114 protein-coding genes and 1 tRNA gene (1 of these 115 running past the window's edge) are annotated in these 110,201 nt (G+C 65.6%); 77 read left to right on the top strand and 38 right to left on the bottom strand.

All coding sequences use genetic code 11. The annotated features are described in order from the left end of the window. The 3 genes in view from rfbB to rfbA are tightly spaced (each overlapping or abutting the next) and all read left to right on the top strand, a layout consistent with a single transcriptional unit that may run on beyond the window. Positions 1-457 carry the end of a dTDP-glucose 4,6-dehydratase gene (rfbB, locus tag Q8M85_RS02515; protein ID WP_305539820.1) on the top strand. Its footprint begins 581 nt before the window's first position, so the window shows 457 of its 1,038 coding nt (coding positions 582-1,038); its start codon lies off the left edge, out of view; it ends in the stop codon at positions 455-457. Next, positions 454-1,299, top strand: a complete 846-nt coding sequence (gene rfbD / locus Q8M85_RS02510; protein ID WP_305539819.1) for a dTDP-4-dehydrorhamnose reductase — start codon at positions 454-456, stop codon at positions 1,297-1,299. The genes rfbB and rfbD overlap by 4 nt, the downstream gene beginning before the upstream one ends. After that, positions 1,296-2,174: a glucose-1-phosphate thymidylyltransferase RfbA gene (rfbA, locus tag Q8M85_RS02505; RefSeq protein ID WP_305539818.1), complete on the top strand. Its 879-nt coding sequence runs from the start codon at positions 1,296-1,298 to the stop codon at positions 2,172-2,174. Before rfbD ends, rfbA begins: the two co-directional genes overlap by 4 nt. Here rfbA and Q8M85_RS02500 read toward each other — a convergent pair. The 4 genes from Q8M85_RS02500 to argH are packed head-to-tail and all read right to left on the bottom strand — an operon-like array spanning position 2,171 to position 4,208. After that, a complete protein-coding gene (locus Q8M85_RS02500; RefSeq protein ID WP_305539816.1) occupies positions 2,171-2,488 on the bottom strand; it encodes a DUF2834 domain-containing protein in 318 nt (105 codons plus the stop codon). The two genes, rfbA and Q8M85_RS02500, sit on opposite strands and share 4 nt — an antisense overlap. Continuing rightward, positions 2,485-2,610: a hypothetical protein gene (locus Q8M85_RS02495; RefSeq protein ID WP_305539814.1), complete on the bottom strand. Its 126-nt coding sequence runs from the start codon at positions 2,608-2,610 to the stop codon at positions 2,485-2,487. Before Q8M85_RS02495 ends, Q8M85_RS02500 begins: the two co-directional genes overlap by 4 nt. Positions 2,611-2,623: 13 nt before the next feature. Next, on the bottom strand, positions 2,624-2,776 hold the full coding sequence (locus Q8M85_RS02490) for a hypothetical protein (protein ID WP_305539811.1): 153 nt from the start codon (positions 2,774-2,776) through the stop codon (positions 2,624-2,626). 28 nt (positions 2,777-2,804) lie between these two features. Beyond that, positions 2,805-4,208, bottom strand: a complete 1,404-nt coding sequence (gene argH, locus Q8M85_RS02485; protein WP_305539808.1) for an argininosuccinate lyase — start codon at positions 4,206-4,208, stop codon at positions 2,805-2,807. 24 nt (positions 4,209-4,232) lie between these two features. On the opposite strand from argH, the gene Q8M85_RS02480 reads away from it, so the two are divergent. Further along, positions 4,233-4,772 (top strand): TlpA disulfide reductase family protein, encoded by a 540-nt coding sequence (locus tag Q8M85_RS02480; RefSeq protein WP_305539805.1) that lies wholly within the window; start codon positions 4,233-4,235, stop codon positions 4,770-4,772. A gap of 75 nt (positions 4,773-4,847) precedes the next feature. Here the strand turns inward: Q8M85_RS02480 and Q8M85_RS02475 are convergent, their stop codons facing one another. The 3 genes from Q8M85_RS02475 to Q8M85_RS02465 form a co-directional block, all read right to left on the bottom strand. After that, complete coding sequence (locus Q8M85_RS02475) at positions 4,848-5,636, bottom strand: exodeoxyribonuclease III (RefSeq protein ID WP_305539802.1); 789 nt, start codon at positions 5,634-5,636, stop codon at positions 4,848-4,850. Between the two features lie 68 nt (positions 5,637-5,704). Further along, positions 5,705-6,016 carry a hypothetical protein gene (locus tag Q8M85_RS02470; protein WP_305539799.1) on the bottom strand — a complete coding sequence of 104 codons (312 nt, stop codon included), beginning with the start codon at positions 6,014-6,016 and terminating at the stop codon, positions 5,705-5,707. A 427-nt stretch (positions 6,017-6,443) separates the two neighbouring features. Continuing rightward, on the bottom strand, positions 6,444-7,130 hold the full coding sequence (locus Q8M85_RS02465) for a response regulator transcription factor (RefSeq protein ID WP_295072745.1): 687 nt from the start codon (positions 7,128-7,130) through the stop codon (positions 6,444-6,446). 398 nt (positions 7,131-7,528) lie between these two features. On the opposite strand from Q8M85_RS02465, the gene ribA reads away from it, so the two are divergent. From ribA to Q8M85_RS02450, 3 genes are read left to right on the top strand one after another with little or no spacing between them, the layout of a single operon-like run. Beyond that, a complete protein-coding gene (gene ribA / locus Q8M85_RS02460; protein WP_305539794.1) occupies positions 7,529-8,617 on the top strand; it encodes a GTP cyclohydrolase II in 1,089 nt (362 codons plus the stop codon). After that, the gene (locus Q8M85_RS02455) at positions 8,614-9,117 is read left to right on the top strand and encodes a L,D-transpeptidase (protein WP_305539791.1); all 504 of its coding nucleotides are present in this window, start codon (positions 8,614-8,616) and stop codon (positions 9,115-9,117) included. The genes ribA and Q8M85_RS02455 overlap by 4 nt, the downstream gene beginning before the upstream one ends. 56 nt (positions 9,118-9,173) lie before the next feature. Beyond that, entirely contained in the window at positions 9,174-11,048 is a 1,875-nt protein-coding gene (locus tag Q8M85_RS02450) for an alpha-amylase family protein (protein ID WP_305539788.1), read from the top strand. 107 nt (positions 11,049-11,155) lie between these two features. Here the strand turns inward: Q8M85_RS02450 and Q8M85_RS02445 are convergent, their stop codons facing one another. Beyond that, the gene (locus Q8M85_RS02445) at positions 11,156-11,815 is read right to left on the bottom strand and encodes a YggS family pyridoxal phosphate-dependent enzyme (protein ID WP_305539785.1); all 660 of its coding nucleotides are present in this window, start codon (positions 11,813-11,815) and stop codon (positions 11,156-11,158) included. Positions 11,816-11,910: 95 nt separating this feature from the next. Then, a complete protein-coding gene (locus Q8M85_RS02440; RefSeq protein WP_305539782.1) occupies positions 11,911-12,804 on the bottom strand; it encodes a porin in 894 nt (297 codons plus the stop codon). 298 nt (positions 12,805-13,102) lie between these two features. Between Q8M85_RS02440 and Q8M85_RS02435 the strand changes: the two genes are divergently transcribed. From Q8M85_RS02435 to holA, 4 genes are all read left to right on the top strand, one after another. Next, positions 13,103-13,648: a DUF3576 domain-containing protein gene (locus tag Q8M85_RS02435; RefSeq protein ID WP_305539779.1), complete on the top strand. Its 546-nt coding sequence runs from the start codon at positions 13,103-13,105 to the stop codon at positions 13,646-13,648. 89 nt (positions 13,649-13,737) lie between these two features. Then, positions 13,738-16,368, top strand: a complete 2,631-nt coding sequence (gene leuS, locus Q8M85_RS02430) for a leucine--tRNA ligase (protein ID WP_305539776.1) — start codon at positions 13,738-13,740, stop codon at positions 16,366-16,368. A 58-nt stretch (positions 16,369-16,426) separates the two neighbouring features. After that, the gene (lptE, locus tag Q8M85_RS02425; RefSeq protein ID WP_305539774.1) at positions 16,427-16,903 is read left to right on the top strand and encodes an LPS assembly lipoprotein LptE; all 477 of its coding nucleotides are present in this window, start codon (positions 16,427-16,429) and stop codon (positions 16,901-16,903) included. Continuing rightward, positions 16,900-17,913, top strand: coding sequence for a DNA polymerase III subunit delta (gene holA / locus Q8M85_RS02420; protein WP_305539771.1), 1,014 nt, complete (start codon positions 16,900-16,902; stop codon positions 17,911-17,913). Before lptE ends, holA begins: the two co-directional genes overlap by 4 nt. Before the next feature lie 6 nt (positions 17,914-17,919). Here the strand turns inward: holA and Q8M85_RS02415 are convergent, their stop codons facing one another. Then, the gene (locus tag Q8M85_RS02415; protein WP_305539768.1) at positions 17,920-18,318 is read right to left on the bottom strand and encodes an OsmC family protein; all 399 of its coding nucleotides are present in this window, start codon (positions 18,316-18,318) and stop codon (positions 17,920-17,922) included. Between the two features lie 92 nt (positions 18,319-18,410). Between Q8M85_RS02415 and Q8M85_RS02410 the strand changes: the two genes are divergently transcribed. From Q8M85_RS02410 to Q8M85_RS02400, 3 genes are all read left to right on the top strand, one after another. Further along, positions 18,411-18,833 carry a GAF domain-containing protein gene (locus Q8M85_RS02410; RefSeq protein ID WP_305539766.1) on the top strand — a complete coding sequence of 141 codons (423 nt, stop codon included), beginning with the start codon at positions 18,411-18,413 and terminating at the stop codon, positions 18,831-18,833. Further along, complete coding sequence (locus Q8M85_RS02405; RefSeq protein ID WP_305539763.1) at positions 18,833-19,150, top strand: hypothetical protein; 318 nt, start codon at positions 18,833-18,835, stop codon at positions 19,148-19,150. The genes Q8M85_RS02410 and Q8M85_RS02405 overlap by 1 nt, the downstream gene beginning before the upstream one ends. Positions 19,151-19,234: 84 nt before the next feature. Continuing rightward, complete coding sequence (locus tag Q8M85_RS02400; protein ID WP_305539760.1) at positions 19,235-20,248, top strand: hydroxyacid dehydrogenase; 1,014 nt, start codon at positions 19,235-19,237, stop codon at positions 20,246-20,248. Here Q8M85_RS02400 and Q8M85_RS02395 read toward each other — a convergent pair. Further along, entirely contained in the window at positions 20,245-20,679 is a 435-nt protein-coding gene (locus tag Q8M85_RS02395) for a DMT family transporter (protein WP_305539757.1), read from the bottom strand. The genes Q8M85_RS02400 and Q8M85_RS02395 overlap by 4 nt on opposite strands. A gap of 109 nt (positions 20,680-20,788) precedes the next feature. Between Q8M85_RS02395 and Q8M85_RS02390 the strand changes: the two genes are divergently transcribed. From Q8M85_RS02390 to Q8M85_RS02360, 7 genes are all read left to right on the top strand, one after another. After that, positions 20,789-21,697: a LysR family transcriptional regulator gene (locus Q8M85_RS02390; RefSeq protein WP_305539755.1), complete on the top strand. Its 909-nt coding sequence runs from the start codon at positions 20,789-20,791 to the stop codon at positions 21,695-21,697. Positions 21,698-21,849: 152 nt separating this feature from the next. Further along, positions 21,850-23,085 carry a glycosyltransferase gene (locus Q8M85_RS02385; protein ID WP_305539752.1) on the top strand — a complete coding sequence of 412 codons (1,236 nt, stop codon included), beginning with the start codon at positions 21,850-21,852 and terminating at the stop codon, positions 23,083-23,085. 198 nt (positions 23,086-23,283) lie between these two features. After that, complete coding sequence (locus Q8M85_RS02380; RefSeq protein ID WP_305539749.1) at positions 23,284-24,441, top strand: ABC transporter substrate-binding protein; 1,158 nt, start codon at positions 23,284-23,286, stop codon at positions 24,439-24,441. Positions 24,442-24,530: 89 nt separating this feature from the next. Continuing rightward, the gene (locus Q8M85_RS02375) at positions 24,531-25,517 is read left to right on the top strand and encodes an ABC transporter ATP-binding protein (protein WP_305539746.1); all 987 of its coding nucleotides are present in this window, start codon (positions 24,531-24,533) and stop codon (positions 25,515-25,517) included. A 214-nt stretch (positions 25,518-25,731) separates the two neighbouring features. Further along, a complete protein-coding gene (locus Q8M85_RS02370) occupies positions 25,732-26,670 on the top strand; it encodes an ABC transporter permease (protein ID WP_305539743.1) in 939 nt (312 codons plus the stop codon). Continuing rightward, a complete protein-coding gene (locus tag Q8M85_RS02365; RefSeq protein WP_305539740.1) occupies positions 26,660-27,463 on the top strand; it encodes an ABC transporter permease in 804 nt (267 codons plus the stop codon). The genes Q8M85_RS02370 and Q8M85_RS02365 overlap by 11 nt, the downstream gene beginning before the upstream one ends. A gap of 19 nt (positions 27,464-27,482) precedes the next feature. Continuing rightward, positions 27,483-28,907, top strand: a complete 1,425-nt coding sequence (locus Q8M85_RS02360; protein WP_371135181.1) for a gamma-aminobutyraldehyde dehydrogenase — start codon at positions 27,483-27,485, stop codon at positions 28,905-28,907. A 41-nt stretch (positions 28,908-28,948) separates the two neighbouring features. Here the strand turns inward: Q8M85_RS02360 and Q8M85_RS02355 are convergent, their stop codons facing one another. From Q8M85_RS02355 to Q8M85_RS02335, 5 genes are all read right to left on the bottom strand, one after another. Further along, positions 28,949-29,686, bottom strand: coding sequence for an SDR family oxidoreductase (locus tag Q8M85_RS02355; protein WP_305539734.1), 738 nt, complete (start codon positions 29,684-29,686; stop codon positions 28,949-28,951). Next, on the bottom strand, positions 29,683-30,270 hold the full coding sequence (locus Q8M85_RS02350) for a DUF3833 domain-containing protein (protein ID WP_305539731.1): 588 nt from the start codon (positions 30,268-30,270) through the stop codon (positions 29,683-29,685). Before Q8M85_RS02350 ends, Q8M85_RS02355 begins: the two co-directional genes overlap by 4 nt. Next, the gene (locus Q8M85_RS02345; RefSeq protein WP_305539728.1) at positions 30,270-31,517 is read right to left on the bottom strand and encodes an MFS transporter; all 1,248 of its coding nucleotides are present in this window, start codon (positions 31,515-31,517) and stop codon (positions 30,270-30,272) included. The genes Q8M85_RS02350 and Q8M85_RS02345 overlap by 1 nt, the downstream gene beginning before the upstream one ends. Positions 31,518-31,653: 136 nt before the next feature. After that, complete coding sequence (locus tag Q8M85_RS02340; RefSeq protein WP_305539726.1) at positions 31,654-32,418, bottom strand: DUF1365 domain-containing protein; 765 nt, start codon at positions 32,416-32,418, stop codon at positions 31,654-31,656. Then, positions 32,415-33,710, bottom strand: a complete 1,296-nt coding sequence (locus tag Q8M85_RS02335) for an NAD(P)/FAD-dependent oxidoreductase (protein WP_305539724.1) — start codon at positions 33,708-33,710, stop codon at positions 32,415-32,417. The genes Q8M85_RS02340 and Q8M85_RS02335 overlap by 4 nt, the downstream gene beginning before the upstream one ends. A gap of 265 nt (positions 33,711-33,975) precedes the next feature. Between Q8M85_RS02335 and Q8M85_RS02330 the strand changes: the two genes are divergently transcribed. Both Q8M85_RS02330 and Q8M85_RS02325 read left to right on the top strand, forming a co-directional pair. Next, a complete protein-coding gene (locus tag Q8M85_RS02330; protein WP_305539721.1) occupies positions 33,976-34,599 on the top strand; it encodes a sigma-70 family RNA polymerase sigma factor in 624 nt (207 codons plus the stop codon). Positions 34,600-34,611: 12 nt separating this feature from the next. Continuing rightward, the gene (locus Q8M85_RS02325) at positions 34,612-35,256 is read left to right on the top strand and encodes a ChrR family anti-sigma-E factor (protein ID WP_305539718.1); all 645 of its coding nucleotides are present in this window, start codon (positions 34,612-34,614) and stop codon (positions 35,254-35,256) included. Here Q8M85_RS02325 and Q8M85_RS02320 read toward each other — a convergent pair. Genes Q8M85_RS02320 through mutL form a run of 3 tightly spaced genes read right to left on the bottom strand, consistent with a single transcriptional unit; the run spans position 35,253 to position 38,844 of the window. Then, positions 35,253-35,780 carry a HutD family protein gene (locus Q8M85_RS02320; protein ID WP_305539715.1) on the bottom strand — a complete coding sequence of 176 codons (528 nt, stop codon included), beginning with the start codon at positions 35,778-35,780 and terminating at the stop codon, positions 35,253-35,255. The two genes, Q8M85_RS02325 and Q8M85_RS02320, sit on opposite strands and share 4 nt — an antisense overlap. 59 nt (positions 35,781-35,839) lie before the next feature. Continuing rightward, on the bottom strand, positions 35,840-37,000 hold the full coding sequence (locus Q8M85_RS02315; RefSeq protein WP_305539712.1) for a DNA recombination protein RmuC: 1,161 nt from the start codon (positions 36,998-37,000) through the stop codon (positions 35,840-35,842). After that, a complete protein-coding gene (gene mutL / locus Q8M85_RS02310) occupies positions 36,997-38,844 on the bottom strand; it encodes a DNA mismatch repair endonuclease MutL (RefSeq protein WP_305539709.1) in 1,848 nt (615 codons plus the stop codon). The genes Q8M85_RS02315 and mutL overlap by 4 nt, the downstream gene beginning before the upstream one ends. A gap of 117 nt (positions 38,845-38,961) precedes the next feature. Here mutL and Q8M85_RS02305 point away from each other — a divergent pair, with 117 nt between their 5' ends. After that, entirely contained in the window at positions 38,962-39,939 is a 978-nt protein-coding gene (locus Q8M85_RS02305) for a sodium-dependent bicarbonate transport family permease (RefSeq protein ID WP_305539706.1), read from the top strand. A gap of 3 nt (positions 39,940-39,942) precedes the next feature. Further along, positions 39,943-40,251, top strand: coding sequence for a P-II family nitrogen regulator (locus Q8M85_RS02300; protein WP_305539703.1), 309 nt, complete (start codon positions 39,943-39,945; stop codon positions 40,249-40,251). On the opposite strand, the gene Q8M85_RS02295 is transcribed toward Q8M85_RS02300, so the two are convergent. Then, entirely contained in the window at positions 40,248-40,838 is a 591-nt protein-coding gene (locus Q8M85_RS02295; protein ID WP_305539700.1) for a helix-turn-helix domain-containing protein, read from the bottom strand. The two genes, Q8M85_RS02300 and Q8M85_RS02295, sit on opposite strands and share 4 nt — an antisense overlap. 69 nt (positions 40,839-40,907) lie before the next feature. Here Q8M85_RS02295 and Q8M85_RS02290 point away from each other — a divergent pair, with 69 nt between their 5' ends. From Q8M85_RS02290 to Q8M85_RS02280, 3 genes are all read left to right on the top strand, one after another. After that, on the top strand, positions 40,908-42,230 hold the full coding sequence (locus Q8M85_RS02290) for an aspartate aminotransferase family protein (RefSeq protein ID WP_305539698.1): 1,323 nt from the start codon (positions 40,908-40,910) through the stop codon (positions 42,228-42,230). After that, the gene (locus Q8M85_RS02285) at positions 42,227-42,982 is read left to right on the top strand and encodes a pyrroline-5-carboxylate reductase dimerization domain-containing protein (RefSeq protein ID WP_305539696.1); all 756 of its coding nucleotides are present in this window, start codon (positions 42,227-42,229) and stop codon (positions 42,980-42,982) included. The genes Q8M85_RS02290 and Q8M85_RS02285 overlap by 4 nt, the downstream gene beginning before the upstream one ends. Positions 42,983-43,044: 62 nt before the next feature. Further along, positions 43,045-43,686 (top strand): CDGSH iron-sulfur domain-containing protein, encoded by a 642-nt coding sequence (locus Q8M85_RS02280; RefSeq protein ID WP_305539694.1) that lies wholly within the window; start codon positions 43,045-43,047, stop codon positions 43,684-43,686. 242 nt (positions 43,687-43,928) lie between these two features. Here Q8M85_RS02280 and Q8M85_RS02275 read toward each other — a convergent pair whose 3' ends face one another. Beyond that, positions 43,929-45,632 carry an acyl-CoA dehydrogenase gene (locus tag Q8M85_RS02275; protein ID WP_305539692.1) on the bottom strand — a complete coding sequence of 568 codons (1,704 nt, stop codon included), beginning with the start codon at positions 45,630-45,632 and terminating at the stop codon, positions 43,929-43,931. Between the two features lie 108 nt (positions 45,633-45,740). Between Q8M85_RS02275 and Q8M85_RS02270 the strand changes: the two genes are divergently transcribed. Both Q8M85_RS02270 and mscL read left to right on the top strand, forming a co-directional pair. After that, complete coding sequence (locus tag Q8M85_RS02270) at positions 45,741-46,688, top strand: L-threonylcarbamoyladenylate synthase (RefSeq protein ID WP_305539691.1); 948 nt, start codon at positions 45,741-45,743, stop codon at positions 46,686-46,688. Between the two features lie 159 nt (positions 46,689-46,847). After that, the gene (mscL, locus tag Q8M85_RS02265; RefSeq protein WP_305539689.1) at positions 46,848-47,219 is read left to right on the top strand and encodes a large conductance mechanosensitive channel protein MscL; all 372 of its coding nucleotides are present in this window, start codon (positions 46,848-46,850) and stop codon (positions 47,217-47,219) included. Between the two features lie 57 nt (positions 47,220-47,276). Here mscL and Q8M85_RS02260 read toward each other — a convergent pair whose 3' ends face one another. From Q8M85_RS02260 to ald, 3 genes are read right to left on the bottom strand one after another with little or no spacing between them, the layout of a single operon-like run. Next, on the bottom strand, positions 47,277-47,882 hold the full coding sequence (locus tag Q8M85_RS02260; protein WP_305539686.1) for a sulfite oxidase heme-binding subunit YedZ: 606 nt from the start codon (positions 47,880-47,882) through the stop codon (positions 47,277-47,279). Between the two features lie 55 nt (positions 47,883-47,937). Further along, the gene (locus Q8M85_RS02255; RefSeq protein WP_305539684.1) at positions 47,938-48,450 is read right to left on the bottom strand and encodes a GNAT family N-acetyltransferase; all 513 of its coding nucleotides are present in this window, start codon (positions 48,448-48,450) and stop codon (positions 47,938-47,940) included. 42 nt (positions 48,451-48,492) lie between these two features. Then, positions 48,493-49,611, bottom strand: coding sequence for an alanine dehydrogenase (ald, locus tag Q8M85_RS02250; RefSeq protein WP_305539682.1), 1,119 nt, complete (start codon positions 49,609-49,611; stop codon positions 48,493-48,495). 140 nt (positions 49,612-49,751) lie between these two features. On the opposite strand from ald, the gene Q8M85_RS02245 reads away from it, so the two are divergent. Next, the gene (locus Q8M85_RS02245) at positions 49,752-50,216 is read left to right on the top strand and encodes an Lrp/AsnC family transcriptional regulator (protein WP_305539679.1); all 465 of its coding nucleotides are present in this window, start codon (positions 49,752-49,754) and stop codon (positions 50,214-50,216) included. Here the strand turns inward: Q8M85_RS02245 and Q8M85_RS02240 are convergent. Both Q8M85_RS02240 and rpsU read right to left on the bottom strand, forming a co-directional pair. Then, the gene (locus tag Q8M85_RS02240; RefSeq protein ID WP_305539677.1) at positions 50,213-50,767 is read right to left on the bottom strand and encodes a TetR/AcrR family transcriptional regulator; all 555 of its coding nucleotides are present in this window, start codon (positions 50,765-50,767) and stop codon (positions 50,213-50,215) included. The genes Q8M85_RS02245 and Q8M85_RS02240 overlap by 4 nt on opposite strands. A 306-nt stretch (positions 50,768-51,073) precedes the next feature. Beyond that, positions 51,074-51,280: a 30S ribosomal protein S21 gene (gene rpsU, locus Q8M85_RS02235; RefSeq protein WP_008027119.1), complete on the bottom strand. Its 207-nt coding sequence runs from the start codon at positions 51,278-51,280 to the stop codon at positions 51,074-51,076. A 100-nt stretch (positions 51,281-51,380) separates the two neighbouring features. On the opposite strand from rpsU, the gene Q8M85_RS02230 reads away from it, so the two are divergent. Both Q8M85_RS02230 and Q8M85_RS02225 read left to right on the top strand, forming a co-directional pair. Then, on the top strand, positions 51,381-52,055 hold the full coding sequence (locus Q8M85_RS02230; RefSeq protein ID WP_305539672.1) for a COQ9 family protein: 675 nt from the start codon (positions 51,381-51,383) through the stop codon (positions 52,053-52,055). 13 nt (positions 52,056-52,068) lie between these two features. Then, a complete protein-coding gene (locus tag Q8M85_RS02225) occupies positions 52,069-53,061 on the top strand; it encodes an NAD(P)H-quinone oxidoreductase (protein WP_305539670.1) in 993 nt (330 codons plus the stop codon). Positions 53,062-53,287: 226 nt separating this feature from the next. Here the strand turns inward: Q8M85_RS02225 and Q8M85_RS02220 are convergent, their stop codons facing one another. Continuing rightward, positions 53,288-53,926 (bottom strand): ribonuclease T2, encoded by a 639-nt coding sequence (locus tag Q8M85_RS02220; protein WP_305539668.1) that lies wholly within the window; start codon positions 53,924-53,926, stop codon positions 53,288-53,290. A 125-nt stretch (positions 53,927-54,051) separates the two neighbouring features. On the opposite strand from Q8M85_RS02220, the gene Q8M85_RS02215 reads away from it, so the two are divergent. From Q8M85_RS02215 to Q8M85_RS02160, 12 genes are all read left to right on the top strand, one after another. Next, the gene (locus tag Q8M85_RS02215) at positions 54,052-54,810 is read left to right on the top strand and encodes a DUF1013 domain-containing protein (protein ID WP_305539666.1); all 759 of its coding nucleotides are present in this window, start codon (positions 54,052-54,054) and stop codon (positions 54,808-54,810) included. A gap of 161 nt (positions 54,811-54,971) precedes the next feature. Beyond that, complete coding sequence (locus Q8M85_RS02210; RefSeq protein ID WP_305539663.1) at positions 54,972-55,838, top strand: PhnD/SsuA/transferrin family substrate-binding protein; 867 nt, start codon at positions 54,972-54,974, stop codon at positions 55,836-55,838. A 7-nt stretch (positions 55,839-55,845) separates the two neighbouring features. Beyond that, on the top strand, positions 55,846-56,649 hold the full coding sequence (locus tag Q8M85_RS02205; RefSeq protein WP_305539660.1) for a phosphonate ABC transporter ATP-binding protein: 804 nt from the start codon (positions 55,846-55,848) through the stop codon (positions 56,647-56,649). Continuing rightward, a complete protein-coding gene (gene phnE, locus Q8M85_RS02200) occupies positions 56,646-57,440 on the top strand; it encodes a phosphonate ABC transporter, permease protein PhnE (protein WP_305539657.1) in 795 nt (264 codons plus the stop codon). Before Q8M85_RS02205 ends, phnE (Q8M85_RS02200) begins: the two co-directional genes overlap by 4 nt. Further along, positions 57,437-58,105: a class I SAM-dependent methyltransferase gene (locus tag Q8M85_RS02195; protein ID WP_305539654.1), complete on the top strand. Its 669-nt coding sequence runs from the start codon at positions 57,437-57,439 to the stop codon at positions 58,103-58,105. The genes phnE (Q8M85_RS02200) and Q8M85_RS02195 overlap by 4 nt, the downstream gene beginning before the upstream one ends. Continuing rightward, positions 58,102-59,337, top strand: a complete 1,236-nt coding sequence (locus Q8M85_RS02190) for an alpha-D-ribose 1-methylphosphonate 5-triphosphate diphosphatase (RefSeq protein WP_305539651.1) — start codon at positions 58,102-58,104, stop codon at positions 59,335-59,337. Before Q8M85_RS02195 ends, Q8M85_RS02190 begins: the two co-directional genes overlap by 4 nt. Positions 59,338-59,349: 12 nt before the next feature. After that, positions 59,350-60,258 carry a lysophospholipid acyltransferase family protein gene (locus Q8M85_RS02185; RefSeq protein ID WP_305539648.1) on the top strand — a complete coding sequence of 303 codons (909 nt, stop codon included), beginning with the start codon at positions 59,350-59,352 and terminating at the stop codon, positions 60,256-60,258. A gap of 86 nt (positions 60,259-60,344) precedes the next feature. Beyond that, positions 60,345-61,163: a phosphonate ABC transporter ATP-binding protein gene (phnC, locus tag Q8M85_RS02180; RefSeq protein WP_305539645.1), complete on the top strand. Its 819-nt coding sequence runs from the start codon at positions 60,345-60,347 to the stop codon at positions 61,161-61,163. Positions 61,164-61,212: 49 nt separating this feature from the next. Continuing rightward, on the top strand, positions 61,213-62,109 hold the full coding sequence (phnD, locus tag Q8M85_RS02175) for a phosphonate ABC transporter substrate-binding protein (protein WP_305539642.1): 897 nt from the start codon (positions 61,213-61,215) through the stop codon (positions 62,107-62,109). A gap of 63 nt (positions 62,110-62,172) precedes the next feature. Further along, positions 62,173-63,051 carry a phosphonate ABC transporter, permease protein PhnE gene (gene phnE / locus Q8M85_RS02170; RefSeq protein ID WP_305539639.1) on the top strand — a complete coding sequence of 293 codons (879 nt, stop codon included), beginning with the start codon at positions 62,173-62,175 and terminating at the stop codon, positions 63,049-63,051. A gap of 1 nt (position 63,052) precedes the next feature. After that, on the top strand, positions 63,053-64,375 hold the full coding sequence (phnE, locus tag Q8M85_RS02165; RefSeq protein WP_305539636.1) for a phosphonate ABC transporter, permease protein PhnE: 1,323 nt from the start codon (positions 63,053-63,055) through the stop codon (positions 64,373-64,375). A gap of 176 nt (positions 64,376-64,551) precedes the next feature. Continuing rightward, the gene (locus Q8M85_RS02160; protein ID WP_305539633.1) at positions 64,552-65,226 is read left to right on the top strand and encodes a chloramphenicol acetyltransferase; all 675 of its coding nucleotides are present in this window, start codon (positions 64,552-64,554) and stop codon (positions 65,224-65,226) included. On the opposite strand, the gene phnF is transcribed toward Q8M85_RS02160, so the two are convergent. Further along, entirely contained in the window at positions 65,217-65,927 is a 711-nt protein-coding gene (gene phnF / locus Q8M85_RS02155) for a phosphonate metabolism transcriptional regulator PhnF (RefSeq protein ID WP_305539630.1), read from the bottom strand. The genes Q8M85_RS02160 and phnF overlap by 10 nt on opposite strands. A 112-nt stretch (positions 65,928-66,039) precedes the next feature. Between phnF and phnG the strand changes: the two genes are divergently transcribed. The 7 genes from phnG to phnN all read left to right on the top strand — a co-directional run bounded on the left by phnG (position 66,040) and on the right by phnN (position 71,151). Next, the gene (phnG, locus tag Q8M85_RS02150) at positions 66,040-66,489 is read left to right on the top strand and encodes a phosphonate C-P lyase system protein PhnG (RefSeq protein ID WP_371135177.1); all 450 of its coding nucleotides are present in this window, start codon (positions 66,040-66,042) and stop codon (positions 66,487-66,489) included. After that, the gene (gene phnH, locus Q8M85_RS02145; RefSeq protein ID WP_305539624.1) at positions 66,486-67,061 is read left to right on the top strand and encodes a phosphonate C-P lyase system protein PhnH; all 576 of its coding nucleotides are present in this window, start codon (positions 66,486-66,488) and stop codon (positions 67,059-67,061) included. Before phnG ends, phnH begins: the two co-directional genes overlap by 4 nt. Further along, positions 67,061-68,161 carry a carbon-phosphorus lyase complex subunit PhnI gene (locus Q8M85_RS02140; protein WP_305539621.1) on the top strand — a complete coding sequence of 367 codons (1,101 nt, stop codon included), beginning with the start codon at positions 67,061-67,063 and terminating at the stop codon, positions 68,159-68,161. The genes phnH and Q8M85_RS02140 overlap by 1 nt, the downstream gene beginning before the upstream one ends. 105 nt (positions 68,162-68,266) lie before the next feature. Beyond that, positions 68,267-69,160: an alpha-D-ribose 1-methylphosphonate 5-phosphate C-P-lyase PhnJ gene (locus tag Q8M85_RS02135; protein ID WP_305539618.1), complete on the top strand. Its 894-nt coding sequence runs from the start codon at positions 68,267-68,269 to the stop codon at positions 69,158-69,160. Between the two features lie 5 nt (positions 69,161-69,165). Then, positions 69,166-69,942, top strand: a complete 777-nt coding sequence (phnK, locus tag Q8M85_RS02130; RefSeq protein WP_371135180.1) for a phosphonate C-P lyase system protein PhnK — start codon at positions 69,166-69,168, stop codon at positions 69,940-69,942. A gap of 4 nt (positions 69,943-69,946) precedes the next feature. Continuing rightward, positions 69,947-70,630 carry a phosphonate C-P lyase system protein PhnL gene (phnL, locus tag Q8M85_RS02125; RefSeq protein ID WP_305539613.1) on the top strand — a complete coding sequence of 228 codons (684 nt, stop codon included), beginning with the start codon at positions 69,947-69,949 and terminating at the stop codon, positions 70,628-70,630. Then, a complete protein-coding gene (gene phnN, locus Q8M85_RS02120; RefSeq protein ID WP_305539611.1) occupies positions 70,627-71,151 on the top strand; it encodes a phosphonate metabolism protein/1,5-bisphosphokinase (PRPP-forming) PhnN in 525 nt (174 codons plus the stop codon). The genes phnL and phnN overlap by 4 nt, the downstream gene beginning before the upstream one ends. Here the strand turns inward: phnN and Q8M85_RS02115 are convergent. Beyond that, positions 71,133-71,813 carry a DUF1045 domain-containing protein gene (locus Q8M85_RS02115; RefSeq protein WP_305539608.1) on the bottom strand — a complete coding sequence of 227 codons (681 nt, stop codon included), beginning with the start codon at positions 71,811-71,813 and terminating at the stop codon, positions 71,133-71,135. The genes phnN and Q8M85_RS02115 overlap by 19 nt on opposite strands. 95 nt (positions 71,814-71,908) lie before the next feature. On the opposite strand from Q8M85_RS02115, the gene Q8M85_RS02110 reads away from it, so the two are divergent. After that, positions 71,909-73,054 (top strand): alpha-D-ribose 1-methylphosphonate 5-triphosphate diphosphatase, encoded by a 1,146-nt coding sequence (locus tag Q8M85_RS02110; protein ID WP_305539606.1) that lies wholly within the window; start codon positions 71,909-71,911, stop codon positions 73,052-73,054. An 85-nt stretch (positions 73,055-73,139) separates the two neighbouring features. Here Q8M85_RS02110 and Q8M85_RS02105 read toward each other — a convergent pair. Further along, positions 73,140-73,224: transfer RNA gene (locus tag Q8M85_RS02105), tRNA-Leu, on the bottom strand. Positions 73,225-73,377: 153 nt separating this feature from the next. On the opposite strand from Q8M85_RS02105, the gene Q8M85_RS02100 reads away from it, so the two are divergent. From Q8M85_RS02100 to Q8M85_RS02065, 8 genes are all read left to right on the top strand, one after another. Beyond that, positions 73,378-74,364: a complex I NDUFA9 subunit family protein gene (locus Q8M85_RS02100; protein WP_305539603.1), complete on the top strand. Its 987-nt coding sequence runs from the start codon at positions 73,378-73,380 to the stop codon at positions 74,362-74,364. 3 nt (positions 74,365-74,367) lie between these two features. Then, entirely contained in the window at positions 74,368-75,168 is an 801-nt protein-coding gene (locus Q8M85_RS02095; protein WP_305539600.1) for an undecaprenyl-diphosphate phosphatase, read from the top strand. A gap of 162 nt (positions 75,169-75,330) precedes the next feature. Then, a complete protein-coding gene (locus Q8M85_RS02090; protein ID WP_305539597.1) occupies positions 75,331-76,767 on the top strand; it encodes an NAD(P)-dependent oxidoreductase in 1,437 nt (478 codons plus the stop codon). Between the two features lie 105 nt (positions 76,768-76,872). Beyond that, on the top strand, positions 76,873-77,568 hold the full coding sequence (locus Q8M85_RS02085) for a hypothetical protein (protein ID WP_305539595.1): 696 nt from the start codon (positions 76,873-76,875) through the stop codon (positions 77,566-77,568). Continuing rightward, entirely contained in the window at positions 77,558-78,004 is a 447-nt protein-coding gene (locus Q8M85_RS02080) for a GFA family protein (protein ID WP_305539593.1), read from the top strand. Before Q8M85_RS02085 ends, Q8M85_RS02080 begins: the two co-directional genes overlap by 11 nt. Positions 78,005-78,069: 65 nt before the next feature. Then, the gene (locus tag Q8M85_RS02075) at positions 78,070-78,819 is read left to right on the top strand and encodes a hypothetical protein (RefSeq protein WP_305539591.1); all 750 of its coding nucleotides are present in this window, start codon (positions 78,070-78,072) and stop codon (positions 78,817-78,819) included. Beyond that, positions 78,816-83,354, top strand: a complete 4,539-nt coding sequence (gltB, locus tag Q8M85_RS02070; RefSeq protein ID WP_305539588.1) for a glutamate synthase large subunit — start codon at positions 78,816-78,818, stop codon at positions 83,352-83,354. The genes Q8M85_RS02075 and gltB overlap by 4 nt, the downstream gene beginning before the upstream one ends. A 121-nt stretch (positions 83,355-83,475) precedes the next feature. Then, positions 83,476-84,819 (top strand): esterase-like activity of phytase family protein, encoded by a 1,344-nt coding sequence (locus tag Q8M85_RS02065; protein ID WP_305539585.1) that lies wholly within the window; start codon positions 83,476-83,478, stop codon positions 84,817-84,819. Between the two features lie 55 nt (positions 84,820-84,874). On the opposite strand, the gene mgrA is transcribed toward Q8M85_RS02065, so the two are convergent. After that, positions 84,875-85,900 carry an L-glyceraldehyde 3-phosphate reductase gene (gene mgrA, locus Q8M85_RS02060; protein ID WP_305539582.1) on the bottom strand — a complete coding sequence of 342 codons (1,026 nt, stop codon included), beginning with the start codon at positions 85,898-85,900 and terminating at the stop codon, positions 84,875-84,877. Between the two features lie 86 nt (positions 85,901-85,986). Between mgrA and Q8M85_RS02055 the strand changes: the two genes are divergently transcribed. Then, positions 85,987-86,823, top strand: coding sequence for a YihY/virulence factor BrkB family protein (locus tag Q8M85_RS02055; protein ID WP_305539580.1), 837 nt, complete (start codon positions 85,987-85,989; stop codon positions 86,821-86,823). Between the two features lie 68 nt (positions 86,824-86,891). On the opposite strand, the gene Q8M85_RS02050 is transcribed toward Q8M85_RS02055, so the two are convergent. Both Q8M85_RS02050 and Q8M85_RS02045 read right to left on the bottom strand, forming a co-directional pair. Further along, on the bottom strand, positions 86,892-88,559 hold the full coding sequence (locus Q8M85_RS02050) for a glycoside hydrolase family 3 protein (protein ID WP_305539578.1): 1,668 nt from the start codon (positions 88,557-88,559) through the stop codon (positions 86,892-86,894). 8 nt (positions 88,560-88,567) lie between these two features. Continuing rightward, the gene (locus Q8M85_RS02045) at positions 88,568-89,848 is read right to left on the bottom strand and encodes an ROK family protein (protein WP_305539576.1); all 1,281 of its coding nucleotides are present in this window, start codon (positions 89,846-89,848) and stop codon (positions 88,568-88,570) included. Between the two features lie 214 nt (positions 89,849-90,062). Between Q8M85_RS02045 and Q8M85_RS02040 the strand changes: the two genes are divergently transcribed. The 6 genes from Q8M85_RS02040 to xylA all read left to right on the top strand — a co-directional run bounded on the left by Q8M85_RS02040 (position 90,063) and on the right by xylA (position 97,307). Further along, positions 90,063-91,088 (top strand): substrate-binding domain-containing protein, encoded by a 1,026-nt coding sequence (locus Q8M85_RS02040; RefSeq protein WP_305539575.1) that lies wholly within the window; start codon positions 90,063-90,065, stop codon positions 91,086-91,088. 149 nt (positions 91,089-91,237) lie between these two features. Beyond that, complete coding sequence (locus tag Q8M85_RS02035; RefSeq protein ID WP_305539572.1) at positions 91,238-92,263, top strand: substrate-binding domain-containing protein; 1,026 nt, start codon at positions 91,238-91,240, stop codon at positions 92,261-92,263. Positions 92,264-92,401: 138 nt separating this feature from the next. After that, on the top strand, positions 92,402-93,793 hold the full coding sequence (locus tag Q8M85_RS02030) for a sugar ABC transporter permease (RefSeq protein ID WP_305539571.1): 1,392 nt from the start codon (positions 92,402-92,404) through the stop codon (positions 93,791-93,793). Positions 93,794-93,805: 12 nt separating this feature from the next. Continuing rightward, a complete protein-coding gene (locus tag Q8M85_RS02025; protein WP_305539569.1) occupies positions 93,806-94,570 on the top strand; it encodes an ATP-binding cassette domain-containing protein in 765 nt (254 codons plus the stop codon). After that, entirely contained in the window at positions 94,570-96,009 is a 1,440-nt protein-coding gene (gene xylB / locus Q8M85_RS02020; protein ID WP_305539567.1) for a xylulokinase, read from the top strand. Before Q8M85_RS02025 ends, xylB begins: the two co-directional genes overlap by 1 nt. Beyond that, positions 96,006-97,307, top strand: a complete 1,302-nt coding sequence (gene xylA / locus Q8M85_RS02015) for a xylose isomerase (protein ID WP_305539566.1) — start codon at positions 96,006-96,008, stop codon at positions 97,305-97,307. The genes xylB and xylA overlap by 4 nt, the downstream gene beginning before the upstream one ends. A gap of 66 nt (positions 97,308-97,373) precedes the next feature. On the opposite strand, the gene Q8M85_RS02010 is transcribed toward xylA, so the two are convergent. Then, a complete protein-coding gene (locus Q8M85_RS02010) occupies positions 97,374-98,216 on the bottom strand; it encodes an SDR family oxidoreductase (RefSeq protein WP_305539565.1) in 843 nt (280 codons plus the stop codon). Positions 98,217-98,306: 90 nt separating this feature from the next. On the opposite strand from Q8M85_RS02010, the gene Q8M85_RS02005 reads away from it, so the two are divergent. The 4 genes from Q8M85_RS02005 (at position 98,307) to Q8M85_RS01990 (ending at position 101,384) form a co-directional block, all read left to right on the top strand. Beyond that, positions 98,307-98,954, top strand: coding sequence for a class I SAM-dependent methyltransferase (locus tag Q8M85_RS02005; RefSeq protein WP_305539564.1), 648 nt, complete (start codon positions 98,307-98,309; stop codon positions 98,952-98,954). A gap of 74 nt (positions 98,955-99,028) precedes the next feature. Then, positions 99,029-100,501 (top strand): AMP nucleosidase, encoded by a 1,473-nt coding sequence (locus tag Q8M85_RS02000; RefSeq protein ID WP_305539562.1) that lies wholly within the window; start codon positions 99,029-99,031, stop codon positions 100,499-100,501. A 161-nt stretch (positions 100,502-100,662) separates the two neighbouring features. Further along, positions 100,663-100,950: an HU family DNA-binding protein gene (locus tag Q8M85_RS01995; protein WP_305539560.1), complete on the top strand. Its 288-nt coding sequence runs from the start codon at positions 100,663-100,665 to the stop codon at positions 100,948-100,950. A 68-nt stretch (positions 100,951-101,018) separates the two neighbouring features. Further along, the gene (locus Q8M85_RS01990; protein WP_305539558.1) at positions 101,019-101,384 is read left to right on the top strand and encodes a VOC family protein; all 366 of its coding nucleotides are present in this window, start codon (positions 101,019-101,021) and stop codon (positions 101,382-101,384) included. Here Q8M85_RS01990 and Q8M85_RS01985 read toward each other — a convergent pair. Then, positions 101,381-102,157: an enoyl-CoA hydratase gene (locus Q8M85_RS01985; protein WP_305539556.1), complete on the bottom strand. Its 777-nt coding sequence runs from the start codon at positions 102,155-102,157 to the stop codon at positions 101,381-101,383. The genes Q8M85_RS01990 and Q8M85_RS01985 overlap by 4 nt on opposite strands. A 74-nt stretch (positions 102,158-102,231) precedes the next feature. Further along, positions 102,232-103,083, bottom strand: a complete 852-nt coding sequence (gene mutM / locus Q8M85_RS01980) for a bifunctional DNA-formamidopyrimidine glycosylase/DNA-(apurinic or apyrimidinic site) lyase (protein ID WP_305539554.1) — start codon at positions 103,081-103,083, stop codon at positions 102,232-102,234. A gap of 171 nt (positions 103,084-103,254) precedes the next feature. Between mutM and ubiE the strand changes: the two genes are divergently transcribed. Continuing rightward, complete coding sequence (gene ubiE / locus Q8M85_RS01975; RefSeq protein ID WP_305539552.1) at positions 103,255-104,001, top strand: bifunctional demethylmenaquinone methyltransferase/2-methoxy-6-polyprenyl-1,4-benzoquinol methylase UbiE; 747 nt, start codon at positions 103,255-103,257, stop codon at positions 103,999-104,001. After that, a complete protein-coding gene (ubiB, locus tag Q8M85_RS01970; RefSeq protein ID WP_305539551.1) occupies positions 103,998-105,530 on the top strand; it encodes a 2-polyprenylphenol 6-hydroxylase in 1,533 nt (510 codons plus the stop codon). The genes ubiE and ubiB overlap by 4 nt, the downstream gene beginning before the upstream one ends. Before the next feature lie 63 nt (positions 105,531-105,593). Here ubiB and Q8M85_RS01965 read toward each other — a convergent pair whose 3' ends face one another. After that, positions 105,594-106,253, bottom strand: coding sequence for a flagellar hook capping FlgD N-terminal domain-containing protein (locus Q8M85_RS01965; protein WP_305539548.1), 660 nt, complete (start codon positions 106,251-106,253; stop codon positions 105,594-105,596). A gap of 7 nt (positions 106,254-106,260) precedes the next feature. After that, positions 106,261-108,060 (bottom strand): flagellar hook-length control protein FliK, encoded by a 1,800-nt coding sequence (locus Q8M85_RS01960; protein WP_305539546.1) that lies wholly within the window; start codon positions 108,058-108,060, stop codon positions 106,261-106,263. Positions 108,061-108,168: 108 nt separating this feature from the next. Here Q8M85_RS01960 and Q8M85_RS01955 point away from each other — a divergent pair, with 108 nt between their 5' ends. From Q8M85_RS01955 to Q8M85_RS01945, 3 genes are all read left to right on the top strand, one after another. Next, positions 108,169-108,441, top strand: a complete 273-nt coding sequence (locus Q8M85_RS01955) for a rod-binding protein (protein ID WP_305539543.1) — start codon at positions 108,169-108,171, stop codon at positions 108,439-108,441. After that, positions 108,428-108,736, top strand: a complete 309-nt coding sequence (locus tag Q8M85_RS01950) for a hypothetical protein (RefSeq protein WP_305539540.1) — start codon at positions 108,428-108,430, stop codon at positions 108,734-108,736. The genes Q8M85_RS01955 and Q8M85_RS01950 overlap by 14 nt, the downstream gene beginning before the upstream one ends. A gap of 195 nt (positions 108,737-108,931) precedes the next feature. Continuing rightward, positions 108,932-110,143, top strand: coding sequence for a flagellin (locus Q8M85_RS01945; RefSeq protein ID WP_305539537.1), 1,212 nt, complete (start codon positions 108,932-108,934; stop codon positions 110,141-110,143). Positions 110,144-110,201: the final 58 nt, after the last annotated feature.

The following is a 110,201-nucleotide window of genomic DNA, read 5'->3' as shown; positions in this document are numbered from 1 at the left end:
GCTGATCCCCGTCACCATCCTCAACGCGCTGCATGGCAAGCCGATCCCGGTCTACGGCAATGGCGAAAACATCCGTGACTGGCTTTATGTCGAGGATCACGCCGACGCCCTCCTCCTTGTCCTGGAAAAAGGCCAACTCAACCGCAGCTACAACATCGGCGGCGAGAACGAACGGCGGAACATCGACCTCGTCCGCACCATCTGCGCGCTTCTGGACGAAATGGCCCCCAAAGCCACCCCCTACGCCGACCAGATCACCTTCGTCACCGACCGCCCCGGCCACGACGCCCGCTACGCCATCGACCCGACCCGCATCCGCGAGGAACTGGGCTGGCGGCCCTCGGTCACCGTCGAGGAGGGGCTAAGACGCACCGTCCGCTGGTATCTCGACAACGAAACCTGGTGGCGCCCGCTCCTCGACCGCAAGGGCGTGGGCGAAAGGCTGGGCAAGGCATGAGGCTCCTCGTCTTCGGCAAGACCGGCCAGGTCGCGCGTGAATTGCAGCGCCTTGCGCCTGATGCCAACTTTCTTGGCCGCGATGAAGCCGACCTTATGAACCCGGCCGCCTGCGCCGCCGCCATCGCCGCATCGGGCGCGCAAGCGATCATCAACGCCGCCGCCTGGACCGCCGTCGACAAGGCCGAGTCCGAGGAAGCCGCCGCGACCGTTGTCAACGGGGACGCCCCCGCCGCAATGGCCCGCGCTGCCGCCGACAGGGGCCTCCCCTTCCTGCACATCTCTACCGACTACGTCTTCGACGGCTCTGGCGAGCAGCCTTTCACCCCGGACCACCCGACCGCACCGCTTGGGGCCTATGGCCGGTCGAAGCTTGCCGGTGAAAGGGGTGTCAGTGCCGCTGGGGGCAACGCCCTTATCCTTCGCACGTCCTGGGTCGTGTCGGCCCACGGCGCGAACTTCGTGAAGACCATGTTGCGGCTTGGGGCCGAGCGGGAAAGCCTGCGTGTCGTGGCCGACCAGATCGGCGGACCCACTCCGGCATCCGCCATTGCCGAGGCGCTTCTGGCTGCAGCAAATGCTATGGTGGCTGGCGTGCCAGGCGGCACGCACCACTTCGCCGGTGGCCCCGAGACCAGCTGGGCGGATTTCGCCCGTGCTATCATGGCCGAGGCCGGACTGCCTTGCCGGATCGAGGATATCCCGACGACCGATTACCCCACCCCCGCCAAACGACCGCTGAATTCCCGCCTTGATTGCAGTGCATTTACCAAAGCGTTCGGCATCCAGTGCCCCGACTGGCGGCAGGGCCTGACAGCGATCGTGAAGGAGCTTCGTCCATGACCCGCAAAGGCATCCTTCTCGCCGGGGGCACAGGTTCCCGCCTCTGGCCGATCACGCTGGGCGTCTCGAAGCAACTGCTGCCGATCTACGACAAGCCGATGGTCTATTATCCGATCTCGGTCCTGATGCTGGCGGGCATCCGCGAGATCGCGATCATCACCACAGCGGACGACCAGCCGCAATTCCAGCGCCTGCTGGGCGACGGCAGCCAGTGGGGCCTGAGCTTCACCTGGATCATCCAGGAAAAGCCGGAAGGGCTGGCGCAAGCCTACCTTCTGACCCGCGATTTCCTGGGCGGTGCGCCTTCGGCGATGGTGCTGGGCGACAACATCTTCTTCGGCCACGGTCTGCCGGAAATCCTGCACCGTGCCAACGCACAGCCGTCGGGCGGGACGGTGTTCGGCTACCACGTCTCGGACCCCGAGCGGTATGGCGTCGCGGCCTTCGACGCCTCGGGCAAGGTCACGCAGATCATTGAAAAGCCGAAGAACCCGCCCTCCAGCTTTGCGATCACCGGGCTTTATTTCCTGGACGGTCGTGCCCCGGACATTGCCGCGACGATCAAACCCTCCCCGCGTGGAGAGCTGGAAATCGTCGATGTCCTGGAACACTATCGGGCCGAAGGGTCGTTGCAGGTCGAACGCATGGGCCGCGGCTTTGCCTGGCTGGACACCGGCACGCCCGGCAGCCTGCTGGACGCCGGAAACTTCGTGCGCACGCTTCAGGACCGGCAGGGGATGCAGGTCGGATCACCTGACGAGATTGCTTTCCACAAAGGCTGGATCGACCGCGCGGGGATGGAAAAGCAGGCGCAGGTCTTCGGCAAATCCAGCTACGGTGCGCATCTGGCCGGAGTGCTGCGGGAAGAAACCTAGTCCTTCCTCCCTGATCGCAGGAACAGGTACAGCGGCAACCCGCAGCTGACCCCGATGCAGAAGGTGGCAGGTATCGCCACCAGGTGCCACCAGGCGCGGCGGCTGATCGCCTCGGCCAGGATCCAGACGGTCAGTGCGATGGCGGCGATTGTCAGGTCCCAGGTCAGCCCCGTGGTCGAAGCGTTGACGTACCAGGCGTCGATCAACCCGCCCAGACCAGTCCCCGTCTCGCGCATGTACTTCAGGAACCAGTACATCGGATGCACCGCGCCCCAGACGGCAAGCGCCAGGAAAGCCAGACGCAGCGGCGTCACTTTATCACCACGCCGACCTGCGCCTCACCGACGACCGACAGCCCTTTTGAGGGTGGCTCTGGTGCGCCATCGGCACCGCAGGCGGCAAGGGTTAGGCAGGCGAAAAGCAACAGTCTGGGCATGGGAGGCCTTTCCTTACGGGTCGATGGTCACCGTGGCACCACCGACCCGGCTGGACAAGGTGGGGTTTGCCGCCACCCCGTCAGGGCCGAAGGTAAGGTTGGTGGCGACCAGCGGATTGCTGCACCCCGCAAGGGTCAGAAATGCCAGAAGAACGGCAGATTTCATGGCAGGACTCCTTTGCTGACAGATTGGATTACGCCAGCGCGGCTTTCCAGCGGGCAATCTGGTCGCGCACCTGGTCAGGCGCCGTCCCGCCATAGGATGTGCGGCTGCGGACCGAATTTTCCACCCCGAGGACAGAGTAGACGTCCTGCGTGATGCCCGGATGCACTGCGGTCATCTCGCTGATCGACAGGTCGGGCAGATCGCAGCCCTTGGTCTCGGCCAGCGCCACCAGCGTCCCGGTCACGTGATGCGCCTCGCGGAACGGCAGGTTCAGCGCCTTGACCAGCCAGTCGGCCAGGTCGGTCGCGGTCGAGAAGCCCGAGGCAGCAGAGGCCGCCAGCACCTCGCGGTTGGCGGTCATGTCGCTGACCATGCCGGTCATCGCGGCAAGGCCCAGCATCAGGCTGTCGGCGGCGTCGAAGACCTGTTCCTTGTCTTCCTGCATGTCCTTGGAATAGGTCAGCGCAAGGCCCTTCATCACGGTGAACAGCGCCACCGTCGCCCCCAGGATACGCCCCAGCTTGGCGCGCAGAAGCTCGGCCGCGTCGGGGTTCTTCTTCTGCGGCATGATGCTGCTGCCGGTTGTCCAGCGATCTGACAGGCGGACAAAGCGGAACTGCGCGCTGGACCAGATCACCAGCTCTTCGGCAAAGCGCGACAGGTGCATGGCGCAGATGCTGGAGGCGCACAGGAATTCCAGCGCGAAGTCGCGGTCGCTGACGCTGTCCAGGCTGTTCGCCGTGGGCCGGTCGAAGCCCAGAGCCTGCGCCGTCCTGTGCCGGTCGATGGGAAAGCTGGTCCCGGCCAGCGCCGCAGCGCCCAGGGGACATTCGTTCATGCGCTTGCGGGCGTCTTCAAAGCGGCTGCGGTCACGGGCCAGCATCTCGACATAGGCCATCATGTGATGCCCCCAGGTCACCGGCTGGGCCGTCTGCAGATGGGTGAAACCAGGCATGACCCAATCCGCCCCCGCCTCGGCCTGCGCCAGGAACGCCTGCATCAGCCCGGTCAGCCCGGCAATCGCCTGGTCGCACTGGTCGCGGACCCAAAGACGGAAGTCGACGGCCACCTGGTCGTTGCGCGACCGCCCGGTGTGCAGGCGCTTTCCAGCCTCGCCAATCCGATCGGTCAGACGGGCCTCGATGTTCAGGTGGATGTCTTCCAGTTCCGTCGTGAACGGAAACTTTCCCGCTTCGATCTCTGACAAGATCGAGAGCAGGCCTTCCCCAATCGCCTTTGCATCCATATCAGTGATGATGCCTTGCGCGGCCAGCATCGCCGCATGGGCCCGGCTGCCCGCGATGTCCTGGGCGTAGAGCCGCTGGTCGAACCCGATCGAGGCGTTGATCGCCGTCATGATCGCGTCCGGCCCGCTGGCAAAGCGCCCGCCCCACATGGTGTTTGCGGCTTTGGGATCGCGGGCGTCGGACATGTGCGGGCCTATGGAGTGAGAAACGTGCGGAAATTGCTGGTTGTCCTCTACACGGCCTTCCTGATCGGTGCAAACCCGGCCTTGGGAGATGTCGCAGCCCTGCGGGATGGCGACATGAAGAAGCTCGCGCTGCACAATGCGCCGGTGACGATCCCCGAGGCGGTGCTGCTGGACGCCGAGGATGGCGAGCGCAGCCTGGCGGACTACCGCGGCAAGTGGGTCGTGCTGAACTTCTGGGCCACCTGGTGCGCGCCCTGTCGGCACGAGATGCCCTCGCTGGACCGGCTCCAGACCGCGATGCCAGACCTGGCCGTGGTTCCCGTTGCGACGGGCCGAAACGCGGTCGAGGGGATCAAGCGGTTCTTCGAAGAAGCGGACATCAAGTCGCTGCCGATCCTGCGCGACCCGAAGTCCCAGCTTGCGCGCGGGATGGGGGTCATGGGTCTTCCGGTGACGGTGATCCTGAACCCCGAGGGCCAGGAGGTCGCCCGGCTGATCGGCGATGCCGAATGGGACAGTGACAGCGCCAAGGCGGTGCTTGGGGCCTTGATGGCCGGGAACTGACCGCCCTCTTGCTCTCACCAGAGACGGGGGCCGGACGTCACGCTGCCTTTGACGAACGCGCCTGCCAACACCCGCTTAAAGGTCGAACGTCGCAAACACCGGAACGTGGTCGCTGGGCTGATCCCAGCCCCGCACCGGGCGCAGGATGCGGCTGGAATGGGCGGCATTGGCAATGTCCGGTGTTGCCCAGATGTGGTCCAGCCGGCGGCCCTTGTCGGCGGCGTTCCAGTCCGGGGCGCGGTAGCTCCACCAGCTGTAAAGCCGACCATCGGGGATGTCCTTGCGTGTCACGTCCTGCCAGGCGCCAGCCTCCATCACCGCGTTGAAGTGATCGACCTCAACCGGAGTGTGGCTGACGATTTTCAGCAGAGCCTTGTGGTCCCAGACGTCATCCTCACGCGGGGCGATGTTCAGATCTCCGACCAGGATCGCGCGGTCGGGCTTCTGCCAGTGGAAATGGTCGCGCATCTCGGTCAGGTAGTCCAGCTTCTGACCGAATTTTACATTGATCTCGCGGTCGGGAATGTCCCCACCGGCCGGCACATAGCAGTTGTGGATGGTGACGCCGTTTTCCAGCTGGGCCGAGACGTGGCGGGCATGGCCAAGCTGGGCAAAGTCGCGGTCGCCAGCGTCCATGATCGGCAGCTTGGACAGGATCGCGACCCCGTTGTAGCCCTTTTGGCCGCGCGCCACGATGTAGCGGTAGCCAAGCGCCTGAAACTGCGCCAGCGGGATGCTTTCGACCGGGCTCTTACATTCCTGCAGGCACAGGATGTCGGGCGACTCTTCGGTCATCAGGCGGGACACCAGCGCCTCGCGCAGGCGGACCGAGTTGATGTTCCAGGTGGCGAGGGTGAAGGGCATGGCTGGCTCCGGGGGCTGCGGCGGACGACCGTAAGGCCGACCGCCACAAGTCTCAAGAGGCGGCCGGATCAGTCGGTGACGGTGAAGGTGCCAAGCTCGCACAGGTTCTGGGTCTGCTCGGCCTCGGCCCCTTCGGCGGTCACAAAGCGCAGGTCATAGTCGCAGACCTCCAGCCCGTCGGCGATGGTCACGTCGCCCGAAACGCCCGGATCGACCGCGTCCACCATCAGGATGTTTTCGCCCCACTGATCTTCACCAACCGGCGAGACATACATTTCGGTGATGGCAAGCGAGCTGTCGTTGACCAGCGTGAAGACCAGGTCTTCGGCCAGGGTCGGGGTAGCGATCAGGGTCGCGATGGCGGCAAGGGCGATACGCATGACGTCTCCGGTGTTGGGCCGCAGCCTGTCTGCGGGTGCGCGCTTTAGGCCGGGCAATTGTGCAAGCCGCGTGGCAGGCCCGCGCCATGTCCGTGGCTTTTCGACAGGGTACGAAAAAGAAAAAGCCGGGCAGCTAGCCCGGCAAGGTCCAACAGGGAGGTAAGGATACGTTAGCCGAACTGCGGGGCCGAGGATTTGATCTGGCTCAACCGCCGCGACCGAAAAAAAGGCCGGGCAAGAAGCCCGGCCAGGTCCAACAGGGAGGATGCCGCGCCATAACCCCGACGCGACCAGGGGAACTTGCTGCACAACCGGTGCATGCGAGAAAGGTAGCAACTGAATCCGGCAACAATAAGCCCTAAGCCGCAAGATTTCGTGGTTGTTGCATGGCGGTCGCAATCACCGTGTTCTTGCGGCCACGCTTGGCTCAGGCCACCAGCCGATACCCGCCGCTTTCGGTCACCAGAAGCCGCGCGTTCGAGGGATCAGGCTCGATCTTCTGCCGCAGCCGGTAGATGTGCGTCTCCAGCGTGTGCGTGGTCACGCCCGCGTTGTAACCCCAGACTTCGTGCAGCAGCACATCCCGCGCGACGACCCCGGTGGTCGACCGATAAAGGTACTTCAGGATGTTGGTCTCCTTTTCCGTCAGGCGGATCTTCTTGTCCTTCTCGTCGACCAGCATCTTCTGGGCCGGCTTGAAGGTATAGGGCCCAAGCTGGAACACCGCGTCCTCTGACTGCTCGTGCGTCCGCAACTGGGCACGGATGCGGGCCAGCAGGACCGGGAACTTGAAGGGCTTGGTCACATAGTCGTTCGCACCGGCGTCCAGCCCAAGGATCGTGTCGCTGTCGGTGTCATGCCCGGTCAGCATCAGGATGGGGCACTTGACGCCCTGCTTGCGCATCCTGCGGCACAGCTCGCGCCCGTCGGTGTCGGGCAGGCCCACGTCCAGGATCACCAGGTCGAAGAGGCCGGCCTTGACCTTCTCCATCCCGTCAGCGCCGGTTCCGGCTTCGAACACGTCGAAGTCCTCGGTCATCACCAGCTGCTCGCTAAGTGCCTCGCGCAGGTCGTCGTCGTCATCGACGAGCAGGATTTTCCGCAGTCCGGCCATGATGTGCCTCCGTTGATTGCATGTCCGAGATGCGCCCCGATCACGAACCCCGCAAGATTTGCTACCAAATGCTCACGCGGTCGTGTCGGTTCCGCGGCCTATGTTTCAAATCTCGGGCACGCGGTCTTCCCGTCCAGTTCGGCCAGCGCCGTATCAAGCCGGTTGTCCGTCCCGCGGCCATCGTCCGGGTCGCAAGTCCAGCTATGGGTAGGTTGCGGTCCAGGTTGGTCGGGAAAGGATGGCCCTCGTTTCCTCCGCTCCCATCGGCTCATCCCGCCTGATCTTGCGGTCAACCCGACCGATATCCTGAACGCCTGCCCGACCGATCTGTAGGCATTTGCCGGGGCTGTAACGTGCAAAGGCTTCCGCCCCCGGCGATTGCGGCCTAGATAGGGGGCATGTCGCTTGGCCTGTCCATCCCCGAACGCCTGACCCGCGCGCGCGCCGATCTGCGCATGGGGGTCCCGGTCGTGCTGTGCGGCCTTGAAGGGGCGGCGCTGGTGGCTGCGGTCGAAACGCTTGATGCCGCACGTCTGGAGGACCTGCGTGGCCTCGGGTCGCCGGTGCTGGCGATCACCGCGCGCCGGGCCGAGACGTTGAAGGCCCGCGCCTATGACGGTGATCTGGCGCGGATCATTCCACCCTCTGATACCGGCCTGGACTGGCTGCGGTCGGTTGCAGACCCGGCGGATGACCTGCGCACGCCGATGAAGGGGCCACTCCAATCCCTGCGCGACGGCACGCCCGACCTGGCCCGCGCGGCGCTGGGGCTGGCTAAGACCGCGCAACTGCTGCCCGCCGCCCTGCTGGTGCCGGTGCAGGACGCGCTGACCCTGGCCGGGGCGCACGGCCTTACGCTGCTGGTGCTGGACGAAATTGCCCCCGCTCTGGCCGCTCTGCCGCCGATGGACGAGGTCGTGTCCGCCCGCGTTCCCCTTGTCGCCTCCAGTGCAGGGCGGGTGCATGTCTTTCGACCCGACGACGGCGGCGAGGAACACTATGCCATCGAGATCGGTCGTCCCGACCGCGCGAAGCCCGTGCTGGCGCGCCTGCACTCGGCCTGCTTCACCGGGGACGTGCTCGGCTCGCTGAAGTGCGACTGCGGCCCTCAGCTGCGGGCGGCGCTGGCGCAGATGGGGCAAGAGGGGGCGGGGGTGCTTTTGTACCTGAATCAGGAAGGCCGGGGAATCGGTCTTGCCAACAAGATGCGCGCCTATTCCCTGCAGGATCAGGGGTTCGATACGGTCGAGGCCAACCACCGCCTGGGATTCGAGGATGACGAACGCGACTTCCGCATCGGGGCCGAGATTTTGCGGAAGCTAGGGTTCTCCAGCGTTCGGCTTTTGACCAACAACCCCAACAAGCTGGCGATGATGGAAAGCTGCGGTCTGCATGTGACGGAACGGGTGCCTCTCCATGTGGGCCAGACTAAGGAAAACCGGGCCTATCTGGCGACCAAGGCCGCGAAATCGGGGCATCTGCCGTGAAGCCCACCGACCTGGTGGTCACGCCGCTGGGGCTGCGCTTCATGGGGCGGGTGTTTCCCTGTTCCATTGGGCACGCTGGCATCGTGCCCGCCAAGGCCAAGCGCGAGGGCGACAGAGCAACCCCGGCCGGGGTGCATCGGCTGGTCGGCATGCTCTATCGCCCCGACCGGCTGACCCGCCCCGCCGACTGGGCACTGCCGATCGGTCCCTCGGACCTGTGGTCGGACGACCCGCTCGACACGGAATACAACCTGATGGTCCGTGCCCCGCACCGCTTCAGCCACGAACCTCTGCGGCGGGCAGATCCGATGTATGACCTTGTCATCATCACCGACTGGAACTGGCCCCATGCCGAACCTGGCCGTGGCTCTGCCATATTCATCCACCAATGGCGCCGCCCCGGTGCGCCCACCGCTGGCTGTGTGGCTCTGTCCCGCCGCGACCTCCACTGGATCGCCCCACGGATCACTTACCAGACCCGGCTGGTCGTCCGTCTGTAATCCCCTTTCCGAAACGCTTTGGATTGCCTAATCTGCGCCCAAACCGGGAGGATTCGATGCCAGCATCACGCAGCGCGGATGACGACGTTTTCGAGCTGCGCTTGGCGCGGTCGGCCCCCGATCTGTTCCCGATGCTGGACGCGCTGTATGGCGCGCGGCCCGACTATCCCGCCTTCCGGGAAAAGCTGGTAAAGGCGCTGCGGAAAGGCTGGGCCGACCGCCCCGCGGACCTGAAGCGCCTGGACCTGCAACGCGACCTGTCGCCGGACTGGTTCCAGCGTCCCGACATGGCGGGCTATGTCTTCTACATCGACCGCTTCAACGGCTCGCTGCACGGGGTGCTGGACAAGCTGGACTACCTTCAGGACCTCGGGATCACTTACGTCCACCTGATGCCGTGCCTGAAGCCGCGCCCCGGTGACAGCGATGGTGGCTATTCGGTGATGGACTACCGCCAGATCAACCCGGACTTCGGGACGATGGCGGATTTCGAAGCTGTCAGCGCCGCCCTGCGCGCGCGGGGCATGTCGCTCTGTGTCGACCTGGTGCTGAACCACACGGCGAAGGAACACGCCTGGGCGAAGAAGGCGGCGAAGGGCGACCCGACGTATCAGGGCTATTACCTGATGTTCGACACGCCCGACATGCCGACCCTGCACGAGCAGACGCTGGTCGAGGTCTTCCCTGACAACGCTCCCGGCAACTTCACCCATTACCCCGAGATCGGCAAATGGGTCTGGACGACCTTCAACGAACACCAGTGGGACCTGAACTGGGCCAATCCGGCGGTGTTCCTGGAGATCGTCGAGGTCATGCTGTTCCTGGCCAACAAGGGGGTCGATGTGCTGCGGCTGGATGCCGTCGCCTTCATGTGGAAGCGGCTGGGGACGCGCTGTCAGTCCGAACCCGAGGTCCACATGATCCTCCAGGCGCTGCGGGCCTGTTCGCGGATCGCCAGTGCAGCGGTGATTCACCTGGAGGAAGCGATCGTCGCTCCGGCCGAGATGCTGCCGTATCTTGGACGGGGCAAGCATGATGGCAAGGAAGGCAACCTGGCCTACCACAACAGCCTGATGGTGCAGTTCTGGTCCTCGCTTGCCACCCGGGACACGCGGTTGATGACCCATGTCCTGTCGACCCATTTCCCCGACCGGCTGACGAACGCGACCTATGCGACCTACATCCGATGCCACGATGATATCGGCTGGGCGGTGACGGACGAAGACGCGGCGGCGGTGGGGGTGTCGGGGCACGGGCACCGGGGCTTCCTGTCGGACTTCTATGAAGGCACCTTCCCCGGCACCTTCGCCAAGGGGGCGCTGTTCCAGGTCAATCCACTGACCGGGGACAAGCGGATCTCGGGGTCGTTCGCTTCGCTGGCGGGGCTGGAGACGGCGCGGGATGCGGGGGAGGTGGATCTGGCGGTGCAGCGGATCCTGATGGGGCACGCGCTGATCGCGGCCTGGGGAGGGATACCGCTGATCTACATGGGCGACGAACTTGCCTTGACGAACGACTACGGCTACCTCGACGATCCCCACCATGCCCATGACAGCCGCTGGGTCCACCGGCCGCGGATGGACTGGGCGGCGGCGGAGGGGCGGGATACGGCGGAGACGCCCTCGGCCCGGGTGTTCCGGGGGGTGCGGCATATCCTGGCGCGGCGGCGGGCGACGGGGGCGCTGCATGCGGCCAATCCGGTGCGGGTCGTGGGGTCGGGAAACGATGCGGTGCTGGCGGTCCAGAGGGTCGCGCCGACGGGGGTTCTGCTGGGTCTGTTCAATTTCACCGAACAGTGGCAGCACCTGCCCGAGGGGTGGGTGCGGGCGCTGGGGGTCAGCCGGATGTGGGACGAGTTGTCCGAGGCAGAGGTCGGCCTGCATGGCGGGCAGGTCGTGCTGCCGCCCTATGCACGGGTCTGGCTGACCTGACCTGTCCACGGTGGACATTTTCGGATTGTTGTGCAAAAACAGATAGGTAAGTTTTTCTGTTAGGGGTTTGTTAATCCGCTGACTCCGGTGGAGCGCTGTAGCGCACCCTACGGTGCGGGATAGCTACGCGCGCCGAAGATCGCGCTGCCGACGCGGATGTGGGTCGCGCCATGCGCCACGGCGGCCTCAAAATCGCCGCTCATCCCCATCGACAGGCCTGCCAGGCCATGATCCGCAGCCATCCGGGCCAGCATCGCGAAATGGGGGGTGGAGTCCTGATCCTCGGGCGGGATGCACATCAGGCCGACGGGGGACAGGTCCATCGCCCGGCAGTCACGCAGGAAACCGGACAGATCGGCGGGCAGGACGCCGGCCTTCTGCGGCTCCTCGCCCGTATTCACCTGCACGAACAGCTGCGGCAACGATCCCCGCGCCTGGCCCAGGCTGGCCAGCTTCTGCGCCAGCGAAGGCCGGTCCAGCGTGTGAATCGCATCGAACAGATCGACGGCGACCTTGGCCTTGTTGGTCTGCAAGGGGCCGATCATGTGCAGGTCCAGCGGGCCATAGTGGTCGCGCCAGGCGGGCCACTTCCCCGCCGCTTCCTGCACGTAGTTTTCGCCAAAGACCCGGTGGCCCTGATCCAGCACGGCCTGAACCCGTTCGGCGGGCTGGACCTTGGACACGGCGATCAGCGTGACCGAGCCTTCCGGCCGCCCCGCCGCGCGTTCTGCCGCGCGCAACCGTTCCGTGATGTCTGCCAGTGCCATACCGTCCCCCGTTTGATGGGCAACCTAACGGCGCGGGCCAAAAAGAAAAGAGCGGGCACAAGGCCCGCTCTTTCCGGTCGTCCAATCCGGGTGGATTAGAACGAGAAGGACAGACCGATGTCGGCACGGGTGCCGCCAACCGAAACCGCCGGGGTGCCCGTGGTGTTCAGATCGTCGACTTCCACGATGCCGGCAACGAACTTGGCACCACCGCCCAGGTCGTAGGCAGCGCCGATGCCGTAGTTGTTGATGGCGCCTTCGTCGGTGACGAACGCGGTCAGCGTGGTCGCGCCAATCGCGTAGTCAAGCGACAGAGCGTACTGGGTCGGGTCGCCAGCGATGTCGGTGTCCGAAGCGACGAACTTGACGGTCGACGCGCCGAAGGTCGCCGAGGCGCCCAGAGCGATGTGGTCAACGTCGCCAGCGGTTTCGTAGCCGAGAGCAACGGTGTAGGCGTCGACAGCGTACTTGACCGCGATCGACATTGCGTCGTCGTTGGCGGTGTTCGGAACAGCCGGGGTACCGGTGGTGTCGAGGCCTTCGAACTGGCCAGCCGACAGAGCGAAGGTCAGAGCGCCAGCCGAGTATTCGTACAGGGCAGCGGTCTTTTCGTGGCCGAGGTAGCGCAGTTCGTTCCAGTCGCCGAGGCCGGTGAGGCCAACGCCCGAAACGTGACCAACCAGAGCGTTGGCAGCCGAGTCAACGTCGCCGAAGGTCAGCTTGCCGAAAGCGCCCGAAACGTAAACGGTCGAGTCGCCGTTCTGGGTGTTGCCCTGGCCCGACTGGTCAGCACGCATCGAGGCGCCGAATGAGATGCCGGTGTCGGTTTCGCCCGAAGCGGTGAAGACGATACGGACGCGCGAGGTCATCAGGGTGTCTTCGCCGTCATAGATCAGACCCATGCGGGCCGAGCCACCAACGGTCACTTCAGCAGCGGCGGCGCCGGCAACCAAAACCAGGGCGCTGGTCGCGAGAAGAATCTTTTTCATGTTTTCCCTCTTTCTTCAAGGTAAGCCCGCCGCAGGGGAATCCGCAGGGGAATGAGCCGTATTTCACCCCGGACGCCCACATTTGCAACGTTCCCGAACCCTGATCGGGAAATCGGCCCAAAGTTGGTGCAGCAAAGCCACAGGTCTGGAATCGCCCGCGGATTGGTCGCGGATCGACGCTGACAGGAGCGCGCGCCCACGCGCAAGCCCGCGCGTGGGCGCATGCATGGGAGCGAAAGCCCTTGGCAGGCCTTGGTGCCTAAGCTAGACAGCGGGCAAGGGTTCCAAAGGTGGCCGGATGAACTTGCATCAACTTAGCAAAGCGGCTCTGGCAATGGGTCTGGTCGTCACCTTGTCGGCCTGCGGCGGCGGTATCGGCAGCGGCAACCTGTTCGGCAACCGCGCCTCCATCCCCTCGGAAGACCAGCTTACCCGCAAGGAACGCGCGGATGAACAGCGCGCGGCCATCGCGAAGGCGCGGGGCGAGGACCAAGGCGGCTCGACCATCTGGGATCTGTTCGGAAACGCCGACAACCCGAACACCACGGTCGAGGTCAACAAATACATCTGGCAGGCCAGCCTTGAGGTGCTGAACTTCCTGCCCATCGAATCGGTGGACCCGTTTACGGGCGTGATCGTGACGGGGTATGGGCGGCCTCCGGGTGGCGGCAGGGCCTACCGGGCGACGATCTATGTGCAGGACCCGGCGCTGGATGCGCGCAGCCTGAAGGTGGCGTTGCAGGGCCAGGGCGGCGGCTCGGTCGCGCCGGAAACCGTGCGGGCGATCGAGGATGCGATCCTGACCCGCGCGCGGCAGCTGCGGGTGCGCGACAGCAAGCTTTAAGCGTTCTGGCGGCGTGATGGGCCGGGAAGGGGTGGACCTTTCCGGGCTGGCATGTGTAATTCCGCGCGGAATTCCGCATGAGGCCCCTGATGTCGCGCTATGACCCTTCGGTGATCGAACCCCAATGGCAGGACGCCTGGGACAAGGCCGGGGCCTTCACGGCGCGGCGCGATCCATTGAAGCCCAAGTATTACGTGCTGGAGATGTTCCCCTACCCCTCGGGGCGCATCCACATGGGGCATGTGCGCAACTACACGATGGGCGATGTCGTGGCGCGGACCAAGCTGGCGCAGGGCTACAGCGTGCTGCACCCGATGGGCTGGGACGCTTTCGGGATGCCGGCCGAGAACGCGGCGATGGAACGCGGCGGCCATCCGAAGGATTGGACCTACGGCAACATCGCCGACATGAAGGCGCAGATGAAGCCCTTGGGGTTGAGCATCGACTGGTCGCGCGAGCTGGCGACCTGCGACCCGGAGTATTACGGCCAGCAGCAGGCGATGTTCATCGACATGATGGAGGCCGGGCTGGTCTACCGGAAGGCCGCCGTGGTCAACTGGGACCCGGTCGACATGACGGTGCTGGCCAACGAGCAGGTGATCGACGGCAAGGGCTGGCGTTCGGGTGCTGCCGTGGAGCGGCGTGAGCTGACGCAGTGGTTCTTCAAGATCTCGGACTACTCGGAGGAACTGCTGGGCGCGCTGGACGGGCTGACGAACTGGCCGGAAAAGGTGCGCCTGATGCAGGCGAACTGGATCGGCAAGTCGCGGGGCCTGCAGTTTGCCTTCGGTACGGTCGGCGCGCCGGGAGGCTTTGAAAAGCTTGAGGTCTATACCACCCGCCCGGACACGCTGATGGGGGCAAGCTTCGCGGCGATTTCCCCGGATCATCCGCTGGCGAAGGTGCTGGAAGCCGACCCCAAGGTCGCAGCCTTTCTGGCCGAGGCGCGCAAGGGCGGGACCACAGCCGAGGCGCTGGAAACCGCCGAGAAGATCGGTCTTGATACCGGCATCCGCGTGAAGCATCCGCTTGACCCGGCGTGGGAACTGCCGGTCTGGATCGCCAACTTCATCCTGATGGACTATGGCACCGGCGCGATCTTCGGCTGCCCGGCGCATGACCAGCGCGACTTTGACTTTGCCACCAAATATGCGCTGCCGATCAAGCCCGTGTTCACCGCCGACGGTTCGGACTCGCCATTGACCGAGGCCTTCGTGCCGATGAAGTCGGAGAAGGTCCACTACATCCGCGGCTTCGCCGGAGAGAAGGTGCAGACCGGCGACGACGGCGTGGCGACCGCCATCGCCCATGCCGAGGCGAACGGCTATGGCAAGGGCGTCACCAAGTTCCGCCTGCGCGACTGGGGCGTGTCCCGGCAGCGTTACTGGGGCTGCCCGATCCCGGTTATTCATTGCGTGACCTGCGGTGTCGTCCCGGAAGCGAAGGCGAACCTGCCCGTCGAGCTGCCCTATGACGTCAGCTTTGACGTCCCCGGCAACCCCTTGGACCGGCACCCGACCTGGCGCGACTGCACCTGCCCGAAATGCGGCGCCAAGGCCCGGCGTGAGACGGACACGATGGATACCTTCGTCGATTCGTCCTGGTACTACGCCCGCTTCACCGCTCCGCGTGCCACGACGCCCACGGTGCTGGAGGACGCCGAATACTGGATGAACGTCGACCAGTACATCGGCGGGATCGAGCATGCGATCCTGCACCTTTTGTATTCGCGCTTCTTCGCCCGGGCGATGCACAAGACCGGCCACCTGCCGCAGAAGGCCATCGAGCCGTTCAACGCGCTGTTCACGCAAGGCATGGTCACGCACGAAATCTATCGGTCGATGGATGCTCAGGGCCGCCCGGTCTATCACCTGCCCGAGGACGTGTTGCGCTTCAACATCGGCAACGAGCCGGTGGCCTTCCTGCGCGCGGATCATGTGACCGACCTCAGCGAGTTGAGCGAGGACCAGTTGAGGGCCAAGCTGGAAGAGGCGGCGGGGACGGCGATCGAGATCATCCCTTCGGCCAAGATGTCGAAGTCGAAGAAGAATGTCGTCGACCCGATGAACATCATCGCGGCCTTCGGGGCGGATACCGCGCGCTGGTTCGTGATGTCGGATTCACCCCCGGAGCGTGACGTGGAATGGACCTCGTCGGGTGCCGAAGCCGCGTTCAAGCACCTGTCCCGCGTCTGGGCGCTGTGTGACCGCATCGGTCAGATGCCCGCCGACCACAAGGGCGAGGGTGACGAGGCCTTGGCCCGGGCGACCGCCCGCGCCATCGACGAGGTGACCAAGGGGATCGAGGGCTTTGCCTTCAACAAGGCCATTGCTGCGCTTTATGCCTTCAACAACACCATCGCCAAGGCCAATGCCTCGACCCCGGTGATGAAGGACGCCATCCGCACTTTGGCCAAGCTGATGTCGCCGATGACCCCGCATCTGGCCGAGGATATCTGGAACCATCAGGGCGGCACCGGCCTGTGCGCGCAGGCGCCGTGGCCCAAGGCCGATCCGGCGCTTCTGGTGGATGATACCGTCACCCTGCCGATCCAGATCAACGGCAAGCGCCGGGCGGAAATCAGCGTGCCGAAGGATATGCCCGCAGCAGAGGTTGAAAAGCTGGCGCTGGCGGACGAGGATGTGGTCAGGTTCCTTGCCGGACAGCCGGTGAAGAAGATCATCGTCGTCCCGGGACGCATCATCAATGTCGTCGTCTGACCGCCTGACCCCCCACCCCAGCCCTCTCCCCCAGGGGGAGAGGGGGCCGGTCGCGCGGATGTCCCGCCGGACGCTTCTGCTTGCTCCTCTGGCGCTGGCCGCCTGCGGGTTCACCCCGGCCTATGGTCCGGGCGGCGGTGCGGCCAGGCTGACGGGCGCGGTGCGGGTTCAGGACCCCACGGACAAGAACGGCTTCGATCTGGTCGAACGGCTGGAGGAACGGCTGGGCCGACCCGAGGCAGCGCGTTATGACCTGGCCTACACGATCACCACGGAAACCGTGGGGGTTGGCTTCACGGCTGACAACAAGATCACCCGCTACAATCTTAAGGGCGTTGTCGACTATTCATTGACCGACCAGGCCAGTGGTGCCCGGATCACCGGGGGCCGGGTGCAAAGCTTCACCGCCTATTCCGCGACGGGATCGACCGTGGCCCAGCTGGCAGCCGAAGAGGATGCGGCCCTTCGCCTGATGCGACTCCTGGCCGACCAGATCACCGCCCGCCTGATCGGTGCGGCCGACAGCCTGCCATGATCCTGAAGGGCGCCGAGGCCGCCCGCTATTGTGCCAAGCCCGACCCGGCGCGGGCGGGGCTGCTGATCTTCGGTGCCGACGCGATGCGAGTGGCGTTGAAGCGGCAGGAGGCCATCGCGGCCTTGGTCGGGCCGGAGGGCGAGGCCGAGATGCGCCTGACGCGGATGTCGGGCGCGGATCTGCGAAAGGATGGCAGCCTGCTTCTGGACGCGATCAAGGCGGTGGGGTTCTTTCCGGGTCCCCGCGTGGCGTTTCTGGAGGAAGCGACGGACGGTCTGACCGACACGGTGGCCGTGGCTTTGAAGGAATGGAAACCCGGCGATGCGGTGATCGTGGTCACGGCGGGCAACCTGACCGGCAAGTCGGCGCTGAAGGTGCTGTTCGAAAAGCACCCCTCGGCGGTCTGCATCGGGCTTTATGACGAGCCTCCGGGCCGGGAAGAGATCGAAGCCGCGCTGAAAGCGGCCGGGCTGGTCGACATCGACCGCGAGGCGATGACCGACCTGAACACTCTGGCTCGCGCGCTGGACCCCGGCGATTTCCGGCAGACGCTGGAGAAGATCGCGCTTTACAAGTGGGGCGATCCTTCGCCCCTGATGCCTGCCGACGTGGCCGCGATGGCCCCCGCGACCATCGAGGCCGAGGTAGACGAGCTGATCGACGCGGTGGCCGAAGCACGGTCGCAGGCCATCGGGCCCCTGTTCCGGCGGCTGGAGGGGCAGGGCGTCCAGCCAGTGACGATCTGCATCGGCGCCTTGCGGCACTTTCGCATCCTGCACGCCGCGGCGACCGATCCGCAGGGCCCGGGGGTTGGCATCCAGCGGGCGCGGGTGAACTTCAAGCAGAAGGACGCGATGGGGCGGCAGGCGGGGCAATGGGGCGTCCGCGCGCTGGAGACGGCGGTGGCGGTGCTCTTGGAGACCGACCTGACGCTGCGGTCCGCGAGCAAGGCCCCCGGCATGGCGCTGATGGAGCGCGCCCTGATCCGTATTGCAATGACGCGGCGGTAGCGGGCCTCACGCCCGGCGGATGGTCCCGGTCAGGGGCACGGCGGCGGTCAGCGTGTTGGAAATCGTGCCGTATTTCAGGATGTTGCGGTGCAGAAGGTCCAGCCGCGCGTCGCTTTCCGGGGTGGCGACAGTGATCTCATACCGGATCGCCGTCAGTTTTGGCGGCGCATCCTGACGGTCGGCGAAAAGATGGACCGTCATCCCGTCCAGCTGGAACTTCAGCGTCGGCAGCACCCGCTCGGCCCCCTTGATCATGCAGGCGGCGAGTGCTGACAGCAGCAGTTCCACCGGGTTCAGCGCGTCCTTGCGGCCGTCCATGTCAGTGGCCAGCCGCACCTCGGCCCCGTGGCTGGTCGCCAGGCTGACGGTCGCGTCCAGACGGCGGGCAGAGAGTTCGTATTGCATGGGGCCTCGCAGGATTGACAGTCGGGGTTCGGGGCAGAGAATGGCCTTGAACCCGGCACCCGCGCCTTGATCCGGCGCAAAGCGAGGAAAGATTGACAGCCTTCACCGATCTTCACGCCCGCTGTACCGCGCTGGGCACGCGGCTTTTCACCGTGACGAAGCTGGACGAGGACAAGGCGCTGTTTGGCCGCGTCTTCACCTCGCATCCGGTGGAGTATCCGGTGTCGGGGACCAAACCGATGGAGAAGGACGGCTGGTACGACACCACAATCGCGGGGCGGCGGACCTTCGTGGCGAACACCCCGCCAGAGTTTGCGAAGTACTTCTTCGACCACGCGCTGATCGTGTCGCTGGGCCTGGGGTCCTGCATCAACGTGCCGGTGGTGGGGGGTGGGCGGGTGCTGGGGACGGTGAACATCCTGGCCGAGGCCGGGCACTTCACGCCCGCGAAGCTGGCAGCCTATGAGCAGCTGGTTGCCGAGGCAGTCCCGGCCCTGGCGGCGGAGCTGCGGTGATGGCGAAGGAACCGACCCCGGTCGAGGCGTTCCTTACCCCGCTTGCGAAGATCGCGCGGAAGCATCGCGACATCGAGGGGCTGGTGTTCTGGGGCGGAGAGAGTTGGGACCCCTCGCCTTCCGAGGCGCTGGAGGCCGAAGAGATCGTCTTCTACGCCGAGGGGCTGCTGATCGACGGGTTCCAGATGGACTGGGCGCTGGTGGCCGAGGGTGATGCGCCCGACCACCTGCGTCTGTGCTTCTGGCAAGAGGGCGCGCCGCCGCCGCCGGTCGCAGCGCCGTGGCGGGTGGAGGCGCAGGGGCGCTGGACGGGTTAGCGGACAACCGGGCAGGGCCGGACTGGCCTTGTCCCCGGAGGCGGACTGCGCCTAGGGTCGGGCAAATTGCCGGAAGGACCCCCGATGCGCGTGCTTTACGACCCCGATCCCCGGAGCACCGGCGACATCTTTTCGGCCCATGAGCTGGCGGCGTTCACAAGCCGGTATCAGGTGACGGAATGGCAGGGCCAGGACCGCGACGCCTTCTATGCCGAACACCTGCCGGGGACGGACATCCTGATCTCGCAGCAACCGATGGGCGCGGACCGGCTGGCGCTGGCGCCGAACCTGCGGGCGATCTTCAATGTCGAGACCAACTTCCTGCCGAACATCGACTATGAGGAATGTTTTCGCCGCGGCATCCCGGTGCTTGCGCCCGGCGGAGTCTTTGCCGCACCCGTGGCCGAGATGGCGCTGGGCATGGCGCTTAGCCTGGCGCGCAACATCCACGGCGAACATGCGGCCTTCCTGCGGGGTCAGGAGAAATGGCTGTTTGACGGCAACCGTGAGTCCGAGATGCTGGCGGGATCGACCGTGGGGATCATCGGGTTCGGTGATCTGGGGCGGGCGCTGCACCGGTTGCTGGCCCCGTTCGGCTGCCGCGTCCAGGCGCATGACCCCTGGCTTCCCCCCGGCCACCTGCGGCGGTTGGGGGTGGAGCCGGTGGATTTCGACACCCTGATGGCCGAGAACCGCTTTATCTTCGTGATGGCGGCGATCACGACGGAAAACAAGGGGTTGATCGACGCCGGCGCGCTGTCGCTGATGCAGAAGGGGGCGATGCTTCTGCTGATGTCGCGTGCCGCAGCTGTCGACTTTCCGGCCCTGACTCAGGCCGCTTCCGAGGGGCGCATCCGCGTCGCGACCGATGTCTTTCCGGTCGAGCCGCTGCCACAGGACGATCCAATCCGCCGCACTCCCAACATGCTGTTCTCACCGCACCGGGCCGGGGCGCTGGAATTTGCGCTGCGGGAAATCGGCACACGCGTGCTGGAGGACATGGACCTGATCGCCCGGGGTCTGGCCCCCGTCGCCTGCCGCCGGGCCGAGCGGGAAACCGTGGCGCGGTTCCGGTCAAAGCCGGTGGATCGGTCCTAAAGCCGCGACAAGAGTAGCCCCGCGGCCACCAGAGCTGCGGCGGCAAGCCGCGTTGGCGTGACTTCGCGCACCGCCATGCCCAGGGCCCCGGTCGCGTCAATGACCATCGCGGCGGCCATCTGGCCCAGGATCAGCGCGGCGACCAGGGTGACCACGCCCAGGGAGGCGACGCCCCAGACGGTCGCGAACACATACCAGGCACCCAGGACGCCGCCAACCAGGGTCCAGGCCGGGACCTGCGGCAGCTTCAGGAAGGCGCCACCCTGGCCCTGAAACGCCGCGATGGCCAGCAGGACAAGGAAGCCCACGCCGAACGACACCGCAGCGGCGGGCACTGCGGCCCCAAGCTCGCGGGACAGGGCCGCGTTGATCGGGGCCTGGACCGAGATCGCCGCCCCGCCCAGCACTACGGCCAGGATTACCCACCACATGCGCTCCTCCGTTGCTTTGGACCATCTGACCACCCCGCTCCGCCAGCATCAACCCTTGCGCCCGGCGCGGGTTCGGGCAGATTGGCGATATCCCCTATCGGCGGTTCCGATGGCTTTCACGCTGCGCCAGCTTCAGTTCTTCGTCGCCGCCGCCGAAGCCGGGTCGGTCTCGGGCGCGGCGCGGGCGCTGTCGATCAGCCAGTCCTCGGTGACCGAGGCGATCCGCGGGCTGGAGGACGACCTGGGGGTGACGCTGTTCGACCGGCAGGCACGGGGGATTCTGCTGACGCACAAGGGGTCGGCCTTCCTGCGCCATGCCCGGCAGATCCTGTCCGACGTGGTCAATGCCCGAAGCACCTTTCAGGCCGAAGCCGAAACCGCCCGCGGCCGCCTGTCGCTGGGGGTCACCAGCCTGGTCGCGGGCTATGTGCTGTCCGACATCCTGCAACGCTATCGCCGCGCCTTTCCGCAGGTCGAGCTGAACGTCATCGAGGACAGCGGCGAATACCTGCAGCATCTGCTGATCGGGGGAGAGCTTGACGTGGCGGTGCTGCTGACTTCGTCCGTGCATGACCGCATGGCGCTGAACGTCGAGACGCTGCTGGTGTCGCCCTATCGGCTTTGGCTGCCGCTGGGGCATCCGCTGGCGCAACAGGAAAGCATTACGCTGGAGGAGCTTGCTGGCACTCCGATGATTCAGCTGATGGTGGACGAGATCGAGGAATCGACCCGCCGCCTGACCGCCGCCCTGCCAGTCAAGCCGCAGATCGCCTTCCGCACCCGCAGCGTCGAGGCAGTGCGCAGCCTGGTCGCCACGGGGGCCGGGCTGGCGATCCTGCCCAGCCTGGTCTACCGGCCCTGGAGCCTGGAAGGCGACCGGATCGAGATCCGCGATGTTTCGGGCGACCTGCCCTCGGTGCAGGTTGGCCTGGCCTGGCGCAAGGGTGCACCACTTACGGGGCCTGCATCGAACTTCATCCGCTCGGCGCAAAGCACGGCGGTGGTGCGACCCGGATAAGTTTCGCCCCAGGCGCAGCAGCCATTCGAAAACTGTGCCCTACCCCTTTGGCCAAGGACCAAAGCGCTTGAATGATAAGAGAAAACAGGCGACCCTTGGCGCTAAACCGTTGGCTACCCAGGTGGTGTCGACATTAGTAAGGTGGAGACCAAATGCGTGGTGACGGTAAGCGCTTGTTGATCTATGCACCGGTCCCGCTTCATCGCAAGGAAGGCAAACTCTATCTTGAGGATCAGGCGCGCAACGGCCTGCGCCTTTGGGCGGATAATTTTGACCTCCTCACGGTGATAATGCCAGTGACGGACGGTCCGATGCCGAAAAGCTGGGGGCCGCTGGAGTTGGTGGGTCCTGCGCTTGATCGGATCAAGATCGTGCCGGTTCCGATGGCCTATCGCCCGGATCGCTTTCTGCGCCTGCTGCCGACAGTACGACGTCAGATTCGTGATCTGATTGCGGAAGCCGATTACATCAGCTTCGCGATCGGTGGTCTCTTCGGGGATTGGGGATCTGTGGGTTGCCATGAGGCCTGGAAAATGGGCCGACCCTATGGAGTATGGACCGACCGGGTCGAGTCGCAGGTGACACGGCGATTGATAGGTCAAGGGAACTGGCGGCGCAGACTCCAGGCACGCCTGTACCATAGACCGATGGCTTGGCTGGAACGTCGCCTGATCCGCCGAGCCCACGTCGGCTTCTTTCACGGGGGTGAGACATTCAAGGTTTACGCACCCTTCAGCCGTAACCCGCAACTGGTGCATGACATCCACCTCAGCAAGTCCGATCACATCGACCCGGTTGCGTTGGACGCCAAGGTGCAGGCGGCAGCGACCGGCTTGGGGCCGCTGAAGATCATTTACGTCGGACGCGCAGATCCCATGAAGGGACCGTTCGACTGGCTTGAGGTGCTGGACTCGGTCCATCGCGCTGGCGTGGAGTTCGAAGCTCAATGGCTTGGCGATGGTACCGAACTTGACGCACTGCGTGCGCGGATCGTCGAAAAGGGGCTGGAAGATAAGATTGCGGCACCCGGCTTCACGTCGGACCGTGCGGCAATTCTTGCGGCCCTCCGCGCGGCAGATATCTTCCTCTTCTGCCACAAGACACCCGAATCGCCACGCTGCCTTATCGAGGCGCTTGCGTCGGGCACACCGATTGTCGGCTATGACGGTGCCTTTGCGCGGGATCTGATAAGCGGAAATGGAGGCGGCGTGTTGGCGCCCCTGAACGATGTGTCAGCCCTGGCCAGGCAAATGATCGAGCTTGCGCGTGCACCCGGGCGTCGAGCCACACTGGTCCGCAACGCCGCTGCAGATGGCGCTCCCTTTGACGATGTCTCGGTTTTCCGACACCGCTCCGAGTTGATCCGGGAACATCTGCCCCCCCGGTGATCAAGGCAGGCGATCTGCCCGGGCCACGCCCGGTCTTCAGCGCCATTCGGACACTGCGCGCTGAAGCTATAGGAAAAACCGATATCTCGCTTCAGTTTTTTGTTATTGCGAAACTATGATCACACCATAGGCTTTTCGCAAGTCCGCGGGAACGGACCCTCTGCACCCACGCCAGAGACACAACAACGGGAGTCTGCCATGAATCGCCTCAAGCTCTTGGGAACCACAACGCTTGCCCTGATGACCGGGATCGGCCCGGTGCTGGCCCAGGTCACCGCAATCGGCGCGCCGGAAGGTCAGGTGAACATTGTCGCCTGGCCGGGCTATATCGAGCGCGGCGAGACGATGAAGGAATTCGACTGGGTGACCAAGTTCGAGGAAGCATCGGGCTGCAAGGTGAACGTCAAGACCGCCAACACCTCGGACGAGATGGTGGCCCTGATGAACGAGGGCGGCTTCGACCTGGTGACGGCAAGTGGCGACGCCTCGCTGCGGCTGGTGGCGGGCGACCGGGTGCAGCCGATCAACACCGACCTGATCCCGTCCTGGTCGACGGTGGACGAAAGGCTGATGTCCGCGCCCTGGCATACGGTCGATGGCGTCCACTACGGCGTGCCCTACATGTGGGGGCCGAACGTGCTGATGTACAACACCGAAGTCTTCAAGGAGCCGCCGACCTCGTGGAACGTCGTGTTCGAGGAGATGGCCCTGCCGGACGGCCAGCCGAACAAGGGCCGGGTTCAGGCCTATGACGGCCCGATCCACATCGCCGATGCGGCGCAGTACCTGATGTTCCACAAGCCGGAACTGGGGATCACCTCGCCCTACGAATTGAACGAGGATCAGTACAAGGCGGCCCTGGACCTGTTGCGCGTCCAGCGCAACCTGGTCAGCCGCTACTGGCACGACGCCTTCATCCAGATCGACGACTTCAAGAACGAGGGCGTGGTCGCCTCGGGGTCCTGGCCGTTCCAGCGCAACCTGCTGCAGTCCGACGGCCAGCCGATCGCCAGCGTGATCCCGCAGGAAGGGGCGACGGGCTGGGCAGACACCACGATGATGCATGTCGATGCCAAGAACCCCAACTGCTCGTATCTGTGGATGGAGCATACGCTCAGCTCGAACCTGCAGGCCGATCTGGCGGTCTGGTTCGGGGCGAACCCCTCGGTTCCGGCGGCCTGCACTGATGGACGCGGCATGTCCACGGCCGAGACCTGCACGGCGAACGGGATGGATGATTTCGAGAAGATCCGCTTCTGGACCACGCCGGTATCGAACTGCTCCCAGGGGGACGGGGCCTGCGTGCCCTACTACCGGTGGGTGTCCGACTATATCGGCGTGATCGGCGGCCGCTGATCTTCTGACCAGGGTGGGCGGATCGCCCACCCTACTCTGCCGCTTCCCCTGACCAGTGGTGCGCCCAAAGCGCACCCTACGGATGTTCCATGACCTCAGCTGTCGAGTTCCACAACGTGTCGCGCCATTTCGGTCCGGTGAAAGCCGTCGACCGCGTCGACCTGACCATCGCCGAGGGCTCGTTCTTCGCGATGCTGGGCCCGTCGGGGTCGGGCAAGACCACCTGCCTGCGGCTGATCTCGGGATTTGAAAAGCCCACGGGCGGGCAGATCCGCATCTTCGGCGAGGACGTGTCGAACACCCCGCCGCATCTGCGCAACGTGAACACGGTGTTCCAGGACTATGCGCTTTTCCCGCACATGAACGTGCGCGACAACGTGGCCTACGGGCTGATGGTCAAGGGCATCGGCCGGGCGCAACGCCATGCCCGGGCCGAAGAGATGCTGGCCCTGGTCAAGCTTGACGCCTACGGCGACCGCAAGCCCGCGCAACTGTCCGGCGGGCAGCGTCAGCGGGTGGCCCTGGCGCGCGCGCTGGTCAACGAACCCCGCGTTCTCTTGCTGGACGAACCCCTGGGCGCCCTGGACCTGAAACTGCGCGAGGCGATGCAGGACGAATTGAAGGCCCTGCAACGGCGCCTGGGCCTGACCTTCGTCTTCGTCACCCACGACCAGCACGAGGCGCTGTCGATGGCCGACAGCCTTGCCGTCTTCAACGATGGCAGGATCGCCCAGATCGGCAGCCCCCAGGACATCTACGACCGCCCTGCCACCCGCTTTGTCGCCGATTTCGTCGGCTCGTCCAACGTGCTGCCGCCCGCCTTGACCCGCGCCCTCGGCGGGCCCGAACAATGGGCGTCGCTGCGTCCCGAGGCCACGCGCCTGGCCGCGACCGGCCCGGTCAGCGGCACAGTCACCGCGCTGCGCTACCTCGGTTCGGGCACCCGCGTCGTGATCCATACGGGCGACACCGAGATCGCGGCCCTGGTCCCCGCCGGCCAGCCCGTCCCGGCCGAAGGCGCGACCACCGCCATCGCCTTCGAGCCCTCGGCGCTGCACCTGATGGGGGCCAACTGATGTGCAGCCACCCCGACGCGCTGTCGCAGGGGGCGCTGCCCCCTCACCCCCGGGATATTTGCTGCAAAGATGAAAGGTTGAAGCAAATCTCTGGCTTTCATCTTTGCACAAGTATCCCCGCCGGAGGCTCCGACCGTGACCGCCGGTGCGACGCGGCAGGAAGAAGCGCCCAAAATTCTTTCTTCAAGAATTTTCGTCCCGGCAGGGCGCAGCGATGACCGCCCCCGCGATCCTTCCCGCCAGGGGCGCGGCGGACCGGCTGACCGGCACGTTCTGGCGGCGTCCGCGGCTGCTGCTCGTCCTCCTCATCACGCCACCGCTCCTCTGGCTCGGCGTCGTCTACCTGGGCTCGCTTTTTGCCCTGCTTCTCCAGTCCTTCTACTCGATCGACGAGTTTTCGGGCGTGGTGAAGGAGGAGTTCACGCTCAAGACCTACGGCGAGCTCTTTCGGGCGCAGAACCTGGACATCATCGTCCGCACCGTGGTCATGGCGACGGCGGTGACGCTGGCCTGCGCGATCCTGGCCTTCCCCATCGCGTATTATGCCGCGCGCTATGCGCGGGGGCCGTGGAAGGCGGCGTTCTACCTTGGCGTCATGCTGCCCTTGTGGTCGTCCTACCTGGTCAAGGTCTATGCCTGGAAGCTGATCCTTGCCAAGGAAGGCATCCTTGGCTGGGCGGCGGCAGGAACGCATACCTCGTGGATCATCGACGGCATCCTGTCGATCCCGGGGTTGGAGGGGTCATCGCTGTCGACCTCGCCCTTCGGGACCTTCCTTGTCTTCGTCTACATCTGGCTGCCCTACATGATCCTGCCGATGCAGGCCGCGCTTGAGCGGGTGCCGAATTCGATGCTGGAGGCCTCGGCCGACCTGGGTGCCACGCGGTCGCAGACCTTCCGCACGGTGATCCTGCCCCTGGCCCTGCCGGGGGTGATCGCCGGGTCGATCTTCACCTTCTCGCTGACGCTGGGCGACTACATCATCCCGCAGATCGTGGGGGATTCGTCGCGCTTCATCGGCCTTACGGTCTACCAGTTGCAGGGCACGGCGGGGAACACGCCGCTGGCCGCCGCCTTTGCCGTGGTGCCGATCCTGATCATGCTGGTCTACCTGACGCTGGCCAAACGGGCGGGGGCGTTCGATGCGCTCTGACGCCACCTGGGGACTGAAGCTGGCGGCACTGGGTGGGCTGTTGTTCCTTCACCTGCCGATCCTGCTGATCTTCCTTTACGCCTTCACGACCGAAGAGCGCAGCTATGCCTTCCCGCCGCCGGGATACACGACCCAGTGGTTCGGGGTCGCCTGGAACCGCGCGGACATCTGGCCGCCCCTGTGGCTGTCGCTGCGGGTGGCTGCGATCTCGACCCTGATGGCGATGATCCTTGGCACGCTGGCCGCCGCCGCGATGGCGCGGGCCAGGTTCTTCGGGCGCGACCAGATCAGCCTGTTGATCCTGCTGCCCATCGCCTTGCCCGGTGTCATTACCGGCATGTCGCTGCGGTCGGCCTTCGGGATCATGGACATCCCGTTCTCGACCTGGACCATCGTCCTGGGCCACGCGACCTTCTGCATCGTCATCGTCTACAACAACGCCATCGCCCGGATGCGCCGCCTGTCCGGCGGGATCATGGAGGCCAGCGCCGACCTTGGCGCGAACAGTTTCCAGACCTTCCGCCATGTCCTGCTGCCGAACCTTGGCTCGGCCCTGCTGGCGGGCGGGATGCTGGCCTTTGCGCTGTCGTTCGACGAGGTCATCGTCACCACCTTCACCGCGGGCCAGCAATCGACCCTGCCGATCTGGATGCTGAACGAGCTGGTCCGCCCGCGCCAGCGCCCCGTCACCAATGTCGTCGCCATCCTGGTCTTCGCGGCCACCTTCGTGCCGATCCTCATCGCCTACTACCTCACCCGCGGCGGGTCCGAGACCGCCGGCATGGGCAAATAGGGAGATTACCCCCATGACCATCCAGACCAAATTCCTGATCGGCAACGCCTTCGAGGCGGGCCAGGAAACCCCCGAGCAGATCCTGAACCCGCGCACGGGCGGCTTGATCCTTGAGGTGCCGGAAGCCTCGACCGCGCAGGTCGACCGGGCGGTGGCGGCTGCGCGCAAGGCTTTCGAGGGCTGGTCGCGGACCACGCCTGCGGAACGGTCCTCGGCGCTGTTGCGGATCGCCGACCGGATCGAGGCCGAGGCGGAGGCCTTTGCCCAGCTTGAGGCGCTGAACTGCGGCAAGCCGATCAATGCGGCGCTGAACGACGAGATCCCGGCGATCGTGGATTGCTTCCGCTACTTTGCGGGCGCGGTGCGCTGCATGACCGGGACGGTGGCGGGGGAATACCTGTCGGGCCATACCAGCATGATCCGGCGCGATCCGGTTGGGGTGGTGGCGTCGATTGCGCCCTGGAACTACCCGCTGATGATGATGGCCTGGAAGCTTGGGCCGGCCATCGGCGGCGGCAATACCGTGGTGTTCAAGCCCAGCGAACAGACCCCACTGACCGCGCTGAAGCTGGCGCATATCCTGGCCGATGTCCTGCCCGAGGGCGTGGTCAACGTCATCGCCGGGCGCGGGCAGACGGTGGGCAGCTATCTGATCAACCATCCGCAGGTGGACATGATTTCCCTCACCGGCGACGTGGCCACGGGCAAGAAGATGCTGGATGCCGCCGCCAAGACGGTTAAGCGCACGCATCTGGAACTGGGCGGCAAAGCCCCGGTGATCGTGTTCGACGATGCCGACATCGCCGAGGTGGTCGAGGGGCTGCGGGCGTTCAGCTTCTACAACGCCGGTCAGGATTGCACCGCGGCCTGCCGGGTCTATGCCGGGAAGAAGGTCTACGACAATCTTGTTGCGGACCTCACCTCGGCGGCGTCATCCATCGTTCTGGGGGCGGAGGATGACGCCACCAATGAAATCGGTCCGCTGATCAGCCAACGCCAGCGCGACCGGGTGGCCAGCTTCGTCAACCGCGCGCGAGAGCTGAACCACGTCCAGATCACCACGGGCGGAGAGGCGATGGAGCAGGGCTTCTACTACCGTCCGACCGTCGTTGCCGGGGCCAAGCAGGACGACGAGATCGTCCGGCGCGAGGTCTTCGGGCCGGTGGTCAGCGTCACTCCGTTCAGCGATGTGGACGAGGCGGTGGGTTGGGCCAACGACAGCGATTATGGCCTGGCGTCCTCGGTCTGGACCCGCGATGTGGGTCGCGCGATGGCGACGGCGGCGCGGCTGCGTTACGGCTGCACCTGGATCAACACCCACTTCATGCTGACCAACGAAATGCCGCACGGGGGCCTGAAGCAGTCGGGCTATGGCAAGGACATGTCGGCCTATGCGCTGGAGGACTACACCGTGGTCCGGCACGTGATGGTCAAGCACGGCTGACGACGGGAGGGTGGGCGAACAGCCCACCCTACGCCCGAGCATCATTTCGGCGGGAACATCCGGTAGTAGAGCGCGTCGGGCAGGAAGTTGCCGCCCCGGAACAGCCATGAGAAGACGGTCGGAAAGCTGATCTTGAAGCGGCCGGATTGCATGTGCCGGAACATGATGTCGGCGGCGGCTTCTGGGTCCATGATGAAGGGCATGGTGAAATCGTTCTTCGCCGTCAGCCGGGTGCGGATGAAGCCGGGGTTCGCCAGTTGCACCGTGACGCCGGACTTGCGCAGGTCAGCATACAGCGATTCTGCCAGGACCATCGTTCCGGCCTTGGACGCGGCATAGCCGATCGCCCCGGGCAGGCCCCGGAAACCCGAAAGGGATCCGGTGATCACGATATGGCCCCGGTTCCGCGCGACCATCCCCGGCAGCGCGGCGCCTACGGCCCGGATGCAGCCGGTGAAATTCACATTAGCCATCGCCTCGGCGGCCTTGGCGTCCCAGTCCTGGGCGCGCATGGGCCAGTAAACCCCCGCAAGGAACACCAGTCCATCCAGGTCAGGCAGTTGGGCAGCCGCTGCGGTCACGCTGTCGGAGGAGGCGACGTCCACCGGCAGGATCGTCGCGGGACCGGGCAGGGTGGCAGCTGCTGCTTTCAGGCTGTCTTCGGTGCGGGCCGAGAGGATCACCTCGGCCCCCGCTGCACTGAGCTTCTGCGCCAGGGCAAGCCCAAGGCCCTCGGACGCGCCGACCAGCCAGTAGCGCTTGCCCTTGAAATCCCTCATTCGGCGGCGGCCAGTTGCCGCGCCTGGGCAGGAACGGGACGCATCGTTGCGACCAGTTCGGCGACCTTGATGCCGAATTTGCGGAACTGCGAGCGGTTCATGATCGTGCCGTTTTCCAGAAGATACATCCAGTCGGTCACGTCGAGCACATGCCCCCCCGCCTCGGGCGTGAGGCGGATGCGGTAGCGCAGCACGACGCCCGAGCCCTCGGCGCGGCCCGTCCCCTGTCCAACCACGTCGGGGGCGGTGGCGATGATCGTGCCATCGGGCTTCAGGGCGAGCGTCCAGGCGCGGTGCTGGATTGTGCCGCTGTCATAGCGGAAGACCTCTGCCAAGGTGCCGGTTGTGCCGGTCCAGCTGCCCTGCATGTCGGCGACGAAGCGTGAGGTCACGCGGCCGGTGGGGCCGAAGATCACGCCCTCGCAGGCAAGGGGGCCGGAGAGGTGGCGGCGGAGGTCGAAGTCGGGTCCCTTGCCGCGATAGTCGGCCGGGTCCTGAGCCTGGAACGAGGCCAAGCGACTGCGCAGAGCGATCAGGGCGAGGACGACCAGCGCGCCTGCAAGGGCGGAGAGGATCGGGGTCATCATGCGGGGTCCTTCAGGGGCATGGTCAGCTTTGTCCGGGCAAGCAGCGCGATGGCGGTCAGCTTCAATACGCAAGGCAGGCCCGCGTAGATCAATGTGAGCGTGGCGAGGGCGCTTTCGGGGTTTGTCTGGCCAGGTTGGAAGCCTGCGGCCTGGAGGCTGGGCAGGATTGTCAGGGCTGCCAGCGCAAGCGAGAGTTTCGACACGAAGGACCACAGTCCGAAGGCTGCAGCCTCAGACGTGCCGGTCTGGGCCAGGCGCTGGGCGAAGATCGCTGGCAGGAGCGTGAGGTCGGCGCCAAGTGCTACCCCCGACGCGATGCAGATCAGGGCGAAGGGGATCAGGTCTCCAGTCCCGAGGGTGAGGGTCCAGAGGAAGCTTGCGATGGCCAGCATCATTGCGCCGAGGAGGACGGGGCGCGGGCCGTGGCGGCGGGCGAGGAGGCTCCAGACCGGGGTCGATGCGGCGGCGGCAAGGAAGAAGAGGAGGAGGAGCGGGCCCTCCCAGCCGGGAAGCGAAAGGCGGCTTTCGACGAAGAAAAGGAAGAGGGTGGAGGTGACGGCGACAGGGGAGGCATTGAGGAGCGCGATGAGGAGCAGGCGGCGGGACAAGGGGTCGGCAAGGACCGGGCGGAAGAGGTCCAGGGGGTTCGGGGTGGGATCGGCCGGGGTGCCCTGCCATTCGCGGTGCATGGCGAGGGTGGCGATCAGAGCCACGGCGGCGAAGATCAGGGCGAAGGCTGTGAAGGGCTGGGTACTGACGAACGCGAGGGCCACGGGAGCGGTGGCCGCAAGGCAGACGCCGAGAAGCGAGCCGCCCTCACGCCAGCCCGCAAGGCGGATGTGGCCCTGGCCGCCAAGGGTCTGCGCCTTGGACACGCCTTCGGCATAAAAGCAGATGGTGAGGTAGGAGAAGGCCGAGAAGAGGACGGCCAGGGTCAGGGCGAACCACAACAGCGGTGGCATGGGCGGTGTGACCGCGAAGAGGCCCCAGAGCGAAGCGGCCATCAGGGTCGTGGCGATGGCGATGGTCAGGCGGCGGCGGGGGCGCGTCGCCTCGGCCAGCCACCCGAGAAGAGGGTCCTGGACGACGTCGATCAGGCGCAGCGCGGCAAGGGTCAGTCCCATCGCGGCGAGCGAGGTGCCGTAGGTGTCCACGAAGAACTTGGGGGCATGGATGTAGATCGGCAGACCCGCCATCGCGATCAGCGCGGCGAAGAGCGACCAAGCGGGGAGGCGAGTGGTCATCGGCGGCTATTGAATTGAGCGCCTTGCGGCGCAAGCCTTTTGTCTCGCCTCTGCGCGCGAAGGGCGCGCACCCGGCTCGGGTCCAGGCCTCCGGCGGGGATATTTGGGCAAATGTGAAAGGCGACAGGCTGGCGCATCAGCGCGAGATGTCTTCGGCGGGCGGCGTTGGGCGGCCGTGGAACTTGACCTTCTTCAGCCACAGCTTCAGCGCCTGCCAGTGGATCAGCGCCAGGACGCGGCGCGAGCCGAAGGGGCGGCGGAGGGCAGAGGCGAGGATGCCGCGGTTGGTCAGGGGCTGGCGCGGGCCGATCAGGTTGGTGAAAAGACCGCCGCCGGGGGTGGTGTAGTCGATCCAGATGCCGATCCGGTCGGGCTTGATGTCGAAGCGGAAGGTGTAGGTGCCGGTGACGGGCTGGAAGGGCGAGACGTGGAAGATCTTCTGCGCCTGGATCGTGTCCTCGCGGCTGATCGGCGCGCGATCCTCGCGGTGGCAGAGATAGGAATGGCGGTCGCCGTAGGTGTTCGTCACCTCGGCGATCACGGCACGGAGGTGGCCGAGGTGATCGTAGGACAGCCAGAACGAGACCGGGTTGAAGACATGGCCCAGAAGTCGAGGCTGGGCGAGGAGAAGGAGGCGGTCGTGCGCAAGGTTGTGCTGGGTCAGCACCTCGCGGGCCCATTGGGCGCCGGTGCCCTGACCCGGCATGCCGCCGTGGTCGGCATCATGGACCGACATCAGGTTGCCCTTGTTCCGCGAAAACAGGGTGGGACCTTTGGCCCTGGCGGGGTCGAGCAGCAGGTAGTCCACCGAATAGCGGAAGGCGTTCTTCACGGCGCCCTTGCGGCCGTGGAAGGTTTCCGCCGGAATCCGCTGGACCCAAGTATGTCCGCTTTCGGTCATGCGACAAGCCGGAAGGCGTGCCGTTCCGCCATCGCCTGCACCACGTCCACCGCCGAAGCGAAGCCGTCCTCGTGGAAGCCGTTCTTCATCCATGCGCCGCAGAACCAGGTGTTGCGGGTGCCGTTCGTCGTGCGGATGCGGTCCTGGGCCGCGAAGGCGGCGACGTCGAAGACCGGGTGGTGGAAGGTGTTCACATCGTGGATCAGCTCGTCCCGGATCGGGCGCGTGGTGTTCAGCGTCACGAACAGCGGGTCGTCCTGCGGGATCGGCTGCAGGGAGTTCATCCAGTAGGTCAGGTCGATGCGTTCGCCCGGGCCGGTCTTGGGTTCGACGTAGGACCAGGAGGACCAGACCTTGCGCGACCGGGGCATCAGCGAGGCGTCGGAGTGCAGAACCGCCTCGTTCGGCTGATAGCGGATCGCGGCGAGAGCCCCGGTTTCCTCGGGCGTGCCGTCGGCCAGAAGCTTCAGCGTGATGTCGGAATGGGTGGCGAAGATCACGTCGTCGAAAAGCTCGGGTTCGCAGCCCGTCGCGCGGACGAAGACCGAACCGGCTTCGCGCCGCACAGATGCGATCGGGGTGGCGGTGCGGATGTCGACACCCTGCGCGGTCATCGCGGCCTGCAGGCGCTGGACGTATTGCACCGAGCCGCCCTTGACCGTGTACCACTGGTGCTGCCCTTCGACGTCCATCAGCGCGTGGTTGCGGAAGAAACGGACCAGGGCCTGCGCGGGGAAGTCGAGGATGCCCGAGGTCGGCGTGGACCAGATCGCACCCGAAAACGGGGTGATGTAATGGTCGCGGAAATAGCTGCCGGTGCCCAGCCGGGAGAGAAGCTCGCGGATGGTCATGGAGGGGTCGTTCGCGACGGCCTCGGCGTTGCGGTTGAAGTGCAGGATGTCCGACAGCATCCGCAGGAAGCGCGGGTTGAAGGCGTTCTTGCGCTGGGCGAAGATCGAGTCCATCGAGGCCAGCCCGTATTCCACCGCGCCGCCCCGGATCGAGGCGCCGAAGGACATGCTGCTTTCGGTGACCGGCACGTCAAGCTTTTCGAACAGCCGCACGAGATGCGGATAGTTCACCCGGTTGAAGACGATGAAGCCGGTGTCGACAGGCTGGTCGCGGCGCTTGCCCGCGATCACCGTGCGGGCATGACCACCCAGCCGCGGCTCTGCCTCGAACAGGACGACCGAATTGCGGTCGGCCAGCATGTGCGCTGCGGCCATGCCGGAAATGCCCCCCCCGATCACGGCGATGCGGCGGGGGGTGTTACCGAACTGTTCGAAAGGCATCTAAGAGGGCTTCCCTGGATATTCTGTTCACTGGGTTACGCAACGCGCGCCTGATCGGATCACCCTGACCCCAAGCTTGCGAGGTTGAGGTGCGAACAAGGTTTCCTGTCAGGTTCCGTCACCGTGACAGATGCCAAATAACTGTCAATCGAAGTTGACACTTTCCCTTGACTTGTTGCTCGGCCGCTCCAGATCGCTGAAAAATGATCCGGCTGCGGGTTGCCGGCGTAGAAGCTGCATGATGCTTGACGCCAGCAGAGTCGCTATGACGGAACAGGCCATGCCGCCGGTGCCCTCGGGGCCGGTGACACGGGTCGGTTCGCGGCAGAAGAAGGACGGATCGTTGGCGAAGGCGGAGGACGAGACAGACTGGGCCGCCCTTCTGGTGAAGGTGCGCGACCATCAGGACAAGGCGGCCTTTGCGGCGCTGTTCCGGCACTTCGCCCCACGGGTGAAGGCCTTCCTGATGAAGTCGGGGGCGGGTGCGGCGCTGGCCGAGGAATGTGCGCAGGACGTCATGGCAACGCTGTGGCAGAAGTCGCATCTCTTCGACCCGACCCGCGCCAGCGTGGCGACCTGGGTCTATACCATCGCCCGCAACCGGCGGATCGACGCGCTGCGCAAGTCGCGGCGGGCCGAGCCGGAGGAATTGGATTGGGGACCAGAGCCCGAGCCTGACATGGCCGAAGTTCTGGAAGCCCAGCAAGAGACGGAACGGCTGGGGCGCGCGCTCGCGGCGTTGCCTGCGCCGCAAAGGACACTGATCGAACGCGCCTTTTACGGCGACCTCTCGCACAGCGAGATTGCCGCCGAAACGGGGCTTCCCCTGGGGACGATCAAATCGCGGATACGGCTGGCGCTGGACAAGCTGCGCCACCAGATGGGTTGAAGGACTAGGGACATGACAATACGCCACCATCTCTCGGACCAGCTCTTGATGGGCTATGCGGCCGGCCAGCTGCCCGAGGCGTTCAACCTGGTTGTCGCCACGCATGTGTCGCTGTGCGACGAGTGCCGGGCGCGGTTGGGGGCATTTGATGCAGTGGGCGGGACGCTTCTGGAGGAAGCGGACGAGATCGCGATGGGCGAGGATGCCTTGTCCCGGACACTGGCGCGGATCGAAGGGCTGCCGCAGGCGACGCGGACCGACCCGTTGCGGCCGGCGGGAATCTTCCCGGCGCCCTTGGCCGACTATATCGGTGGCGACCTGTCGGCAGTGCGCTGGCGCAAGGTCGGCGGCGGCGTGAAGCAGGCGATCCTGCCAACCGGCAAGGATGCCTCGGCACGGCTGCTGTTCATCCCGGCGGGCAAGGCGGTGCCGGACCACGGCCACCGCGGGATGGAACTGACGCTGGTCCTGCAGGGTGCCTTTGCCGACGACAACGACCGCTTCGCCCGCGGCGATATCGAGATTGCCGATGAGGACCTTGAGCACACTCCGGTTGCGCTGGCAGGGCAGGACTGCATCTGCCTGGCGGCGACGGATGCGCCGCTGCGGTTCCGGGGGCTGCTGCCCCGTCTGGCACAGCCGCTGCTGCGGATCTAAAGGCCGAAAGATCGGACCGCGATCAGGAACCCGTCCCCCGAAAGGTGGGCGGGTTCTGTCGTCAGCAGCAGGTCGCCGGTAGCGATATCCTTGCCGTTCACCCGGCACGGCGCCAGGGCATACAACGCGAGACTGCCGCCGACTGGAAGGGAAGCGTTCTGGACCACGGTCACTTCGGGCCGGGGCAGGTGGCGAGCGGTCATCACGTTGAAGTCGTCGGAGGGCTGGCCATTGGTTTCGCTGGCCCAGGTCTCGACGTCGCCGGGAAAGGACACCGGGACCAAGGGGTCGCAGCGCAGGTTCAGGTCCGGGCCGGTCAGGCGGAAGCCCGTGCCAGTCAGGACCGTGAGGTTCCGCTCGAGTCCGGGAAACAGCGAGAAGGGGCCATCCTCGACCACCGAGGCGCAGGACAAGCGCATGAGCGTCGTCCCGGCAGGGTCGGTCAGATGCAGGAGCTCGGTCGTGGTGCCGCGACCGTTCTTCCAGGGCTGGACGCGGTAGTCGGCGGGGGTCAGGTGGAGCATGGTTCTCCTTGGGCGGGCGGTGGGCGAACCCGCAAGCGGGACCGCCCACCCTACGTGCGTCACTCGGCGGCGGTGGGGCCGATCACCTTGGCGGGGGTGTCCGGCGCCAGTTCCTCGAAGTCGAAGTTGTCCAGCCGCCGGGCGCGTTTCCCGGCCTTTTCGGACGAGATCTTGATGTCCTCGATGTCCTTTGCCGCCTGGCCGAAGTGGCGGTCCAGGCTTTCGACACGGGTGCCCAAACGGTCCACGTCGGCATAAAGCAGCGCCAGTTCCTTGCGGATCGCCCCGGCCTGTTCGCGCATCCTTGCGTCCTTCAGCACCGCCCGCATCGTGTTCAGTGTGGCCATGCAGGTGGTCGGTGACACGATCCAGACCTTCACCGCGAACCCCTCGCGCACAAGTTCGGGGAAGTTCGCGTGCAGTTCGGCATAGACCGCTTCCGAGGGCAGGAACATCAGCGCGCCGTCCGCCGTTTCGCCCTCGACGATGTATTTCTCGGAAATGGCCCGGATATGGGCGCGGACGGCGGTGCGCATTGCTTGCGCGGCTTCGGTGACGCCTCGGGGTGTGTCGGCGCGGCGGATTGCCTCATAGGCCTCCAGCGGGAACTTGGCGTCGATGACGATGGGGCCGGGAGGGTTCGGCAGGTGGATCAGGCAGTCGGCGCGGCGGCCGTTCGAAAGCGTCGCCTGCATCGTGTAGGCGTCCTTCGGCAAGGCCTTCTGCACGATGTCATGCAGCTGGATTTCCCCGAAGGCGCCACGCGTTTGCTTGTTCGACAGGATGTCCTGCAGGGAAAGGACGTTGCCCGACAGCTTTTCGATATTGGCCTGCGCCTTGTCGATGGTTTCCAGCCGGGTCTGCAACTCTCCCAATGACCGCGCCGTGCGGGTCGAGGTGCCATGCAGGGCCTCGGTCATCTGGCGTTGAACTTCGGCCAGCCGCTGCTCCATCACCTGCAACATGGCGGTCTGGCTGACGGCCTGCGCCTCGCTGACATGGTGGAGGCCCCCCGCCAGCCGTTCCTGCCCATCACCCAGCTGCTGCAACCGGCTGGAAAGCCAGCCGATTTCGCGCATCAAGGGTTCTGCCGCCGTGGCGGAGCGGTTCACGCTGCGCAGGATCAGGACAAGAAGCACGACGAAGATCAAGGCGACCGCGCCGAGAAGCAGGATCTCGGGGTCGTTCCACGCGTAGGTCTGGCCAAAAAGCGTGATCATCGGCGACCGAACAGGCGTTCGATATCGTGGAGCGACAGTTCCACATAGGTCGGCCGCCCGTGGTTGCACTGGCCGGAAAGGGGCGTCGCCTCCATCTCGCGCAGAAGGGCGTTCATCTCCTCGGGGCGCATCTGGCGGCCGGAGCGGACGGACCCGTGACAGGCCATCCGCGACAGGATCGCGTCGATCTTCGCGCGGACGAGCGTGCTGTCGCCAGAGTCCGCGAGTTCGTCGAGGATGTCGCGGATCAGCGCCGCGCCGTTGACCGGGCCAAGGATCGCCGGAGTCTCACGGATCGCCACGGCGCTGCCGCCGAAGGGTTCGATGGTCAGGCCGACCTCGGCCAGCGCCGGGGCGGCATCCAGCAGGCGGGCGGCGTCTGTCGGCGACAGATCGACGATCTCGGGGATAAGCAGGGCCTGGGCGCGGATGCCGGTCTCGGCCTGCTGGCGTTTCAGGCGTTCGTAGACCAGGCGTTCATGCGCGGCGTGCTGGTCGACGATGACGATGCCGGTCGCGGTCTGGGCGACGATGTAGTTTTCATGCAGGTGCGCGCGGGCGGCCCCAAGCGGGTGCGCCTTGGGCTGCTCGTCGTGCGGCTGCGCCTTCTCCTCGTTGGGCGGCGCGAAGGTGGAGGCCTGGGGGGCCTCGGCAAAGCCTTCAAGGGTCTGGGGGGCCTGGAAGGCGAAGGCACGGGCGAAACTGGCCGGGCTGGGCCGGTCCATCTGGTAGACGCGCACGTGTTCGGGGCGGAAGGCGTCCAGCGTGGCGGTGCCCACGGTTGACGACGCACGATGCCCTGCCCCGGTCAGCGCAGATTTCAGCGCGGTGATGATCAGCGACCGCGCCGCGTCGGGTTCGCGGAACCGCACCTCGGCCTTGGCGGGGTGGACGTTCACGTCGACACGCTGCGGATCGGCGATCAGGTTCAGGACGGCGGCAGGGTGGCGGTCACGCGACAGCACGTCGAAATAGGCCGCCCGCAGCGCACCATAGAGCATCCGGTCCAGCACCGGGCGGCCGTTGACGAACAGGTATTGCTGCGCCGATGACCCCCGCGAATAGGTCGGCAGCGCGGCATAGCCCTGCAGGCGCAGGCCGTCACGTTCCGCGTCGATCCGCAACGCGTTGTCGGTGAAGTCGCGGCCGATGACGCTGGCAAGGCGGGACCCAAGCGCGTCGAACAGGTCGCCACTTGCCGGATCGGCGCGGAACAGGGTGCGCGCCTCACCCCCCGTCACGTCGCGCAGGGTGAAGCCGACCAGGGGTTCGGCCATCGCCAGACGGCGGATCACCTCGGTCACGGCCTGCAACTCGGCCCGATCCGACCGCAGGAATTTCAGCCGCGCCGGGGTGGCGAAGAACAGGTCGCGGAGTTCGACCACCGTGCCACGGGTCAGCGCGGCGGGCTTTACGGGGGACAGGCGGCTGCCTTCGCAAGCGATCTGCGCCGCATCGCCTTCGGCGCGCGAGGTGATGGTCAGCCGACCGACTGCGCCCAAGCTGGGAAGCGCCTCGCCCCGGAAGCCGAAGCTGCGGATGTCCAGAAGGTCCGACCCGTCGATCTTGGACGTGGCATGGCGTGACAGGGCCAGGGGCAGGTCCTCGGCCGTCATCCCGCAACCGTCATCCGTCACCCGGATCAGCGTCTTGCCGCCATCGGCGATGTCCACCTGGATACGCGAGGCCCCAGCGTCGAGCGCGTTTTCCACAAGTTCCTTCACCGCCGAAGCGGGACGCTCCACCACCTCGCCCGCCGCGATGCGGTTGATCGCGGCCTCGTCCAGTTGCCGGATCACCGGACGGCCCTGTGCGCCCGTTATCTTGGGGGTGTGAAGCGTCATGCCCCTAGCTGTAGCAGTCGCCAGTGAGTCGGGGAAGAACGAAACCGGATTATCGCGGGCTGGGGTTGCGGTTTCCGTGGCATACGCCATATGGGCCAAAACGCACGGGGGACAGATATGCAGGACATCCTGGCGCTGGCCAGCGCCAACCTACTGACGCCGATGATCCTGTGCTTTGCGCTGGGCCTGTTCGCGGCCCTTGCGCGCAGCGAGTTGACCATCCCCGAGGCGGTAGCCAAGGGGATGTCGATCTACCTGCTGTTCTCCATCGGCTTCAAGGGCGGGGTCGCCGTGGCCGATCATGGGTTGGACGCCCGCCTTGTCGCCGCGCTGGTTGCGGGCGTGATCCTGTCCTTTGTCATCCCCTTCGCGGCCTTTGCGCTTTTGAAGGTCATGACCCGGCTTTCCGCCACTGACACCGCCGCCGTCGCGGCGCATTACGGCTCGATCTCGATCGTGACCTTCGTCACCGGGTCTTCGGTCCTGCAGGCCGCTGGTTTGGCCGCCGAAGGCTACATGGTGGCCGTCGCCGCCGCGATGGAGGCTCCGGCGATCATCTCGGCACTGTATCTGGCGTCCCGCTCGGGCGGACGGGCCGAGAAGATGGACGCCGACCTCTGGCGCGAGATCCTGCTGAACGGGTCCATCGTCCTGCTGGTCGGGTCCTTCCTGATCGGCCTTGTGACCGGGGACCAAGGGATGCAGCGGATCGAGGCGTTCATCGTGGCCCCCTTCCAGGGCGTGCTGTGCCTGTTCCTTCTGGACATGGGTCTGGTCGCGGGCCGCGGGATGCGCAACGCCAAGGGCGTGCTGACGGCGGGGGTGCTGGCCTTCGGTCTGGTGATGCCCGTGGTGGGCGCGGGCTTCGGGCTGGCGGCGGGGATGCTTCTGGGGCTGTCCACAGGCGGCGTCGCGCTGATGATGGTGTTGGCGGGGTCGGCCAGCTACATCGCCGTGCCCGCCGCGATGCGGGTGGCGCTGCCGGACGCCAACCCGTCGATCTATCTGACCCTGTCGCTGGGCGTGACTTTCCCGTTCAATCTGGTGATCGGGATTCCGGCCTGGGTGGCCGTGGCGCAGGCAGTGGGGGGCTGACGCATGCAGACGCACAAGGCGAAACGGGTCGAGATCATCATCGAGGCGCCGATGGAAAGCCGCCTGACGCAGGCGCTGGAAAAAGCCGGGGTGACCGGCTTCACCGTGCTGCCGGTCCTGGGCGGTTCGGGCCGCTCGGGTCGCTGGAGCCGCGAGGGGCAGGTCGGGCGCAACGGGATGGTGTCGGTGGTCTGCCTGATCCGGCCGGACCGGCTGGACGCCCTGCTGGAAGCCGCCTTTGCAGTGGTCGACCGGCATATCGGCGTGATCGGCGTCACCGATGCCGAGGTCCTGCGCGCCGAACGCTTTTAGCGCGGCGCGAAAACGTACAGGCAGCGGCAAGCGTCCGCCCCGCCCCGCAGGCAGGCGTGCGGCATCGTCCCGTCGAAATGCACCGTGTCGCCGGGATGAAGGGTGACTGGCGCATAGCCCTCGGTATGCAGGACCAGCACGCCCGCCAGCACATGCAGCATGTCGTCGGTCTGATGCCGGTTCCAATCGCCGAAGGCGGCAAGGTCCGCTTGGGTGAACTCGACCAGCATGGACTGGAACGGCCGCCCGCGCAGGTCCGCGCCCAGGGGCCATAGCCGGGTGTTCGGGTTGTCGATCGCCGCACCCGGCGTGCCGCGTTCCACCACCATCCGCCCGACCAGCGCCACCGGCTCGGCCCGCACCAGGTCGGACAGGTCGCAGTCGAACCCCTGCGCCAGCTTCAGCAGGATCTCGAAGGTCGGCGACAGAAGCCCGTTCTCGATCTTCGACAGGGTCGATCGCGCAAAGCCCGACCGCTCGGCCAGCGCCTGCTGGTTCCAGCCCCGCGCCTCGCGCCAGCGGCGGATGCGGCCCGCCAGTTCCAGATGCGGCTCGATGCTGCGGGGGCGGTCGGTGAGCGGGGCCATGTATGTTCCGTTTGACGACAGTATGTTCCTATAATAACAATCACGGCAGCAATCACAATGGGGCACCACATGGCCGGTCCGAAATCGCAATCCCTGTTCGAACGGGGCATGAAGGTGCTGGTCGAGGGCGTCTCCTCTGCCTCGCGCGGCCCGGCAACCTTTGGCGGCGCCCCGCGGTACATGAGCCACGGGGCAGGCGCGCGGCTTTATGACGTGGACGGGCGCGAATACATCGACTGGATGATGGCCTTCGGCGCGCTGCCCTTGGGTCACGCCCACCCGAAGGTGGTGGAGACCATCGCCCGCGAGGCCGCGCGTGGGACCCATTTCGCCACCGCGCTGGAGGTCGAGGTCGAGGTGGCCGAGATGCTGGTGGCGCTTCTGCCCCACGTCGACAAGGTTCGCTTCGCCAACACGGGAACCGAGGCCGCGATGGCCGCCTTCCGCCTGGCGCGGGGCCACACGGGCCGCCGCAAGATCATCAAGTTCGAAGGCCACTATCACGGCTGGTGGGATTCCGTCCTGATCAACACCAACCCCTATCCGCCGACCCTTCTGGGCCACCCGAACGACCCGATCCGCATCCCTGACAGCTCGGGCATCCCCGAGGAGGCGTGGAAAGATACCATCGTCGTGCGCTGGAACGATGTCGAGGCGCTGGAACGCGCGATGGCCTTGCATGGCGATCAGGCGGCCTGCGTGGTGACGGAAGGGGTGATGTCCAACATGGGCGTCATCCCCCCGAAACCCGGCTACCTGAACCGTATGCAAGAGCTGTGCCAGAAGCACGGCGCGCTGTTCTATCTGGATGAAACCGTGACAGGCTTCCGTCTGGCAGCGGGGGGCTGTGCGGAACTTTACGGGCTGACCCCCGACATCGTCACCTACGGCAAGGCGCTGGGCGGCGGCCTGCCGATGGCGATGATCGGCGGGCGGGCGGATGTGATGGCGGGCCTGGAATGGGGCAAGGTGCTGCACTTCGGCACCCATAACGCCGGGCGGCTGGCGCTGCATGTGACCAAGGTCATGCTGGAAACCATGCTTGCCGACGATCAGTCGGGATTTGCGAAGATCAAGGACCTGGGGCTGAAGATGGCCGACAGCGTGCGGCAGGTCGCCCGCAACTCGAACCGGCACGGGATCGTGGTGCAGGGCGTCAATTCGATGTTCCAGATCTTCTTCACCGACAAGGATCAGATCGCCGACTACCGCGACTTCTGCACCCATGTCGACCGGATGAAGTTCCGCGACTTCGCGCTGCGGCTGATGGACAAGGGCATCTACATGAACCCCTCGGCCACGCTCCACTCGCTGTCGTCCATCGTCCACACCGAAGCCGACATCGACACCACGGCAAAGGCAATGGCCGAGGTGCTGGAGGAGATGCCGTGACCACCATCGGCATCCTTGGCGTCGGTGGTCTGGCCGCGCTGATGGTGCGGGGGCTGCAGGGGGCCGGGTATCGGCTGATCCTTTCGCCCCGCAATGCCGAGGTCGCGGCCCGGCTGGCCAAGGATCACGGCTGTCAGGTCGCGGCGTCGAACCAGGCCGTTGTTGACGCGTCGGACGGGGTCTTCGTGTCGCTTCCCGCCGCGACGGGGGCCGAGGAACTGGCCCGCCTGACCTTCCGCCCCGGCCAGCCCGTCCTGTCGGCGATGGCGGGAACTGGCCTTCAGCGCCTGCAATCGGTGATCGGCCCGGCCCGGGCGGCGGTCGGCATGATGCCGGGCTATGCCAATGCGCTGGGGGTGGGGCCGTCGATCCTGCATCCCGACGATGGTTTCTGGCGATCCTTCCTTGCCGCGACCGGCCCGGTGCAGGCTTTCGCCGACGAAGCCAGCTTCACCACCGCCGCCACCTTTGGTGCCCTGTCGGGCGCCAGCTTTGCCTGGATGGCGCAGGCTATCGCCTGGTACGAGGCGCAGGGCCTGGCCCCCGCCACCGCCCGCGCGCTTGTCGCAGCCACCCTGCGTGGCAATGCCGAGGTCCTGCTGTCCGAGGATCGCAGCCTTCCCGAGATCCAGCGCGAGGTCATCACCCCCGGCGGCATCTCCGAGCTTCTGGTCGCAACCCTGACCGAACGCGGCGCGCTGACCGCCTGGGACGAGGCCCTGACCCGTGTCCTGCGCCGGATCGGCGGTTAGATTTTCGCTTGCCGGAGTCCGGGTTCCCGGTTCTCCTTGCGACACCGCAACCGGGGGAAACCATGTCCGAGGAAGTTGTCCAGGGCCGCGAGGTCACCATCCGTTTCGACGCGGGCCGCTGCGTCCATTCCCGCAACTGCGTGCTGGGGCGCCCGGATGTCTTCGTGCCGAACGTGCCGGGCGCGTGGATCCACCCTGACGCCGCCAGCGCCGAGGCGGTGATGCATGTGGCGCTCTCCTGCCCGTCGGGCGCGATCCGGGTGGCGCACACCGATGGGTCGGCCACGTCGGATGCACCGCCGGTGTTGAACACGGTCCGGGTGCGGGAAAACGGTCCGCTGGCGATCGAGGCTGAACTGGTGATCGGTGGGCAGCGGCAGGCCACGCCCCGCGCCACGCTTTGCCGCTGTGGGCAGTCGCAGAACAAGCCCTTCTGTGACGGGGCGCATGTGGCGGCGGGGTTCACGGCGACCGGGGAACCGGCGGCGAAGGAATTCGCGGCGCTGGAGGTGCGGAACGGCCCGGTCAGCGTCCAGCCGCAGCCCAACGGATCCCTGATGGTGACGGGGAACCTTGAAATCGTGTCCGGCACCGGGCGGACAGTGAACAAGGTGACGAAGACCTGGCTTTGCCGCTGCGGCCATTCGGCGAACAAGCCCTACTGCGACGGTAGCCACAAGGCGGCCGGGTTCGTGGCGGACTGACCGGATCGCCTCCTCGTGCGACTTTGTCTTCTCGTCGGGATGGCCGCGCGAGGAGGGACGAAGTGACGGACGAACCGTCCTGGCGATGCGTCCTCCACATTGCCGATCATGCGGTCAGGCTGCCGCGAGGAAGGACGAAGTCGCCGACAAGTACTCCGTGGGCAAAAGTTTCCAAATCCCTAACGTCCGCGACCAAGTGGTTGATTGCAAAAGGGCATCGCGTTCTGTCCACCGTGGACACTTCAGGCGGCAAGGTCCTCTGACCCCACCTCGTACAGCCCCGCTGCCCCCTCCCTGGCCTGGGCAAGCAGCCCCCCAAGTTCGGGCAGCAGCCGCCGGACCATGACCCGGGCCAGCGCCTCCCGCCCCGGATCGGCCAGCGCCGCCTTCAGGTGCGCCTGCCCGCCCAGGACCCGTGCGAAGGCCCGCAGGTAGGGCACCGCCCCCGCAAAGCGGTCGTTGAGGGGGAGGGCGAGCACCGCTTCGGTCCCCTCCCGCAGCGCCTCGGCAGCCTGCCAGACCTCGCCCGCCAGGTCGGGCAGGTGGGCGCGCCCCGCCTCGGCCCCGCGCTGGACCTCGTCGATCAGCCGGAATGCCGCCTCTCCGCCATCCAAGAGCTTCCGCCCCACCAGATCCATCGCCTGAATCCCGTTCGTCCCCTCGTAGATCGGCAGGATCCGCGCATCCCGAAGGTATTGCGCCGCGCCAGTCTCCTCGACGAAGCCCATGCCGCCGTGGACCTGAACGCCCATACCCGCCACCTCGCAGGCGACATCGGTCGCATAGGCCTTTGCGATGGGGGTCAGCAGCGCCGCACGGGCCTGCCAGTCCGGGTTGCCGGTCGCCGTCGCCATGTCGATCGCCTTGGCACAGGCCAGCGAGATTGCGCGGGCGGCAAAGACCTCGGCCCTTGCTGTCGCCAGCATCCGGCGGACGTCGGCGTGCTCCAGGATGGGGCCGTCTGCCGCCAGCGGCGTTGCCCCCTGATGCCGCGCCTCGGCATAGGCCAGCGCGTGCTGAAGGGCTGCCTCGGCAATCCCGACCCCTTGCGCGGCGACGGACAGCCGGGCGTTGTTCATCATCGTGAACATCGCCGCCATCCCCTTGTGCGGCGCCCCCACGAGCCAACCCGTCGCCCCGTCGAACTGCATCACGCAGGTCGGGCTGCCGTGGATGCCAAGCTTGTGCTCCAGACTGACCACCCGCAGGCTGTTGCGGTCGCCCAGCCCCCCATCGGCGACCGGGATGAACTTCGGAACCATGAAAAGGCTGATCCCCTTGGTCCCCTCCGCCCCGTCCGGCAGACGCGCGAGGACAAGGTGGCAGACATTGGGCGTCAGGTCGGTGTCGCCCCAGGTGATGAAGATCTTCTGCCCGCTGATCGCATAGGTCCCGTCCCCGTTCGGCATTGCCTTCGTCCGCAGCGCGCCGACATCGGACCCCGCGTGCGGCTCGGTCAGGTTCATCGTCCCCGACCATTCACCCGAGGTCAGCTTCGGCAGGTAAAGTGCCTTCATCTCGTCCGAGGCGTGATGTTCCAGCGCCTCGATCTGGCCCTTGGTGAGTAGTGGCTTCAGCTGTAGCGCAAGGCAGGCGCTGGACATCATCTCGTCCACCCCCAGCGCCAGCGAGATCGGCAAACCCATGCCGCCATAATCCGGGCTTGCCGCCATGCCGACCCAGCCACCCTCGGCAATCGCGCGGTAACCCTCGGCAAAGCCGGGGGAGGAGACGACGGCGCCGTTCTCCAGCCGTGCGGGATGTTGGTCGCCGATCCGGTTCAGCGGCGCAAGGATGTCGGTCGACAGGCGCCCGGCCTCGGCCAGGATCGCCTCGGCAAGGTCGGGGGTCGCGGCAGAGAAGCGGTCGGTCACAGCGACCTCGGCGAAGCCTACCACATGGTCCAGGATGAAGCGGATGTCCTTCACAGGCGCGCGGTAGGGCATCTGGGCCTCTTTCGGTCAAAGCTTGGCAAAACGGGGGGGCTGGCTTATGGACGCCCAAATCAAGGCTAGCCCTTTCGCCAAGCCCATCAAGCTGGACGCTGCGTCACCATGACCCGAACCCTAGCCCCGGACGATGTCGGGATCGCCGAAGCCGCGCGGTTGCTGGCAGCGGGCGAGCTGGTCGCTTTCCCGACCGAGACCGTTTACGGCCTGGGTGGGGATGCGCGGGACGACCGGGCCGTGGCGCGGATCTACGAGGCCAAGGGCCGGCCAAGTTTCAACCCGCTGATTGTCCACTTGCCCGATCTTGTCGCGGTGGAAAAGATCGCGCGCGTCGGACCTAAGGCGCAGATGCTGGCCCAGGCCTTCTGGCCGGGGCCACTGACGCTGGTTCTGCCGCTGCGCGAGGGGGCGGGGATTTCTCCTCTTGTGACGGCGGGCCTGCAAACAGTGGCCGTGCGTGTCCCGGCGCATCCCCTGGCGCAACGGCTGCTTCGGGCGTTCGGGGGGCCACTTGCCGCGCCGTCCGCCAACCCCTCGGGACGTGTCTCGCCCACGCAAACCGCGCATGTGCTGGAGGGGCTGACGGGCCGGATCGCAGCGGTCCTGGATGGTGGAGCCTGCGCCGTGGGACTGGAGTCAACGATCGTTGTTGCGGACCCCGAGCCGTTGCTTTTGCGCCCCGGCGGTTTGCCGGTGGAGGTGCTGGAGGCGGCCCTGGGCGAGCCGCTGGCGGTAGGCGGCGATGCCGGAAAGCCGACGTCTCCCGGCCAGCTTGCCTCGCATTACGCGCCCGAGGCGGTCCTGCGGCTGAACGCGCCCGAGGCGCTGCAAGGGGAAGTTCTGGTCGGCTTCGGTCCAGTGAAGGGCGCGTTGATGCTGTCCGAATCCGGCGATCTGGTCGAGGCGGCGTCGCGGCTGTTCCAAATGCTGCGCGAGGCTGACCGGCTGGCGGGTCCGGGGGGGCGCATCGCCTTTGCCCCGGTGCCCGAGACGGGTCTGGGCCGCGCGATAAACGACCGGCTGCGCCGGGCCGCAGCCCCGCGCGGCGTTTAAGCCGCAGCCCCAGAGTCACACCCCGCCGGTCTCGTGGGTGAAACTGCCAAATTTCCCCGTTAATTTTCAGTTCACCTATGCCATAGTCCAGCCGGGCCTGAGAGCCTGAGCAATCAGAAAGTCTGCCGACCAAGGCGGGACAAAAAAGGGAACCGTGGAATGTTTAACGAATTCAAAGCCTTCATCGCGCGCGGCAGCGTGCTTGACCTTGCCGTCGGTGTGGTCATCGGCGCTGCCTTCACCGCCATCGTCACCTCGCTGGTTGACGACCTGATCAACCCGCTGATCGGTCTGATTGTCGGGGGCGTGGACTTCAGCGGCCTGAGCGTCGGCCTTGGCGAAGCGCAGTTCATGTACGGCAATTTCATCACTGCGATCATCAAGTTCGTGATCGTGGCCTGGGTGGTGTTCCTGATCGTGAAGGCGGTGAACCGGATGATGCCGAAGAAGGTCGAAGAGCCAGCACCGCCGGCGGGTCCGTCGGACAACGACCTCTTGAAGGAAATCCTGGCCACTCTGAAGGCCAAGTAAGACCAAAGAAGGTTCCGGCAGACGGCCCGCAGGTGCGATCCTGCGGGCCGTTTCCATTCAGGCAGGCAGGGGTGTGCGCGGGCGCAGGTACCAATACCAAAGCCGGTAGACCCATAGCGCGACCAGCGGACCGAAGTGGACAGCGGCGGGTGGCCAGCTGCCCCAGTTGTGCAGCGCGGCCCAGTGGATCAGGACCAGCACCGCCGCCGGATAGGCCCAGCGTTGCAGGGTCTTCCAGCCCGTGTGCAGCCAGCGCTGCGCGGCGTTGTTCGAGGTGACTGCCAAGGGCACGAAAAGCAGCATCGCCAGCCAGCCCGTCCAGATCTCGGTATGGGGCAGGGCGTCGACGATGCGGTCCAGGGTGCCGCGGTCGATCACATAGACCAGGGTATGCAGCGCGGCGTAGACAAAGGCCGCAACCTCTATGTCGCGGCGGTGGTGCACCAGCCAGCGCGGCCACTGGCGGCCCTTGAACAGAAGCATCAGGCCCGAGGCCATCATCCCGATGATCATGAACCGCGCGGCCCATTCGCCCGTGGGGTGCAAGAGGCGGTGGAACGACTGCGCGTCGTCGCCGAACAGTGGGCCGATCAGGGGGACGGCGGGGATCGCAAGCACGACCCACAGGGCAAGGGTCGAGGGTTTCTGGCCGAGAATTGTCATGGGGCACCTTTGGTCTGGTGCCCCGTATACGCCGCAGTGCGGCGTTTCCGTCGCATCAGATCGGTTTGGTCAGCTCGATCAGATCGAAGTCCTGACGCAATGCACCGGGCTGTTCGTCATGTGGAAAGGCTTCGCGCCGCCCCGTGCGCCGAAAACCCCGACGTTCGGAATAGGCGATGAGGGCAGTTTGGAGGTTGATCGCGGTCAGCGTCAGTGACGGGACCCCCCACAGTGAAACGGCCCGCGTCTCGGCATGGTCAAGAAGCGCGCGGCCGATCCCTTCGGCTTGGCGCAGCGGATGGACGGCCAGCATTCCCAGGTGGCCCGAAGCGTCGATCTGCACCGACCCCGCCAGGTCCGGCGCGTGGCAAAGCAGGATGCGATGGTGTGGGTCTGCCAGAATACCCCGGACCTCGGCCAGGGTCGTGCGCGGCCCGGCGTGCAAATGGGTCTCGGGCGTCCAGCCCCTGGCGGCGTCGGGTCCCGAGTATGCCGAGTTCACCAGGTCGGCGATGGCTGCGGCATCGTCCAGCATCGCGTCGCGGAAGTGGAGGGGATCGGTCTGCATCACCGAAGCGTCGCAGACCGGAGGTTGCTTGGAAAGGTTTTACTACAGGGCCAAAGCCTGATCGCCGGTGATCACCGGCAGGCCAAGGGCCACGCCCACAGCGGCGTAGGTCAGCTTGCCGGCATGGACGTTCAGGCCGTTCAAGAGGTGCCGGTCATCGGCGCAAGCCTTCTTCCAGCCCTTGTCGGCCAGGGCCAGCATGAAGGGCATCGTGGCGTTCCCCAGGGCCTGCGTCGAGGTGCGGGCCACTGCGCCGGGCATGTTGGCGACGCAGTAGTGCATGATGCCGTCGACCTCGTAGATCGGGTCCTGATGGGTGGTGGCGCGGGACGTCTCGAAGCAGCCACCCTGGTCGATGGCGACGTCGACAAGCGCAGCGCCCGGCTTCAACTCCTTGAGCTGGGCCTTCGAGATCAGCTTGGGGGCTGCGGCCCCAGGGATCAGCACCGCGCCGATGATCAGGTCAGCCTCGCGGGCCAGAGCGATGGTATTGCCAGCCGAGGCATAGGCGTTCTTGAACTCACGCCCGAAGACGTCGTCCAGATAGCGCAGGCGGTTGACCGAGCGGTCGATGACGGTGACATCCGCACCCATGCCGGCGGCGACCTTGGCGGCGTGGGTCCCGACGACTCCGCCGCCGATGACCAGGACCTTGGCCGGAAGCACACCCGGCACGCCCCCCAGCAGGACGCCACGCCCGCCGTTGGCCTTCTGCAGGGTCCAGGCCCCGACCTGGGGTGCAAGACGGCCCGCGACTTCGGACATCGGGGCCAGAAGGGGCAACCCGCCACGGTCGTCGGTCACCGTCTCATAGGCGATGCAGGTGGCTCCGCTTGCGAGAAGGTCCTGGGTCTGCTCTGGGTCGGGCGCAAGGTGAAGATAGGTGAACAGGATCTGCCCTTCGCGCAGGCGCTTGCGTTCAACGGACTGGGGTTCCTTGACCTTGACGATCATGTCGGCCTTGGCAAAGACCTCCTCTGCGGTGTCGATGATGCGGGCCCCGGCGGCGACATAGTCGGCGTCGGCAAAGCCTGCGCCCATCCCGGCCTTGGTTTCGATCATCACCTCATGGCCGTGGGCCACTGCCTCGCGCACGGCGTCGGGGGTCATCCCGACGCGGAACTCCTGCGGCTTGATCTCTTTCGGGCATCCGATTTTCATGATTTCCTCCCTGTGGGACCTGGTCCCTGTGGGTGCAATCGTGATCCGATTTGGTGGCGATGCTTTGAATTCTGGTTGGCTGGAAGGCTGATTATGCGTAGCTTCTTCGAAGTAATCGTCACCTTACCGAAGAATCTTGCATGCCCCTTGACCTTGACGCCACCGACCGCCGCATCCTGACCGTGTTGCAGAAGAACGGCCGGATCACCAACGCCGAGCTTAGCGAAGCGGTGAATCTGTCGCCTTCGGCCTGTCACCGCCGGGTGCAGCGGCTGGAGGAAGATGGGTTCATCGCGGGGTACGTCGCCCTGCTGGACGCGCGGCGCATGGGGCGAATGACGACGGTCTTCGTCGAGATCACCCTGCAAAGCCAGGCCGAGGACCTGCTGGATGCCTTCGAGCGTGAGGTTGCCAAGGTGCCCGACCTGTTGGAGTGTCACCTGATGGCCGGGACGGCGGACTACCTGCTGAAACTGATGGCCGAGGATACCGAGGACTTCGCCCGCATCCACCGGCAATTCCTGAGCCGCCTGCCGGGTGTGCGGCAGATGCAGTCCAGCTTTGCGCTGCGAACCGTGGTGAAGACGACAGCGCTGGCGGTCTAGGCTGCGACCTGCTGATAACCCTGCAGGTAGCCCATGACCGCGCGGCGGGTGCGGTCGGTCAACGCGCCACGGTCGGCCTCGTGCGCCTCGCTGGCGGCGTCGATCATGCCGCGCAGGATGGCCAGGATGTCCTGCGCCGTCGTCTCGGGGCGCTGGATCTTCAGTTCGTCCAGACGGGCGGCGATCAGCACGGTGATGCGGGCCGAAAACTCGGCGGCTTCCGGGTCCGGCGGCATCTGGCTGCGGGCCAGGTTCAGCGTCCGCGACAGCGAGGGGCGGGCCAGGTAATGCGCCACCGTCGCCTCGATCAGCTCGTCAACCAGATGGGTCAAGGTGTGCGCCGCATCCGAGCTGACGATCCGTTCGACCGCTTCCAGCAGATTTGCCCGCTCGGCCCGGATCAGGGCAGCGAGAAGCGCGTGTTTGCCGGGGAAGTACTGATACAGCGACCCGATCGAGACCCCGGCCCGCGCTGCGACGGCGTTCGTCGTCAGAGCATCCAGCCCTCGACCCGAGCAGAGGTCGGCTGCGGCGGCGAGGATCCCGTTCACTTTTGCGCGGGAGCGGTCTTGGCGGGGGTGTTTGCGAAGCTCGATCATGTGGGAACGGTAGGCCGTCTCATTGCGGCAGAAAACTGTTAAATGTGGCAACAATTGGAAATAGATTGTTGATGCCCGCCCAAGTTGCACCACGGCTTCGCCACAATGTCGCCACACAACCTTAGGTTATCCAGTGCCTTTTCAGGAGGCAGACCATGGGGTCGCCGAGGGCCCAAAGGCGGGCAAAGAAAAACCCCCGGCCTCGCGGACGGGGGTTGATCGGGCGGGAATCGCTTCCCCAGTGTCGCTTGAGACGTCTTAGAGACCGCCTTCGCGCTGAAGCTTCTTCCGCGCAAGTTTCCTTGCACGGCGCACGGCTTCGGCTTGTTCGCGTGCCTTCTTGACGGAGGGCTTCTCGAAATGTTGCTTGAGCTTCATTTCACGAAACACACCTTCACGCTGAAGTTTTTTCTTCAGAGCACGGAGAGCCTGTTCGACGTTGTTGTCGCGGACGCTGACCTGCATGTGGTTGTCACCACCTTCCTAAGCTAGAGTTGCACTATGATGTGCAGGCTGGGGCGCTATATCAAAGCGACACCGGCTTGTCTACCAAGAGGAGAACGCCATGCCCGAGGACGAAATCAAGGCCCGCGTGCTGAATGCGGCGCTTTCGCACGTGCCGTTCGACGGCTGGTCCGAAGCGACCTTGAAGGCGGCGATCACCCAGTCCGGCGTTGCACCGGCTTTGGCTCGCGCACTGTTCCCGCGGGGCGGGGTGGACCTTGCGCTGGCCTACCACCAGCGCGGCGATGACGCGATGGCGACGCAGCTGGCGAAACTGGACTTGAAGAACGTGGCTTTCCGGGACCGGGTCGCCAAGGCGGTCCGCACCCGGCTGGAGCTTTCGGACAAGGAGCTTGCGCGTCGGGGCACCACCCTTTTCGCCCTGCCGATCCATGCCGCCGACGGGGCGCGGGCGATCTGGGGGACGGCGGACCGGATCTGGACTGCGCTGGGCGATAAGTCGCAGGATTTCAGCTGGTACAGCAAGCGCGCGACCCTGTCGGGGGTCTATGCCTCGACAGTGCTGTTCTGGCTGGGCGACGACTCCCCCGGTCAGCACGATACCTGGGAATTCCTGGACCGCCGGATCGAAGAAGTGATGCAATTCGGCAGCCTGACGAAGCGGTTGCAGGAAAATCGATTGGGCGAGGCAATGATGCGGGGTCCCGGCAAGATTCTGGAAAGCATTCGTGCGCCAAGACTGCCGTCAGACCTGCCCGGCTGGATTCGGCGATAGCAAAGGACCAAGGATGACCCTGTCGCACAGCATGCTTGCAATCGAGATTTCGTCCCCCGGGGGGCCGGATGTGCTGCAACCGACCTCGGTGCCGGTTCCGGTTCCGGGTCACGGCCAGATCATCATCCGCGTCGCCTATGCCGGGGTGAACAGACCCGATGCCCTGCAGCGGGCCGGGGCTTATGCGCCACCACCCTCGGCCTCGCCCCTGCCGGGGCTGGAATGTTCGGGGACGGTGGTCGAAGTGGGGCCGGGCGTGACGCGCTGGAAGATCGGCGACCAGGTCTGCGCCCTGCTGCCCGGTGGCGGCTACGCCGAATACGTGGCGACGCCCGAAGCACATGCCCTGCCGATTCCCAGTGGTGTGTCGCTGAAGGAAGCCGCCTGCCTGCCCGAGACCTGCTTCACCGTCTGGTCCAATGTGGTGATGCGCGGTGGCTTGCGCGGGGGTGAACGGTTCCTGGTCCACGGCGGCACCAGCGGGATCGGGACGACGGCGATCCAGATTGCGCATGCCCTTGGCGCCCGGGTTTTCGCCACGGCGGGAAGCGATGAAAAGTGCCAGGTTTGCCGCGATCTTGGGGCCGAAGCGGCCTTCAATTACCGCGAGACGGACTTTGTGGCCGAGATGAAGGGTTTCGGCGGGGCGAACCTGATCCTGGACATGGTGGGCGGACCGTACATCGAGCGGAACTTCAAGGCGCTCGCCGACGGCGGTCGGCTGGTGCAGATCGCCTTCCTGCAAGGGGCCAAGATCACCCTGAATCTGGCGGAGCTGATGACGCGGCGGCTGGTCCTGACTGGGTCCACCCTGCGGCCGCAGTCGGACCTCGCCAAGGCAAAGATCGCCAAAGCGGTTGAGGAAAACATCTGGCCGATGATTGAACGCGGTGCGGTCAAGGTGGTGATGGACAGCGAATACGACCTGCCCGACGCCCCGGCGGCGCATTGGCGGATCGAATCCGGCGGTCATGTCGGAAAGATCGTGCTGCGGGTCAACCCGTAAGGAATTCCTTACCTCTTTCGCCTCCATTTCGTCCGGCCCGTGACTTCACGGTGGTGTGAGCTTGACGTAAGGTCAACTTAGGTCAGGCGGGGTCGGAGGTTTCGATCCAGACGTTTGTTTTCCCGGTGCGGACCCCAGCCGCGTCGGGACCCGGATATTGGACAACCGCCATTTTTCCTTAAATCCCCTCAGAACGCGCAATTTTCTTTCGATCCCGCCTGCCACATTAACGGACCGGCTCCAGCACGGCGTCGGTCAACCGGCAGTCCCGGATCACGTCGTCGCCACAGCGCCGGAAGTCCAGACCGCGGGTCAGGCAGATCCGGGCCTCCTGGATCAGGCCCGCCTTGCAGGTGATGGTGATCTGGTCGCGCGCAAGGTCGGGGTTTGCTTCCAGAAACGCCTCCTCGACGACTGCCGCCGGGACCTGAAGGCGGCGGGAGACGTCTTCCAGAAATCCGGGAACCGCGACGCGGTCATAAGCCGCGCGTGCGGTGCGGAAATAGTCGGGCGCGGACAGGCCCGAACAGCGCCCGTGCTTCTTCCACTGGTAGAACGCCAGCCCGGCCCCGCCCATGATGTCTGCCATCGCGGCGGTCTCGGTGCGGGTCGGGTCGCGCTGGGCCGTGCGGCAGAACGACGGCCAACCGTCCTCATACTGCGGCCAAAGACCATGCAGCACGAAGGTCAACCCGCGACCCACGTCGCATTGCGGGTCGTCGCGGGAATCGCCCTCCAGCGCACACCAGGCTGCGGACCAGGACAGCGACAGGACGTAATAGTCGAAGTCCCCGGCCTGTTCGCCTTCCGCCTGTGCGGCACCGGACCAGCACAAAGCCGCGATGGCCAACAGGAACAGGCGCATTTTCGCTTCCCCTTTGCGCATTTCGGCCCTATATGGGCGCCTGAATTCCCCGAAATCGTGGAACTCGCGGGCCAGGCCCGCAGCCGTTTTCCCGGCACGGGACAGGTTTGTAAAGGAGAGATCCGATGTCGAAACCGCTTATGGCCAAGGCCACTGCCGTCTGGCTGGTGGACAACACGACGCTGAGCTTTGCCCAGATCGCCGATTTCTGCGGGATGCACGAGCTGGAAGTCCAGGGGATTGCCGATGGCGACGTGGCAACCGGGGTCAAGGGCTTCGACCCGGTCGCCAACAACCAGCTTGACCCGATCGAGATCACCCGCGCCCAGGCCGACCCGCTGTACCGCATGAAGCTGAAGTTCAACGCCGCCGCCGTGGGCGAGGAAAAGCGCCGTGGCCCGCGCTATACCCCCCTGTCCAAGCGCCAGGACCGTCCGGCCGCGATCCTGTGGCTGGTGAAATTCCACCCCGAATTGTCGGACGGCGCCATCGGCAAGCTGGTTGGCACCACCAAGCCCACGATCCAGTCGATCCGTGAGCGGACGCACTGGAACATCGGCTCGATCCAGCCCATCGACCCCGTCGCCCTGGGGCTGTGCAAGCAGACCGAACTTGACACCGCCGTTCAGGCCGCCGCGCGCAAGAAGGCGGCTGACGGCGTGGTGATGTCCGACGACGAACGCCGCAAGCTGGTGTCGACCGAGCAGTCGCTGGGCATGGCGCCCGACGCGCGGATGCCCTCGTCCCTCTCGGGGCTGGAGGTTTTCGGCGACGAGGAAAAAGACGACAGCCCGGCGTCCGATTTCTCGGATGCCGACAGTTTCTTCAACCTGCCTGCGGGCGAGCAGGACGACGACGAGGACGAAGACGACCGCCGCCACTGATCGCAGCATCGGACTCTACGGGACAAGGCCCGGTCGCACAGCGGCCGGGCCTTTCGCTTGCAGCGCGCTCTGTCGCAGGACTGTAACCTGACCGTCGCAAGGCTGTCGTTCGGCAGTGCTATCCGCCCTTTTCAGCATCACCTGACAAGGACGTCCCCGCCATGAAACACCTCCTCGCCTCGGGCCTTCTGGCCATCGGCCTTGCCGCGGCCACCCAGGCCGCTGCCCAGGACACGATCCGCTTCGCCGTCACCGACATCGACGGGATGGAGGCTTTGCAGCGCGAGATGGGGCCGTTCAAGGACGCGTTCGAGGCGGCCTCGGGCCTGAAGGTCGAGTTCTTCCCGGTCTCGGGCCGCACGGTTGCGGTCGAGGCGATGGCCGCCGACCAGGTCGACTTCGTGCTGACCGGGCCGGCGGAGTATGTGGTGTTCAACGCCCGCCTTGATGCCCAGCCGGTCGTGACCTGGGTCAGGCCGGACTATTATTCGACTGTCGTCGTGCTGGACGACAGCGCGGTCAAGTCGCCTGCCGATCTGAAGGGGCAGAAGATTTCGTTCGGTGAGATTGGCTCGACCTCGCAACACCTGGGGCCGGTCGATCTTCTGGCGCAGGCTGGGCTGACCTATGCCGTGGACTACGAGCCGGTGTTCCTGAACCGCAACGTCGCGGTCGAGGCGCTGATCTCGGGCGATATTGCCGGGATCGGCCTGAACCGGACCCACATCGACAGCATCACCGGAAAGTTCCCTGACCAGAAGTTCCGCGTCCTGGTGAAGGGACCACAGCTGCCCGACGACATCCTGCTCGCGTCCTCGAAGGTCGCGCCCGAGGTGGTCGAGACCGTGCGCAAGACCTTTGCCGACAACAACGAGGCGATCCTGGCGGCACTGACCTCGACCGAGGAAAACGCCAAGTACATCGGCGGCAAGTTCAACGCCTCGGTGACGAACGCGGATTACGACGTGGTGCGCAAGATGTTCGAGAACATCGGCATCACCGAGTTCACCGAATTCGTCGGCGAGTGATCTCGCCATGAACGCTCCGGTCCTACCCGCCCGGACGCTGACCGGCTCTGCTATTGCAGAGCCGGTCCTTGCCGTTGCGGGTCTGACCAAGGACTTTCCGGGCCGCAAGGTCCTGCAGGGCCTCGATTTCGCGCTGGCGCCTGGCCAGGCCACGGCGCTGATCGGCGCGAACGGATCGGGCAAGTCAACCCTGCTGCGCTGCCTGGTGCGTCTGATCGAGCCGACGTCGGGCCAGATCCGCATGCTTGGCCGCGAGGTGCCCGCCCTGTCCCCCCGAGCCTTGCGCCAGTTTCGGGCCGAGGTGGGCATCGTCTGGCAGCGGCACAATCTTGTCCCCCGCCTGTCCGCCCTGTCGAACGTGATCCACGGTGTCCAGGCCCGGATGTCCGGCCCCCGCGCCTGGGCGCAGTCGCTCGCCCCGGCCCCGGTTCGCGACGAGGCGATGGCCTGCCTTGCGCGTGTCGGGCTGGCCGACCGGGCGCTGGTGCGCGTCGACAGCCTGTCCGGCGGCCAGCAGCAGCGTGTCGCCATTGCCCGCATGCTGATGCAGCGCCCCGCCTTCATCCTGGCTGACGAGCCTGACGCCAGCCTGGACCCGCAGACCGGGGAAGAGGTGATGTCTCTGCTTCTGAACCTGGTGCGCGACGACGGCCTGTCGCTTCTGGTGATCTCGCACCGGCTGGAACACACGCTGCGCTTTTCCGACCGCATCCTTGGCCTTGCCGACGGGCGCATCGCGCTTGACCAGCCCACCAGCCGCGCGACCCCGTCCAGCCTGCGCCACTTCTTCGACCACGCCGAGGCCGCATGACCACCTTTGCCCCTGCCCGCTTTCAGCATCGCAGCCTGGTCGAATACGCGGCCCTTCTGGCTGTGCTGGCGCTGGTCGTCACTTCGCTGGCCGCCACCGCGCCCGCGCTTGACCGGCTGGGCAGTGGCATCGCCCGCCTTTTCGCGCCGTCGGGCATGTTGACCCAGATGTTCCCGCCGGACTTCACCCGGATCGTGCCCATCAGCTGGAAGCTTCTGGAGACGTTGCAGATGGCGGTCGCGGGCTGCTTCCTGGGCCTAATCCTGGCGCTCCCCTTCGCGATCCTGGCGACTGACCGTCTGTCCCCGCACCCGCTGGTTCGCCACGCCGCCCGCGCGGTCATCGCGCTTTTCCGCACGGTCCCCGACCTTGTCTGGGCGATCATCTTCATCATCATCGTCGGCCTTGGGCCCGCTGCCGGGGTCATGGCGATCATGGTCGACAAGATCGGCTTTGCCGGTCGTTTCTTTGCCGAAGCGATGGAGGAGACCGACCCCGGCCCGCAGGACGCCCTGCGCGCCATCGGGGCCAGCCGCCTTGGCATCATCGGGTCCGCCGTGATCCCAGCCTGCCTGCCGTCTTTCACCGCTACCTCGCTCTTCGCGCTGGAAAAATCCGTGCGTGGCTCTGCTGCCCTGGGCCTGGTCGGGGCAGGTGGCATCGGGGTCGACCTCAAGGTTGCCTTCGACCTTTTCAATTATGACGAGGCGCTGGCGATCATCCTTCTCATGCTGGCCCTGGTCGTCGCTGTCGAGCAAGGCTCGGGCTGGATTCGCAGGAAATTGATATGAACCATATGCTTACCGATACCGCACATCTCTATTGGAACGCCGAGTGGCAGAAGGCCGATGGCTCCAGCCCCTGGGCAATGCCGGAACCCTGGGCCATCGACCACGCCAGCACCCTGGCGCAGGGGTCGCGCATCCTGGACCTGGGCGCCGGGATCGGGCGGCATGCGCTGGCCTTCGCGGAAGCGGGCCACCAGGTCACCGCGCTGGACGCGTCCGAGGCTGCGACCGCCGCCGTCGCCGCCGCCGCCTTCACGCGCAACCTGACGCTGGACGCCGTGCAGGCGCCGATGACCGACCTGCCGTTCGAGACCGCCAGCTTCGACCACGTCCTTGCCTGGAACGTCATCTACCACGGCGACGAATCCGTCGTGCGCCGCACCTTGTCCGAGATCGCCCGCGTCCTGCGCCCCGGTGGCACGTTCATGGCGACGATGCTGTCCGCCCGCCGCCTGCCGGTCGAACAGGCAAAGGCCAAGGGCCGTGAGATCAGCCGCCACACCTGGGTGTTCGAGGGTGAAGGCGACAAGATCCACCCGCATTACTTCTGCACCGCGCCCGATCTTCTGTCCCTGATGTGGGGCTTCGAGGTCTTCACCCTCTTCGACCGCCCGCACGAAAAGCCCGGCTCGTGGCACTGGCATCTTCTGGCGGAGCGTCTGGGATGAATGCCGAACTGGTCGAAGGCGCCCGTGTCATTCTGGACGACCGGATCGAGACGGCGTCGGTCCGCATCGAGGCTGGACGCATCACCGGGATCGACGTCGCCCGCGACGGGGCATCGGTGATCCCGGCCTGCGGTCGTATCCTGGCCCCGGCCTTCGTCGATATCCACGGCGACGCCTTCGAACGGCAAGTCATGCCGCGCCCCGGTGTGATGGTCCCGGTGGAAACCGCTCTCTTGGAGACCGACCGCCAGCTTGCCGCGAACGGCATCGCCACCGCCTACCACGCCCTGACCCTGTCCTGGGAACCGGGCCTGCGCAGCGTCGATACCGGCTGGCAGATCGTCCGCGCGCTGGAACGCCTGCGCCCGCGCCTGACCGCCGAGAACCGCCTGCAACTGCGGTGGGAGACCTTCTGCCACGAGGCCGAGCCGCTGATCGCCCATGCCCTGACCAGTGCCGACCGCCCGGCGCTGGCCTTCAACGACCACACGACCTCGATGCTGCTGCATCCCGATGTTCCGGTTCAGGACAGGCCCTTCGACCAGGTCGACCCCTATCCGGTCACGCCCTTAGATGCCCCGCGCTTTGTGAAGAAGATGGCCGACCACGCCCGCCGCGCCCAGGTTTCGCCGGAAGAGTATGTGGCGCTGCTGACCTCGGTCTGGAGCCGCCGTGCCGAGGTTCCGGCGCATATCGCCCGGATGGCGGCGCTGGCCCGGTCGCATAAGGTGCCGATGCTGTCCCACGACGACAGCCAGACCGAAACGCGCAGCTACTACCGGAACCTTGGCGCGACGGTGGCAGAGTTCCCGATGCACGACCGCGTCTTCCTTTCGGCGCGGGACGCAGGCGACCCCATCGTCCTTGGTGCGCCGAACGCCATGCGTGGCGGAAGTCATCTGGGCAGCCCCGGGGCAGCCCAGATGATCGCGCGCGGGCTGTGCGACATCCTGGCCTCCGACTACTTCTACCCGGCGATGCTGGGCGCGATGGTTCGGCTGCATGCCGACCGCGTTGCCCCGCTTCCCGCGCTGTGGAAACTCGTGTCGCTGAACCCGGCCCGCGCGATGGGCCTTGCCGACCGGGGCCGCATCGCCCCCGGCCAGCGCGCCGACCTTCTGCTCCTCGATTGGCCCGAGGGCCAAACCCCGGCCCCGATGCGCACCTGGGTCGCCGGACGCCCCGGCTATTCTGCCCTGCCCGCCATCCCCCAAACCGAACCCGCCCTCTAAGGAGAGCCCCCGATGTTCGACGCGATTGCCAACTTCGACACGCTGCCTGCCGCGCCGCAAGTCGACTTCACCTATTCCCACTCCGGCCAGTCGATCTTTCGCCGCAGCCTGATCCGCGCGGTCGAGACGCTGACCGGCCAGCCAAAGCTGCGCCGCCTCTATCTGGACTGGGCGTGGAGCGACCGCGCCCCCGGCGTCCCGATCTTTTCGGCGGCCCTGCGCCAGTTGCGCATCCAGCCCCGCATTACCGAAGGGGCGCAGCATCTGGAGACGGTGCCGGCGCAAGGTGGGCTTCTCCTGGTGGCGAACCATCCGTTCGGGGTGGTGGACGGGCTGACCATCGGCCATCTGGGGATGCAGCTGCGCGGCAACGTGCGCATCCTGACCAACAGCCTGCTCTGCCGGGTGCCCGAGGTTGATCCCTACCTTTTGCCCGTCGATTTTTCCGGCACGCCGGAAGCGCGGCGGCTGACTGCCGAGACCCGGCGGCAGGCGGCAGCTCTGCTGGCGGCAGGCAAGGTGGTGGCGGTATTCCCGGCAGGCGGGGTAGCGACGGCCAACAAGCCGCTTAAGGGGCGGGCGGTGGATGCGCCCTGGCACCCCTTCATCGGGCGGCTGGCGACGATCCCCGGTGTGACGACCCTGCCGGTGCACTTCTCCGGCCAGAACTCACGCCTCTTTCAGATCGCCAGCCACACCTCTTACCCCCTGCGTGTCGCGCTGATCTTCCACGAGACCCGCCGCCGCATCGGCCAGCCGGTCGAGCTGCGCCTTGGAACGCCCGTCGCGGCCCTGGAGCTGGCGCAGCTTGACCGCGATCAGGTCGCCGCCGACCTGCGCCGCCGTTGCATGGCACTGGCCGCCCCCGCCCTGAAGGACCCGGACGAGACCTACATCTGGCCCAGCCACATCAAATGGTAAGACCCGTCACACAAGCTTCATCCAGACTTCGATAACCTGTCACATCCGCCCGCTAGGACCGTCGCAACCAAAGGTGAGGGCCGGCGATGCTGGATGTGCAGGGCGTGACGCGGATGTTCGGCCAGAAGGCGGCCGTCGACAACATCAGCTTCCAGATCAACGGCCCCGCCTTCGTCGGCATCATCGGCCGTTCCGGTGCCGGGAAATCCACATTCCTGCGGATGATGAACCGGCTTCTCGACGCCACCTCGGGCGAGATCCTGGTCGATGGCCGCAACGTCCTGGCGCTGAAGGGGCCCGAAGCCCGCGCCTGGCAGTCGCACTGCGCGATGATCTTCCAGCAGTTCAACCTGGTGCCCCGGATGGACGTCGCCTCGAACGTCCTGCACGGCATCCTGAACCGCCGGTCCACCCTGCAGACCATGTTCAACCTCTGGCCCCGCGCCGATATCCTGAAGGCGCTGGAGATTCTCGACCGCCTCGGCATCAGCGAACAGGCCCCGAAACGCGCCGAGGCGCTGTCCGGCGGCCAGCAGCAACGCGTCGCCATCGCCCGGGCGCTGATGCAGGACCCGAAGATCATCCTGGCGGACGAACCCATAGCCTCGCTCGACCCGATGAACGCCCAGGTCGTGATGGACACGCTGAAGCGCATCAACGTCGAGGACGGTCGCATGGTCATCGCCAACCTCCACACCCTCGACACCGCCCGGCGCTACTGCGACCGGGTGATCGGCATGCGTGACGGCCGCATCGTCTTTGACGGCACGCCCGACCAGCTGTCCACCAGCGTCGCGCGCGAGATCTACGGTGCCGACGCCAGCTTCAACGAGGACGCCACGTCGACCTCGATCCCCACCGACGCCGCAGCCGACCGGTCCTACGCCGACCTCATGCTGTCGTGAACCTCCGATACTTCCCGGCCCAAAAGGCCACAACCTTCATGGAGCACCCATGCAAAAGCTGCTGACTGCAACCGCGCTGACCGCGATCCTCGCCTCCTCGGCCCTTGCCCAGGATATCAAGGAATTCAACATCGGCATCCTTGGCGGTGAAAACGCCCAGGACCGCATGACCTCGAACGAGTGCTTCCGCGCCAAGATGGAAGAAGCCCTTGGTGTTCCGGTCAAGATATTCACCCCCGCCGACTATGACGGTGTGATCCAGGGCCTGCTCGGCGGCACGCTGGACTATGCCTGGCTGGGCGCCTCGTCCTATGCCAAGATCTACCTGACCAACCCGGAAGCGGTCGAAGTCAAGCTGACCAAGCAGAACCTGGACGGTTCGACCGGCTACTATTCCATCGGCTTCACCCGCCAAGACAGCGGCATCACCTCGATGGACGACGCCAAGGGCAAGGTCTTCGCCTTCGCGGACCCGAACTCGACCTCGGGCTATCTGGTCCCCGGCGCGGAACTGACCGCCAAGTATGGCAAGCTGGAAGACTACTTCGCCGAAGTGAAGATGTCCGGCGGCCATGAGCAGACCATCGTCGGCGTTGCCAACGGCGACTTCGCGGCCGGCGTGTCCTGGGCTGACGGCCTGGGCAACTGGGAAGACGGCTACAACTCGGGCGCCTTCCGCAAGGCCGCCGATGCAGGTCTCGTCGACATGTCGAACCTTGTCGAAATCTGGCGCTCGACCCTGATCCCGGAAGGCCCGATGGTCGTCCGCAAGGCCCTGCCGCAGGACGTGAAGGACAAGGTGACCCAGCTTACCGCCGACCTGTGGGAAACCGACAAGGACTGCGCCTATGCCGTTGCCGCTGGTGACGCCAAGGACTTCGTCCCGGTCGAACATTCGGCCTATGACGGCATCCTGGCCGCCCGCAAGCTTCAGGAAGGCATGTAAGCCTTCCTTCCGGCCGGACCCCGCGCTCCCCGGGGTCCGGCCTTTTTCTTTTCGGATGATCTCATGGTCGATATCGCCTTCGGACCGGAACAGGGCCAGCGCCCCGATCTGGCCAACCGCAATGAAGCCTATCTCGACATGGTCCGCCGCAAGCGGATGTATGGCGGTATCCTGATCGTCATCTTCGTTGCCCTCATGGCCTCGGGCTGGAACCTGGCCGAAGAGCGCAACGCCGGCGGCTTTCTCAGCGGGTTGCACCAGGTCTTCGCCTTTCCCTCCGAGGTCCTGTCCGAAGCCTGGGTAAAGCGCGCGCTTCTGCCCGCGATCTTCTGGGACCACATCCCTGCCCTGATCGAGACACTGAACATCGCCGCCGTTGCCACCCTACTTGGCGGGCTGGCCGCGATGTCGCTCTCGCTTCTGGCCACCCGCGGCCTCGCGCGCTGGCCCGCCCTCATCCCCGTCTTCCGCCGCACGATGGACGCGCTGCGCGCCATCCCGGAAATCGTCATCGCGCTGGTCCTGATCTACATCCTCGGCGGTGGCCCGGTCCCCGCCGTCATCGCCATCGCGCTGCACACCGGCGGCGCGTTGGGCAAGCTTTTCTCCGAAGTGGCCGAGAACGCCGACCTGAAACCCATCGAGGGCCTGCAATCCGTCGGCGCCAACTGGTCGCAGCGGATGTGGCTGGGCGTGATCCCGCAGGTCGCGCCGAACTGGCTGTCCTATGCGCTTCTCCGGTTCGAGATCAACGTCCGCGCCTCGGCAATCCTGGGCTTTGTCGGCGAAGGCGGCATCGGCCACGACCTGAAACTGGCGATGCAATGGGGCCAGGGCCGCTATGACGAGGTGGTGGCGATCTTCGCTCTTCTCTTCGTGACCATCGTGGTGATCGACCAGATATCGGACCGCTACCGCCAGAAGCTGGTGAAGGGGCACTGACATGACCGCAACGCTTTCGCCAAGCCTCGCCGACACCGTCACCGCCAGCTTTGCCGCCAAACGCCGCCTGGCCTTCGCGATCCCGGCAGCGATCCTCGCCTACCTGGTCTACGCCGCGATCAGCTTTGACCTTGCGGGCCTGGCCCAACGCGCCCGCTTCGACAACGCCACGATCCTTCTTGGCGATTTCTGGTCGCACAAGACCCATGTCACCCGCGACAACCGCACCGACCAGATCACCGTCGCCATCGAGGGCGAAAACAAGGGAACCTATCCCGCCGGCATGCTGCCCGACTGGGTCACGATCTCTGGCACCGTCACCACCATCGACCTCGGTCAGGGCCACGTTGTCACCTATGACGACCAGGGCGCGCGCTATGTCGTCCCCGGTTACGGCACCATCGACATCCGGCCCGAAGGCGGCAAGCCGGTGCTGACCGCACCAGAACCGATACCGGACTGGATCTCGGTGGCCGAAAACAAGGTTTCGGTCACCACCGTCGCGGGTCGCTTCAGCTACAGCCGCTCCAAGGTCGAGACCTTCAAGTACGAACCCGGCTGGGAGCTGTGGTTCTTCACCCTCGACAGTCCGTTCTACGGCAAGTCCTTCGGCAACCTGCTCGCGCTGGCAACGACCGGCGAACGCGTCGACCCCAGCCGCTCGAACCTCGGCTACATGGTCGGCGAATTCTGGACCAACAAGATGTGGCGGCATGGCGACGTGGCCTGGGCGATCTTCGAGACGATCCTGATGGCCTTCCTTGGCACGATGACCGCAGCCCTGGTGGCCCTGCCCCTCAGCTTCCTCGCCGCGCGGAACTTCAACCCGCTCGGCCCCCTGCGCTTTGCCGCGCGCCGGGTCTTCGACTTCATCCGCGGCGTGGATGGGCTGATCTGGACCATCATCCTGTCCCGCGCCTTCGGCCCTGGCCCGATGACCGGCGCGATCGCCATCGCGATCACCGACGCAGGCACCTTCGGCAAGACCTTCTCGGAAGCCCTGGAGAATATCGACGAGAAACAGGTCGAAGGCATCCAGTCCACCGGCGCGAACAGCCTCCAGCGCGCCCGCTTCGGGGTGATCCCGCAGATCACGCCGGTCCTCTTGTCCCAGATCCTCTACTACCTTGAATCCAACACCCGCAGTGCAACGGTGATCGGTGCCATCGTCGGCGGCGGGATCGGTCTTCTGCTGACTCAGGCCATCATCACCCAGAAGGACTGGGAGGAAGTCGCCTATTACATGGTTCTCATCGTCCTGATGGTCATGGCTATGGACAGCCTCTCCGGCTGGCTCCGCCGCAAGCTGATCAAGGGGACCTGATCCCCTTGCCTCGCCCGCCGTTTCATCTTTGGCCAAATATCCCCGCCGGAGGCGCCGCAGCCACGCAGGGCGACACGCCCGCAAACCGGGTGCTGACGGCTCCACCCGCGCCCCCTCTCGCCCATGGTTAGAGGGTCGCGGTGAGGGGCTGCCACCAGGAACAAGGTTAATCGACCATGAACGCCCACAGCCAACCCCTTGAGTCTACAGGATCGGAGCAATCCGCCCAGCGTGGACCACGCCTCTCCCCCGACGGCGCGGTGATCCACTCCGGCTGCCAGATCGTGAACTCCACCTTCGCCCCCTGGACCGAGGTCGGCGAGGGCTCCCGCGTCCTCAACTCCACCTTCGAGGCCTACGCCTACTGCGACCGGCTGTCGGACATCGCCAACACCACGGTCGGCAAGTTCGCCAACATCGCCGCGATGACCCGCATCGGGCCGACCGATCACCCGATGGCAAACGCCAGTCTGCATCACTTCCTCTACCGGTCCTCCTACTACTGGGACGACATCCCGGACGACGCCGAATTCATGGCCCGCCGCGCCAGCCGCCGCACCGTGATCGGTCCCGACACCTGGCTTGGCCACGGCGTCATCGTGAAGCCCGAGGTGACCATCGGCGCCGGGGCCGTCATCGCCTCGGGGGCGGTCGTCACCAGGGATGTGCCGCCCTACATGATCATGGCCGGCATCCCGGCCCAACCGCTCCGTCCCCGGTTCGCCCCGGGCATCGCGGACCGCCTGATGGCGCTGGCCTGGTGGGACTGGAGCCACGACCGCCTCCGCGCCGCACTCCTCGACTTCCGGTCGCTGACGGCCGAGGCGTTCCTGGAAAAGTATCAGGGCTGATCTGCGACCGTCAGCGTGACCCGGTCCCCCGCGAACCACGTCGTGCCCAGTTCGACCGGAACCCCTTTCGGATCGACGTTCACCGCCACTGTCCGCATGACCGGCGCGCCGGGGCGCACCGCCAACGCCAGTGCCAGCACCGGGTCTGCCAGCTGCGCCGTCAGCCGGGTTTCGGCTCGGGTGTAGTCGGTCAGGCCCGAGGCCGCGAGCGACCGGGTGATCGATCCCGTCGCGCGGACCAGGTTCGGAAGGTCGGGAAACCGACCCCCGGGAAAGATCGACCGGAACACCGCGATCGGCTGTCCATCTGCCAATGAGACCCCCTCGACCACCTGCACCGGATCGCCTGCCTTCAGCCGCAGCGCCCGGGCCTCTTCGGCATCGCTTGCCCTTGTCTCGGTTCTGCTGATCCGGCGCGAAGGGGCCTGCCCGGCGGCCAGCACGTTCTGGTGGAACCGCACCCGACGACCCAAGGGATAGTCGGTCGGCCGCTGCGCCACGAAGACGCCCGCCCCTTGCCGGGAATGGACTAGACCCTGTTCAGCCAGTGCGGCAAGTGCGTGGCGGACCGTGTGGCGGTTCACGCCGAAACGGGCCGCAAGCGCTGCCTCGGTTGGCAGGCGGTCGCCGGGTCGGTAGTGGCCGGCGGTGATCTCTTTGGTCAGGGTGGTCGCGATAGCGGACCAGATGGCTTCCTTCAAGAGCTTATCCTGTCACTAAAAATTCACAACTCTCTGGTTGGCCTCGTGCCGCCCGTCAGCTATGATTTGTATAGTTGTATAGATAGATAGACAACCCCCTAAACCTGTCGAGATGAAAATGACCGACGCTTCACCTCTGGACCGAAAGACCTGGATGGCCATGCTGGCCAAGGCCCCGGCCGTGCGGCTGGCCGCGCTGCTGCCTGACCTTCCACCTCATTCCGTCCTGCGCCAGCCCGAGATTGGCGCAGTCATGGTGCGGGGCCGCGTCGGCGCGACGGGGGCTGCGTTCAATCTTGGCGAGATGACCGTGACCCGCGCGTCGGTGCGTCTGGCCTCGGGGGAGGCTGGCCACGCCTGGGTGCAGGGCCGCGACAAAGGCCACGCGCTGCGGGCTGCTGCGATCGATGCGCTCATGCAGACCGACGCGGCAAACGACCTGACGTCCCGCGTCCTGAAGCCGCTTGAAGCCGAGGCGCAGGCGGCACGCGCAAGCCGCGCCGACAAGGCCGCAGGCACAAAGGTCGACTTCTTCACCCTGGTTCGCGGAGAGGACAAATGATTGCCGCATCCGACGCTCTTCTGGGCGGCTTCACCGAGGCCCCGCTTCAGTCCGCCCGCGCTTTCCGCGAGATACTTGAGGCGCTGGCACGCCCTGGAACGATCCGCCGCGTAGCCGGAGCGCAGCCCCCTGCACCGCTATCCACCGCAGCGGGCGTGGCGCTTCTGGTCCTGACCGACCCGACGACGCGGCTGCATCTGGCCGGTCGCGCCGACTGCGCAGGCGTCCGGGACTGGGTTGCCTTCCACATCGGCGCGCCGCTTGCCGCTGCCGAGGACGCCGACTTTGCGGTCGGCACCTGGGACGCCCTGCACCCCGTAAGCCGCTTCCGCATCGGCCAGCCCGACTATCCAGACCGCTCCGCCACGCTGATCGTAGAATGTGACCGGCTTTCGCCCCACGGCCCCGCGCTGACGGGCCCGGGGATCGAGACGGCAACCTGGCTCAATCTGCCCGAAACCGCAGCCTTCCGCGCCAATCGGGCGCTATTCCCGCTTGGGTTCGATACGCTTTTCACCGCCGGCGACCAGATCGCCGGCCTGCCCCGGTCTACCCGCGTGGAGGCGATCTGATGTATGTGGCCGTCAAGGGTGGCGAGCGCGCCATCGACAACGCGCACCAGTGGCTTGCAGAAGAGCGGCGGGGTGACCTGTCGGTCCCGGAGCTCACGATTACGCAAATCCGCGAGCAGATGGCACTGGCAGTCAACCGTGTGATGGCCGAGGGCTCGCTTTATGACCCTGACCTGGCCGCGTTGGCGATCAAACAGGCGCGCGGCGACCTGATCGAGGCCGTATTCCTGATCCGGGCCTACCGCACCACACTGCCGCGCCTTGCCGCTTCGAACCCCGTGGATACCGGCGCGATGGCGGTGGATCGGCGCATCTCGGCCACCTTCAAGGATCTGCCGGGCGGGCAGGTGCTGGGGCCGACCTTCGACTACACCCACCGACTTCTGGACTTCACCCTGATGGCCGAGGGCAAAACGCCGGACACTCCCTCTCCTTCGGGGGAAGAGGGCCGGGGTGAGGGGGAATCCCGCGTCCCGCATGTCACCAGCTTCCTGAACCGCGACGGGCTGATCGAGGTCGCCGAACCAGGCGACGCCACGCCCCCCGACCTGACGCGCGAGCCGATGGAACTGCCCGCCGACCGGACCCTGCGCCTGCAGGCCCTGACCCGCGGCGACGAAGGCTTTGTTCTCTCGATGGCCTACTCCACTCAGCGCGGCTACGGCCGGACCCATGCCTTTGTCGGCGAATTGCGCATCGGCACCGTGGCGGTCGAGGTGGACATCCCCGAGCTGGGTTTCGCCGTCGAGATCGGCGAGATCGAGCTGACCGAATGTGAAACGGTGAACCAGTTCAAGGGCTCGAAAACCGAACCCCCGCAGTTCACCCGCGGCTATGGCCTGGTCATGGGCCAATCCGAACGCAAGGCCATCGCGATGAGCCTCGTCGACCGCGCCCTGCGCTGGCAGGAGCTGGGCGAAGACTTCACCGGCGCCCCCGCACAGGACGAGGAATTTGTCTTGATGCACTGCGACAACATCCAGGCCACCGGGTTCCTCGAACACATCAAGCTGCCGCATTACGTCGATTTCCAGGCCGAGCTGGAACTGGTCCGCAAGCTGCGCGCCGAGGCGATGGCGCTGCAGGAGGCGGCGGAATGACCTACCGCCACCACAGGGGCGCGAAGCCCAGAATCGCGATTCCGACACACATCCAGGCGATGGTCGAGATGTCCATGATGCACACTCCTTTCGGGGGCAATTCCCATGCTTGACGCTGGTTCCCAGGCGGAGGCCTACAACTTCGCCTACCTCGACGAACAGACCAAGCGGATGATCCGCCGCGCGATCCTGAAGGGGATCGCGGTGCCGGGCTATCAGGTCCCCTTCGCCAGCCGCGAGATGCCGATGCCATACGGCTGGGGCACGGGCGGGGTGCAGGTGACGGCAGCCTGTCTGGTGCCCGAGGATCGGCTGAAGGTCATCGACCAAGGGGCGGACGACACGACGAACGCCGTCAGCATCCGCCGCTTCTTCCAGCGCACCGCCGGGGTGGCTGTCACCGAGGCGACCAGCGAGGCGACCGTGATCCAGACCCGTCACCGCATCCCGGAGGTGCCTCTGACTGCGGGCCAGATCCTCGTCTACCAGGTCCCGATCCCCGAACCCCTGCGTTTCCTGGAACCGCGCGAGACCGAGACTCGGAAGATGCATGAGCTGGAAGAATACGGGCTGATGCATGTGAAGCTCTATGAGGACATCGCCCGGCACGGCCAGATCGCGACGTCCTACGCCTATCCGGTCAAGGTCGAAGGGCGCTATGTGATGGACCCCTCGCCGATCCCCAAGTTCGACAACCCGAAGCTTGCGGGCAACCCGGCGATCCAGTTGTTCGGTGCCGGGCGTGAGCAGCGGATCTACGCGCTGCCGCCCTGGACGAAGGCGGTAAGCCTGGATTTCGACGACCATCCGTTCGAGACCTCGAAAGCGCCGCATGACTGCGACCTTTGCGGGGCCAAGGACAGCTACCTGGACGAGGTGATCACCGACGATGCGGGTGGGCGGATGTACGTCTGCTCGGACACCGATTTCTGCGCCGGTCGACGGGCGCGGGGCATGAAGGGGCGGCTCTGGGCGCCCGAGCCGGAGGGCGTGGCATGACCGTGATGGAAAAGCTTGTGGCGACCGACCAGCCGTTGCTGAGGGTCGATGGGTTGACGAAACGCTACGGTCCCCGCATCGGCTGTGCGGATGTAACCTTCGACCTCTACCCGGGAGAGGTTCTGGGGATCGTCGGCGAAAGCGGCTCGGGCAAATCGACGCTGCTGTCCTGTCTGGCGGGCCACCAGCGCGCGGACCTGGGACGGATCAGCTATGACGGCCGCGACGTGCTGGCGATGTCCGAGACGGAACGGCGGCGGCTTTCCCGCACCGACTGGGCCTATGTGCATCAGAACCCGCGCGATGGGTTGCGGATGGGCGTCAGCGCGGGCGGCAACGTGGGCGAGCGGCTGATGGCCGTCGGCGCGCGGCACTACGGCCAGATCCGGGGCAAGGCGGTGGACTGGCTGGGCCGGGTCGAGATTGCGGTGGACCGGGTAGACGACCGGCCCTCGGCCTTTTCGGGCGGGATGCAGCAGCGGTTGCAGATCGCGCGGAACCTGGTGACCGGACCGCGGCTGGTCTTCATGGACGAGCCGACCGGAGGCCTTGATGTCAGCGTGCAGGCGCGGCTTCTGGACCTGCTGCGCGGGCTGGTGCGGGACCTGGGTCTCAGCGTCATCATCGTCACCCATGACCTTGCCGTCGTCCGCCTGCTGGCCCACCGCCTGATGGTGATGAAATCCGGTCGCGTCGTGGAACAGGGCCTGACCGATCAGGTGCTGGACGACCCGCAGCACGCCTATACCCAGCTTCTCGTCTCCTCTGTCCTTCAGGCATAACCCCATGATCCGCATCGAGAGCTTGTCCAAGTCCTTCACCCTGCACAATCAGGGCAGCGCGGTGATCCCGGTCATGGCGGGGGCCTCCCTGACCGTCGCCCCCGGCGAATGTGTCGGCCTGACCGGCCAGTCCGGCGCAGGTAAATCCACGCTGATGCGGATGGTCTATGGCAACTACCTGACCGCCGGGGGGCGTCTGATCGTGGGCGACCTTGACGTGGCCACTGCCGAGCCTCGTCAGATCATCGCGCTGCGTCGTCACACCCTTGGCTACGTCAGCCAGTTCCTGCGTGTCGTGCCCCGCGTGCCGACGCTGGATGTGGTTGCCGAGCCGCTTCTGGCGCTTGGCACCCCTGCAGAAGATGCGCGGGATCGCGCCGCCAGCCTATTGCGGCGCCTGAACATCCCGGAACGGCTATGGTCCCTGTCGCCCACCACCTTTTCGGGGGGCGAGCAGCAGCGGGTGAACATCGCGCGCGGCTTCGCCCACACCTATCCGGCGCTGCTTCTGGACGAACCCACTGCCAGCCTTGACGCGGCCAACCGAGAGGTCGTGCTGACCCTTATCGAGGAAGCCAAGGCACGCGGTGCGGCGATCCTGGGGATATTCCACGACGAAGGCGCGCGGGCGCGGGTCTGCGACCGGCTGGTCGATGTGACCGGCTTCACGCCAAGGCTTGCGGCATGATCTTCGCCATCGTCGGGCCTTCGGGCGCCGGGAAAGACACGCTCATCCGGGGGGTGCTGGCCGTCCGTCCTGACCTGCGCCTGGTCCGCCGGGTCATCACCCGCCCGACCGAGGCCGGGGGCGAGGACTTCGAAGGCGTCACCCCTGAAGACTTTGCCCTCCGGCAGGCGCGCGGCGATTTCGCCCTGACCTGGACGGCGCACGGGTTGTCATATGGTATCCCGAAAGCCCAGGTCACCACCCCCGGCGACGTGATCTTCAACGGCAGTCGCGCAGCCCTGCCTGTGGCGGCAACGGTCTTTCCCGGCCTGCGGGTGATCCTCGTCACCGCGCCCGATATCGTCCTGGCCGCCCGCCTTGCCGCACGAGGCCGCGAGACGGCCGAAGACATCCGCGCCCGCCTGTCCCGTGCCGCGTTCGAGATGCCCGAGGGGATCGCCTTCCAGACCGTGGTGAACGACGCTGCGCCCGAGATCGGCACCGCCCGCCTTCTGGCGGCGCTTCAGCCGGTGAGGGCGTAGCGGTGCAACAGGTGAAAGCGGCCGGCCAGGTCTTCGCCGAAAAGACACAGGTCCTCGATCACGAAGGGGCGCGGAAGGACCGGGGCGAAGAAGTCCTCCAGCGCGGCGCGGACCGGATCGGGCTTGTCCAGCCGGTCGGTCAGGGTCAGGTGGAAGCGGAACTCCTCCATCACATGCGGATAGCCCCAGCGGTGCAGCAATTCACGCTGGCGCAAGGACAGCTGATCGGGGCGGCGGCGGGCGGTCTCGGCCTCGGTCAGGGCGGCGCGCAGGGGATTGGTGGCTTCAACCACTGCGGCGCCAAGGTTGAGCAGCGCCGCCTCACAGCCAAGTGGTGTCAGCGCGACGAAGCCATGCAGGGTCTCGGCTTGCAGCCCTTCGCACACAACCGGCGCCAGGCTGGCAGCAAGCTTGGCCAGGCAGTCCCGAACCGCAGCATCCGTCACTCCGTCGGCCAGACGGAACGGCGCGCGGATTGTGCCGTGGAAGCCATAGCGGCGAGGCTCGGCCGTAATGCCATGCGGGTCGCCGATCCCTGCCAGCACGGGCTGCGGCAGGTTGTTGCCGTTGGCGGGGTCGCGGCCCAGCCATTCGTTCGCGCGAAAGGCAAAGGCCCCCTCACGCGGAGCGTAGTAGACAGCGTAGCGGGCGATCTGGTCCATGCGCGCCGGGGTACCGAGGTTTTGTCACATTGGTGTGACGGGACGATGTCACCAGAGGCCACCGCACAGCGGGCCGCAAGACAATCGAGGACGACATGACACGCGAGACCATCCTTGCCAACGCAACCCTGGTTCTGCCAGGCGAGACCCTGCGCGGGACCGTGCGTATGGTCGACGGCAAGATCGGCGACATCTCGGAGGGCCGTGTTGTGCCCCTGGGTGCCGAAGATTGCGGCGGCGATCTGGTGATGCCAGGTCTGATCGAGTTGCACACCGACAACCTGGAGCGCCATATTGAGCCGCGCCCCAAGGTCGACTGGCCCCACGCCGCCGCGATCATCGCGCATGATGCGGAACTGGCCAGTGTCGGGATAACCACGGTGTTCGATGCGCTGCGCGTCGGGTCCGTGGTGTCGAATGCCAAGGCGAACTACGGCGAATATGCCCGGGCGCTGGCGGACGAGATCCTGGGCCTACGCGACCAGGGCGCGCTGAAGATCAGCCACTTCCTGCATCTTCGGGCCGAGGTCTGTTCGGAAACCCTCGTCGAGGAGCTGGACAAGTTCGGCCCCGAGGACCGGATCGGGATCGTCAGCCTGATGGACCACACCCCCGGAGAGCGGCAGTTCCGCGACATGACGCAACTGCGCAAATACGTCATGGGCAAGCACGGCATGAGCGAGGCCGAGTTCGAGACGCATATCGCGGTGCAAAAGGACTTGTCGGCGCGGCACGGTGCGGCACATGAGGCCGCCGCCGTCGCCGCAGCCCGCCGCTATGGCGCGGTGCTGGCCAGCCATGACGACACCGAAGTCGGCCACGTTGAACGGTCCGCCGAACACGGCGCGCATTTCGCCGAGTTCCCGACCACGGTCGAAGCAGCTCAGGCCTGCAACGACCACGGCATCAAGGTGATGATGGGCGCGCCCAACCTGATCCGGGGTGGCAGCCATTCTGGCAACGTCGCGGCCTCTGACCTTGCCCGGGCCGAGCTGCTGGACATCATCTCCTCGGACTATGTCCCGTCGTCGCTGTTGTCGGCGGCACTGATGCTTGGGGATCTTTGGGGCGACATTGCCCGAGGGGTCGCGACCGTGACATCGGCGCCTGCCAGGGCCGTCGGTCTGTCCGACCGTGGCAAGGTCGAGCTCGGGGCGCGGGCCGATCTGGTGCGGGTGGCAAGGATTGGCACCGCTGGCGCACTGCGCGGGGTCTGGGCCCAGGGCCTGCGGGTGGCGTGAACGGCCCGGCTTTCTGGTGCGGGTGGCCCCTGGAAAACAAAAACCCTGCAATCGGAACCGATTGCAGGGTTTTTCTGGTATGTAATGGTGCCCAGAAGAGGACTCGAACCTCCACGCCTTGCAGCGCTGGTACCTGAAACCAGTGCGTCTACCAATTCCGCCATCTGGGCACTGATGGGCGATGTAACGGCCCGGTTTGACAGAGTCAACGGCCCCTCGCGCAAATTTCTTGCCGCCGCTTTGGCCTTGCCCGTCGGGGGCGGCGCGGCTAATGATCGGCCCAGTTTCCGGTGCCTTTCAGGTGCCCGTGAAGGAGTGCGCGCATGAGCAAGCTGGTCACCATCATCGGCGGGTCGGGCTTTGTCGGCCGCTACATTGCCCGTCGGCTGGCGAAAGAGGGTTGGCGGGTGCGTGTTGCAGTCCGCCGCCCCAACGAGGCGCTTTTCGTACGGCCCTACGGCGTGCCCGGCCAGGTCGAGCCCGTGGCCTGCAACATCCGCGACGATGCCAGCGTGCGGGCCGTGATCCGGGGCGCGGATGCGGTAGTGAACTGCGTCGGCGTCCTGAACGGCGTCGGCGCCAACACCTTCGACGCGGTCCAGGCCCAGGGTGCGGGCCGGGTGGCCCGGATTGCTGCGGACATGGGCGTCGGGCAACTGGTGCAGATCTCGGCGATCGGGGCTGACGCGCTGTCCGACAGCGCCTATGCCCGCACCAAGGGCGAGGGCGAGGCGGCGGTTCTGGCGGCGTTCCCTACAGCGGTGATCCTGCGCCCGTCGATCATCTTCGGGACCGAGGATCAGTTCTTCAACCGTTTTGCCGCGATGACCCGCATGGGGCCGATCCTGCCGGTCGTGGGGGCGAACACGCGGTTTCAGCCGGTCTATGTCGACGACGTGGCACAGGCTGCGGTCGCGGCGGTGAACGGCGGGGCGGCTCCGGGTGTCTACGAGCTTGGCGGGCCGGAGGTTGATACCTTCCGCGGTCTGATGGGCCGGATGCTAAAGGTGATCCAGCGCCGTCGCGCCGTGGTCAACATGCCGTTCTTCGTGGCCCGTATCATGGGTTTCGGGTTCGACATGCTGCAGGCGGTGACGCTGGGCCTGATCGAGAACAAGATGATCACGCGCGACCAGGTGCGCAACCTGGCCCGTGACAACGTGGTCTCGCCCACCGCGCGCGGGTTTGCCGACCTGGGGATCACCCCCACTGCGATGGAGGCCGTCCTGCCCGAGTATCTTTGGCGCTATCGCCCGTCCGGCCAATACGCGGCGATCAAGGATTCGGCCAAGAACCTCAAGAAAGTCTGAGGTGTGGACAACACGCTGACCGCTGCCTTCCTGGGTCTCCTGGAGGGACTGACCGAGTTTCTGCCGGTGTCTTCGACGGGTCACCTGCTGCTTGCCGGGCATTTCCTGGGTTTTCACTCTGCGGGGCGCACGTTCGAAGTGGTGATCCAGCTGGGCGCGATTCTGGCGCTGTTTTCGGTCTATGCGACGCTGATCCTGCGCCTTCTGCTGCGGGCGCGCCATGAGGATGCAGCCCGGCGCTCGATTGTATCGCTGTTGCTGGCGTTTCTGCCAGCCGTCGTGGTCGGCGTGCTGGCGCATGGGTTCGTGAAGTCGGTGCTGTTCGAGTCCCCGATGCTGATCGCCATCGTGCTGATCCTGGGCGGCTTTGTCCTTCTGGTGATCGACCGCATCGCGCCTGTGCCGGTCCACCATGACGCGCTTGACTTGCCGTTCGGAAAGTCGCTGATCATCGGGTTCTGTCAGACCCTGGCGCTTGTTCCCGGCGTCTCGCGGTCCGGGGCGACGATCGTCGGGGCCCTTCTGATGGGGGTTGAGAAGCGGGCGGCGGCGGAATTCTCGTTCCTGCTCAGCCTGCCGACGATGGGCGCAGCGGTGGTCTATGACCTGTACCAGAACCGCGATGTCCTGGACTTTGCAGCGATGTGGGACATTGCGGTCGGCTTCGCAGTCGCCTTTCTTACCGCGGCTATTGTCGTCCGCTGGGTGCTGAACTTCATCGGCAAGCATGGCTATGCACTGTTCGGGTGGTGGCGAATCATAGTTGGATCAGTCGCTTTGACGGCGCTTTTGCTGGGCTACTGATTCAGTTCGGAAACCATACTGACCTAATTTGCCATAAAAATGTCAGAGCTTCTGCCTCATCTTGCGAAAAACCGATAAATAGGTAAGCGGTGCTGACTTTTCATGTCCACGGAACGGTTGTATCCCGTCGGTCCCGGAAGAAGTCGCAAGGGACGCTAGGTCATGGCCACGCAGAAGATGCTCAAATTCGTCACCGTCGGGAAAGAGATGCCCGAGAAACGTGATGCATCCTCGCGCGCGCAGGATTTCCACGAGATTTACCGCGAGTACGCGGATCGCAAGGCCGCCGAACAGGCCAGCCGCTGCAGCCAGTGCGGCGTGCCCTACTGCCAGTCGCATTGCCCCCTGCACAACAACATCCCCGACTGGCTGAAGCTGACTGCCGAGGGCCGGTTGCAGGAGGCCTACGAGATCAGCCAGGCCACCAACACCTTCCCCGAGATCTGCGGCCGTATCTGTCCGCAGGACCGGCTTTGCGAAGGCAACTGCGTGATCGAGCAGTCGGGTCATGGCACGGTGACCATCGGGTCGGTCGAGAAATACATCACCGACACCGCCTGGGAGGAAGGCTGGGTCAAGCCGATCCGTCCCCATGCGGAACGGACTGAATCCGTTGGCATCATCGGTGCGGGGCCGGGGGGTCTGGCGGCGGCGGACATGCTGCGGCGGCAGGGTGTGCAGGTCACGGTCTATGACCGCTACGACCGTTCGGGCGGGCTGATGACCTATGGCATCCCCGGCTTCAAACTGGAGAAGGACGTGGTCGAACGCCGCAACGCCCAGCTGGCGGACGGGGGCGTCAACTTCGTCCTGAACTGCAATGTGGGCGAGGACATCACCTTTGACGCGATCCGGGGCCAGCATGATGCGGTGCTGATCGCGACGGGCGTCTACAAGGCGCGGGACATCGAGGCCCCGGGCGTCGGGGCGCGGGGCATCGTGAAGGCGCTGGACTATCTGACGGTGTCGAACCGGAAGGGTTTTGGCGACGACGTGCCCGAGTACGAGAGCGGCGAGTTGAACGCCAGCGGCAAGCGCGTGGTGGTGATCGGCGGCGGCGATACGGCGATGGACTGCGTGCGGACGGCGATCCGGCAGGGTGCTTTGTCGGTCAAGTGTCTTTACAGGCGTGACCGGGCGAACATGCCGGGGTCGCAGCGCGAAGTGCAGAACGCGGAAGAGGAAGGCGTTGAATTCGTGTGGCTTTCTGCGCCCAAGGGGTTTACCGGCGGGACCGAGGTCGATGGCGTGATGGTGCAGAAGATGCGCCTGGGAGCCCCCGACGCGACGGGTCGGCAGACGCCCGAGATCATCGAAGGCGCGGACTACGTCGAACCTGCCGACCTGGTGATCCAGGCCCTTGGATTTGAACCCGAGGACCTTCCGACGCTTTGGGGCGTGCCAGAGCTGAAGGTGACCCGCTGGGGCACGATCAAGGCCGATTTCCGCACGCATGAGACCAACCTGCCGGGCGTCTATGCGGCTGGCGACATCGTCCGCGGTGCCAGCTTGGTGGTCTGGGCAATCCGCGACGGGCGTGAGGCGGCCGAGGCAATCCTGGGCTACCTCAGCCAGACCGAGGCCGTGGCGGCGGAGTAGTCTGGTCCAGGTATGGATTGCGTATGGCATCCGTCCATACGCACGCCAGGCGCAGGAAATATTAAACGTCAGGAAATGTGACCTGACTCCAGTGGTGAAACGGCTATGCGGAAGTTCCTGATCCTTGCCTGCCTGACCGCCCCGGCCGCCCCCGCGCTGGCCGGCACCTGGGCGGCGCCCGAGGGCTGCGAGGCCTTCCTGACCGTGCAGTCCAAACAATGCCGCGTCTCGCATTACTACCGCTGCGCGGCCGACCAGCCGGGCGACCAGTGGCGGGTGGACCTGGATCAGGAGGGGCCGTTCTTCTATTCGAAGATCGACGCCGAAGGGCAATGGCTGGAAAGCTATGACCCGGTAAAGCAGGTCCTGGACCCCAATCCTGCCGATGCGGCCAGCATGTCCGAACTGCTTGCCGAGGGGATGGATACCTGGAGCTTCAGCCTGTCCAAGGAGGACGGGGCGGGAAGCCGGGCCGAGGGCTATGACCGTCTGACCGGGCAGAACGTCACCATCGACGGCATCGCGCTGAAACAGACCGAGGTCGATTTCACCGAATACGACCTGTCAGGCAACGCCCTGCGCCGGTCGCGGGGCAACGAATACATCCACCCTGAATGGCGGCTGTTCTTTGCCGGGCCGGGCGAGACGGATCTGGGCGATGGCCAATGGCTGCCGATCGACGGCTCGCCCATGCAGTTCGTCTTTCCGGGCGAGGAGGGGTTCCTCTCCGGTCAGCCGATGTTCGATTGCGACGCGCTGACGGCAGAGCTTCCGGTCTGGAGGGTCAGTCATGAGCCTTGAGCGCGAGGGCGGCTGTCTGTGTGGTGCTGTGCGGTTCAAGGCTGTGCTGACGGGGACGAATTTCGGCGTCTGCCACTGTCCGATGTGCCGGAAGTGGACCGGCTCGGCGCTTCTGGGGATCACGGTGCCCGAGGGGAACGTGGAGTGGGTTGGCATTGAGCATATCGCCAAGCGCCAGTCCTCGGCCTGGGGTGAGCGGGCCTGGTGCTCCGACTGCGGGTCGGCCCTGTGGTTCCGGGTGACGGTGGACGTACCCTATGCGGGCAATCTGGAGCTTCCGGTGGGCCTGTTCGACGATGCGAACGGGCTGACCATGACCAACGAGATCTACATTGACCACAAACCCGACAGCTATGCTTTCGCAGGGACCGGTCGGAACGTTTTGACGCGAGCACAGTGCGTGGAGAAATTCCCGCTGCTGGCGGGTGCGGAATGACCGCATCCCCGCCATGCATGGTCAGGACAGGGTTTCGGCACCCGGACCTTTGGGGAGTTTTCGGCTTGGCTGCGTCCTGCCTTGCCGTCGCAGCCCCTGCAAAGGCGGAGGTCTGGGCAGCCCCTGCTGGGTGCGAAACCTTCCTTACGGTCCAGTTCCGCGAATGCCGCATTTCGAACTACTACCGCTGCGCTGCCGAGCCGGAGGGCCACGTCTGGCGCGCGGATTTCGACGTTGAAGGCTTGCGGCTTTTGACGTTGACGGATGCCGAAACGGTGCCGCTGCGCCAGATCGACCCCAGGGGCGGCACGGATTATCAGCTGGACGCCGGGTCGGTTGGACTGCCCAGTCAGTCCAGCTTGCAGTCCGAGAGGACTTCGATCGTCGAGTATCGTATGGTTGATCCTGCCGGCCTGGGCGAAATGTCTGTCGGATTGCGTTTCCGAGTCACCGTGCCGGATCGCGTTCCGGTGACCTATTCGGCTGTGACCATCGACGGCATCGAGCTTGAGGAAGTGGCGTTCAACCTGACCCGCGGCTCGGTCGACGGTCTGGTCATTCAGGAACGCAGCGGGACGGAGTATGTCCAGTCGGACTGGCGCTTGGTCTTTTCGGGACCCGAGCAGACGACGATCCCCGGAAACCTGAGCAAGCACGTTCAGGCAGACCGCAGCCCCGTCGACTTTATCTTTCCTGGCGAGCCCAAGTTCAGCTCGACCATGCCAATAGAAGACTGCGAGCTTTTGCTTAGCCAGGCTGACATAGCCAACAGCAAACCAACGTTTCCCAGCGACCTGGAAGGGATGATGCCATGACGAACTACGACGCCGCCTGGGTGAAGGCCGAAGAGGAAAAGCGCGCCTGGCTGGACGCGAACGGGCTTTACAAGACCGAGGACGAACATTCGTCCTGTGGTGTTGGGCTGGTTGTCTCGATCAGTGGCAAGCCAAGCCGGAAGGTCGTGGAAAACGGGATCAACGCGCTGAAGGCAGTCTGGCACCGGGGCGCGGTGGATGCCGACGGCAAGACCGGCGACGGGGCGGGCATCCATGTGCAGATCCCGGTGCGGTTCTTCTACGACCAGGTCCGCCGGACGGGGCATGAGCCGGATGTGGGCAAGCTGATCGCCGTGGGCCAGGTGTTCCTGCCGCGGACGGACTTTGGCGCTCAGGAACGCTGCCGGACCATCGTGGAGACGGAAGTTCTTCGGATGGGGCATTACATCTACGGCTGGCGGCATGTGCCGGTGGATGTCAGCGTCTTGGGCGACAAGGCCAACGCGACGCGGCCCGAGATCGAGCAGATCCTGATCCGTTGCGAAAAGGACATCGACCAGGACCACTTCGAGCGTGAGCTTTACGTCATCCGGCGGCGGATCGAGAAGGCGGCGACGGCGGCGGGCATCCAGGGGATGTATCTGTGCAGCCTGTCCTGCCGGTCGATCATCTACAAGGGGATGATGCTGGCCGAGCAGGTCGCGACCTTCTACCCCGACCTGATGGACGAGCGGTTTGAATCCGCCTTTGCGATCTACCACCAGCGCTATTCGACGAACACCTTCCCGCAGTGGTGGCTGGCGCAGCCGTTCCGCATGCTGGCCCATAACGGCGAGATCAACACGCTGAAGGGCAACGTCAACTGGATGAAGTCCCACGAAATCCGCATGGCGTCGAACAACTTCGGCGAGGCGGCGGAGGACATCAAGCCGATCATTCCGGGCGGGACGTCGGACTCGGGCGCTCTGGACGCGGTGTTCGAGGTGCTGGTGCGGTCGGGGCGCAGCGCGCCGATGGCCAAGACGATGCTGGTGCCGGAAGCTTGGAGCAAGCAGACGGTGAACATGCCCAAGGCCTGGGCGGACATGTATTCCTATTGCAACTCGGTCATCGAGCCTTGGGATGGTCCGGCGGCTTTGGCGATGACCGATGGGCGTTGGGTTTGCGGCGGCTTGGACCGCAATGGTCTGCGGCCGATGCGCTACGTGGTGACGGGTGATGGCCTTCTGATCGCGGGGTCGGAGGCTGGCATGGTGCCGGTTGATGAGAGCACGATCCGCGAAAAAGGCGCGCTTGGGCCGGGGCAGATGATTGCCGTCGACATGGTGGAGGGGAAGCTGTTCCACGACACCGAGATGAAGGACAAGCTGGCCGCCTCGCAGCCCTATGGTGAGTGGGTGGGCAAGATCGTCGACCTGAACAGCCTGCTGCGCGACATCCCCGAGACGCAGACCTTCAGCGGCGGCGACCTGCGCAAGCGGCAGATCGCGGCGGGGTTCACCATCGAGGAGCTGGAGCAGGTTCTGGCCCCGATGGCCGAGGACGGGAAAGAGATGGTCGCCTCGATGGGCGATGACACGCCGCCAGCGGTGCTGTCGTCGGTCTACCGGCCGCTGTCGCACTACTTCCGCCAGAACTTCAGCCAGGTGACGAACCCGCCCATCGACAGCTTGCGCGAAGGCCGGGTGATGTCCTTGAAGACGCGGTTCGGCAACCTGCGGAACGTGCTGGACGAGAACAACTCCCAGACCGAGATCCTTGTCCTGGAAAGCCCCTTCGTCGCGAACCGCGAGTTCGAGGTGATGGTGCAGCGGTTCGGCGATCAGGTGGCATTCATCGACTGCACCTTCCCGGTTGGAGAGGGGCTGGACGACCTGCGGCAGGGGCTGGAGCGTATTCGCGGTGAAGCGGAAGATGCGGTGCGGTCGGGGGCCGGGCAGCTGGTGCTGACGGATGAGCATCAGGGGCCGGAGAAGGTCGGCATGCCGATGATCCTGGCGACCTCCGCCGTTCATTCGTGGCTGACACGGAAAGGGCTGCGGACGTTCTGTTCGATCAACGTGCGGTCGGCAGAGTGCATCGACCCGCATTATTTCGCCGTGCTGATCGGCTCGGGCGCGACGACGGTGAACCCGTATATCGCACAGGATTCCATTGCCGACCGGATTGATCGGGGGCTGCTGGATGGGTCCCTCACCGATGCGATGCGGCGGTATCGGGATGCCATCGACGCGGGTCTGTTGAAGATCATGTCGAAGATGGGGATCAGCGTTATCTCCAGCTATCGCGGTGGTCTGAACTTCGAGGCTGTCGGTCTGTCCCGCGCGATGGTGGCCGAGTATTTCCCGGGGATGCAGTCGCGCATTTCCGGCATCGGCCTGACCGGCGTGGAGCAGAAGCTGGAAGAGGTCCACAAGCGCGGCTGGCTGGGCGGCGCGGACGTGCTGCCCATCGGCGGCTTCTACAAGGCGCGGCGGTCTGGCGAGAAGCACGCCTGGGAAGCGCAGACCATGCACATGCTGCAATCGGCCTGTGACCGGGCGTCCTATGACATCTGGAAGCAGTATTCCGCCGCGATGCGGGCGAACCCGCCGATCCATCTGCGGGATCTCTTGGACATCAAGACCCTGGGCAAGCCGGTGCCGATCGAGGAGGTGGAGTCGATCACCTCGATCCGCAAGCGGTTCGTGACGCCGGGGATGTCGCTGGGGGCGCTGTCGCCCGAAGCGCACAAGACGCTGAACGTGGCGATGAACCGGATCGGGGCGAAGTCGGACTCGGGCGAGGGCGGCGAGGACCCGGCGCATTTCGTGCCGGAACCGAACGGTGACAACCCGTCCGCCAAGATCAAGCAGGTTGCCTCGGGCCGGTTCGGGGTGACGGCGGAGTATCTGAACGCCTGCGAAGAATTGGAAATCAAGGTCGCGCAAGGTGCCAAGCCCGGCGAGGGCGGCCAGCTGCCGGGGATGAAGGTCACGGCGCTGATCGCGCGGCTGCGCCATTCGACGCCGGGGGTGACTCTCATCAGCCCGCCGCCGCACCACGATATCTACAGTATCGAGGACCTCGCGCAGCTGATCTATGACCTGAAACAGATCAACCCACGCGCCAAGGTGACGGTCAAGCTGGTGTCGTCCAGCGGTGTCGGCACGATTGCGGCGGGGGTGGCGAAGGCCAAGGCCGACGTGATCCTGATCTCGGGCCACAACGGCGGGACGGGGGCTTCCCCCGCCACGTCGATCAAGTACGCGGGCCTGCCGTGGGAGATGGGCCTGACCGAGGCGCATCAGGTTCTCGCGATGAACAACCTGCGGGAGCGGGTGACCTTGCGGACCGATGGCGGGCTGCGGACCGGCCGCGACATCGTCATGGCGGCGATGATGGGGGCCGAGGAATACGGTATTGGCACCGCCGCGCTGATCGCGATGGGCTGCATCATGGTGCGTCAGTGCCAGTCGAACACCTGCCCGGTGGGCGTCTGCACCCAGAACGAAGCTCTGCGCGCGAAGTTCACCGGCAGCGCGGACAAGGTGGTGAACCTGATCACCTTCTACGCGCAGGAAGTGCGGGAGATTCTCGCGTCGATTGGTGCTCGGAGCATGGACGAGATCATCGGGCGGGCTGATCTGCTGACGCAGGTTTCGCGCGGTGCGGCGAACCTGGATGACCTTGACCTGAACCCGATGCTGATCAGCGTCGATGGGGCGCGGGCGATCACCTATGACCGCACCAAGCCGCGCAATGCCGTGCCAGACACGCTGGACGCCGAGATCATCAAGGACGGTCACCGGTTCTTCGAGGACGGCGAGAAGATGCAGCTGTCCTATGCCGTGCGGAACACGCTGCGGACCATCGGGACGCGGGCTTCCAGCCATATCGTCAAGAAGTTCGGGATGCGGAACGCGTTGCAGCCGGACCATCTGACGGTGAAGCTGACGGGGTCGTGCGGGCAGTCGCTGGGGGCGTTCAGCGTCCGGGGGCTGAAGCTGGAAGTGCAGGGCGACGCCAACGACTATGTGGGCAAGGGCCTGTCGGGCGGCACGATCACCGTGCGGCCGCTGATGTCCTCGCCGCTGAAGGCCGAGGAGAACACGATCATCGGGAACACCGTTCTGTACGGTGCGACCGATGGGTTCCTGTTCGCCTCGGGTCGGGCCGGGGAGCGCTTCGCGGTGCGGAACTCTGGCGCTTCGGTGGTCGTGGAAGGCTGCGGGTCGAACGGGTGCGAGTACATGACCGGCGGCGTCGCGGTGATCCTGGGACGGATCGGCGCGAACTTCGGGGCGGGGATGACGGGCGGGATGGCCTATGTCTATGACCCCGATGGCGTGGCCGAGGACTTCATGAACCTGGAATCGATCCTGACCTGTGCTGTCGAACATCCGCACTGGGAGATGCAGCTGAAGGGCCTGATTTCCCGGCATCTGGAGGAAACCGGCAGCCGGATCGCCGAGCGTATACTGGGCAACTGGGACAGCGAGCGGCGGAACTTCCTGCAGGTCTGCCCGCACGAGATGGTCAGCCGCCTGCCCTATCCGCTGTCGGACGGGGTGGCGAAGGTCCCCGCCGAGTGATCCCGTGCGCCCGGCCCCAAAGGCCGGGCGCAGATTGTTGCGTGATCGTTTCCTGGCCTTCACACGGGCGTAACCCTGTGGCCGCAGCAAGTGCTGGTCATTCACCAGCGGAGACCTTGCCATGCGCCTGTCAGCCTTGACCCTTTGCACCGCCCTTGTCAGCCTGCCTGTGGCTGCCGAGACGACGTTTCCTGCCACGCTGGCGGGCCATGCCCTGATCCCGGCGGCGACCTATATCCCCGCGCCCGCCGATGCGCCGCAGGATGCGCAGATGTCGGGCAAGTTCACCGGAGCCGCGCGCGCGATGGAAGCGGGGACGGTTCCCGGCGACACTGGCGCGATGCATGGCAAACGGCTCACGGGCCTGTCGCTTCCCTTCGATGGGCAGCCGTTGCAGGGTATGTCGGGCTTTGCGATGAACCTGGCCGAGGATGGGTCGATCTACGTTCTGGCCGACAACGGCTTTGGCACCAAGGCGAACAGCCCCGATGCCTTGCTGGCCTTCCACCGCATGACGCCGGATTTCGCGACCGGCGCGGTTGCGGTCAACCAGACGGTCTTCCTGCGCGATCCCGATATGAAGGTCCCGTTCCGCATCGCCTATGAGGGCAGCGACAGCCGCTATCTGACCGGCGCGGACTTCGACCCCGAAAGCATCCAGCTTCTGAACGGTGAGCTGTGGATCGGTGAGGAGTTCGGGCCTTACATCCTGCGCGTCAGCTTGGATGGGAAAGTGCTGGCGGTCTATCCGACGATGCAGGGTGATGTGCAGCTGAAGGGGCCGGACACCCCCGGCATCAGCGCTGTGTCCGTGGCGGGCAAGGATTGGACCGTGCAGCGGTCGGGCGGCTACGAAGGCATGGCGCTGCAGCCGGGGACGAACCTTTTGTGGGCGATGGCCGAAAAGCCCCTGTTGGGCGAGGATGGAAAGCCTGCGGGCACGGCGCTGCCGGTGCGGGCTTTCGATCCGGCCAAGGGCGAATGGACCGGAGCCGAGTTCAAGTTTGCGCTGGCCGAGGGTGCGACGGCGATCGGTGATTTCAACTTCATCGACGCCACCCGCGCCCTGGTGATCGAGCGCGACAATGGCGAGGGGCTGCCGGCGCTGAAATGCGCGGGCGATCCGGCGCCGGACTGCTTCCCGCTGCCTGCACTGGTCAAGCGCGTGGTGCTGATCGACACGGCGCAAGTCGACGCCGAGGGCTTTGTGAAGCGGCTGGGCCATGTTGACCTGATGACCATCGCCGACCCCGAGGGCAAGGCGCGGGTCGAGACGGTCGGAGGCGTCGCAGGGACCTTCACCCTGCCGTTCTTCACCATCGAGGACGTGATGAAGGTGGACGACACGCATATCATGGTCGCGGTGGACAACAACCTGCCCTACTCCTCGGGCCGGGCGCTGGACAAGGCGATGGACAACGAGTTCGTGCTGCTGTCCGTGCCGGAGCTTCTGGCGGCGAAGTAAGTCCAGCAACAGTGCGACCCAAGATTTTTCGACGAAAAATCTTGGGTTTGCATCGTCAATCCTCGGACGACCGCGCCCAGAGGTTGATGTCCTTTTCTTCCGAGATGGAGTCGATCTGCGCGAGTTCTTCCGCAGTGAAGTCCAGTTTCTGCAACGCGCCGACGCAGTCCACCACCTGTTCCGGCCTCGATGCGCCGATCAGCGCAGTGGTGATCCCGCCGTTGCGCAGGACCCAGGCCAGCGCCATCTGCGCCAGCGTCTGGCCTCGGGCGGCGGCCATGTCGTTCAGCTTTCTGACCGAACCAAGCGCTTTTTCCACCACCGAAGGGTGCAGCGACTTGTCCTGCGCCGCCCGGCTGCCTGCGGGAATACCGTTGAGGTACTTGTTGGTCAGGATGCCCTGTGCCAGCGGGACAAAGGCGATCGACCCCACGCCAAGCTCTTTCAGCGTGTCCTTCAGGCCGTCGGTTTCCACCCAGCGGTTCAGGATGTTGTAGCTGGGCTGGTGGATCAGCAGGGGCGTGCCAAGATCCTTCAGGATCGCCACTGCCTCACGCGTGCGCTGGCTGTTGTAGCTGGAGATGCCGATATACTGCGCGCGGCCCGAGCGGACGATGTGGTCAAGGGCACCCATCGTCTCTTCCAGCGGGGTGTCGGGGTCGAAGCGGTGCGAATAGAAGATGTCGACGTAATCAAGACCCATCCGCTTCAGCGACTGGTCGCAGGAGGCGATGACGTATTTGCGGCTACCCCATTCGCCGTAAGGGCCGTCCCACATCAGGTAACCGGCCTTGGACGAGATGATCAGCTCGTCCCGCAGGCCGCTGAAGTCGGTCGCCAGCAGTTCTCCGAACGCCTCTTCGGCGCTACCGGGCGGCGGGCCGTAGTTGTTCGCAAGGTCGAAATGGGTAATGCCAAGGTCGAAGGCGGTGCGGCAGATCGCCTGTTTGGTGGCGTGCGGCGTGTCATGGCCGAAGTTGTGCCAAAGACCAAGGCTGATCGCGGGCAGCTTAAGGCCCGACCGGCCGCAGCGGTTGTAGATCATCCGCTGATAGCGGTCGGCGGCGGGGGTGTAGGTCATGGGGATCCTCCTGTCGGTGCCATCATGCGACGGCGGCAGAGCGGCTTCAAGTTGCGCCGGGCGGCTTTCCGGGGGATGCTGGCGCCATGAAGATCGTGCGCGAAGTGTGGGAGTTCCTGGTCTGCGTCTGGACGCGGGTCGGGGATGGGCATTTCGGACTGATTGCAGCGGGCGTGGCCTTCTTCGCCATGTTCGCGGTCTTTCCGGGCCTTGCTGCTGCCATTGCGGTCTGGGGGATGTTCGCCGATCCAAGGGCAATCGAGGGCTACCTGTCCATCGCCGAGCGTTTCCTGCCGCCCGAGGCGAGGGCGCTGGTTCATGATCAGGTGATGGGCCTCATTTCCGCCCCGCGCACGGCACTGCAATGGACGACGATCCTGTCACTGCTGATTGCGCTTTATTCGGCGCGGGCGGGCGTCTCGGCGCTGGTGCAGGGGCTGGACGTGGTGCACCGATCGCGACCCCGCAGCTGGCTATGGGGCTGGGCGGTGGATTTCCTGCTTACCGCCGCGCTGATCGGGGCGCTGTTCGTGGCGCTGGTCACCGTTGTCGTTGTGCCGATCCTGCTGGGTTTCGTGACCTTCGGTACTTTCGAGGCCTGGCTGACCAAGGTCCTGCCCTGGGGCGCGATGTTCCTGCTGGTTGTGACCTGCCTGTCGATCCTGTATCGCTTTGGTCCCAACGTGCCGGGCGGGTTCCGCTCACCCTGGTTCAGCGTCGGCGTGGTGGTGGCGGCCGTGGCCTGGGCCGGAGTGTCGATCGGCTTTTCGGTCTACCTGGCGAACTTCAACAGCTACAACGTCTTCTACGGATCGATCGGCGCGGTGATCATCCTGATGATGTGGCTCTACCTGTCGGTCTGGGCCGTGCTGCTGGGTGGGGCGATCAATGCGGAGCTGGATGCGCGGATGCGCCGGGAGTAGCTCGTCGACGACTGCGTGACTGCTCGCGGTTGTCCAGCGAGGAGGAGACGCAGTCGAACGAGGAGCGGTCAGTAGCGCGCGTCGGGCTGGCCGCAGAACGGGTCGACCGGGTTTGTCCCCTGAAACCTGGCGCGGCCCAGAAGGCAGTCCAGCGTTGCGCGCTGCATCGTGTCCATCGTCGCATAGGCGTTGACCACGCAAGGCAGGCGCGGGGCGTCATACAGATAGTAGGGATAGCCGAAGGAGATCAGTACCGTCGGCACCTCGTGCCAGGGGCGCACCATCGCGCCGAACATGCCGCCCGTCAGGCGGTTCCAATCCAGGAAGATGCGGCCCCGAGTGAGGAGCGTTTCCTCGGCCATGACATAAAGCACCAGGTCAAAGTTGCGCGGATCGGGCCGGGTGGCGGGGTCGTAAAGCGTGACGTCAAAGCCCTCGGCGCGCAGCAGGTCGGGGAAAAGCATCGGCATCCCGTCGCCGTGCAGGGGGGTAACGATGCCAGTCGTGTAGACCAGCACCCGGCGGTGGCGGTCTGGAGACAGCGGCAGGATGCCCTGCACGTCCTTGACCAGCGTCGGCGCGCGGGCGGTGATCTTGCGCGCGGCCTCTGCGCTGGCAGCGGTGGCAAGCTTCGACCGATCCGCCGGGGCTTTGCCGGTCTGGTGCAGGCCAAGCGCAGCTTTCAGGCCCAGGACGCGGATCATCGCTTCGTCCAGCCGTTCAGGGGTGATCCGGCCATCGTCCAGCGCGGCTTCGATCCGGGCGACGTCGGCTTCGGGTTCGTCGGAGAACAGGATGATGTCGCAGCCCGACGACACCACTTCCGGCAGCGCCACGTCGCGGTGCGCCCAGGCGCCAAGGCCAGCCATCGGCGTCGCATCCGACACGATGAGGCCGTTGAAGCCCAGCTCATCCCGCAAAAGCGTCTGGTTCAGCAGGCGAGAGACCGAGGCGGGACGGTATGCCTCAAGCCCCGCGTCCGGGTCGTGCGCCAGCACATAGGCCGGCAAGGCGATGTGGGCGGACATCACCGACATTACCCCGGCGTCGATGGCGGCGCGGTACAGCGCACCGTGGCTGGCGTGCCAGTCGTCGACCGACAGCGGGTTGATCGTGGTGACAAGGTGCTGGTCGCGGTCGTCGTGCCCTTCGCCGGGCCAGTGCTTGACAGTTGCAGCGACTCCCGCCGCCTGCAATTCGCGGATATGGGCCAGGGCGTGCTCGCGGATGCGGGTGGGGTCCGATCCCAGGCCGCGCGTCGCGACGATGGGAGACCGGAAGAGCGCGTTGATGTCGATGACCGGGGTGAAGGACCAGTTCACGCCCGCCGCCCGCGCCTCTTCGGCCATGATCCGGGCGACGGTGGCCGAGGCCTGCACGTCGTCCACGGCGGCCAGGGCCAGGGGGTTCGGCACCTCGGTCCCGAAGGAGGGGCTCATCCGGCTGCCCTCAAGATCGGCGCTGACGAGGTAGGGAATGGCTGCAGACCCGCGCAGGGCGTCCAGCGTGTCAAGCTCGGCCTGGGCGTCCGGGCCGAAGAACTTCGTCAACCCGGCGGGAGCAAGAGCCGCCATGCGCTCGACCACCTCGGGACCGGTGCCAAAGCAGATGTGCACGAAAAGCTGTCGGACCTTCGTGGTCCGGTCCATTCCGGCCAGGGTGGTGCGGACCCAGCCTCGCCCGGCGGCCTCCAGTTTGAATGGCGCGGCGGAAAGGATGTGATCGATCTGGTCCATGAGAAGTCCTATTGTGCGGCAATTTCGCGGGCGGCCGATGACAGGATCGCCTCGGTCACTTCCGACAGGGCCAGTGCGGCTGCGCCATGTGCCCAGAGCAGGTCGCCCCAGGCGTGGATCTCGATGGGCGGGCGCGGGCGGCCGGTGTTGATCGCAAGATTGTCCATCTCGGCCAGTGTTTCGGCGGCGTAGAGGTAGTCGTAGCGCATCCTTTCGCCGGACAGGATGATCAGAGAGGGGTCGAAGAGGTTGACCACGTTCGACAGCCCCAGCGCCAGATAGCGCCCGGCGCGGCGGAAGATCGACTTTGCCGTCACGTTCCCGGCCTTGGCGTGGTCGTAAAGGCTTTCGAGAAGCACGTTGATCGGCTGGCTTTCCTTGTGACCCCAGTTCAGCGCCGTCGCCGCCTCGCGCGCGAGGGCGTAGTCGGCGACATAGGCCTCGATGCAGCCGCGCTGCCCGCAGCGGCACAAAGCGCCGTCCAGCTGCACCTTTGTATGCCCTAACTCCATCCCCAGCCGCTGCGCGCCGCGATAGATGCGGTGGTTCATCACGAACCCCATGCCGACGCCGTGTTCGATGGTCACGACGGCGAAGTCCGACAGGCTGCGACCCGCGCCGAACCACAACTCGGCCAGGGCGACAAGGTTGGCGTCGTTGTCGACATAGGCGGGCAGACCCAGCCGGGCGGTCGCTGCGGCGGCAATGGGAACGTTGCGTTCGGCCAGGATCGAGGACCAGAAGACCATTCCCTCGGCGCAGTCGACAAAGCCGGGCAGGCCGATGCCCACGGCGGAAAGGTCGGACCGGTTCATGTCCGCCTTGGCACAGACGCGGGCCAGCAGCGTCTCGATGGCTTCCAGGATCTCGGGCAGGGACATCGGGCCGGGCTGGCGGGGGATTGCGTCATCGGCGATCAGCTTGCCCGCAAAGTCGACGATCACGGCGGTATGCTCGCGGTCGGACAGCTTCATCCCGGCGACACGGTGGGCTTGCGCGCGGACGCCCAACGCCACGGCGGGACGACCGCGACCGGCGTCGTTGTCGCGTGGGGCAGCGACTTCCTCGATCAGGCCGGCCTCGATCAGTTCGGACGAGATGGTGGTGACCGTGGCGGGACTGACGCCCAGATCCTTGGCCAGTTGCACCCGCGGAATGAGGCCCGCGGCGCGCACCAGGTCGAAAACCTGCTGGCGCAGCGGACGCTGGCTTTCGGTCAGCGGCGGGATCAGCGGCCCGACACCCTTGCGCCCGTCACCGCTGGCTGGCCGAGTCGCCGTAACAGGCATTTATTCGATCCCCGAAGTAAACGTTGCCAAATGTGGCAGGCGACGCCACCACTTAACCCTAATTTCGCCGGATTTGCCCCGACACTCGCGAATGCCCAGCTTCTGTCAGACGAATTATTTTGACAACTGAAATTGTTGTGGCAGCGTTGGGCCAAAGGTGACTCAACTTTAAGCGGTAGCCTGGTTGAGCCCCGATCCTTGGAGGAGATACCCCATGCGCAGCCTCATCCTCGCGGCAGCTTTGGTCATCACAAGCTTTGCTTCCGGTGCGCTTGCTGAAGGCAAGAGGATTGGTGTCGCCTGGGGGGACTTCCAGGAAGCGCGGTGGCGCTGGGACGCCACGGCGATGCGTTCGATGATCGAGCGCAACGGCAACAAGTATATCCCGACCAATGCGGGCGGTTCAGCCGAACAGCAGCTACGCGACATCGAGAAGCTGGTCTCGGAAGGCATCGACGCGCTGATCATCCAGCCGGTCGACAAAGAGGCAATCGGCCCTGGCGTCGACCGTGCAGCAGCGGCAGGCGTTCCGATCCTGGGCTATGACCGGATGATCGAGGATGAGCGGGTGTTCTACCTGACCTTCGACAACGTCGGCGTCGGACGCCTGATCGCGGCCATCGTCAAGCAGGTTCAGCCCGAGGGCAATTATGCCATTATCCTGGGCGATCCCAGCGATGCGAACAGCACCTTCCTGCGACAGGGCATGGAAGAGATCATCGGTGCCGCGGTGGCGGGTGGCCAGATCACCATTGTCGGCGAAGCCAATGCCGACGGCTGGAAGCCCGAGAACGCCAAGGCGGTAATGGAGAAGATCCTTGCCGACAGCGGCAACAAGGTCGACGCGGTTCTGGCCCAGAACGACGGCATGGCCGGTGCGGCGATCGAGGCGCTGACCTCGGCGGGGCTGTCGGTTCCGGTCGGTGGGCAGGACGGCGACAAGGCGGCGCTGAACCGGGTGGCGCAGGGGTTGCAGACGGTCTCGGTCTGGAAGAACAACTTCGACCTGGCGAAGCGCGCCGGGCAGATCGCGGGCCTCCTTGCTGACGGCACGCCGATGAACCTGATCCCGGACGCAAAGCAGTTCACCGGGGGCGAGAAGGGAATTCCGGTCTGGGCGATCCTGTTGACGCCCACGCCGGTCACGGCCGAGAATCTGGACGTCGTGATCGATGCGGACCACGTGACCAAGCAGGACGTCTGCAAGGGTGCGATGCCCAGCGTGGCGGCCTGCCGGTAGCGCAGGGCCGCCCGGCAAAGTCGTCGAAGACCCCCGGCTTTGGCGCTTTTATATTTTGACAACTGAAATTATTAGCGGCACATTCGCGCCTGTCACGGCGAATCTGCCGGGCCGGTCATCTGCTGGCCGATACTCTAGGGAGGTTACACATGCGTACCGCAATTCTCGCCGCCGTTCTGGCGGTGACCGGTTTTTCGTCCGCCGCGCTGGCCGAAGGCAAGGTGATCGGCGTCAGCTGGGCGCAGTTCCAGGAAGAGCGCTGGAAGATCGACGAAGCCGCGATCAAGGCTGCCATCGAAGCTGCCGGCAACACCTATGTCTCGGCTGACGCACAGTCCTCGGCGGAAAAGCAGCTGTCGGACATCGACGCGCTGATCGCTCAGGGCGTGGACGCCCTGGTCATCAACGCCTGGGACAAGGACGCGATCGGGCCGGCCATCGAGAAAGCCGCTGCCGAAGGCATCCCGGTCGTCGGCTATGACCGTCTGATCGAAGACGACCGCACCTTCTACCTGACCTTCGACAACGTCGGCGTCGGCCGGATCATCGCGGAATCGGTATTCGCCGTGGCCCCCAAGGGCAACTATGCGATCATCAAGGGCGACCCGGGTGACCCGAACGTCGGCTTCCTGCGTCAGGGCATGGAAGAAGTCATCGGTGCCGCCGTTGCCTCGGGCGACATCGTGATCGTCGGCGAAGCGAATTCGGACGGCTGGAAGCCCGAAAACGCGCAGAAGAACATGGAGCAGATCCTGACCGCCAACAACAACGCCGTTGACGCCGTTCTGAGCCAGAACGACGGCATGGCCGGTGGTGCTGCCGCCGCTTTGGCCGCTCAGGGCCTGAACGTTCCGCTGGGTGGCCAGGATGGCGACCTTGCGGCGATCAACCGTGTGGCCCGTGGCACCCAGACGGTTTCGGTCTGGAAGGACGCGCGTCAGTTGGGCAAGGCTGCTGGTGAAATCGCTTCGGCTCTGGCCGAAGGGGCCGCTTTGGACGCAGTTCCGGGCGCGACCAAGTTCTCGGGCGGCGAGAAGGGCATTGAAATGAATGCGATCCTTCTGGACCCGACCCCGATCACCAAGGATACCATCGGTGTCGCGATCGAAGCTGGCCACATCTCGAAAGAGCAGGCTTGCGAAGGTGCTGCGGTCGACGTCGCTGCTTGCCAGTGATCTGACCATCTGGCGCCGTCCTCCGGGGCGGCGCCACCCCTTTCTCTCTGGCTGGTCCGTCGCCCCTTAAGGCGTGATGGCGCGGTGTTCTGCGCCCGGCCCCGGCACAGCCCCATCCCTCTCAGGCTGGACGAGGACATGACCGATACACCCCATATTCCCGCTTCCCATGCGCCCAATGACGGCGGGTTCACGCGCTTTCTGCGCGCGACCGAGATCGACCCGCGCCTCTTGGGCATGGTCGGCGCGCTATTGCTGATCTGGGTCGCCTTCGAGGCCTATTCGACCTTTGTCCTTGGCCGCCCGTCGCTGCTGCTGGGGGCAACCCAGGCCGAAGCGAACGGCTTCCTCACCCCGCGAAACCTGTGGAACCTGTCGGTCCAGACCGCCTACATCGGCATCATGGCGACGGGCATGGTGCTGGTCATCATCACGCGCAACATCGACCTGTCGGTCGGGTCGATCATGGGTATGGTCGGCATGTACATGGGCCTGTTGCAGGTCGAGTGGCTGACCCCCGCCCTGGGCTTGGGCCATCCGTCGATCTGGATCATCACGGTGATCTTCGGCATCACGATGGGCGCGCTGATCGGGGCGTTCCAGGGCGTGCTGATCGCCTTCCTGGGCATCCCGGCCTTCATCGTGACGCTGGGCGGCCTGCTGGTCTGGCGCGGCGCGGCCTTCCTGGTGGCGGGCGGCAAGACCATCGCTCCGCTGGATGACACCTTCGCGCTGATCGGGGGCGGGTCCTTCGGGGCTCTGGGCAAGACTGGCAGCTGGATCTTTGCCATCATCGCCTGTGTCTTTGCCGTCTGGGCCTTCCTGAACGGTCGCCGGTCGCGCAAGACCCACGGTTTCGCGCAACGTCCGGTCTGGGCCGAGACCTTTGTGATCGGGCTGGTCTGCGCCGTGATCCTGGGGGCGACGGCCATCGTCAATTCATACGTCTGGCCGCTGGGCAACATCCAGAAATATTACGCCAGAATCGGGCAAGAGGTTCCGGCCTGCGCGCAAAAGGGCGGCGACATCTACTCCGACGTTTGCGCCAGCTTCGGCCACGGCTTTGCCTATCCGGTGCTGATCATGATCATCGTCGCCATCGGGATGACCATCCTGATGACCCGCACCCGCTTTGGCCGCTATGTCTTTGCCATCGGCGGCAACCCCGAGGCCGCTGCGCTGTCCGGGATCAACACCCGCGCGATGATCGTGAAGATCTTCACCCTGATGGGCGGGCTTGCCGGGATTGCCGCGGTGATCGGTGCGGCGCGGCAGAATTCGGCCACCAACGCGATGGGCAACCTGGACGAACTTTACGTCATCGCGGCGGCCGTCGTCGGGGGCACCTCGCTTGCTGGCGGCGTGGGCACGATCTATGGCGCAATCATCGGCGCGCTGATCCTGACCAGCCTGCAGACCGGCATGGTTCTGATCGGTTTCGGCGACGGGTCCTACCAGCGCATCGTGATCGGTGTGGCACTTGTCCTCGCCGTGTTCCTCGACATCGTTTACCGCAAACGCATCAAGTAAGGGGCTGATATCATGGTAGACAGAACCGGAACCCCGCTTGTCGAACTGCGCGACATCTCGATTTCCTTCGGGGGGATCAAGGCCGTCGATCACGTCACGGTCGACCTTTTCCCCGGTGAGGTCGTGGGCCTGCTGGGCCACAACGGCGCGGGCAAGTCGACGCTGATCAAGTGCCTGTCGGGGGCCTACAAGAAGGACAGCGGCCAGATCCTGATCAACGGCGAGGAAGTCGAGATCAACGATCCCCGCGACGCCAGGGCGCAAAACATCGAGACGATCTACCAGACGCTTGCGCTGGCCGACAACCTGGATGCCGCGTCCAATCTGTTCCTGGGGCGCGAGCTGGTGAACGGCTTCGGCTTCGTCGACGAATCCAGGATGGAGGCCGAGACGCGAAAGATCATGGGGCGGTTGAACCCGAACTTCCGCAAGTTCAACGTGCCGGTGAACATGCTTTCGGGCGGTCAGCGCCAGTCGGTCGCCATCGCCCGGGCGGTGTATTTCAACGCAAAGATCCTGATCATGGACGAACCGACCGCCGCTTTGGGTCCGCATGAGACGCAGATGGTGGCCGAACTGATCCAGGAGCTGAAGGCGCAGGGCCTTGGCATCTTCCTGATCGAGCACGACATCCACAACGTCATGAAGCTGTGCGACCGCGCTTCGGTGATGAAGAACGGCCAGCTGGTCGGGACGGTGAACGTCGATGAGGTCACCGACGACGACATCCTGGGCATGATCATCCTGGGCAAGAAGCCCCAGCACCTGGCCGCGTGATGTATATCGGGCTGGATCTCGGGACTTCGGGTCTGAAGGGTATTCTTATCGGCGAGGACCAGTCCGTCCTTGCCGAGGCGACTGCCCCCCTGACCGTTTCCCGCCCGCAGGACGGGTGGAGCGAGCAGGCCCCTTCGGACTGGATCAGCGCGGCCGAGACGGTGTTCGACCGTCTGGCGGCGCAGAAGTCCTTGGCCAAGGTGCGCGGCATCGGGCTTTCGGGCCACATGCACGGGGCAACGCTTCTGGACGCCAGCGACGAGGTCCTGCGTCCCTGCATCCTGTGGAACGATACCCGCAGCCACGAGGAAGCGGTCGAACTGGACGGCGACCCGATGTTCCGCCGCCTGACCGGCAATATCGTCTTTCCAGGCTTCACCGCACCAAAGCTGATGTGGGTCGCCCGACACGAACCGGCGATCCGCGACCGGGTGGCGAAGATCCTGCTGCCGAAGGACTATCTGCGCCTCTGGCTGACCGGAGAGCATGTGGGCGAGATGTCCGATGCGGCCGGGACCTCCTGGCTGGACACGGGCAAGCGCGACTGGTCGGACGAGTTGTTGCAGGCGACGGGGCTGGACCGCAGCCACATGCCAAGCCTTGTCGAAGGCTCCGAGGTCTCGGGCTATCTGCGCGAGGCGCTTTCGGCCCGCTGGGGGCTTGCGAAAGGCGTCGTGGTGGCGGGTGGCGGCGGCGACAATGCGGCGTCGGGCGTGGGCGTGGGCGTCGTGCGGGCCGGGGAGGCGTTTGTCAGCCTGGGTACCTCGGGCGTCCTCTTTGCCGCGAACGACGGCTACCAGCCCGATCCGGCGACGGCGGTGCATACCTTCTGCCATGCCCTGCCGGACACCTGGCACCAGATGGGCGTGATCCTTGCCGCGACCGATGCGCTGAACTGGTATGCGAACCTCACTGGCACCGATGCGGCGCGGCTGACCGGGGAACTGGGAGAGCTGCAAGCCCCGGGCAAGACGATCTTCCTCCCCTATCTCGGCGGCGAGCGGACGCCCCTGAACTCGGCCACCGTGCGGGGCGCTTTCACCGGCCTGGAACACGCGACCGACCGCAAGGCCGCAACCCGCGCGGTGCTGGAGGGGGTGACCTATGCCATCCGCGACAGCCGCGACGCCTTGGTGGCGACGGGGACAAGGCTGGAGAACCTTCTCGCCGTCGGTGGCGGATCAAAATCCGACTACTGGCTGAAGCTGCTCGCCACCGCGCTGGACTGCCCGGTCCAGCTTCCCGTCGCTGGCGACTTCGGCGGCGCCTTCGGGGCCGCCCGCCTTGGCCTTATGGCCGCGACCGGGGCGGGGGCCGAAATTGCCACCCTGCCGCCCATCGCCCGGGTGGTCGACCCCGATCCTTCGCTCAAGGACGCCTTTGACGCGGGGCACGCCCGCTTCCGCGCCGCCCAATCTGCCATCAAGGATCTGACATGACCGACTTTTTCAAAGGCATCGCCGCCATCACCTACGAAGGCCCGTCGTCCACCAACGAATTCGCCTTCCGGCACTACAACCCCGACGAAGTCGTCATGGGCAAGCGGATGGAGGACCATCTGCGGTTCGCCGTCGCATACTGGCACAGCTTCGCCTGGCCGGGCGGTGACCCGTTCGGCGGGCAGACGCTGGACCGGCCCTGGTTCGGCGACACAATGGATCTGGCGAAGCTGAAGGCCGACGTGGCCTTCGAGATGTTCGATATCCTGGGCGTGCCGTTCTACTGCTTCCACGACGCCGACATGCGCCCCGAAGGCGCGACATTTGCCGAAAGCCTGAAGAACCTGAACGAGATCGCGGATTACATCGGCGAGAAGCAGGCAGGCCACAAGGCCAAGCTCCTCTGGGGCACGGCCAACATGTTCAGCCACCGCCGCTGGATGTCGGGTGCGGCGACCAACCCCGACCCGGATGTCTATGCCTATGCCGCCGCGACGGTAAAGGCGAACATGGACGTCACGCACCGGCTGGGGGGGCAGAACTATGTCCTCTGGGGCGGGCGTGAAGGCTATGAGACGCTACTCAACACCGACCTCAAGGCCGAGCGCGACCATGCCGGGCGCTTCCTGCAGCAGGTCGTCGAGTACAAGCACAAGATCGGCTTCCAGGGCACGATCCTGATCGAACCGAAGCCGCAGGAACCGTCGAAGCACCAGTACGACTACGACGTCGCCACGGTCTATGGCTTCCTCAAGGACTTCGGGCTGGAAAAGGAAGTGAAGACCAATATCGAACAGGGCCACGCGATCCTGGCCGGGCACAGCTTCGAACATGAAATCGGCCTTGCCGCCGCGCTGGGCATCTTCGGGTCGATCGACATGAACCGGAACGACTATCAGTCCGGCTGGGATACCGACCAGTTCCCGAACAACCACGCCGAAAAGGCCGTGGCCTTCTACGAGATCCTGAAGGCGGGCGGATACACCACCGGCGGCACCAACTTCGACGCCAAGATCCGCCGTCAGTCGCTGGACCCCGAGGATCTGATCCTGGCCCATGTCGGCGGGATGGACACCTGCGCCCGCGCGCTGAAATGTGCTGCGGCCCTGCTGGAGTCGGGCGAGATGGAGGCCGCAAAGGCCGACCGCTACGCCGGCTGGAAGGACCCCAAGGCGCAGGCGATGCTGACGGGCAGCCTGGAAGACGCCGCCGCGCGCGTCACCGCCGAGAAGCTGGAGCCGCAGCCCAGGTCCGGGCGGCAAGAGCGGTTGGAGAACCTTTGGAACCGCTACGTCTGACGGCTCCTCGTGCGCCTTCGGCTTCTCGTCGCTTAGCGATGAGCGCCGAAGGCGACGACGAGCGTCTCAATCGCCCCCGGCCAGCAAAGCGGCCAGCCCCTGCGGGTAGTCGGGGTAAAGCAGCTTCACCCCAAGCTCGTCCTTGATCCGGTCGTTCCGCACCTTCTTCGACTCGCTGTAAAAGCCAAGCGCCATCGGGGTCATCGTCGGCGCAACCTCATCGAAGGGCACTGCGGGCGGCTCGGGCAGACCCAGAAGCTGTGCCGCATGACCGATCACCTCTTGCGGCGGGCAGGGGTTGTCGTCGCATACGTTGTAAGCCGCACCCGGATTGGGGTGGCGGATCGAGGCCTCCAGCACCTGCGCGATGTCGTCCACGTGGATGCGGCTGAAGACCTGGCCCGGCTTGATGATCCGCCGCGCAGTGCCGTCACGTACTTTCTCGAACGGCCCCCGCCCCGGCCCGTAGATCCCGGCCAGCCGGAAGATGTGGACCGGCAGGCCCGTCGCCCGCCACTGACCTTCGGCCAGCACCCGCTGGCGCCCCCGGTCGGATTGCGGGGTCAGGGGCGTGGCCTCGTCCACCCAACCGCCGTCATGGTCGCCGTAGACGCCCGTCGTCGACAGATAGCCGACCCAGCCCGCCTTCGCCTTCGCAATCTCGGGCACCGCTTGCAGGAACGGATCACCCTTCGCATCCGGCGCGGCCGAGCACAGGATATGCGTCGCCTCGTCCAGCGCCCATCCCGGGTCTCCGGGCCACATCAGCGGCTCGACCCCCTCGGCATGGAACTGCCGGGCCTTGGCCGGGTTACGTGTGGTGCCGACAACCCGCCAGCCCTGGGCAACCAGGCGGCGGGCAAGGGCGCGGGCAGAGTAGCCGTGGCCAAGGGAAAGAAGCGTGGACATGAGGCGACTATCAGGGTGCGGGCAGGGGGAGGCAAGGGCTTGCGGCAGTGACTTGCTCATTCCATGCTGGACGCGACGCGGAGGTGACAGATGGGGCCGATGAAGGATGGGGGCCTGAAAGGGGCGCTGGGACTTAGCGGGCCCGAGGCCTGCCTGGCCTACTACCGCGATTGGGCCGCCAGCTACGACCAGGGCTTCGCGACCTATATGCAGTATCTGCTGCCTGCCCACGTCGCTGCCGCCTTCCTGGGCGCACAGGGACAAGGGCCGGTTCTGGATGTGGGCGCAGGCACCGGGCTTTTGGCCGAAGCGCTGCGTCAGATGGGGTTCGAGGACGCCATTGATGCGGTGGATTTCTCGGCTGAGATGCTGGAGCGCGCGGCGGAGAAGCGCATCTATGAAGGGCTTTTTCAGGCCGACATCACCCAGCCACTGACCTTGCCACGCCGGTATGGCGGGATCGTCAGTTCCGGCACCTTCACTGCGGGACATGTGGGGCCCGAAGCTTTGCCGCACCTCCTGGCCGTTGTCCGCCCGCAGGCGCAGTTTGCGTTGTCGATCAACCATCGGGTCTGGACCTCGGCGGGCTTCTATGCGGCGCTGGACGATCTGGGCGCGCAGAAGCGCATCACTGACCTGCAATTGATCGAGGTCGAGGTCTATGGCGCCGCTGCCGCCCGGATCGACGCCGACCACGCCGCAGACAAGGCGATGGTCGCGCTGTTCCGTGCGGCCTGACCCGTCACAATCGCTTCACTTGCGGAGCCACCCCAGTTTCGGCTTATATGCCGGATCAATTTGCAGGACCCGCAATGGACGACGCCCATACCATCCTTTCCCCCGATGCCCCGGCCCATGAAAGCTTTACCAGCGCCGCCGACGCCGTTGACCGGCTGGAGGCGCTGTATTCCCAGGCCACGCAGTTCCTGTCCGACCAGTTCCTGCGCACCGTGTCAAAGGGCCACCCCGGCCGCCGCATCCGGGCCTACTACCCGGAAATCCGCATCACCATCGCCAGCTTCGACAAGGTCGACACCCGGCTTGCCTTCGGCCATGTCTCAAGCCCCGGGACCTATGCCACCACGGTCACCCGGCCCGACCTCTTCCGTAACTACCTGATCCAGCAGATCGAGCTCTTGATCCGCAACCACGGAGTGTCCGTGGACGTGGGTCTGTCCGAGACGCCGATGCCTGTCCACTTCGCCGTCTCGGGCAGCGCTGTGGCGATCCCGCAGGAAGGGGTGATGGACTTCTCCTTGCGCGATGTGTTCGATGTGCCGGATCTGGTCACCACCAACGACGACATCGTCAATGGTGTGATGACGCGGTACGACGACGGCTCGGCGCCGCTGGCGCCGTTCACGGCGCAGCGGGTGGACTATTCGCTGGCCCGTTTGTCGCACTACACCGCCACCGACCCGACGCATTTCCAGAACCACGTTCTCTTCACCAACTACCAGTTCTACGTCGACGAGTTCGAGGCCTATGCCCGTGCCGTCCTGGGTGACGCGACAAGCGGCTACACGGCCTTTGTCGCGACGGGCAACCAGGTGATCGAGACGCCGGACGGGGTGATCCAGCCCACGGCGAAGCTGCCGCAGATGCCGACCTACCACCTGAAGCGCGCGGATGGGAACGGGATCACGCTGGTCAACATCGGTGTCGGTCCATCCAACGCCAAGACCGCCACTGACCACATCGCCGTCCTGCGGCCGCATGCCTGGCTGATGGTTGGCCATTGCGCGGGCCTGCGGAACAGCCAGAGCCTTGGTGACTTCGTCCTTGCCCACGCCTACCTGCGCGAGGATCACGTTCTGGACGACGACCTTCCGGTCTGGGTCCCGATTCCGGCGCTGGCCGAAATCCAGATCGCGCTGGAAAAGGCCGTGGCCGAGGTCACCCAGCTGGAAGGCTATGAGCTGAAGCGCATCATGCGGACCGGCACCGTCGCCACTATCGACAACCGCAACTGGGAGCTGCGCGACCAGTCCGGCCCGGTCCGCCGCCTGTCGCAATCGCGCGCCGTCGCGCTGGACATGGAGTCGGCCACAATCGCCGCCAACGGGTTCCGCTTCCGGGTGCCCTACGGCACGCTCCTCTGCGTCAGCGACAAGCCCCTGCATGGCGAGCTGAAGCTGCCCGGCATGGCGTCTGACTTCTACAAGACCCAGGTCAGTCGCCACCTTCAGATCGGCATCCGCGCGATGGAGCGGTTGCGCGACACGCCCATCGAGCGGCTCCACAGCCGGAAACTGCGGTCTTTCGAGGAAACGGCCTTCCTTTAGGGGGCAAAAAAGCCCGGGAACCTGCCTGTCCCGCGGTTTTTGGGTTGATTTTGACCCTTAAACCGTGTGTCTGGGCCGGGACCCCGGAACGGGGGACGCCTGCCATTTGCGGGCGGATACGTGCATATGACACGAAGCGAATAACAACGAAGGATGATCCAATGTCCAAACCGATGACCAAGACCCAGCTGGTGGCCGCTGTTGCCGAAGAAATGGGCGGCGACAAGAAGACCGCGAATGCGGCGCTGGATGCGATCGCTGCGGTCGTGTCGCGCGAAGTTGCCGCCGGCGGCACCGTGACGCTGCCCGGCCTTGGCAAGGTCGCCTGCAAGGCCCGCCCCGAGCGTCAGGTCCGCAACCCGGCCACGGGCGAGACGATGACCAAGCCCGCCGACAAGCAGGTCAAGTTCGCCATCGCCAAGGCGCTGAAGGATGTGGTCAACGGCTAAGGCTTTTCGCCTGTCGTGATGTGTGAGAGGGTCGCCAGAGGGCGGCCCTTTTCATTTGCGAGGCACGCATGGCCAAGGTCACCGGCATCGGCGGCATCTTCTTCCGGGCGCGCGACCCAGATGCGCTGAACGCCTGGTACCAGACCCATCTTGGCATCACTCAGCCCGATGTCGCCGTCTGGATGCAAGAGGCCGGGCCGACCGTCTTTTCGCCCTTCAAGGCCACGACCGACTACTTCGCGGTGGACAAACAATGGATGCTGAACCTGCGGGTCGATGATCTTGAAGGCCTGATCGGGCAGCTTCGGGCCGCTGGTATCGCCGTGGAAACCCGTGCGGAATGGGACGGCGACGGCAGCTACGGCAGTTTCGCCCGCATCCACGACCCCGAGGGCACGCCGATCGAGCTGTGGCAGCCCCCGTCTGGGTCCTAGCGGTCGCGGAACTGCGGCTGGCGCTTTTCCAGGAAGGCGGCCATTCCCTCTTTCTGGTCCTCGGTCGAGAACATCGCGTGGAACATCCGGCGTTCGAACAGCAGGCCCTCGGCCAGGGTGGATTCCTGCGCGCGGTTCACACATTCCTTGACGACCCGGGTCGTGACGGCCGATTTCTCGACGATCTTCTGCGCGGCCTTCATCGCCTCTTCAAGCAGGCTTTTCGCCGGAACCACGCGGCTGACCAGTCCGCAGCGTTCCGCCTCGGCCGCGTCCATGAAGCGGCCGGTCAGGTGCATGTCCATCGATTTCGACTTGCCGACGGCGCGGGTCAGGCGCTGGGTGCCGCCCATTCCGGCGACGATCCCGAGGTTGATCTCGGGTTGGCCGAACTTGGCGCTGTCGGCGGCGATGATGAAGTCGCACAGCATCGCCAGTTCGCAGCCGCCGCCCAGGCAATAACCCCCGACGGCGGCGATGATCGGCTTCCTGGCACGGGCAATGACTTGCGCGTCGGGGCCGAAGAGGTCGTCGAAATAGACGTCGATGAAACTCTTCTCCGCCATTTCCTTGACGTCCGCCCCGGCGGCGAAGGCCTTCTCGGACCCGGTGATGACGACGCAGCGGACGCGTTCATTGGCTTCCGCCGCCGTTACCGCCGCCGCAAGCTCGCGCATCAGCGTCGAGTTCAGCGCGTTCATGGCGTCGGGACGGTTCAGCCGGATCAGCGAGACATAGTCCTCGACCTCGACGATCAGCGTTTCATAGGCCATGCCCGCCTCTCCTCTTGCCCGCCTTCTTGATGGCAGTCGGGGTGACTCCTAGCACCAATCGGCGCGTTGGCAAGTCAACTCTGGCAGGATGGACACCAGAAGGACGACCGCCCGGACTGAACGGTGCGGGTGATCACGCCCTGGCAACCGGGGGTTTCACAAGGATCGCCGGCGCGGTCATAGACCTGGAAATGCTTGGAAAAATAGCCCAGTTCGCCATTGGCCTGCCGGAAGTCGCGCAACGATGACCCGCCCGCTTCGATGGCTTCGGCCAGCACCTCTCGGATGATCGGGACAAGGGCGTGGGCCTGCGGTTCCTTCAGGTCGCCCGCCAGCCGCAGGGGGCTGATGTGCGCGCGGAACAGGGTTTCCGCGACATAGATGTTGCCCAGGCCTGCAACGATCCTCTGGTCCAGAAGGGCAGACTTGATCGGAGTCTTCCGCCCGTTCAGCCGGGCCGCCAGATAGGGTTCGTTGAAGTCGTTGCCGAAGGGTTCGGGCCCCAGGCCCTTCAACAGCAGGTGGTCCCCGGCCCGGTCGGTCGGCATCAGGTCCATCGCGCCAAACCGACGGGCGTCGTTGAAGGTGATCCGGGCGCCATTCTCCATGTGCAGGACTATGTGGTCATGCTTCTGCGGTGCAGGGTGGTCGTGATAGAATGTCCCCAGTTGAGTGCCCGAGATCAGCATCCGACCCGACATGCCCAGATGCACCAGCAAGGTCTCGCCGCTGGAAAGGTCGGCCAGGATATACTTGGACCTCCGCCGCAGCGCCGTCACCCGCTTGCCGGTCAGCCGGTCGGCCATCCGCTCCGGCAAGGGCCAGCGCAGGTCGGGCCGGTTGACCTCGGCCCGGGCGATGACCGCACCTTCCATGACCGGGAGAAGGCCGCGGCGGACGGTTTCGACTTCGGGAAGTTCGGGCATTTTCTACCTGGGTTTGCGCAGTTGTTCCTGCGCGAAAAGCGTGAACTCTTCAATGCCCAGGACCAGCTTCAGAACCTGTGACATGGTTTGCCCTCTCCTGCGGCACAGTTGCAGGTTTTCCTTGCCGCGGCTTCGGTATAACTCCTGTCTGGCACCAATCGGGCGATAGGCATGATCAAAGAACCCCAAGTCAGTTTTGGCGACCACCTCGTTCCCGAGTCCGAGAAGGCCGGGCTGGTGCATGAGGTCTTCACCCGGGTGGCGTCGAAATACGACATCATGAACGATGTGATGTCCGTGGGCATCCACCGGCTGTGGAAGGATGCGATGATGGACTGGCTGGCCCCGCGGCCCGGCCAGCGGCTGCTGGATGTGGCGGGCGGGACCGGCGACGTGGCGTTCCGCTTCCTCGGTCGCGCGCCCACCGCGACCGCAGTCGTCTGCGACATGACCGAATCCATGCTGATCGAGGGGCGCAAGCGCGCCGAGGCCGAACGCCTGCATGACCACCTGGACTGGATCGTCGGTGACGCAATGGCGCTGCCGTTCTCCGACAGCAGCTTTGACGTCTACACGATCTCGTTCGGAATCAGGAACGTCACCCACATCGACAAGGCACTGTCCGAAGCCTACCGCGTGTTGAAACCGGGCGGTCGGCTTATGGTGCTGGAGTTCAGCCAGATCCCCAACGACCTGCTGCAAAAGGCCTATGACCTTTACTCGTACAACGTCATCCCGGTGATGGGGCAGATCATCGCCGGTGACCGACCGTCGTACCAGTACCTTGTCGAATCGATCCGGAAGTTCCCGGATCAAGAGGCCTTCGCGTCGATGATCCGCACTGCCGGGTTCGGCATGGTGAAGTATCGCAACCTCTCGCTGGGTATCGCCGCACTTCATTCCGGCTGGAAGCTTTGAAGGGCCCGCACAACATCATCCGTCTGATCCGAACCGGCGCGACGCTAGAGCGGACCGGGGCGATGGATGTCGTGCTTGAGGCCTTCCGGGCCCCCGCGCGCCTGCGCTTTGCCGCCCGGATGCTGGGCTGGCCCTTCAAGTGGCTGGGCCTTCGTGGCGACCCGGACCTTCCCCCCGCCACTCGCGCGCTGACGGCGCTTGGACCGGCCTACATCAAGTTCGGCCAGGTCCTGTCCACTCGCCCGGATGTGGTGGGCGAAGAGCTTGCCCAGCAGCTGAAATACCTTCAGGACAAGCTGCCACCCTTCCCCAGCGAGACCGCGAAGAAGATGATCGAGGCCGAGCTGGAGCTTCCCGTCTCGACCATCTTCTCGGAATTCTCCGAACCTGTCGCGGCTGCCTCCATCGCCCAGGTCCACCGCGCCCGGCTGGCCGACACCGGTGAGGAGGTTGCGGTCAAGGTCCTGCGCCCCGGCATCGAACGCGCCTTCCGAAAGGACATCGACGCCTTCTACCTTGCCGCCCGCTGGATCGAACGCCTCGCGCCGTTTTCCCGCCGCCTGCGTCCTGTCGAGGTGATCAAGCATTTCGAGGGCGTGGTGATGGGCGAGCTGGACCTGCGGCTGGAAAGCTCGTCCGCCGCTGAATTCGCCGCGAATACCGAAAAGGACGAAGGCTTCCAGGTCCCGAAGCCGCACTGGTTCCTGTCCAGCCGCAACGTGATGACGCTGGGCTGGGCCGAAGGGATCGGGCTGAATGACAACGCAGCGATCGATGCGGCCGGCCATGACCGCACCGTCCTTGGCGCCCGCGTGTTGCAGCTGTTCCTGAACCACGCGCTGCGCGACGGCTTCTTCCATGCCGACATGCACCAGGGCAACCTGAAGATCGCGGCCAACGGTGACATCATCGCCTATGACTTCGGGATCATGGGCCGGATCGACGAATATACCCGCCGGGTCTATGCCGAGATCCTGATGGGGTTCATCCGCAAGGATTACCGCCGTGTCGCCGAGGTGCATTTCGAGGCGGGCTACGTCCCCCCCGACCGCGACATCGACGAGTTCGCCCGCGCCCTGCGGGCCGTGGGCGAGCCGATCTTCGGCATGGATGCCAGCCGGATCTCGATGGCCCGGCTACTGGCCTATCTCTTCGAGGTGACCGAACGCTTCGGGATGGAGACGCGGACCGAGCTGATCCTCTTGCAGCGCACGATGGTCGTGGTGGAAGGCGTGGCGCGGTCATTGGACCCGCACATCAACATCTGGCAGGTCGCGAGCCCCATCGTGGAACGCTACATCCGCGAGAACATCGGACCAAAGGCCGTGCTGCGCGACCTGTTGAAGACCGCACGGGTGATGGCGCGTTTCGGGCCAAAGCTGCCCACCCTGGTCGAAGCGCAATTGATCCGCGCCGGGAACCCGACCACCGTCGTCGTCCGACCGCGTCGGTCGTTCGCCCCCATGCTCTGGGTCATGGCAGTGGTCCTTGCCTTCGTCGCGGGTCTCTCGCTCGACCGTTTCTTCTGACCGCTTGGGCAGGCCAAATTCCTTCGAAGGAATTTGCAAGAATTTTCGAAAATTCTTGGCCCCCTACGACTGCGGTTCGCGCAGGGCGGTGACGTCGCTGGCCAGCACCTCGATCCCGCCTTGCAGGACCAGTCTGGTGCCCGTCGTCCCGCCGCCCTTCGCCTCGATCACGCGGGCATAGTGTTCGACCGGGCGGGCATCGATCAGCTGCTCTCCGTTCATGCTTTCCAGCATGATCTTGTAGTTTCCCGGTGGCAGGGGCGCACCATCCGCCCCGGCGCCAAGCCAGATGTAGGGTGCCTTGCTGACCGGGATCTCCTCACGGGCGACCAGGTTTCCCTGAGCGTCCCGTACGGCCAGAACCGCCCGATTGGCGCCAACCGCCGGGTTCGGCGACAACGTCACGGGTGAGCCCTCATAGCGCACCTGCGCAGACGAGCGGGCTTCCTTTCCGATCCAGCTGGCCATCTCTGCCATGCCCAACTGCTGGAACTTGCCCTGCATGTCGGCCAGAAGCTGGTTCGTCCGAACTTGCTGCTCGACGCCCGAGAAGGTGGCTAGCTGCACTGCGTAATCGGCAGAGTCGATTGGCTTCAACGGGTCCTGGTTCTGCATCTGCACCGTCAGCATCCGCAGGAACGTGTCGAAATCCGAAGAAATCTTCGATGGCGCCGCCGCCGCAGGTGCTGCGGTCGTGGCGTTGGTTACAGCGGTGATGTCCATTCTGGCCTCACAATCTCAGGTCAAGGGAGGCCCCTGCGGCAAGGCGCGGGGCGGGGGAAAGCACAGGGTCGGGGGCGGGCTGGTCCTGTCCCATGCCCCAGTCGTCAGATCGGCCGTGGGAGTCCTCGGACCCGCTTGATCCAGAGCGGTCCTGCCCAAAGCCGATGTCGGCCCCGGCATAGCCGGCGGCGCGCAGGGCTTCGGCCAGTTCCCCGGCGTGGCGGCGGAAGAGGTCCAGCGTCTCGGGCCGTTCAAAGGTGATCATCACCACCATGCGGTCGGGATTCGCGGAGTCAGGCTCGAGTCGCAGGCTAACGCGGCCCAGTTCATCGGGCGACAGCGCAAGTTCTGTTGCCCCGTCCGCGCCTTGTGACAGGGCTGCCGTCATCTGGCCCGCTACATTCGGAACCGGGCTGGATGGTGTGGCCAGTGCGGCCGACGGTCCAGATGCGACGGCTGCATTTGCCACCGCACCGGGCGCAAAGGGCGTCTGCAACCCCTCGTCACCCGTGGTTCCGTCAGGGTCGACTGCGGCCGTCATCCAGGGCATAGGCTGGAGCCAAGACGTCATGAGGGTCGGAAGCGGCGTCGCGGCTTTTGGTATCTCGGTTGTCGGCGGTATGGGGGCCGTCAGAACGGCCTGAGATCCACGCGGGTCCGCGGCAGGCTCTTGCGGGATCGCAATCCCGCCCTGATCCCCGACCGGCGGTACCTGCGGCACGCCTTCCATCCCGACCGTCAGCACGGGTCGCAAGGCGCGAACACCCTGGCCCACTGCGGACACGGGCAGGGCAAGACTGCTGAACATGCTTTCCCACAGTCCTGGCCTGGCCTGGCTTTCCTGCTGCTGGCGTTCGGCAATGTCCGGCAGGGCAAGGTGCCCCGCGGCGGCGCTCTCTTGCGGCTGGACTGCCAGACTGCCGCCCTGGTCTTGCGCCTTGAGCTCTCTGGTGGCGTGCGCCACCGGCGCTATTGCGGCAGGGCCGGAGTCCGGTCCCGACATCAGGATCGGAGCTACGGTCTGTGGCAGGTTCTTTCGATGCTCCACTCGCAGGGACGAAGGCTCCTGCCCGACTTCTGGTGCGACGCGCCAAGCCTGTGCCGCTTGCAGTGTCGTCCCGGGCTGCCGGCCCGTTGCCGACGCCGATGCTTCCGGTGTTGCGGGTTGCACGTTCTCCACTTCCGGGGTTGCGGCCTGGTTAGAGCCTTCCGCCCGCGCCAGGACCGCGTTACGCACGACGTCGGACAGTCCAGAGACGGCCGGACCCTGCCCCTCCCCATCGCGTTTCAGCCGGGAGGCTGTCCGTGCTGCATCGGCAACCGTTGACCGGTTGGCGGACCCTTGGTCCGATGGCCCGGAGCCAGGAGCCGCAGCCCTATCGTTCCGTCCCGGAATCGGACCTGCCGCCCCGCCGTCCCGCCCGTCGCCGTGCGTTCGTTCGGCACTTTGGTGGCCAGACGGAAATGCGGCTTTCCCGCCCTCGGTGCCCCGCACTCGCCCCGGCAAGGTGAGGTCTTCAGAGTTGACTGCCTCGGCCTCGACCTCGACAGTCCCCGCCCTGGGGGAAACGCCTGTTGCGCGGGGCTGCGCCGCTTCGGTGCCTTTGCTCGCAGTGGCCGCAGACGCTCCGGCGATGACCGGCGACACCGGCATCGCCAGCATGACCGGCGGACCGGCGGGCGCTTCGGCCACTGGCGGCTCTGCCTCGAACGAGGCCAGGAAAGCCCCGTCCGGCGCAGGAGGGCTGTCGCCCCCGGTTTCGGGGACGGGGGTCAGGCGAGGAGATAGGACAAGACCTGTTTGCATGGTTCCACGACTTCTGCCGCAACTGCCCTGTTATCTCGTCAAGAGGTTACCCATTCTTTACCCCCATCATGGATCGTTGCTGAAAATCCGACTGATCCAGAGGCCCGCATGGATATCGCACCGATCACACTTCCCGCCCCGTCGCGCCACGACCAGCTTATGGCCAAGGCCGAGGAACTGGAGGCCACCTTCCTGGCGGAAATGCTGGCCCACTCCGGCCTGGGCGAGATGCAGGGCGCCTTTGGTGGCGGTCAGGGCGAGGCGCAGTTTTCGTCTTTCCTGCGGCAAGAGCAGGCGAAGCTGATCGTCCAGCAGGGCGGCATGGGCCTGGCGGAACTGATCTTCAACGCGATGATGGAGGCCGAGAATGGCACTGATTGAAGACCTGCTTGACCAGGCTGCCGAGGCGCTACTGGCGGGAAACCTTGCAGAGCTTGCCGCTCTTGGCCCACGCCTCGAATCGGCTTCCGTGCCGCAAGACCGTGCCACGTTGCAGCGTTTGCAGGCCAAGGCGCAGCGCAATGCCCGCCTTCTGGAAGCCGCAACCCGCGGCGTCAAGGCAGCCCGCCTGCGCGTGGCCGAGATCACCCGCGGCCCCACGCTGACCACCTACGATGCGCGTGGACAGAAGGCGCAGATCGCGCCGCAGGGGCTGATCCCGGCAAGACGCGTCTAGCTTTCGTCAAATGCCGGGCATTTCGGCGGCGGCGTTTAGGAATTGGTTAGCTGCTTTCGCGCTTCACTGTCCTCGCGCCTCATGACGGGGCGGCGCTTCCCGGACCCCGGGCAAGCACGGACAGAATGCCCAAACTGCCACGCCTTGTGGCTTTCCCGGCCGTGAAACCTGCGGCCCCGTGTGAAGGACTATGTAATGTCGTCGATCCTGACCAATACCAGCGCGATGGTTGCCCTGCAGACCATGAAGGGCATCAACGCCAGCCTGAACAAGACGCAGGCGGACATCTCTACCGGCAAGACCATCGCCAGCGCGAAGGACAACGCCGCAGTCTGGGCGATCTCCAAAGTGATGGAATCGGACGTCGAAGGCTTCAAGGGCATCTCGGACAGCCTGTCCGTCGGCTCGGCCACGCTGACCGTCGCCCGCAATGCCTCGGAAACCGTTACCAAGCTACTGACCGAGATGAAGGGCAAGATTGTTGCCGCCCAGGCCGAAAATGTCGACCGGGGCAAGATCCAGACCGACATCGACGCGCTGACCAAGCAGATCGAATCGACCGTGGGCGCGGCGCAGTTCAACGGTCTGAACCTGGTCGACGGCTCTCAGACCAGCGGCAGCGTCAACGTCCTGTCCTCGCTTGACCGCAGCCAGACCGGCGTGACGTCGTCCAACATCACCGTCCAGGCCCAGAACCTGTCGACCAGCGCAGGTGCGGCGCTGACGGCGGGCGGCGGCACGCTGTCCGGGGCTTCGGTGGTCAACCTCACTCCGGTCACGCTGGACGGCTTCACCTTCCAGGGCGGCGCCGGTGCACTTGCCAAGAACGATGCGGGCGCCGACCCGGCCGATACGACCGGGCTGGTGGCGGGCGACCAGATCAAGCTGAAGATCGGCTCGGTCGAAGGCAAGTATGTCGTGCAGAAGGGGGATACCGGCGATGCGCTGGTGGCGGGTCTGAAGGCCTCGCTCACCGCGGGCGGTTTGTCGGACACCGACTTTACCCTGACGCTGAACGCGGGCCAGCTGGAGGTGGCGAACAACACCAACCAGGCCGCCGACATCACGTCCTCGGCGGCGCGTGGCACGGGCGGCCTTTCGGGTCTGGCCACGCTGAACGTCGTGAACGCGCCTGCGACCGCGCTGCAGGACATCGAGGGCATGTTGCAGACCTCGATCGACGCGGCCGCATCCTTCGGCTCGTCGCAGAAGCGGATCGAAATCCAGAACGAGTTCGTGGGCAAGCTTACCGACTCGCTCAAGACCGGCATCGGCGTCATGGTCGATACCGACATGGAGGAAGCCTCGGCCCGGTTGCAGGCGCTGCAGGTGCAGCAGCAGCTGGCCACCCAGGCGCTGTCGATCGCGAACCAGCAGCCGCAGGGTCTCCTGTCTCTGTTCCGTTAAGCACTTCGGGCCGCGCGGATTGACCCTCGCGGCCCACCTCACCCCAACGCTTTCGAAC

The sequence above is a fragment of the Tabrizicola sp. genome (genome assembly GCF_030694085.1).
Classification (GTDB): Bacteria; Pseudomonadota; Alphaproteobacteria; order Rhodobacterales; family Rhodobacteraceae; genus Tabrizicola.
This window is presented reverse-complemented; position numbering and strand designations above follow the sequence as displayed.

Bases quoted from the DNA above. Each gene is read 5' to 3' on its own strand.
- phnK (WP_371135180.1), top strand. From the start codon at position 69,166: ATGGAAAAGCTTGTGGCGACCGACCAGCCGTTGCTGAGGGTCGATGGG.
- Q8M85_RS02100 (WP_305539603.1), top strand. From the start codon at position 73,378: ATGAGCAAGCTGGTCACCATCATCGGCGGGTCGGGCTTTGTCGGCCGC.
- Q8M85_RS01955 (WP_305539543.1), top strand. From the start codon at position 108,169: ATGGATATCGCACCGATCACACTTCCCGCCCCGTCGCGCCACGACCAG.
- Q8M85_RS02205 (WP_305539660.1), top strand. From the start codon at position 55,846: ATGAACGCTCCGGTCCTACCCGCCCGGACGCTGACCGGCTCTGCTATT.
- Q8M85_RS02465 (WP_295072745.1), bottom strand. From the start codon at position 7,130: ATGGCCGGACTGCGGAAAATCCTGCTCGTCGATGACGACGACGACCTG.
- Q8M85_RS02025 (WP_305539569.1), top strand. From the start codon at position 93,806: ATGGTAGACAGAACCGGAACCCCGCTTGTCGAACTGCGCGACATCTCG.
- Q8M85_RS02065 (WP_305539585.1), top strand. From the start codon at position 83,476: ATGCGCCTGTCAGCCTTGACCCTTTGCACCGCCCTTGTCAGCCTGCCT.
- rfbA (WP_305539818.1), top strand. From the start codon at position 1,296: ATGACCCGCAAAGGCATCCTTCTCGCCGGGGGCACAGGTTCCCGCCTC.
- holA (WP_305539771.1), top strand. From the start codon at position 16,900: ATGATCCTGAAGGGCGCCGAGGCCGCCCGCTATTGTGCCAAGCCCGAC.
- Q8M85_RS02470 (WP_305539799.1), bottom strand. From the start codon at position 6,016: ATGCGTATCGCCCTTGCCGCCATCGCGACCCTGATCGCTACCCCGACC.
- Q8M85_RS02305 (WP_305539706.1), top strand. From the start codon at position 38,962: ATGCAGGACATCCTGGCGCTGGCCAGCGCCAACCTACTGACGCCGATG.
- Q8M85_RS01950 (WP_305539540.1), top strand. From the start codon at position 108,428: ATGGCACTGATTGAAGACCTGCTTGACCAGGCTGCCGAGGCGCTACTG.
- ubiE (WP_305539552.1), top strand. From the start codon at position 103,255: ATGATCAAAGAACCCCAAGTCAGTTTTGGCGACCACCTCGTTCCCGAG.
- Q8M85_RS01995 (WP_305539560.1), top strand. From the start codon at position 100,663: ATGTCCAAACCGATGACCAAGACCCAGCTGGTGGCCGCTGTTGCCGAA.
- Q8M85_RS01960 (WP_305539546.1), bottom strand. From the start codon at position 108,060: ATGCAAACAGGTCTTGTCCTATCTCCTCGCCTGACCCCCGTCCCCGAA.
- Q8M85_RS02490 (WP_305539811.1), bottom strand. From the start codon at position 2,776: ATGAAATCTGCCGTTCTTCTGGCATTTCTGACCCTTGCGGGGTGCAGC.
- Q8M85_RS02375 (WP_305539746.1), top strand. From the start codon at position 24,531: ATGACCTCAGCTGTCGAGTTCCACAACGTGTCGCGCCATTTCGGTCCG.
- Q8M85_RS02225 (WP_305539670.1), top strand. From the start codon at position 52,069: ATGACCCTGTCGCACAGCATGCTTGCAATCGAGATTTCGTCCCCCGGG.
- Q8M85_RS01945 (WP_305539537.1), top strand. From the start codon at position 108,932: ATGTCGTCGATCCTGACCAATACCAGCGCGATGGTTGCCCTGCAGACC.
- Q8M85_RS02335 (WP_305539724.1), bottom strand. From the start codon at position 33,710: ATGCCTTTCGAACAGTTCGGTAACACCCCCCGCCGCATCGCCGTGATC.
- Q8M85_RS02475 (WP_305539802.1), bottom strand. From the start codon at position 5,636: ATGCCCTTCACCCTCGCCACCTGGAACATCAACTCGGTCCGCCTGCGC.
- mutM (WP_305539554.1), bottom strand. From the start codon at position 103,083: ATGCCCGAACTTCCCGAAGTCGAAACCGTCCGCCGCGGCCTTCTCCCG.
- phnD (WP_305539642.1), top strand. From the start codon at position 61,213: ATGCAAAAGCTGCTGACTGCAACCGCGCTGACCGCGATCCTCGCCTCC.
- Q8M85_RS02260 (WP_305539686.1), bottom strand. From the start codon at position 47,882: ATGACAATTCTCGGCCAGAAACCCTCGACCCTTGCCCTGTGGGTCGTG.
- Q8M85_RS02340 (WP_305539726.1), bottom strand. From the start codon at position 32,418: ATGACCGAAAGCGGACATACTTGGGTCCAGCGGATTCCGGCGGAAACC.
- Q8M85_RS02195 (WP_305539654.1), top strand. From the start codon at position 57,437: ATGAACCATATGCTTACCGATACCGCACATCTCTATTGGAACGCCGAG.
- Q8M85_RS02415 (WP_305539768.1), bottom strand. From the start codon at position 18,318: ATGCAATACGAACTCTCTGCCCGCCGTCTGGACGCGACCGTCAGCCTG.
- Q8M85_RS02350 (WP_305539731.1), bottom strand. From the start codon at position 30,270: ATGACCCCGATCCTCTCCGCCCTTGCAGGCGCGCTGGTCGTCCTCGCC.
- Q8M85_RS02085 (WP_305539595.1), top strand. From the start codon at position 76,873: ATGCGGAAGTTCCTGATCCTTGCCTGCCTGACCGCCCCGGCCGCCCCC.
- Q8M85_RS02390 (WP_305539755.1), top strand. From the start codon at position 20,789: ATGGCTTTCACGCTGCGCCAGCTTCAGTTCTTCGTCGCCGCCGCCGAA.
- Q8M85_RS02440 (WP_305539782.1), bottom strand. From the start codon at position 12,804: ATGAAAAAGATTCTTCTCGCGACCAGCGCCCTGGTTTTGGTTGCCGGC.
- Q8M85_RS02230 (WP_305539672.1), top strand. From the start codon at position 51,381: ATGCCCGAGGACGAAATCAAGGCCCGCGTGCTGAATGCGGCGCTTTCG.
- Q8M85_RS02030 (WP_305539571.1), top strand. From the start codon at position 92,402: ATGACCGATACACCCCATATTCCCGCTTCCCATGCGCCCAATGACGGC.
- Q8M85_RS02295 (WP_305539700.1), bottom strand. From the start codon at position 40,838: ATGGCCCCGCTCACCGACCGCCCCCGCAGCATCGAGCCGCATCTGGAA.
- rfbD (WP_305539819.1), top strand. From the start codon at position 454: ATGAGGCTCCTCGTCTTCGGCAAGACCGGCCAGGTCGCGCGTGAATTG.
- mgrA (WP_305539582.1), bottom strand. From the start codon at position 85,900: ATGACCTACACCCCCGCCGCCGACCGCTATCAGCGGATGATCTACAAC.
- Q8M85_RS02040 (WP_305539575.1), top strand. From the start codon at position 90,063: ATGCGCAGCCTCATCCTCGCGGCAGCTTTGGTCATCACAAGCTTTGCT.
- gltB (WP_305539588.1), top strand. From the start codon at position 78,816: ATGACGAACTACGACGCCGCCTGGGTGAAGGCCGAAGAGGAAAAGCGC.
- Q8M85_RS02055 (WP_305539580.1), top strand. From the start codon at position 85,987: ATGAAGATCGTGCGCGAAGTGTGGGAGTTCCTGGTCTGCGTCTGGACG.
- ald (WP_305539682.1), bottom strand. From the start codon at position 49,611: ATGAAAATCGGATGCCCGAAAGAGATCAAGCCGCAGGAGTTCCGCGTC.
- Q8M85_RS02190 (WP_305539651.1), top strand. From the start codon at position 58,102: ATGAATGCCGAACTGGTCGAAGGCGCCCGTGTCATTCTGGACGACCGG.
- leuS (WP_305539776.1), top strand. From the start codon at position 13,738: ATGTCGCGCTATGACCCTTCGGTGATCGAACCCCAATGGCAGGACGCC.
- Q8M85_RS02255 (WP_305539684.1), bottom strand. From the start codon at position 48,450: ATGCAGACCGATCCCCTCCACTTCCGCGACGCGATGCTGGACGATGCC.
- Q8M85_RS02345 (WP_305539728.1), bottom strand. From the start codon at position 31,517: ATGACCACTCGCCTCCCCGCTTGGTCGCTCTTCGCCGCGCTGATCGCG.
- Q8M85_RS01965 (WP_305539548.1), bottom strand. From the start codon at position 106,253: ATGGACATCACCGCTGTAACCAACGCCACGACCGCAGCACCTGCGGCG.
- Q8M85_RS02185 (WP_305539648.1), top strand. From the start codon at position 59,350: ATGTTCGACGCGATTGCCAACTTCGACACGCTGCCTGCCGCGCCGCAA.
- phnC (WP_305539645.1), top strand. From the start codon at position 60,345: ATGCTGGATGTGCAGGGCGTGACGCGGATGTTCGGCCAGAAGGCGGCC.
- Q8M85_RS01990 (WP_305539558.1), top strand. From the start codon at position 101,019: ATGGCCAAGGTCACCGGCATCGGCGGCATCTTCTTCCGGGCGCGCGAC.
- Q8M85_RS02050 (WP_305539578.1), bottom strand. From the start codon at position 88,559: ATGGACCAGATCGATCACATCCTTTCCGCCGCGCCATTCAAACTGGAG.
- Q8M85_RS02090 (WP_305539597.1), top strand. From the start codon at position 75,331: ATGGCCACGCAGAAGATGCTCAAATTCGTCACCGTCGGGAAAGAGATG.
- lptE (WP_305539774.1), top strand. From the start codon at position 16,427: ATGTCCCGCCGGACGCTTCTGCTTGCTCCTCTGGCGCTGGCCGCCTGC.
- Q8M85_RS02385 (WP_305539752.1), top strand. From the start codon at position 21,850: ATGCGTGGTGACGGTAAGCGCTTGTTGATCTATGCACCGGTCCCGCTT.
- Q8M85_RS02325 (WP_305539718.1), top strand. From the start codon at position 34,612: ATGACAATACGCCACCATCTCTCGGACCAGCTCTTGATGGGCTATGCG.
- Q8M85_RS02400 (WP_305539760.1), top strand. From the start codon at position 19,235: ATGCGCGTGCTTTACGACCCCGATCCCCGGAGCACCGGCGACATCTTT.
- Q8M85_RS02000 (WP_305539562.1), top strand. From the start codon at position 99,029: ATGGACGACGCCCATACCATCCTTTCCCCCGATGCCCCGGCCCATGAA.
- Q8M85_RS02080 (WP_305539593.1), top strand. From the start codon at position 77,558: ATGAGCCTTGAGCGCGAGGGCGGCTGTCTGTGTGGTGCTGTGCGGTTC.
- Q8M85_RS02370 (WP_305539743.1), top strand. From the start codon at position 25,732: ATGACCGCCCCCGCGATCCTTCCCGCCAGGGGCGCGGCGGACCGGCTG.
- mutL (WP_305539709.1), bottom strand. From the start codon at position 38,844: ATGACGCTTCACACCCCCAAGATAACGGGCGCACAGGGCCGTCCGGTG.
- phnE (WP_305539657.1), top strand. From the start codon at position 56,646: ATGACCACCTTTGCCCCTGCCCGCTTTCAGCATCGCAGCCTGGTCGAA.
- Q8M85_RS02320 (WP_305539715.1), bottom strand. From the start codon at position 35,780: ATGCTCCACCTGACCCCCGCCGACTACCGCGTCCAGCCCTGGAAGAAC.
- Q8M85_RS02110 (WP_305539606.1), top strand. From the start codon at position 71,909: ATGACACGCGAGACCATCCTTGCCAACGCAACCCTGGTTCTGCCAGGC.
- Q8M85_RS02445 (WP_305539785.1), bottom strand. From the start codon at position 11,815: ATGGCACTGGCAGACATCACGGAACGGTTGCGCGCGGCAGAACGCGCG.
- Q8M85_RS02300 (WP_305539703.1), top strand. From the start codon at position 39,943: ATGCAGACGCACAAGGCGAAACGGGTCGAGATCATCATCGAGGCGCCG.
- Q8M85_RS01985 (WP_305539556.1), bottom strand. From the start codon at position 102,157: ATGGCCTATGAAACGCTGATCGTCGAGGTCGAGGACTATGTCTCGCTG.
- Q8M85_RS02365 (WP_305539740.1), top strand. From the start codon at position 26,660: ATGCGCTCTGACGCCACCTGGGGACTGAAGCTGGCGGCACTGGGTGGG.
- Q8M85_RS02405 (WP_305539763.1), top strand. From the start codon at position 18,833: ATGGCGAAGGAACCGACCCCGGTCGAGGCGTTCCTTACCCCGCTTGCG.
- Q8M85_RS02275 (WP_305539692.1), bottom strand. From the start codon at position 45,632: ATGCCCTACCGCGCGCCTGTGAAGGACATCCGCTTCATCCTGGACCAT.
- Q8M85_RS02380 (WP_305539749.1), top strand. From the start codon at position 23,284: ATGAATCGCCTCAAGCTCTTGGGAACCACAACGCTTGCCCTGATGACC.
- Q8M85_RS02315 (WP_305539712.1), bottom strand. From the start codon at position 37,000: ATGATCACGCTTTTTGGCCAGACCTACGCGTGGAACGACCCCGAGATC.
- Q8M85_RS02290 (WP_305539698.1), top strand. From the start codon at position 40,908: ATGGCCGGTCCGAAATCGCAATCCCTGTTCGAACGGGGCATGAAGGTG.
- Q8M85_RS02135 (WP_305539618.1), top strand. From the start codon at position 68,267: ATGCTTGACGCTGGTTCCCAGGCGGAGGCCTACAACTTCGCCTACCTC.
- Q8M85_RS02355 (WP_305539734.1), bottom strand. From the start codon at position 29,686: ATGAGGGATTTCAAGGGCAAGCGCTACTGGCTGGTCGGCGCGTCCGAG.
- Q8M85_RS02045 (WP_305539576.1), bottom strand. From the start codon at position 89,848: ATGCCTGTTACGGCGACTCGGCCAGCCAGCGGTGACGGGCGCAAGGGT.
- Q8M85_RS02115 (WP_305539608.1), bottom strand. From the start codon at position 71,813: ATGGACCAGATCGCCCGCTACGCTGTCTACTACGCTCCGCGTGAGGGG.
- Q8M85_RS02495 (WP_305539814.1), bottom strand. From the start codon at position 2,610: ATGCCCAGACTGTTGCTTTTCGCCTGCCTAACCCTTGCCGCCTGCGGT.
- ribA (WP_305539794.1), top strand. From the start codon at position 7,529: ATGTCGCTTGGCCTGTCCATCCCCGAACGCCTGACCCGCGCGCGCGCC.
- xylA (WP_305539566.1), top strand. From the start codon at position 96,006: ATGACCGACTTTTTCAAAGGCATCGCCGCCATCACCTACGAAGGCCCG.
- Q8M85_RS02270 (WP_305539691.1), top strand. From the start codon at position 45,741: ATGACCCGAACCCTAGCCCCGGACGATGTCGGGATCGCCGAAGCCGCG.
- Q8M85_RS02010 (WP_305539565.1), bottom strand. From the start codon at position 98,216: ATGTCCACGCTTCTTTCCCTTGGCCACGGCTACTCTGCCCGCGCCCTT.
- phnN (WP_305539611.1), top strand. From the start codon at position 70,627: ATGATCTTCGCCATCGTCGGGCCTTCGGGCGCCGGGAAAGACACGCTC.
- Q8M85_RS02160 (WP_305539633.1), top strand. From the start codon at position 64,552: ATGAACGCCCACAGCCAACCCCTTGAGTCTACAGGATCGGAGCAATCC.
- Q8M85_RS02220 (WP_305539668.1), bottom strand. From the start codon at position 53,926: ATGCGCCTGTTCCTGTTGGCCATCGCGGCTTTGTGCTGGTCCGGTGCC.
- Q8M85_RS02140 (WP_305539621.1), top strand. From the start codon at position 67,061: ATGTATGTGGCCGTCAAGGGTGGCGAGCGCGCCATCGACAACGCGCAC.
- xylB (WP_305539567.1), top strand. From the start codon at position 94,570: ATGTATATCGGGCTGGATCTCGGGACTTCGGGTCTGAAGGGTATTCTT.
- Q8M85_RS02435 (WP_305539779.1), top strand. From the start codon at position 13,103: ATGAACTTGCATCAACTTAGCAAAGCGGCTCTGGCAATGGGTCTGGTC.
- Q8M85_RS02005 (WP_305539564.1), top strand. From the start codon at position 98,307: ATGGGGCCGATGAAGGATGGGGGCCTGAAAGGGGCGCTGGGACTTAGC.
- Q8M85_RS02245 (WP_305539679.1), top strand. From the start codon at position 49,752: ATGCCCCTTGACCTTGACGCCACCGACCGCCGCATCCTGACCGTGTTG.
- Q8M85_RS02210 (WP_305539663.1), top strand. From the start codon at position 54,972: ATGAAACACCTCCTCGCCTCGGGCCTTCTGGCCATCGGCCTTGCCGCG.
- phnE (WP_305539639.1), top strand. From the start codon at position 62,173: ATGGTCGATATCGCCTTCGGACCGGAACAGGGCCAGCGCCCCGATCTG.
- phnG (WP_371135177.1), top strand. From the start codon at position 66,040: ATGAAAATGACCGACGCTTCACCTCTGGACCGAAAGACCTGGATGGCC.
- Q8M85_RS02450 (WP_305539788.1), top strand. From the start codon at position 9,174: ATGCCAGCATCACGCAGCGCGGATGACGACGTTTTCGAGCTGCGCTTG.
- Q8M85_RS02035 (WP_305539572.1), top strand. From the start codon at position 91,238: ATGCGTACCGCAATTCTCGCCGCCGTTCTGGCGGTGACCGGTTTTTCG.
- Q8M85_RS02395 (WP_305539757.1), bottom strand. From the start codon at position 20,679: ATGTGGTGGGTAATCCTGGCCGTAGTGCTGGGCGGGGCGGCGATCTCG.
- phnE (WP_305539636.1), top strand. From the start codon at position 63,053: ATGACCGCAACGCTTTCGCCAAGCCTCGCCGACACCGTCACCGCCAGC.
- Q8M85_RS02280 (WP_305539694.1), top strand. From the start codon at position 43,045: ATGTCCGAGGAAGTTGTCCAGGGCCGCGAGGTCACCATCCGTTTCGAC.
- Q8M85_RS02330 (WP_305539721.1), top strand. From the start codon at position 33,976: ATGACGGAACAGGCCATGCCGCCGGTGCCCTCGGGGCCGGTGACACGG.
- rpsU (WP_008027119.1), bottom strand. From the start codon at position 51,280: ATGCAGGTCAGCGTCCGCGACAACAACGTCGAACAGGCTCTCCGTGCT.
- phnH (WP_305539624.1), top strand. From the start codon at position 66,486: ATGATTGCCGCATCCGACGCTCTTCTGGGCGGCTTCACCGAGGCCCCG.
- mscL (WP_305539689.1), top strand. From the start codon at position 46,848: ATGTTTAACGAATTCAAAGCCTTCATCGCGCGCGGCAGCGTGCTTGAC.
- argH (WP_305539808.1), bottom strand. From the start codon at position 4,208: ATGTCCGACGCCCGCGATCCCAAAGCCGCAAACACCATGTGGGGCGGG.
- phnL (WP_305539613.1), top strand. From the start codon at position 69,947: ATGATCCGCATCGAGAGCTTGTCCAAGTCCTTCACCCTGCACAATCAG.
- Q8M85_RS02215 (WP_305539666.1), top strand. From the start codon at position 54,052: ATGTCGAAACCGCTTATGGCCAAGGCCACTGCCGTCTGGCTGGTGGAC.